Below are 110,316 nucleotides of genomic sequence, written 5' to 3'. Positions count from 1 at the left end.
GTCCAGGCGCGTCGCCAGGCCCGCGGCCTCGAATTCGCTGCGCAGCCAGGCGCGCGCTTCGTCGAACAGCGGCGAGAACGCGCGGCGCGTCCAGGGGACGTCGGGCAGGGTGAAACGGGAAAGGGTTTCGACGCGGGCCCAGAGGCGCTCGGCGTTCAGGGGAGGAAAAGCGTGTGGCATGAGACTTCCTGAAAATACGCCAGGAATTATGGCATGCGTGCCTGCAAGGTCTGGCTGCGTGGCGCATCCAGGAACAGCGCCACCACCGCAGCGCAGGCCAGGGTGATAGCGATCAGCGCGTGCAGCAGTTGGCGGAAGGCGTCGTCATAAGCCTGGCGCAACAGGGCCGGGGCCGCGCCGGGCTGATGGACCAGGGCTTGCGCCATGTCGCCGGCTGCGAGGTATTGCGCGGCGGCGCCTGGATCCGCGCCGAGCCGGTGGGCGATCAAGAAGGTCAGCAAGGCGTTGACGCTGGCCAGCGCGATGCCTTCACCGGCTACGCGGGTGGTGCTGAAGATGCCGGCGGCCATGCCGGCGCGCTCGGGCGGCGCGACGCTCATGGACAGGCCGTCCATCAGGCCCCAGGGCAGGCCGGTGCCTGCGCCGATCAGCAGCATGGGCCAGAGTGCGGCCTGGGGCGCGTGTTCCACCCCGATGCGGCTGAGCCAGTACAGGCCCAGGGCTGCGGCCAGCAGGCCCAGCGCGCAACTGCGGCCCGCGCTCATCCAGCGCATGGTCCAGACGGCGACCGCCGGCATGAAGAGCAGCGGCGCGGACAGGGCCGCCATCGCCAATCCTGCGCTGGCTTCGCTGCGCCCCTCGATGCCGATGAAGCGGATCGGCAGCAACACCAGCAGCACCACATAGCAATAGCAGGTGGCTACGGGCAGCATCTGCACGCCGACAAAGCGCGGATAGCGCAGCAGCGTCAGGTCCAGCATCGGCCGGCGCACGCGGCGCTCGATCGCGACGAAGGCCAGCAGGCACAGCGCCGCAGCGGCCAGCAGCCTCCAGGCAAGCGCGGACGCGCCGCGCGCGGCAGGCATTTCCAGGATGCCCCAGGTCAAGAGCGCCAGCGCGCAGGTGAAGGCCAGGCTGCCCGCCCAGTCCAGCGGACCCGCTTGCGGGTCCCGCGATTCCTGCATCCGGGGCAGGGCGACGGCCAGCGCCAGCGCCCCGACGGCGGCGCTCGACAAGAAGACCGAGCGCCAGCCCAGGCTGTCGATCAGCAGGCCGGCCAGCATCGGCCCCAGCGCCAGGCCCGCGCCGAAACTGGCGCCGAGCAGGCCGAAGGCGCGGGTGCGCGCCGGACCAGGGCAGGCGTGCGCCAGGGACGCCGAACCGCCGGCCAGGGCTGCGGCGGCGCCCGCGCCTTGCAGCGCGCGCAGGCCGTCCAGCCAGGCCACAGTGGGTGCGAACGCCAGCGCAACCGATACCAGCGCGAACAAGGCCACGCCAGCCACGAACAAACGCTTGCGGCCATAGGCGTCGGCCAGCGTGCCTGCCGCCATCAGCAGGCTGCCGAAGCTCAGCATGAAGGCGTTGGTGATCCAGCCGAGCGCCAGGGCGTGGCCGCCCAGATCGCGGCCGATGGCGGGGGTGGCGATGGCGCCGCCGGAAAAGCTCAAGGGCAGGATCAGGGCGGCCGTGCAGACGGCAAGCATGGTCCAGCCAGGGGAAACGGGAACTGAGGTAGAGGAAGGCATCGACGAATCAGGTTGGAATAGCCGGGATAGGCGTCGATGAAGGATAAAATCGCGTCAATAAAACAAAAATGCCGCGTATTTCCTATCTAAGCGGATAAATATTCCTTAATGGAGCGGAAATGGACAGCCTGAGCGGAATACATGCCTTCGTCCACGCCGCGCAGCGCGGCAGCTACGTCGCGGCCGCCGAGCATCTGGGCCTGTCGGCCTCGGCGGTGGGCAAGAGCGTGGCGCGGCTGGAGGACAGGCTGGGCGTGCGCCTGCTCAACCGCAGTACGCGGCGCATCAGCCTGACCGAAGCGGGCGCGCTCTATCTGGAGCGCTGCTTGCGCATCGTGCACGAGCTGGATGAGGCCGAAGCCGAGGTGACGCAGGGGCGCGAAGCGCCGCGCGGGCGCTTGCGGGTCAGCGTGCCGGCCATCGGCTACCGCTTGTTGCTGCCGCTGCTGCCTGAATTCACCCGCCTTTATCCGGAGATCGAACTCGACCTGGACTTCAACGACCGCATCGTCGACGTGATCGGCGAGGGGCTGGACGCAGTGATACGCAGCGGGGACTTCGCTGACTCGCGCCTCAGGGCGCGGCCGCTGGGGCCGTATCGATTCGTGGTGGCGGGCGCGCCCGCCTATCTGGCCGCGCATGGCGCGCCGCGCACGCCGGACGACCTGGACGGCCACGCCAGGCTGGCCTATCGCTATCCGGGCTCGGGCCAGGCGCAGCACTGGCAGTTCCGCGACGGGCCACTCGCGCCGCAGCCCGCGGCGTTGACCTTCAATAGTGTCGAGGCGCTGATCGGCGCGGCGCAGGCCGGGCTGGGTCTGGCCTACCTGCCGGACTTCGCGCTGCGGGCGGCTTTGGACGAAGGCAGGCTCATCACTGTGTTGGACGAGCACCTCGACGCCGGCGGCCGCTTTTCCGTGTTGTGGCCCGACAGCAGGCACCCGCTGCCCAAGCTGCGCGCCTTCGTCGATTTCCTGGCCGAGCGGCTGGGCGCCTAGCGCCTGAGGCGCCAGGAAGGTTCGCGCTTTTCCAGGAACGCGCCGACGCCTTCGCGCGCTTCGTCCGTGCTGCGCACGGCCGCGATGCGTTCCACCGTGTCGGCGATGAGGGCCGCGTCGATCTCCCGGCCGGCGAAATCGCGCACCAGCCGCTTGCTGGCCTGCACCGCGCCGGGGCCGTTGTCGCACAGGGCAAGGCACAGCGCCTCGGCGCGTTGCGCCAGGTCGGCCAGGGGGGCGACGTCGTGCACCAGGCCCAGCCGGAACGCGGTCGCGGCGTCGAAGCGCTCGGCGGTCAGGAAGTAGCGGTTGGCCGCGCGCTCGCCCATGGCGCGCAGCACATAGGGGCTGATGGTGGCGGGCAGCAGCCCCAGCCGTGTTTCCGAAAGGCAGAAGTGCGCGCTCTCCGCGGCGATGGCGATGTCGCAGGCCGACACCAGGCCCATGCCGCCGGCATAGGCGTCGCCGTTGACGCAGGCCACCACCGGCTTGGGGCAGGACCAGATCGCGTGCAGCATGCGGGCCAGCTTGGCCGCGCCGGCGCGATTTTCGGCGTCGGTCAGCGTGGCCATCTTGCGCATCCAGTTCAGGTCGCCGCCGGCGCAGAAGGCCTTGCCCGCGCCCGTCAGCAGCAGCACGCGCACGGCGGGGTCGTCCACCGCGGCCTGCACTGCGCCGGTCAGGGCGGCGATCAGCGTGTCGTCGAACGCGTTGCGCATGTCGGGGCGGTTCAGCGTCAGGCGGGCGATGGGTCCGTCGTGGGCGATGTCCAGCGGGGCGGGCGTGGTCATTCCGGGTCTCCAGTTTTCTTGATTCAGGCTCAACAAAGCGGCGGGACTAGCGGTCGATTCTAGGTTGAAATTTCTGTTCCGGCCATCGAATCGGAACAAATATTGAGTTATCCTCAAAAAAAATAATGGAGCGAGACATGAGCCAGAAAGCAGGCGGCGTCGCCGCCGGCCAACGCTACGCGTCGGTATTCCGGCCGGGGCTGTATCAGGGCAAGACCATCGTCGTGACCGGGGGCGGCAGCGGGCTGGGCCGCTGCACCGCGCACGAGCTGGCGTCGCTGGGCGCGAGCCTGGCGCTGGTAGGGCGCAAGCTCGACAAGCTGCAGGCGGCGCAGGACGAAATCTGCCGGATCTACCCCGAGGCCAGCGGCCGCATCAGCCTGCACGCCTGCGACATCCGCGACGAGGCCGGCGTGCGCGGCGCGGTTGCCGATGCGCTGGCGCGGCACGGCGCCATCGACGGCCTGTTCAATTGCGCGGGCGGCCAGTTCCCGGCGCCGCTGGACCGCATCAGCTACAACGGCTGGAACGCGGTGGTGCAGAACAATCTGCACGGCACCTTCCTGATGTCGCGCGAGGTCTACACCCAGCACATGCGCCAGCACGGCGGGGCCATCGTCAACATGCTGGCCGACATCTGGGGCGGCATGCCGGGCATGGGGCATTCGGGCGCGGCGCGCGCGGGCGTCTGGAACCTGACCGAAACCGCGGCCTGCGAATGGGCCCATGCAGGCGTGCGCGTCAACGCGGTGGCGCCGGGCTGGATCGCTTCCAGCGGCATGGACAGCTACGACGAGGACTACCGCGCCGTGCTGCGCGAATTGCGCACCAAGGTGCCGCTGCAGCGCTTCGGCACCGAGGCCGAGCTGGCGGCGGCGGTCGTGTTCCTGCTGTCGCCGGCCGCGGCCTTCATCAACGGCAGCGTCATCCGGGTGGATGGCGGCGTGCCCAATGCCCGCCATTCCTGGACCCTGGCGCCCGCCGAGCGGGGCGAAGCCTACAACGGCTTTCCTCAGTACGAGCCGCCGTCCTTGTTTTCCGACGATTGAAGCCGATGCAGGGCGTCCCGCACTTCGCCGCGGAATTGCGCCAGCGCCAGGGCGTCCTGCGCGGGCGGCTGCAGCGCCTGCCACAGGAAGCCGACCAACTGGTCGGCGGTGGCGGCCACGTTCACCCGTGCGCCGCGCAGGATGGCGTCCCACAGCACATGCTCCATCGGCCCGTAGACGGCCGAGCGCAAGAGCCGCAGCGGCATGTCGCGGCGGATGTCGCCGTCGGCCTGGCCCTGGGCCAGGATGCCCATCAGCGGCGCGGTGTAGCGGCGCTGCAGGCCCGCGTAGACCTCGCCGAAATCGTCGTTGCGCGCGCGCCCTTCGGACAGGATGAAGGCGCACAGCCCGGTGCCTTCGGCCAGCAGGTGGCGCAGGTGCGCATGCACCAGGAAATGCAGCCGGGCCCGCGCGCCGTGCACGTGGGGCAGGCTGTCCTCGACCTTGGCGATGATCTCGTCGTACCAGTCGCTGATCACCCGCACGCACAGTTCGCGCTTGCCGCCGAAATAAGTGAACACCGTGGCTTCGGACACGCCCAGGCGCTGCGCGATCTCGGTGGTGGTGGCCGCCTGGAAGCCGGCTTCGGAGAAGACCTGGCGGGCGACGCGCAGGATGTCGCGGATGCGCTGTTCGGATTTGGCGCTGGCCGGCGGTCGGCGCATCGGGACGGTGGCGGCTTTTTCCATGCGGGGGGAGTGGGCTGCGGGGGGACGGGGGCTTATTATTGAGCCAGGGTCAAGTTTGAGGCAAGACGTTACATCGCTGGCGCCGGGCGCCGGCGCGTTCGACAACAACATCAGAGACAAACCATGCTGTCCAGAGCCGATTCCTACGCGCAGCTCGCGTCCCAATTCCAATGGCAGGTGCCTGCGGCCTACAACATCGGCGTCGACGCCTGCGACAAATGGGCCGACGGCAGCGGCCGGCTGGCGCTGATCTACGAGCAGAGCGACGGCGCGCAATCGCGCTACACCTTTGATCAGATCAAGACGCTGTCCAACCGCCTGGCGCACAGCCTGGAGCGCCACGGCGTCAAGCGCGGCGACCGCGTTGCCGTCTACCTGCCGCAGGCGCCCGAAACGGCGGTGACCCATATCGCGGTCTACAAGATGGGCGCGGTGGCTGTGCCCTTGTTCACGCTGTTCGGCGTGGACGCGATCCAGTACCGCCTGGCCAACAGCGGCGCGGCCGCGCTGGTGACCGACGCCGAAGGCTGCCGCAAGCTGCGCGAGATCCGCGCCGGCCTGCCCGACCTGAAGGTGGTCTATTGCATCGACCAGGACTGCCCGGACGACGCCGTGCCTTTTCACGCTGCGCTGGCCGCGGAATCCGAGGACTACACGCCGGTGGCGACGGCGGCCGACGACCCGGCCGTCATCATCTATACGTCGGGCACCACCGGCAAGCCCAAGGGCGCGCTGCACGCGCACCGGGTGCTGCTGGGCCATCTGCCGGGCGTGGAGATGTCGCACGAATTCTTCCCTGAGAATGCCGCGCTGATGTGGACGCCGGCCGACTGGGCCTGGATCGGCGGCCTGCTGGACGTGCTGCTGCCGTCCTGGCACCACGGCGTGCCGGTGCTGGCGCGCCGCTTCGAGAAGTTCGACGGCGCCAGCGCCTTCGAGCTGATGGCGCGCCATGGCGTGACCCACACCTTCCTGCCACCCACCGCGCTGAAGATGATGCGCGGCGCCGAGCTGCCGGCCGGCGCCGGCGCGCTGGCGCTGCGCTCGGTCGCCAGCGGCGGCGAGTCGCTGGGGGCGGAACTCATAGACTGGGGCCGGCGCGTGCTGGGCGTGACCATCAACGAGTTCTACGGCCAGACCGAATGCAACATGCTGGTGTCGTCCTGCTCGTCCCTGTTCGACCCCTGCATCGGCGCCATCGGCCGCGCTGCGCCGGGCCACCGCGTCGCTATTGTGGATGAGCGGGGCGTCGAGGTGGCCGATGGACAGGAGGGCAACATCGGCGTATTGCGCCCGGATCCCGTCATGTTCCTGGGCTACTGGAACAACCCCGAGGCCACCGCCGAAAAGTTCGCGGGCGACTACCTGCTGACCGGCGACCAGGGCGTGCGCGACGCGCAGGGCTTCATCCGCTTCGTCGGCCGTAACGACGACGTCATCACCAGCGCCGGCTACCGCATCGGCCCCGGCCCCATCGAGGACTGCCTGATCGGCCACCCCGCCGTGCGCATGGCCGCGGTGGTGGGCGTGCCGGACGCCCAGCGCACCGAGATCGTGATGGCCTATGTGGTGCTGAACGAAGGTTATGCAGGGGATGACGCGTTGGTGAAGGAACTGCAGGCCCACGTGCGCAAGCGCCTGGCGGCCCACGAGTATCCGCGCGCGATCCGTTTTGTAACCAGTTTGCCGACCACCGCCACCGGCAAGATCATCCGCCGCGAGCTGCGCGACGGCAGCTACGCCTGACCGGTCTCAACCGGTGACAATGTCGTCCAAGAGGATGGGTTGACGGGCAGCCAGCCGCTGCAAGTATGATGGCGCAAATTGATACGGCCCCATGCCAATTGGGGCCGTATCACCATTAGCCTTACTAGTATGGAGATAAACCCCGATGAATAAGCCTTTGGATGGGGGATTGGCAGCCTTGAACGTGCCTGCCTATGTGAAGCACCGCGGCCTGATCGACTGGGTCGCCAGCTTTGTGGCGCTGGCCAAGCCGGACCAGGTCGTGTGGTGCGACGGTTCCCAGGAAGAATATGACCGGCTGTGCGAACAGATGGTCCAGGCGGGCACCATGCGCAGGCTGAACCCCGCCAAGCGGCCTAATTCCTTCCTGGCGTGCTCGGATCCTTCCGACGTCGCCCGCGTGGAGGACCGCACCTTCATTTGCTCCGATCGCGCCGAGGATGCCGGCCCGACCAACAACTGGGCCGAACCCGCCGCCATGCGCGAGACGCTCAACGGCCTGTTCGACGGCGCCATGCGCGGCCGCACGCTGTATGTCGTGCCGTTCTCGATGGGCCCGCTGGGTTCGGACATCGCGCACATCGGCGTGGAACTGTCCGACAGCCCCTACGTAGCCGTGAACATGCGCATCATGACGCGCATGGGAAAGCAGGTCTATGACGTGCTGGGCGCCGACGGCGACTTCGTGCCCTGTGTGCATTCGGTGGGCAAGCCGCTGGCCGCAGGCGAGGCCGACGTGGCCTGGCCGTGCAACCCGACCAAGTACATCGTCCACTTCCCCAAGACCCGCGAAATCTGGAGCTTCGGCTCGGGCTACGGCGGCAACGCGCTGCTGGGCAAGAAGTGCTTCGCGCTGCGCATCGCGTCCACCATGGGCCGCGACCAGGGCTGGCTGGCCGAACACATGCTGATCCTTGGCGTGACCTCGCCCAAGGGCCGCAAGTACCACGTGGCGGCCGCCTTCCCGTCGGCCTGCGGCAAGACCAACTTCGCCATGCTGATCCCGCCCCAGGGCATGGACGGCTGGAAGGTCACCACCATCGGCGACGACATCGCCTGGATCAAACCCGGCAAGGACGGTCGCCTGCACGCCATCAACCCGGAAGCCGGCTACTTCGGCGTGGCCCCGGGCACCAGCGAGCAGACCAACTTCAACGCCATGGCCACGCTCAAGGCCAACGTCATCTTCACCAACGTGGCGCTCACCGATGACGGCGACGTCTGGTGGGAAGGCATGACGGACGAGCCGCCGGCGCACCTGATCGACTGGCAGGGCCAGGACTGGACGCCCGCCATTGCGCGCGAAACCGGCCGCAAGGCGGCGCACCCGAACGCGCGCTTCACCGCGCCGGCTGCGCAATGCCCGTCCATCGACCCCGAATGGGAGAACCCCGAAGGCGTGGTTATCGACGCCTTCATCTTCGGTGGCCGCCGCTCCACCACCGTGCCGCTGGTCACCGAAGCCCGCAACTGGGTCGAAGGCGTCTACATGGCCGCCACCATGGGCTCGGAAACCACCGCAGCCGCTGCCGGCCAGCAGGGCGTGGTGCGCCGCGATCCCTTCGCCATGCTGCCGTTCTGCGGCTACAACATGAGCGACTACTTCAGCCACTGGCTGAAGCTGGGCAAGCAGCTGGAAGCCGCCGGCGCCACCTTGCCGCGCATCTACTGCGTCAACTGGTTCCGCAAGGGTCCGGACGGCAAGTTCGTCTGGCCGGGGTTCGGCGACAACATGCGCGTGCTGCGCTGGATGCTGGGCCGCATCGACGGCCAGTCCAAGGGCGTGGACCAGGTGTTCGGCATTTCGCCGAGCTACCAGGACATCGACTGGACGGGCCTGGAGTTCAGCCCGGACAAGTTCGAGCAGGTCATGTCGGTGGACGCCGCCGCCTGGCGCGACGAACTGGCGTTGCACCAGGAGCTCTTCGCCCAGCTCAAGCAGGGCCTGCCCGAAGACCTGCCGGCCACCAAGGCCAGCATCGAAGGCCGCCTGGCGGCCTGAGGCCGGGCGTCGTGAGGGTGTCTGGCGCTGGCGCTCGTCAGGCGTCTGACACCCCATGGGAAGCTTGCGCAGGTTGAGACGGATCCGCCCGGTTGCCAGACGGCCGGACGGAGCCGGCTTCCGGCACGGCCGCGTGCTGTTTTTTGCGGCACAATCACCCCATGAAACTCGACGCTGAAGACCTCGCCAAGATCAGTTCGCTGACCGTCGCGCACTACCAAGAGAACGCGGACTCGTTCGAGGCCGGCACGCGCGACCACGACGTCAGCCAGAACATCGCGGCGCTCCTGCGCCACATCGAAGGCGAACCTCCCTACGACATCCTGGATTTCGGCTGCGGGCCGGGCCGCGACCTGAAAACGTTCGCGGCCCTGGGCCATCGCGCGGTCGGCCTGGACGGCACGCCGCGCTTCGTCGAGATGGCGCGGCAGGCTACTGGCTGCGAGGTCTGGCAGCAGGACTTTCTGCGCCTTGCCCTGCCGCCGGCGCGCTTCGACGGCATCTTTGCCAACGCCGCCTTGTTCCACGTGCCTGGCCAGGAGCTGCCGCAAGTGCTGCGCGCCTTGCATGGCGCGCTCAAGCCGCGCGGCGTGCTGTTCAGCTCCAACCCGCGCGGCGGCAACCAGGAAGGCTGGAATCGCGGGCGCTATGGCGCCTACCATGACCTGGAAGGCTGGAGCGCGCTGCTGACGGCGGCCGGCTTCGAGGAACTTGAACACTACTACCGGCCGCAGGGCCTGCCGCGCGAGCAGCAGCCCTGGCTGGCCAGCGTCTGGCGGCGCACGGCGTAGTTCAGGCGGCCTGGATGGTCCAGGGCGCGTCCGGCAGATCGATCACTTCGCAATCCACCGTGGGGCCCGCGCGTTCCAGCACGGCGAATTCGCCGTCCGCCAGCGCCATCAACGGGTGGTGCCAGACATCCCGGCGCAGCGTGATGCCCACGCCCGCGCCCGCCATGAAGGCGCGCAGCGTGGCCAGGTCCGGCGCCTCTGCGCCCAGCGCAACCAACACCACATAAGGCGTGCCCGCCAGCGGCAGGAAGGTCTGGCTGCCCAGCCTGTGGCGTTCCAGGATGCGGGCGGCAAAGGGCAGGGCGATCGCCTGCGCGCGGAATACCGACAGCGATGGCCGGCCGCCCGCGTCCAGCAGATCGGGCTCGCCCATTTCCACGCGCAGCGAGGTACCCGCATTGATCGAGCGGCCGGCGCGGCCGGCGCTGCTGACGACCTCGCCATAGGGTGCGAACGCCGCAGCGGCCAGAGGCTGCGCTATCAGGGTGTGGGCAGCCATCAGAAATTGATCCCCAGCCATTCGCGCACCTGTTCATGCAGGTCGCCGGCAAAATCCTCGGGCGAGCCGGAGGCGGTGATTTCGCCCAGACTCAGCACGTAGATGTGATTGGACATGGCCACCACGCGCCGCACGTTGTGGTCCACCAGCAGGATGCCCATGCCGGCGTCGGCGAAGGCGCGGATCCATTGGAAGACTTCGGCCGCCACGCGCGGCGCCAGCCCGATGCTGGGTTCGTCGATCAGGCAGACCTGCGGCTGCACCATATAGGCCTTGGCGAATTCCAGCGACTTCTGCTGGCCGCCGGACAGGTTGCCGGCCTGGTCCTTGAGCTTTTCCTTCAGCACCGGAAAGCGCTCCAGCGTTTCAGTAAAGCGCGGCTCCAGCACGTCGCCGTAGCGCTTGCGCCGGCCCTCCAGCGGCAGGCGCAGGTTCTCCTCCACCGTCAGGTAGGGGAACAGGCTGGATTCCTGCGGGATGTACCAGAGGCCGTCGTCGATCATGCGGTGTGGCGGCTGGCCCGAGATATCGCGTCCGGCGCGCGTGACGCGGCCGGACTTGGGTCGCAGGAAGCCGCAGATGGCTTTCATCAGCGTGGACTTGCCCGCGCCGTTCAGGCCGATCAGGCCGCTGATGCGGCCGGCCTGCACCGTGAGCGAGACGTTGCGCAGCACGTCGATGTCGCCCATGTAGCCCGCGGTCACGCCTTCCATGGCGAGCAGCGTGTCAGGCATGGTCCTGCTCCTCTTGTCCCGGTTCGCCCAGATAGGCTTCGATCACCGCGGGTTCGCGCAGCACCTGCTGCGTGGGGCCGTCGGCCAGCACGCGGCCGGCGTTCATGCACACCGAGCGCGCGCACAGGTCCACCACCACCGGCATGTCGTGGCTGACCAGGATGAAGGTCTGGCCGCTCTGGTTGCGGCGGCGGATGAATTCCGACATGGTTTCCTTCATGACCGGGTGCACCGCGGCGAAGGGTTCGTCCAGCAGCGCGATGCGCGGCGGCGCCATGAAGCAGGCGCCGAACTCCAGCAGCTTTTTCTGCCCGCCCGACAACTGCCCCGCGTCCAGATGCATGACGTGGGTCAGCTTGAGCTCATCCAGCAGTTCCAGCGCGCGGCGGCTGGCGGCCGCCTCGTCCAGGCCCATGGCCAGCCCGCATACGATCAGGTTGTCGTAGGCGCTTACCCGGTTGAAGACGCGGGTCATCTGGAACATGCGCAGCACGCCCAGCCGCGTCAGTCGCGTGGGGTTCAGCCCCATCACGCTGCGGCCGTCCAGCAGCACCTGGCCCGCGTCCGCCGCCAGGTGGCCGGACAGCACGTTGAGCAGGGTGGTCTTGCCGGAGCCGTTGGGGCCGATCAGCCCCAGCAGTTCGCCGTCGGCGACGTCCATGCCCGCGCCGTTCACGGCCAGCAGGCCGCCGAAACGCTTTTGTATTCCGGATATCTGCAGCAGTGGCATCAGGCCCCCCTGGCGCTGGCGCGGGCGTCGCCGGAGCGGCGCAGGATAGCGCGGCGCGCCAGGCCCCACAGCCCTTCACGGAAGAAGCGCGCGAAGATGATGACCAGCAGCGCGAACACGATCATCTGGATGTTGCCCGCGTCGCGCAGCAATTCCGACGCGACGTAGACCAGCACCGCGCCCAGGAGCGGCCCGACCAGCGTGCCCATTCCGCCGATCACCACCATGGCGATCACCATGCCGGTCTGCGTCACGATGCCGAGTTCCGGGCTGACCAGCTGCGCGAAGGTGCCGTACAGGCCGCCGGCAAAGCCGCAGATGGCGCAGCTGACCAGAAAGGCCAGCGTCTTGTAGCGCACCACGTCGATGCCGCGGCTGGCCGCGCCGATCTCGTCGTCGCGGATGGCTTGCAGGAAACGTCCCGGGCGCGCCCGCAGCAGCAGGAAGATCAGCAGCGTCACCGCCGCCAGCGCGGCCAGGAACAGGTAATAGTTGCCCACGCGGCTTTCCAGCAGCGCCGGCACGTGCAGCCCCTGGTCGCCCCGCGTGAAGTCAATGGAGTTGTAGATCACCAGTCGTACGATCTCGGCGAAGGACAGCGTAGTCAGCGCCAGGTAGGGGCCCGACAGCCGCAGCACGATGCGGCCCAGCACCAGGCCGATCAGCCCCGGCACTACCGCGGACAGCGGCAGGCCCAGCCACAGCGGCACCTTCCAGTGATAGGCCAGGAGACCGGTGGTGTAGCCGCCCAGCATGGCGAAGGCGGCCGGCGCCAGCGAGAACTGGCCGGCGTAGCCCGCCAGCAGGTTCCAGCCGCAAGCCAGCATGGCGAAGTACATGCTGACGATCAGCACGCCCAGCCAGTACGGCGAGGACACGCCCAGCGGCAGCAGCGCCAGCACGGCCAGGAACGCCAGCGACAGGCGCATTTCCTGGGTCAGCTTGTTGCGCAGCAGATTGGGATGGGCCAGCGGATCCATGTTCAGACCTCCCGCGCGCGTTCGCCGAACAGGCCCTTGGGCCGGAACAGCAGGATCAGGATCAGCAAGGCCAGGCCGAAGGTGTCGCGGTAGTCATAGGACAGGTAGACCGCGCCGAAGCTCTCCAGCACGCCCAGCGCCAGCGCCGCGACGATGCTGCCGGGAATCGAGCCCATGCCGCCTATCACCACGATCACATAGGACTTGATGGCCGGAAACGCGCCCACGTCCGGCGCCGGATTGATGACCGGCGCCAGCAGCGCCCCGGCCAGCGCCGCCAGCACGCCGGAGGCCATGAAGATGATGCTGCTGGCGCGCGCGGTGTCGATGCCGGCAATAGAGGCGCCCAGCCGGTTCTGCGCTACCGCCTGCACCTGCCGGCCCCACAGCGAACGCTTGATGAAGAGCGCCAGCCCGATCAGCAGCACGATGGACAGGCCGGCAGTGATCAGCTTCTGCCCGCTCATCATGAAAGGACCGACCGCCATGCGCGTCACGTCCGACAGCGCCGGGCCGCGCATGGGGTAGGGGCCCACGACCTTGTCCACCAGGTTGATCAGCAGCAGCGACAGCCCGAAGGTGACCACCACCGCGTACTCGTCCTTCATCAGCCCCCAGGAGCCGTAGCCCGCGTACAGCGGACGCATCAGCCAGCGTTCCGTGGCCCAGCCCAGCAGCGCGCCGGCGGCGGCGGCCACGGGCAGGGCCAGCCACGGCGGCACGCCCAGGGCCAGCGAGACCAGGGTGTAGGTGTAGGCGCCTATCATGTAGAACTCGCCATGGGCGAAGTTCACGACCTTCAGGATGCCGAAGATCATGGTCAGGCCGACCGCCATCAGCGCGTAGTACAGGCCGATGATCAGGCCGTTGACGAACAGGTCCAATGCCAGCACTCGATTCTCCCTGGCGCCGGGGCGGGGCCCGGCGTGTTGCAGTCATGCTGTGGAGGCGATCCGGTACTTTTGCCGAGGGCGGCGCCCCCGCTTTGGGGGCGCATTCTCTTTATTTGGCTGGCTTGACCAGCTTTTCCACCTGCAGCGGCTGGCCCGTGGCCTGGATCAGCGTGGTCTTGCTCAGCGGCTGGTCGACTTCGGTCAACTGGTAGGTGACGTAGGGGATGTCGACCCACTGCTGGTAGGTGTAGCCCGGCTGCTGCGAGAAGCTGAACTTGCCGCGCACGCCTTCGAACTGCATGCCCTGCAGCGCCTTGATGATGGCGGCGCTGTCGGTGGACTTGGCCTCTTCGATCGCGCGGGCGATCAGGAGCACCGAGTCCGCGGCCTGGAAGATGAGGCGGTTGGGTTCGGTCTTGGCCTGCTTCTGGTAGGTGGCGGCCACGTCCATGCCTATCTGCGGCATGGGCATCTGCGGGTGGTACAGGCCGAAGGCCAGCATGTACTTGCCGGCTTCCTTCACGTTCTTCCAGAAGTCCGGATAGTCGGCGATGCCGGCGCCGTCGTAGAACCAGGTCTTGGCGCTGGGCGCCACGCCTTGTTCGTACAACTGGTTCATCAGGATGTAGGCGGCCGGCGGCAGCATGATGTTGACCACCAGGTCCGGCGGGCTTGCGCGCAACGGCAGCACGGCCGGCGTGAAGTCCTTGCCGGCGCGGTCCAGCGCCACGTACTTGTACTGGGTCTGCGGCGCGGCCTTCTTGAGGAATTCGCCCAGCAGCTTGGCCTGGCCGATGCCGTAGTCGGTGTTCTCGGCGAAGGCGACCACGCTTTTGACCTTCAGCGCCGCGATGGTGTCGGCCATGGCGCTTGAGACGCGGGTGTTGTAGTTGGCCGGATTGAAGACTTCCGGATAGCCCTTGGCGCGCACGTCGTCGGACCAGCAGTTGGTGTTGACGTAGGGCACCTTGTAGCGGTGCGCGACCTCGATTTCGGCCAGGCAGACCGAGCTCTGGTGACCGCCAGTGACGGCTACCACCTTGTCGCGCGAGATCAGTTTCTCGGCCGCCGCGCGGCCCTTTTCCGGAATGCCCTGGTTGTCTTCGTAGATGATCTTCAGCGGCCGGCCCAGCACGCCGCCCTTGTCGTTGATCATCTTGGCGATGATTTCCACGCCGTCCTTCACCTGGGTGCCTTGCACCACCGACCCGGGCGGGGACTGCGCGATGCTCACGCCGATGACGACGGGATCGGCGCCATGGGCGGCGGAGGCGAGTACGACCGCGGATACGGCTGCGGCTAAGCGGAGCAGTTTCATCGTGGTTTCCTTCTGGAAAGGAGGTGCGGCGATGCCGCCGCTCGCGCAGGCGAGGCGTCGGCGGGCGGGAACTCTGCTCGTTTGTAATCCTGTAGTACCGGTCTGACCAGTTAGGGCTTACCAGCATCGGGCCGGCCTTGGCGCCGGCCCGGCAGGGGGGCGTCAGGCCGCCAGCAGGTTTTCGATGCGGGCGGCGGTGTTCAGCACGCGCCAGTCGGCGCCGCGCGCGCCCGCGATCTGCAGCCCCAGCGGCAGGCCGTTGCGGCCGCTGCCGCAGGGCAGCGTCAGCGCCGGCATGCCGGTCAGGTTGAAGGGCATGGTGAGGCCGGTGACGGCCGTGTGCAGCGGCACTTCGCGGCCTGCGATGTCGACCGCGCCCGCACCGGAGCGCGGCGGCTCGATGCGCAGCGTGGGGGTGACCAGCACGTCCACCGACTGCATCGCCTGATCGAACATATGCGCCAGCGCGGCGCGGCCGCGCTGCGCCCGCGTGTACCAGGTGGCGGGGAAGAACTGGCCGATCTCCAGGCGCACGCGCACGTCGTCGCCCAGCGTCTCGGGCTGGTCGATCAGCCGGCGCCAGTGGATGTCGGTGGCTTCGCTGCACAGGGTGGCGAATTGCAGCGCCGCGCTGTGCTCGACGCCCGGCAGGTCCAGCGGCACCAGCGTGGCGCCGTCGGCCTGCATCCGCGCCAGGGCATGGTTGACCGCCTGCGCCACGTCCTCGGCCAGCGGGTCGTAGAAGTAATTGCGCGGCACGCCCACGCGCAGGCCGGTCAGCGCGCCGGCGCTGACGGTGCGTTCGGCCTGGCCCGACATGATGGAATAGGCCAGGGCGGCGTCGGCCACGCTGGCGGCGATGGGCCCAAGGTGGTCCAGGCTTGCGCCCAGCGCCTGCGCACCGTCGCGCGAGATGGCGTCGAAGGTGGGCTTGAAGCCGACCACGCCGCAGCAGGCGGCGGGGATGCGGATGGAGCCCGCGGTGTCGGTGCCGACGGCCAGGCGGACGATGCCGGCGGCCACCGCCGCGGCCGATCCGCCGCTGGAGCCGCCCGCGGTGTAGCCCGCCCCGCGGGGATTGCCGACCCAGCCGTAATGGGGATTTTCGCTGGTGATGCCGTAGGCCAGCTCGTGCAGGTTGGTCGTGCCCACCACCAGCGCGCCGGCTTCGCGCAGCCGCGCCACGGCCAGCGCATCGTGCAGCGCGGGCGGCGGTTTCAGGCCGCCGCTGCCGTTGGTCTGGGGAAAGCCCGCGACCTGCATCAAGTCCTTGACGGCGATCGGCACGCCCATCAGCGGCATGGCCGCGCCTTCACGCAGCCGGCGCGCGGCGGCCGCCGCAGCGCCGTCCAGCGCCGGGGTGTCGGACAGGCTGATGAAGGCATTCAGGCCGGCCTGCTGCCGGGCCGCGGCCAGCGCGGCGCGGGCGGCGTCGGCGGCGCGCGCCGGGTCCTCGCGGCATTCACGGGCAATGGCGGCGATGCCGCGCGCATGGCGCGACACCGCGACGCCGCGGCCTGCCTGCGCGGCGGGCAGCCGTTCGGCGGGCGCAGCGGGCGGTGGCGCCAGGTAGCCCAGCTCGGCTTCCGGCGCCAGCGAGTCCAGCACGGTGAGTTCGGGCAGGTTGATGCGCAGCCGGTCCAGCCAGGCCTGGCGGCGTTCGGCATAGGGGTAGTCAGCCAGTCGGGCCATGGCGTCGACGGCGCGGGCGAATCGATCGTAGAGGTCGGTCATGAGCGGCGCTATGTACGAGAAAGTGCGTGGGGCCCGCGGCCATGCCGGGGCGCATTGCAGTACGGCTTTATCCTAACCGGTCAGACCAGTTGAATGTCATAATGCCCAGGCAGTATATGGCTGTCAACGCCAAACCGGGGGCGGCCGCGCACCCCTGCCTTGAGAATTCCGCGATGAACACCGTCGAACACATAGCCCAGCAGTTGCAGGCCCGCATCCGCCAGCGCGATTGGGCCGAGGCCGGCAAGCTGCCGGGGCAGCGCCAGCTGGCCGAGGAACTGGGCGTAAGCCGCGCCTCGCTGCGCGAGGCCATCACCATGCTGGAAGGGCTGGGACTGCTGCGCAGCGAAGCCGGCCGCGGCGTGTTCATCGCCCGGCCCGGCGAAAAAGGCCTGGGCAGCGCCTACGGCCGCTGGCGTTTCCAGGGCCGCTATGCCTTGCGTGATGTCTATCTGGTGCGCAACCAGCTGGAGGAGCTGGCAGCCGGCCTGGCCGCGGGCGTCGTCACCCAGGCGGGGCTGGCCCGCCTGCGCGCCACCATCACGCACATGGAACAGGCCGCCGACGCCGGCGACCTGGTGGCCATGTCGGAAGGCGACCGCGCCTTCCACGCCTGCCTGTACGAGATCGCCGGCAGCCCGATGTTGCTGGACCTGGCCGAGAACATCGCGGAAGTGGTGGACGGCAGCCGGCAGGTCGCGTTCGCCGATCCGGCGCGCGTGCGCGAGCCCATCTACGAACACGCGGCCATCATCGACGCGCTGGCTACCGGTTCGGCCGACGCCGCGCGGCGCGCCATGCGCGCCCACATCTGCAACGTGGCCGACCGCGCGGGCCTGTCGCTGACGATCCCGGGCGCCTGAGTCTCCCTACCGCTGTCCGTCGTGCACGGACACGGCTTCCTTGGTCAGCCCGCCCAGCCGCGAATGCACCCGGCCGCCCGTACCCATGACCAGGGCGAACAGGATCTCGTTGGCGCGCGGCGCATCCTGGATGCCGATCTCGATGCTGTTGAAGTGGCTGCGCACATACGAAGCGTGGATGTAGTGCACCGGCACCATCATGCGGTAGCCGGCCACGGCCACGGCCTTGACGGCGGGCACCATGGCGCGGGGTTCGCCCAGCACGCTGCGCATGGCCCAGCCGCCGGCCTCGTGCCAGACCGCGCCGTGCTCCATTTCACCGTCCAGGCCGACGATGGCGGCCTTGCTGTAGACCTCGATCTGCTCCTTGCCGCCCAGCGTCTCGACCAGCTCGGTCGCCAGCAGCGTGCCCAGGCTGCGCAGTTCGGCCATGAAGGGCATCAGATCCGGCTCGTAGCGGCCGGCGTAGGGATTGCGGATGACGGCGCAGGACGCCGCCAGCTTGAGTGGCCTCTCGGGCGCCGGGCCGTTCTCGTGGTAGGTGGTCTCGAGGATGAGGCAGCGTTTGCGGATATCGATCAGCGACATGCGGGGAATTCCTGGTAGCAGTTGAAAGAGGACGTTCTATTGCGGCGGGATGTCGGTTTCCTTGACGATGGCCGCCCATTTGTCGATCTCGGCGCGTACGAAGCCGCCGAATTCGGCCGGGGTCTGCTGCTTGACGGTCAGGCCCTGGCGCTCATAGGTCTGCTTGAGTTCGCTGTTGGCCAGGGCCTTGCCCAGCGATTGCGACAGGCGTTCCACCACGGGCGCGGGCAGGCCGGCCGGACCCATCAAGCCGAACCACACGGTCAGATCGAAGCCGGCGGCGCCGGTTTCATTGAGCGTGGGGATGTCCGGCGCCAGCGGAAAGCGTTCGGGAGTGCTGACCCCGTAGGTCTTGACCTTGCCGGCGCGCGCCTGCTGCAGGCCGTTGGCCAGATCGGTGAACGTGAGGTCGACGGTGCCGCCGATGACGTCGGTGAGCGCCTGCGGACCGCCGCGGTAGGGCACCGGCGTAACGTTGATCTTGCCCATGGACGCCAGCTTGGCGCCGAACACCTGCGCGCTGCCCGAGCCGTAGGCATAGGTCAGCTTGCCGGGATGCCGGGCGCCATAGGCAAACAGATCGGATACCTTGCTGCCCGGCATGCGCGGCGAACCCACCAGCAGATAGGGCGTTTCGGCGACGGCGCCGATGGGCGCGAGGTCGGTGGCGGGGTTGTAGGGCAGGTCCTTGAACAGGCTCACGCCGCTGGCCGCCGTGGACACGCCCACCACCACCAGGGTGTAGCCGTCGGGCTTGGCGCGGGCCACGTCATGGGTGCCGATGATGCCGTTGGCGCCGGGCTTGTTTTCCACCACTACCGGCTGGCCAAGATCGTCGGCCATGGCTTTGCCCAGGCTGCGGGCCACCACGTCGGTGATGCTGCCTGGCGGAAAGGGTACGACCATGCGGATGGGATGGTCGGGGTAGCCCGCGGCGCCGGCGGGCGCGAGCGGGGCGCCCAGCACCAGCGCCAGCGCAAGCGCGGCGGCAGATCGTTTCATGCTTGTCTCCTGTGGATCTCGTTATCGTTGGCGTCCGGCGCTTCAGGCGGGAGCCGGGGTTTCCAGGCGCTGCAGATAGCGGTGGATCTCGGTGTTGTCCACGCCGGCCGGCATGTCTGCAAGCGCGCGCTGCCATAGCGCCGTGCACAGCGACAGCTGCGAGGCCGGAACGCCGGCCAGGGCCTGCAGCGCATCGGCGGTGCGCAGGTCCTTGGCCATCAGCGCCAGGGCAAAGCCACCGTTGTAGGTGCCGGGCACGATGAACTGGCGCAGCTTGGTTTCGGTGGCGACGTTGCGGCCGCTGGAGGCGTTGAGCACATCGGTGAACACTTCCAGGTCCAGGTCCATGCGCTGCGCGATCAAGAGCGCTTCGCTGGCCGCCAGCAGGCCGGCCGCGTAGACGTAGTTGTTCAGCGCCTTCATCGCATGGGCGGAGCCCACGGCGCCGGTGTGGATGAGGGACGCGCCCATGCGCGAGAGCAGGGGACGCACCCGCGCCAGGCCGTCGGCATCGGCGCCCACCATGATGGCCAGCGTGCCAGCGGCCGCCTTGGCCACCGCGCCCGACACCGGCGCGTCGATGAGCGTCACGCCCGCCGCGCGCAATAGCGGCGCCAGCCGCAGCGTTTCGGCCGGGTTGGACGAACCCATGTCCAGCAGCACGGAGCCTGGGCGCATCACGCTTGCCAGTCCATGCTCGCCTTCGATCACCGCGTTGGTGATGGCGCTGTCGGGCAGCATGGTGATGACCACGTCGCAGGCGGCCAGCGCCGATAGGCCGGCGGCCAGCCTGAGCGTCTGGTTCCAGGCGGGGTGCCCGGCCAGGCGCTCCAGGCGCGCGGGATCGCGGTCATACGCCAGGATGTTGTAGCGCTCCTCGCCGCGGGCGAGGTTTTCCAGCATGGGCAGACCCATCATGCCCAGGCCCACGAATCCTACTGTGAGAGTCATGCATTCCCTTTATCGAATCGTCCTGGAAAGCGCGCCAGGAGCCATCTGGGATGCTAATGAAAGCGCCATTTCAGCGCTTATGCTAAGTTGGCCAGGGGTTATAACAAACGATTATCGGGTCAGCCATGCGATTCAAACTCAGGCAGATGGAAGCGTTCCGGGCGGTGATGCTGACCGGTTCCATGAATGGCGCGGCCAAGCTGCTGTTCGTGTCGCAGCCCGCGGTCAGCCGTCTCATCGCCCATACCGAGCAAAGCCTGGGCCTGCAGCTGTTCGAGCGCGACAAGGGCAAGCTCACGCCCACCCCTGAAGCGCAGCGCCTGTTCCAGGAAGTGGGACCGCTGTTCGACGAGGCCCTGCGCATCGACGAACTGGCCCGCGACCTGGCCGAGCGGCCGGAGGGCGCGTTGACCCTGTGTTCCAGCCCCAGCCTGGCGCTGAACTTCGTGCCGCCGGTGATCGCGCAGTACATGGAGCTCTATCCCAACGTCAGGCTCAAGTTCCACACCACGCTGCTGTCCGACATGGCGCATGAGCTGTTGGGACGCAAGGCGGAACTGGCCGTGTCGGTGCTGCCGATAGACCATCCCAATCTGGTCGTGGAGCCGCTGGCCACGGGCGAGATGGTCTGCATCCTGCCGCAAGGCCATCCGCTGGCCGCAAGGCGGGCAGTCAGCCTGGCCGAGCTGGCCGGGTGCCGGCTGATCCTCTACAACCGCAACATCCCGTTCGGGCAGTTGGTGGCAGCGGCCTTCCAGCGCGCCGGCGTCAGCTGGAATCCGGCCGTGGAAATCGTGCGCGCCGAGCTGGCCTGCGCCCTGGTCCGGGTCGGCGCGGGCGTGGCCATCGTCGACGAGTTCTCGGTCGGGCAGCAGGGTTGGCCCGGCGTGGTGACGCGGCCGCTGCGCGAGTCCATCCCGCTGTCGCTGAGCCTGGTGCGTTCGCGCTTCGAGCGCCCCAGCCGCCAGGTGCAGCGCTTCGTGCGCCTGATCAAGGAGCACGCGCGGACCTCGCGCAAGACGGGCCGCGCCCGGCCAGCGGCGTAGCCGGCATCCGCAGGGAACGGACAGCCGGCGCATTTTCCGGACACGCCTGTTGGACCTGGCGCAAGCTTGCCTCGAATAAGCGCAGTTTGCGGATAGCGTCGGCCGGATCCGGCTAACGCGGGCCAGGCGCGCCACGCCAGTATTCGCCTCACTCAATCAGCCAACGGCGAGGTGATGCGATGAAGGGTCTGGACAATAAAGTGGCCATCGTGACCGGCGGCGCCACGCTGATCGGCGCGGGCGTGGTCGCCACGCTGCGCGCCTACGGCATGCGTGTGGCACTGTTCGATATCGACGCGGCCGGCGGCGAACGCGTGGCCGCGGCCGATCCGGCCGGCACGCGCTTCTGGCCGGTGGACATTGCCGACGACGCGCAACTGGAGCGCGGCGTGGCCGACGCCGCGGCGCATTTTGGCCGCATCGATTTCCTGGTCAACCTGGCCGCGACCTATCTGGACGACGGGGCCGCATCGGGCCGCGCCGATTGGCTGCGCGCGCTCGACGTGAACGTGGTCAGCGCCGTGATGGCCGCGCGCGCGGTCCATCCCCATCTGCTGGCCGCTGGCGGCGGGGCCATCGTCAATTTCACCAGCATTTCGTCGCGCGTCGCGCAGACCGGGCGCTGGCTCTATCCGGTGTCCAAGGCGGCGCTGCTGCAAGTCACTCGCAACATGGCGATGGACTATGCCGCCGACGGCATCCGCGTCAACTCCGTGTCGCCAGGCTGGACCTGGTCGCGCGTGATGGACGAGCTGACGCAGGGCGACCGCGCCAAGACCGACCGGGTGGCCGCGGACTACCACCTGCTGGGCCGCGCCGGCGATCCGGCCGAAGTGGCCGAGGTGGTCGCCTTCCTGCTCTCAGACCATGCCAGCTTCGTCACCGGCGCCGACTACGCGGTGGACGGCGGCTATTCCGCCATGGGTCCCGAACAGGCCAAGCCCGCAATTCCGCGCCTGGCCGCCTAGCCAAACAAAGGAGAACAAACATGCGTCGAATCGCGATCGTGGGTGGAGGGCAGGCCGGCCTGCCCCTGGCGTTGGGACTGCTGGAAAAAGGTTATGAGGTGACCGTCGTCACCAACCGCGAACCGGACGACATCCGCCGCGGCAAAGTGATGTCCAGCCAGTGCATGTTCGATGCTTCGCTGCAGGTCGAGCGTGACCTGGGCCTGAACCAGTGGGAGGCGGAATGCCCGACCGTCGACGGCATCGGCCTGGCGATCCCGCATCCGGAGCGGCCCGGCCACAAGCTGATCGATTGGGTGGCGCGCCTGGACCGGCCCGCGCAGGCGGTGGACCAGCGCATCAAGATGCCGGCCTGGATGGAGCTGTTCGCGGCACGCGGCGGCCGGCTGCTGATCCAGGACGGCGGCGTGGCCGAACTTGAACTGCTGGCCGCCTCGCATGACCTGGTGCTGCTGGCCGCGGGCAAGGGCGAGGTGGTCAAGCTGTTCGAGCGCGATGCGCTGCGGTCGCGCTTCGACCGGCCGCAGCGCGCGCTGGCGCTGACCTATGTGCACGGCATGCGCCCGGCGCCGGATCATTCTCGCGTCGCCTTCAACCTGATTCCGGGCGTGGGCGAGTACTTCGTGTTCCCGGCGCTGACCATCAGCGGTCCCTGCGAGATCATGGTGTTCGAGGGCGTGCCTGGCGGGCCGATGGATTGCTGGCGCGACATCAAGTCGCCGCAGGAGCATCTGGCGCAAAGCCTGCATATCCTGCACAGCTATCTGCCCTGGGAGGCCGAGCGCTGCAGCGCGGTGGAGCTGACCGACGCCAACGGCATCCTGGCCGGCAGCTTCGCGCCCACGGTGCGCAAGCCGGTGCTGACCCTGCCGTCGGGCCGGCTGGTGTTCGGCCTGGGCGATGCGGTGGTGACCAACGACCCTATCACGGGGCAGGGCTCGAACAACGCCACCAAGGCCTGCGCCGTGTACCTGGACGCCATTCTGGCGCATGGCGACGCTACGTTCACGGCCGAATGGATGCAGCGCACCTTCGAACGCTTCTGGGACTACGCAGGCGCGGTGGTGGAATGGACCAACTCCATGCTGCTGCCGCCGGCGCCGCACCTGCTCAAATTGCTGCAGGCCGCGGACCACACGCCGGCGATCGCCAGCACCATCGCCAACGGCTTCAACCATCCGCCGTCGCTGTACCCCTGGTGGGGCGACGCCACGGCCTGCGAGGCTTTCATCGCGGCGCAGCCGGCGCGGGCGGCGGCATGAAGCCCGATTGCGCAGCGGGCCTGCCCCTGGACTGGGGCTGCACCGATCTGCATCCCAAGGTCCTGCGCGGCGTGCTCGGCAGCTATCCGACCGGTGTGGCCATCGTCGCCACGCGCTGTCCGGACGGCCGCCGGGTCGGGCTCACCATCAACTCCTTCGCTTCGCTGTCGCTGGACCCGCCGCTGGTGTTGTGGAGCCTGGTGAACCATTCGCCCAACCTGGCGGCGTTCCGCGATTGCAGCCACTTCACCATCAGCGTGCTGGCCTGCGGCCAGGAAGAGTTGGCGCTGCGTTTTGCCAGTTCTTCTGTTCCGGACAAGTTCGCGGGAGCGCCCGTGCACGACGTGCCGGAAGGCGTGCCCGCCATCGAAGGGGCGGTGGCCACCCTGGTCTGCGCCAACGACCAGCAAAGCCCCGCGGGCGATCACCTGCTGCTGTTCGGCCGGGTGCTGCGCGTGGCCAGCGTGACGGCCACGCCGTTGGTGTTCCATGCAGGGCGCTTCACTGCGTTGAGCGCCGCATAGGGCTCGCACGCGATTCCTTTCAATGTCCACGGGCCCCGGCGGCCTGTTTTCCCATCGGAGCGCATCATGCCCCTGGAGTCAGAGGCGCAGGTCATCATCGTCGGCAGCGGCATGAATTCGCTGGTCTGCGCGGCCTTGCTGGCGCAGCGCGGGAAGTCCGTGCTGGTGCTGGAACGCAACGACAGGCTGGGTGGCTGCATCCGCACCGAGGAGCTGTTTCCCGGCTACCGCCACGACGTGCTGTCCTGCTGGTATCCGCTGTTTGTCGGCAGTCCCGCCTATGCGGCGCTCAAACCCGCGTTGCAGGAAGCCGGACTGGAATTCATGCAGGGCGAATACGCCACCGGGCTGGTGCTGCCCGACGGCTCGGGCCTGGCCTTGAAGCAGGATGTGGCGGACAGCGCGCGGCGGCTGGATGCCTGGGCGCCCGGCGATGGCGCAGCCTTCGGCGCCATGGCGCAGCGCCTGTTCGGCGAGGACGCGGCGCTGACCTTCGGCCTGCTGGGCCAGAATCCCTACGGCGCGGGCATGCTCAAGCTGCTATTCGGCGAATGGCGCAAGCGCGGCATGGACGGCCTGGCCGCCTTTGCCGCCGACTCGATGGAGAGCTTTCGCCGCTGGTCAGAACGCGCGTTGCAGTCTGATGCCGCGCGTGCACTGATCGCGCCCTGGGTACTGCACACCGGCCTGGGTCCGGACGACGCCTGTTCCGCGCTGATCGGCAAGCTGACCTTTGCCGCGGTCGTGGCCGGCGGCATGCCGGTGGTCAAGGGCGGCGGCAGCGGCGTGGTGGACGCGCTGGCCGCCGTCATCGAACGGCACGGCGGCCGCCTGCAGACCGGCGCCGAGGTCGAACGCATCATCACAAGCGGCCAGGGCAAGCGGCGCCGCGCGGTGGGCGTGCTGGCAGGCGGACGCGAATATCGCGCGACAGTAGCGGTGGTCTGCAATGTGACGCCCGGCCAGTTGTACGGCCAGTTGCTGCCCGACGCGCCGCCCGCCGTGCGCGAACGCGCCGCTGGCTATCGCTACGGCCGCGGCGGCATGCAGATCCATTTCGCGCTGAATGCGCCGCCGGATTGGCTGACGCCGGAATTGCGCCACGTGCCGCTGGTGCATCTGACCGAGAGCATGGAACAGGTCTGCGCTTCGGTGACCGAGGCCAACAACGGCCTGCTGTCCGCGCGCCCCACGCTGGCCATCGGCCAGCCCGTCGCGGTCGACCCGACGCGCGCGCCGCCGGGCGGCTGGATCCTGTGGGTGCAGATGCAGGAACTGCCGGCGCGGATCAAGGGCGATGCCGCGGGCGAGATCGCGGCGCCTGCCGACGGCCGCTGGAACGAGGCCGTGCGCGAGGCGATGGCCGACCGGGTGCAGGCGCGCATGGAACGGGTCATGCCGGGCCTGGCGCGGCGCATCGTCGGCCGGCGGGCGTACTCGCCGGCGGACCTGGAAGGCCTGAACCGCAACCTGGTGGGCGGCGACCCCTATTCGGGCGTGTGTTCGCCCGACCAGTTCTTCTGGCTGCGGCCCTTTGCCGGAAGCCAGGGTGCGCGCGGCCACCGCACGCCGCTGCGCAATCTCTTTCACATCGGCGCCGCCACCCACCCGGGCCCCGGCCTGGGGGGCGGTTCCGGCTATCTCGTCGCACAACAAATAGGCAGGAGGGGAACATGAACGGACACCTGAAAATCCGGCGGCTTGCTGGCGCCTTGGCATTGGCGCTGGCTGGCACGGGAGCCCAGGCCACGGAGGGCGGCGGCCTGGGCATCTATCCGGACGGACTGGAGAACTTCATGTCGGGCGCGCTGCCGCCGCCCGGCGTGCACATGCTGGTCTATGCCGGCGGGGCGCGCTACGACACGCTGCGCGGCAACGACGGCCAGCGCGTGCCGGTGCCCGGCTTCAAGGTGGACGTCAATGTGCTGGCGCCGCGCCTGATCTGGGTTACGCAGCAGCAGGTCATGGGCGGCCAGCTGGCCTTCCACGCCATCGCGCCGCTGCTGGACGTGACCGCCAAGGCTGCTGGGCAACGCAACCGCAGCACCGGCCTGGGCGACATGACGCTGGGCGTGGCGCTGGGCTATCACCCGTCCGAAAGCCTGCACTACGTGGTGGGGTTGGACATGTACGCGCCCACCGGCGAATACGACCGCAAGGACCCGTCCAGCCTGGGCAAGAACTACTGGACCGCGCAGCCGGTGTTCGCCCTGAGCCGCATCAGCCCGGACGGCTTCAACGCCGACCTGAAAGTCATGTACGACTTCAACTTCACCAATTCCGCCACCGATACGCGTTCAGGCCAGGCCCTGCACGCCGACTACGCGCTGGGCTGGGGCGTGGGCAAGGGCTGGGTGCTGGGGGTGGGCGGCTACGCCTTCCAGCAAGTCACCGACGACAGCGGCCCGAACAGCGCCGCCGGCCGCGCCCGCGCTTTCGGCTTCGGCCCCTCGGTGCGCTACATGAATGAAAAAGGCTGGCTGTTCACGGCCAAATGGCAGCAGGACTTCAAGGTCAAGAACCGGCCCGAGGGCGCGCAGCTGTATGTGAAGCTGGGGATACCGTTCTAGGTCTGGCGGCTGCACTGGAAGGCCCTGGCTGTCCGTCTCTGCGGGGCTGTCCTGCTGGTATCGTTGCGCTGTCGATGGGACGGGGCAGGGACATGAATCTGTACGAAGCGATACGCTGGGGCAACGAATCCGAGGACCCGTACACTGGCGGTCCGGATGGCGCGGATACCTGTTTCCTGGTGCGGGCGGAATCGGTCGAGGAGGCTGGACGGCTTGCGGATGCGGCATTGCGCGGCGCCCGGTGCGGGCTGGCGGACTGGACCCAGGTTCTGCACTTGCTCGGCACGGAACAGGCCACGGACAGTGAACCTCGAATCCTGCGTGGACCCTATTTGCAGCACGCCTACCGGCATGGTTGGCGTCTCTGGAACCGGGCCGAGGCGGCGGCGCCATGGGTCGAACAGCACTAGGCGACGGGCCATTCGGCGCGGTGGCTGCTTGCCTTGCCCCTGAAGTCCTTGGACGGCAAACCGAACAAGCTGAGCCTTGTCGAGGGAGTCCTCGCGCTCGCGGAGCAATGCAGGCGTTGTTGGGATGCAACTGCAGGCCCGCTCCCACGGGGAGTTTCGCGACTCGCTCACCATTCCGGCTGACGGTGGAATAGCATCCCGCGTGGAGATATCCGCGCCGGCGAGCGCTTACGGGGAAAACGATGAAAAGAACAGTTTCGGCGCTGGCGCTTTGCTTGTGCGGCGGACTTGCCGCGGCACAGAACACGAGCAGCAGCTTTGAAGTGCAGGAGCCGATGCGTAACTCCTTGGGCTTTCCAATGGGTAGCGACGGCGGCCAGGAGTGGCTGGGCGACAAGGCGGTCGCGCACATGGGTTTCATTGCAGCCTGCAGGCTGTACCCGGCAGACGGGCCGGAGGTCCAGGGGATGGTGGCCATGGCCCTGGCCCAAGCGAGCCTGGGCATGGACCTGGCCCGCGCGCCGACAGACCCGGCCGCGCTGCGCGCCAGGCTCGCCCAGCGCTTGAATTCCCAGGAAGGGCGCAAGGACGCGGCGGAAAAAATCCAGGCCATGCGCAAGCGCGTCTTGGCCGAGCAGGCGCATGCGGGCAAGCTGATAGACGCCTCCGTGGCTTTTACGGGCAAGAATGCGAACCCCTGCGAGCTCGAGCGCTACTACGCGCGTCAATTCCTGACACAGCACAAGGACGGCGCCATGAAGGCCGCTCCCAGGATCAATCAAATCGCGCGGGAGGTCATGGCGCAGGACTCCTCTGCCAAGGCCAAGCCGGCTGCGCCAGCCCGACCCTGAAGCGCCGCCGCCTCACCCGCGTCGCCGCAAACTCTGGCTGGGACTCACGCCGTAGCGTTCCTTATATCCGGCGCTGAAGCGCCCCATGTGCGCGAAGCCCCAACGCAGCGCCACGCCGGCGATGTTGCGGCTTTCGCCCGAGACCAGTTCGGCGTGCGCGCGTTCCATGCGCAGGTCGCGCAGGTAATGCATGGGGCTCACGCCCAGGAATTCCTTGAATCCCGCGTACAGGCTGCGCACGCTGACGCCGGCGATGCGCGCCAACTGTTCGGCGCTGATGGGTTCGTGCGCATGCGCCTGCAGATAGTCCTGTACGCTGCGCACGTGGCGCGGCAGCACCGCGCCGCGGCGGCCGGGCAGGGCGCCGTTGTAGTTGTGGGGCTGGGCTGACAGCAAGGTGGCGGCGACCAGCTGTTCCATCTGATGCACGATGAGCTTGTGCTCGGCCAGGTTCGCGTGCTGGGTGGAGCAGTCCAGCAGATAGCTCATCAGGCAGCGCCAAGCTGGACATTCGCGCCAGCGGAACCCCAGCTGGAAGCGCAGCGGCCGATCCAGCGCACAGCCCAGATGGCCCACCAGGGTGCGTTCCAGCAGCGAGCGGCCCACGCGCAGCATGAACTGGTCGTTGTCGTCGGCCCAGCGCATGGCCAGGTCGTCGTCCGGGCTGACGACCGACGCGACCTCGGGCGTCGAATCCACTTGCTGCGGGCCGCTGCTGATGCGGGCGCAGCCCGACAACGGCATCTGCACCAGGAAGAAGTCCTCGAGCGGACCGGGACGGATTTCGACGTTGGCACCATAGCGCAGGCGATTCAGAGAGACCTCGCCCAGCGGCTGGTGGTGCATGCGGGCGTCCAGGCGCTGCAGCGCGCCGACCACGCCCAGGTGGTGCGGACGCATCACGCGGCCGACCATGGAGCGGGCTTCGTCCAGATCGCCGGAGGCGAACAATTGCTGCGCCGGCAGGCCCAGGACCGACTCGATCCGCGGCGCGGCCGGCGGCCAAGTCGTGCTGGTGGCGGACTGCATCGTGTCGAGCATGGGGAAACTCCACTGCCGGGGCCTTGAAGGCTTTGATAGTAAAGCTGCGCCGGACAGGGCGGACTGGTGGAAAACCCGTCCAGAGGAGGCCGGACCTATCCGATTTTGGCGTCGGCTATCCGACATGCGCAGAAAACCTCTTGCAAGCGCATATTGACAACCGGTTTCCAATACTGGAAACTGGTTGTCAATTAGGCGATGCACAGGAGGCCAGAAATGAATCCAACCAAGGAAGAACGGCTCACCGGGGTGATCCTGACCTTGTTCCAGTTGAACGGCGCGTTGCTTGATTGGGGCGACGCCTTCGTCGCGCCCGAGGCGCTGACGAGCGCCCGCTGGCAGATGCTGGGCGCCCTGGCGCTGGCAGGGCAGCCTTTGAGCGCGCCGCAGGTCGCCGCCGCGATGGGCGTGACACGCCAGGGCGCGCAGAAGCAGCTGAACCTGCTGTCCGAGGCGCAACTGGTGGAGGTCCGCCCCAATCCGCAGCACAAACGCTCGCCGCTGTACCAGCTGACCGATGGGGGGCGGCGCGTCTATGGCGCCATCGACGCGCGCTGGAAGGAGCGCGCGCGCCAACTGGCCGGCGGCTTCAGCGCCGCTGAACTGGAAACGGCGGGGAGGGTGCTGGCGGGCCTGCTGGCCGCGCACGTTCCCGCGCCACCGGAGCAAGATCATGAAACATAGAATCCATGCCGCTGCCGCCCTGTTGACGCTGCTGTTTCTGGCGGCGTTTTGGATCTCGACAGTGGCGTCCGAACTGTTCCTGGCCGCATCCGCGGTGGCCCAGGTCAAGCTTGCCATCGCTTATGCGCTGTTGGGTTTCGTGCCCGTCATGATGCTGACCGCCGCCAGCGGTTTCCTGATGGGCGGCAAGGGCAGGCATCCGCTGCTGTTGGCCAAGCGTAAACGCATGCCCTTCATCGCGGCCAATGGTTTGCTGATTCTGGTTCCCGCGGCGGTGTTCCTGGCGCTGCGCGCGCAGGCGGGCTTGCTGGACGGGGTGTTCTACGGGGTGCAGGTCTTGGAGCTGGCGGCAGGCGCGGCCAACCTGGCGCTGATCGGACTGAACATCCGCGACGGCCTCAGGCTGGGCCGCTTGCGGCGGGGCGCGCAAGAACAGGGCCGGTCCTAGCGTCCCGCCCCGCTGCGCGGGACGAGAGGCCAGCCGGCCCTGTTGCCTCAGTGCATCTTGCCGTAGCGTCCGGCGTTGAAGTCCTGGATCGCTTCGACGATTTCCGCCTGCGTGTTCATCACGAAGGGGCCGTAGCCGACCACCGGCTCGTCGATGGGCTCGCCGCTCAACACCAGGAACACCGCGTCGTTGTTGGCTTCGACGGTGATGTCCTCGCCCTCCAGGGAGAACAGCGCCAGCTGCGCATCACGCGCCACGGTTTCCCCGTTGACCAGCACCGTGCCGCGCAGAACGACCAGCATGCTGTTGCGGCCTTCGGCGACGGGGAAGGTCGCCGACTTGCCGGCGGCCAGCCTCACGTCCCACACGTCCATCGGCGTGAAGGTGCGCGCCGGTCCCGCGTGACCCGCGTAGTTGCCCGCGATCACGCGCAGCTTGCCCGCACCGTCCGGCAGGTCCACCGTCGGGATGTCCGCGTCGAGGATGCCCTGGTAGCCGGCCGGCGCCATCTTGTCCTTGGCGGGCAGGTTGACCCAGAGCTGCACCATTTCCAGCTCGCCGCCCTTGCGGGTGAAGGCGTGGGAATGGAATTCCTCATGCAGGATGCCGGAGGCCGCCGTCATCCATTGCACGTCGCCGGGACCGATGACGCCGCCGTTGCCGGTGGAATCGCGGTGCTCGACTTCGCCGCTGTAGACGATGGTCACGGTTTCAAAGCCGCGGTGCGGATGCTGCCCGACGCCGCGCGGATGTTCGGCCGGCTCGAACTGCGCCGGGCCGGCGTAGTCCAGCAGCAGGAACGGGCTGGTGTTCTTGCCTTTGTCGTTGTAGGAGAACATGGAGCGCACCGGGAAGCCGTCGCCCACCCAGTGGGGACGGGGGCTGGCATGCAATCCGAGGATCTTCTTCATGGTCGTATTTCCTGTTGCGCGGCCCCAGCGGGGCCGTCCGTCATGATTAATAAGATAAGGGCGCCACCTCTTCGGCGGTAGTCCCTGGCATTGATAAGCACTGTTCCATGGATCGGACAGTGGAGGCGGAACTCGCGGCTGGCGTATCCTTTGGGCATGGAAGACGGCATGCGCACGGCCCAGGCGGGCGGCAATAACGATCAGGTCCAGGGCTTCGCCCCGGTGGCGGGGGCTGGCGCGCGCGTGCTGGTGCTGGGTTCGATGCCCGGCGTGGCATCGCTCAGGCAGGGCCGCTATTACGCCCATCCGCGCAACGCCTTCTGGCCCATCGCGGCCAGCGTCTTCGGCTTCGATCCCGGCCTGGACTATGCACAGCGCCTGCTGGCCCTGCAGGCTGCCGGCATCGCCTTGTGGGACGTGCTGCAGGCCTGTGAACGTCCCGGCAGCCTGGACGCCGATATCCGTGGCGACACCCTGGTCGCCAATGACTTCGCCACCTTCCTTGAACGCCACCCTGGCATCGTCCGGGTCTGCTTCAACGGCGCCAAGGCCGCGGCGATGTACCGCCGCCACGTGCTGCCGGGGCTGGCCGTGCCGTTGGAATACATGGACTTGCCTTCGACCAGCCCGGCGCATGCGGCGGCCTCGTTCGAGCACAAGCTGGCCGCCTGGGGCCGGGCGCTCAAGGTCGATGATTGACGGGTTGGGTTGCGGACCGGCTCCGGGTTTACGCTTATCCGTCCCCGGTTTGATCCTTATCAAGTCTCTATATAACTCCAAGTGATAAGTTAATTCCCGTAACAGAATTAACGCTTGGAGAAGCACTATGAGTACCCCCGCCAGCCCCCCGGAACCGCCACTCCCGGGTAAACGTGGCTTCCTGAAGGGCTTATTGGGGTTGGGGGCCGCGGCCACCGTTATTCCCATCCGCGCCGAGGCCACCGGCATCAACGGCCAGCCGCCGCGCCGTCCGGGCATGCCGGGCAAGCGCTACGGAATGGTGGTCGACATGCGCAAGTGCATCGGTTGCCAGTCCTGTACGGTCAGCTGCTCCATGGAGAACCTGCCTCCCATCGGGCAGTTCCGCACCACCGTCCTGCAATACGAAGTCCTGCCCGACGCCGGCGGCCCCGCCTCCATGGTGATGCTGCCGCGCCTCTGCAACCATTGCGACAACCCGCCTTGCGTGCCCGTCTGTCCGGTGCAGGCCACCTTCCAGCGCGAAGACGGCATCGTGCTGGTCGATAACGAGCGCTGCGTGGGCTGCGCCTATTGCGTGCAGGCCTGTCCCTACGACGCCCGCTTCATCAACCACGAAACGCAGACCGCCGACAAATGCACGTTCTGCGAGCACCGTCTGGAAGCCGGGCTGCTGCCGGCCTGCGTGGAAAGCTGCGTGGGCGGCGCGCGCGTCATCGGCGACATGAATGATCCCGACAGCGCCATTTCCAAGCTGCTGGTCGAGCACAAGCAGGACATCAAGGTGCTCAAGCCCGAAATGAAGACCGATCCCCACGTCTATTACATCGGCCTGCCCGATGCGTTCGTCCACCAGGTCGACGGCCAGGCCGGCGTGCGGCTGGCTGGCGGTCATTGAGCCATCGAAGGGGATGACCATGCAGATCTCTGAATTGTTGACCCCGGTCTACGACGCCGCCTGGCTGCCGTGGGCCGTGCAGTACTTCTTCCTCATCGGCATCAGCGCCACCACTGCGCTGACCGCCGCTTTCGCGGCCTTTGGCAGCGCGGGTTCGCCCGCCCGCCGGTTGCTGCCCGCGGCCGTGACGGTGCTGCTGGTCAGCGCCATCGCCGCACCCGTGTCGCTGTTGGCGGACCTGCACCAGCCGGGCCGCTTCTGGCACTTCTACGCGCATTTCACGCCCTGGTCCTGGATGTGGCTGGGCGCCTTGCTGCTGCCGGTGTTCGTGACCTTGGCGCTGCTGTTCTGCGCCGCCTGGTGGTGGGGCCGCATCGGCTGGGTGCGCGCGCTGGGCATGGCGCTGGCGGTGTCGGCGCTGTCGATCCTGGTCTATACCGGCGCCGAGGTCATGGTGCTGCGTTCGCGGCCGCTGTGGCACACGGTGTTCCTGCCGGTGAACTTTGCGCTGACCGCCTGGCTGGGCGCGCTGGGAGCCATGTTCCTGGTGGGCCGCTGGCTGCGGGGCGGCACGCAGGCCATGCCGGTGGAACTGTTGCGCAGCCTGAGCGTGACGGCGGTGGTGATGATGGCGCTGGGCGCCGGCGCCTGGGCGCTGCTGGGCCTCTTGGGCATGGACCCTTCGTTCGACGCCGCGCTGCGCCTGTTCGCCGAGTTCCCGATCTGGCGCGTCAGCCTGGCGGGCGCGGTGGCGACCGGCTTCTGCATGATCGCGCTGTTGCAGCGCCCGGCGCGCACGCTGGCCGCGCCGCTGCCTTCAGCGGCGCTGGCACTGACCATGTTGGCGGCTGCGTGGATCTTCCGCTGGGTGGTCTTCATGAGCGTGCAGGGCGTGCCGAAGTACGGCGCCGGCCTCTACCTGTACGACATGCCCTGGGGCAGCGATGGGTTGCTGGGCATGGTGGGCGTGCTGGGCCTGTGCGTGGCGCTGGTCGCCGCCGTGACCTACGCCCTGGAACTGTTCCCGGCGCGCACGCGGGGCGTGGCGGCCTGAGCGCCGCCGCCCGGGCCTGTGTGTGCGCAGGCCCTAGACGAAAGAACATGGAATGAAAGCAATGGACAAGCAACACGAAGACGACAAGCGCGACGCCCCGCCGGACGAGGCCGCCAATCAGCCGCGCGACGAGGCGCGGCGCAAGCTGATGGTGCGCGGCGGCGTGGTCGCCGGCGGCATGGCGGCGTTCGCGGCGGGCTACGGCGAGACCGTGGTCCGGGCCGTGAAGGGCCTGGCGCAAGGCACGGCGGGCGTGCCCACGGCGCATGCCGTGCGCGGCAATTCACTGACGCCGGAATTCCGCATCGATCCCTTGACCGGCGTGCTCAGCGCCCAGCCGGGCCAGACGGTCAGCCCCTCCAGCTGCCTGGGCTGCTGGACCCAGTGCGGCGTGCGCCTGCGCGTGGACACGAAGGAAAACCGCATCCTGCGCGTGGCCGGCAACCCCTACCATCCGCTGGCCACGACCCGACCGGCCGCGATGGAAGCGCCGGTGCGCGACGTCTATGCGCAACTGGGCGGCGACAACGGCCTGGAAGGACGCGCCACGTCCTGCGCGCGCGGCTCGGCCATGCTGGAGCAGATGAACAGCCCGTTCCGCGTGCTGCAGCCGCTCAAGCGCGTGGGCAAGCGCGGCGAGGGCAAGTGGCAGACCATCTCGTTCGAACAGCTGGTTCAGGAAGTCTGCGAAGGCGGCGATCTGTTTGGCGAAGGCCAGGTGGACGGCCTGCGCGCCATCTTTGACCGCGAAACGCCGCTGGATCCGCAGAATCCCGAGTATGGCGCCAAGGTCAACCAGTTCCTGTTCACCGACGCGTCCAACGAAGGCCGTACGCCGCTGATCCAGCGCTTTGCCGGGCAATCGTTCGGCACGGTGAATTTCAGCAACCACGGTTCCTATTGCGGCCAGAGCTTCCGCGTGGGCGCGGGGGCGGCGCTGGGCGATCTGAAGGGCATGCCCCACGGCAAGCCGGATTGGGACAACGCGCGCTTCGGCCTGTTCATCGGCGCGGCGCCGGCGCAGGCCGGCAACCCGTTCCAGCGCCAGGCCCGCCAGTTGGCCGAGGCCCGCGTGCGGCCGGAAGAGACTGGCTTTACGTACGTGGTCGTGTCGCCGATGCTGCCTGCCTCGTCCAGCCTGTCGGCGGGATCGGGCAATGAATGGGTGCCGGTCAATCCGGCCGGCGACCTGGGTCTGGCCATGGGCCTGATCCGCTGGATCCTGGACAACGAACGTTACGATGCCCGCGCGCTGGCGCAGCCCGGCCCTGCGGCCATGAAGGCCGCGGGCGAGGCGGCCTGGACCAACGCCACCCATCTGGTGGTGGCGGAACCTGGCCATCCCCGCCTGGGCAGTTTCCTGCGCGGCGCCGACCTGGGCTGGCCGCGTCCGGCCGATGCCGGCGAGAAGTGGGAAGACGCGTACGTCGTGCGCCTGGAAGACGGCACGCTGGCGCCGCACACCGCGGCCGCGCCCGCCACGCTGTTCGTGGACGACGCGGTCGCCGCGCCCGGCATGGATGGCGCGCCAGAAGCGCTGCGCGTGCGCAGTTCGCTGTCGCTGCTGCGCGAGGAAGCGCGCCGCAAGACGCTGGACGAATACGCGGAACTGAGCGGCGTGCCGGCCGCCAAGATCGCGTCGCTGGCCGAGCGTTTCACCAGTTACGGCAAGCGCGCCGTGGCCGATGCGCACGGTGGCACCATGAGCGGCTCGGGCTTCTATACGGCCTATGCCATCGCCATGCTGAACACGCTGGTGGGCAACCTCAACGTGGAAGGCGGCCTGGTGCTGGACGCGGGTCCGTTCCCCCCCTATGGGCAGGGGCCGCGCTACAACATCGCCGGCTTTGCCAACCGCGCCACGCCCAAGGGCGTGGGCCTGTCGCGCAACCGCTTCCCGTACGAGAAGTCCAGCGAGTTCAAGCGCAAAAAGGCTGCCGGCCAATCGGCCTATCCGGCCGCGGCGCCCTGGTATCCGGCCACCGGCGGGCTCAGCTCGGAAATGCTGGCGTCCGCGCTGGCGGGCTATCCGTACCATGCCAAGGTCTGGTTCAACCACATGAGCAACCCGATCTACGGCATCGCCGGCCTGAAGAACGTCATCATCGACAAGATGAAGGATCCGCGCCTCTTGCCGCTGTCGGTATCGATCAATCCCTTCATCAACGAGACCAACGCGCTGGCCGACTACATCGTGCCGGATACGGTGACCTACGAAAGCTGGGGCGTCTCCGCGCCCTGGGCGGACGTGGTGGCCAAGGCGTCCACCGTGCGCTGGCCGGCCGTGCAGCCGCGCGTGGCGCGTACCGCCACGGATGAGCCGGTCTGCCTGGAAACCTTCCTGATCGCCTGCGCCAAGCGGCTGGGCATGCCGGGCTTCGGCGCGGGCGCCATCTCCGACAAGGACGGCGCCAAGTACGCGCTGGACACGCCGGAGGACTTCTTCCTGCGCGGCATCGCCAACATTGCCTTCGCGGCGGGCAAGCCCGTGCCCGAGGCCAGCGACGACGACATGGCGCTCACCGGCGTGGACCGCTATGGTGCGCTATTGCAGCAGAAGCTCAAACCGGGCGAATGGCGTCAGGTGGCCATGGTGATGAGCCGCGGTGGGCGCTTCGACAAAGTGCAGGATGCCTGGGTGGAAGAGGGCGGAACGCGGCAGACGCGCATGGCCTATGCCAAGCCGCTGCAGGTCTGGAGCGAGGAGCTGGCGGGCTTTCGCCATTCCATGACGGGCGAGCGCTACAGCGGCTGTCCGACCTGGTACCCGACGCGGCTGGCCGACGGCAGCGACATGCGCGCGCAATACACGCGGCAGGACTGGCCCTTCCTGCTCAGCTCGTTCAAGTCCAACCTGATGAGCTCCATGTCCATCGGCGTGAACCGGTTGCGCCAGGTGCATCCGCACAACCCGGTATCGATCAACCGGCAGGACGGCGAACGCCTGGGCATCCGTAACGGCGATGCGGTGCGCATCGTGACGCCGGGCGGCGCGGTGACCGGGCTGGCGCTGCTGCGCGACGGCATCCAGCCGGGCGCGGTGGGGATCGAGCACGGCTACGGCCACACTGAGTTGGGCGCCCGCGCGCACGTGGTGGATGGCAAGCCCATGGCGCACGATCCGGCGCTGGCCGCGGGCGTGAACCTGAACGACCTGGGATTCGGCGACGCCACGCGCGGCGAGCACGCCAACGTCTGGATTGATTGGGTGTCCGGCGCGGCGGTGCGCCAGGGGCTGCCGGCGCGGATCGAGCGGGTCTGAGGACGCAGGCGGCCGGTATCGTGTGCCTCAGGGCACGACGGTATCGGCCACCAGCGTCAGTCCATCCGCATGGATGCCGACGCCGGATAGCGCGCCGCCCAGGTCGCCCGGCCGCGCGGCGGCCGTGCCGGACTTGCTGACGCGGATCTCCACCCGCACCTTGCTGGCGCGCGACAAGGTCGCGTCCGGCGACATGGCGCTGCTGTCGTCCAGCACGAAATCCCGCGGCAGGTCCGAGACCTGCATGCGCAGGATTGCCAGCGGCATGCGCGACCCTTCCTCGGGACGCGCAAGGATGAACACGGTGTCGGAGGGCTGGACCCGCCCGCGCAGCGCGTCGGCGATGCTGGCGCGTCCGCTGATGCGGGCGGCGGTCGCGGAGGGCGCGGGCGCTGCGCCGGCGGACGCAGGAGCCGATGCCGAGACAGGGGCGGATCCGGGGGGCGAAGCCGCGGATGCCGCGGTCGATGCGCCGGCAGTTGTACTGGCAGGCGCGGCCGCCATGGCGCGCGCCTGCGCGATGTTGGACTGGATCTGCCGCGCGGCTTCAGAGTCCGGCGGCAACTGGGCCTGCAACCGTTCCCAATGCGCCAGCGCCTCGGCGGCGTCGCCGCGGCGCAACGCCATCATGCCGGCCAGGGCCAGGGCCTTGGGCTGATCCGGTTGTGCGGCGAGGGCTTGCGCCACTGCCCCGATGGAGGCTTCGTCGGGGTTGCCCTGGTTGGCCGACAGCAGCGCGTCGGCCAGGTCGGCCAGTACCGCGGGCTGGCCGGGGACCAGGCGCAGCACCTGCTGGTAGGCCGCCACTGCATCGACATAGCGTCCCAGGGTTTCATACGAACGCGCCAGCATGTACCAGCCGTCGGCGTCATCGGGCGCGGTCCGCAGCCGCTGGGCCAGGGCATTGATGGCCAGCGTCATGTCGGTGCCGGTATCGGCCGCGTGGGGTTCGGCGGGCTGGCCCGCGCTGGCGTTGGCCGCCGCTCGCGGGTTGCCCAATTGGCCATACAGCAGCACGGCCGCCACCGGGATCAGCACAGTCAGCAGGCAGGCGGCGGTGATGCCCGCGCGCTGCCCGGCCCAGGGTGCGCTGCGCCCGCGCCGCAAGTCCAGATCCTGCAGCAGGTCGCGCTGCAGCTCTTCTTCCGCACGCATGCCCGCAGCGGCAGTGAGGCTGCCGTTGTCCATGTCGCGGCGCAACTGCTCGCGCTGCGCCAGATAGAACGCGCGCACATTGGCCTCGGATTCGGGTTGCGCGGCGGGCGCGCGCCGCAGCAAGGGCGGGATCAGGCAGAGCAGGGTCGCCAGCAGCAGGAGCACCACGATGATCCAGAGTGTGGTCATGAGCCGGTATCCAGGAAGCGCGCCGCGCGCGCGCGTTCGTCGGCGGTCAGGGGGGCGCGCGCGCCGGCGCGGCGCTTCAAGGTGCGTACCAGCACTACGAAGCCCAGCGCCAGCAGGGCGAAGGGTCCCAGCCACAGCAGCCAGGTGATGGGTTTGAAGGGCGGGTCGTAGCGCACGAAGTCGCCATAGCGGTCTTCGAAGAACTGCATGATCTGCGTGTCGCTGCGGCCTTCCGCCAATTGATCGCGGATCAGCTTGCGCATGTCCTGGGCCAATGGCGCGTTCGACTCGGCCAGGGTCTGGTTCTGGCACACCAGGCAGCGCAGTCCATGGGCCAGCTTGTCGGCGCGTTGTTCCAGGACAGGCGGCAAGGGCTGCGCGGCGCCAGCGTGGACTTGCGCGCGCGCGGCGGCGGTCAAGGCCAGCGCCAGCAGCAGGGCGCGCAGGACGGCCCGCAACAGGCTGCAAGACAGGGCAGCGGGCCGCTTCATCGCAGCGCCTCGATGGCGGGCTGGATGCGGTCGCGCCAGATCTCGGGCGTGATCAGGCCCAGCTGCTTGTAGCGGATGCGGCCGTCGCGGTCGATCACGAAGGTCTCGGGCACGCCGTACACGCCATATTCGATGCCGACGCGGCCGTCAATGTCGCTGGCGGATGCGATGTAGGGATTGCCATTGCGCGCCAGCCAGGCTTCGGCTTCTTCCGGCTTGTCCTTGTAGTTCAAGCCGTACAGCGGAATACCGTGGCGCCGGGCGGCTTCGCGCAGCACCGGCAGTTCGTCCTTGCATGGCCCGCACCAAGATGCCCACACATTCAGCAGCCAGACCTGGCCGCGCAGCGATTGCACCTCCAGCTTTTTGCCGGGATCCAGCAGCACGGGCAGGCCGATGGCGGGGGCGGGCTTGTCGATCATGGCCGAGGGAACCGCCCGCGGATCGCGCGACAGGCCCATCGCCAGGAACACGGCCATGGCCAGGAAGGCGGCCAGCGGCACCAGGTAACGCAGCATCAGGCTCCCTCCCGCGTGGGTCGCGCGGCGCCGGGCATGGCCGATTGCGGCACGCGCGCAGGTTCCTGGGCGCGGCGGTAGCGCTTGTCGCCGGCCGCCAACAGACCACCCAGCGCCATCAGGATGCAGCCTGTCCAGATCCAGGTCATGAAGGGCTTGACCTGCAGGCGCACCGTCCAGGCCTTGTCGCCCACCGGTTCGCCCAGCGCCACGAACAGGTCGCGGGTGAAGCCGCTGTCGATGTCGGCCTGGCTCAGCGCCATGTCCTGCACCGTGTAGAGGCGCTTTTCCGGATACAGCGTCAGCACCGGCTTGCCGTCCCGGGTCACCGGGAATACGGCGCGCTGCGCGCTGTAGTTCGGCCCGGCAGCCGGGGCAATGCTGGCGAAGGTGAAGGCGTAGCCGCCCGCTTCCTGGGTGGAGCCGAGCTCCATCCGCAGCTCCTGCTTGACTTCATAGCCGTTGGCCAGGGTGACCCCGGCAATGAAGATGCCTACACCCGCGTGCGCCAGCAGCATGCCGTACCAGGAACGCGGCTGGCGGCCCAGCCGACGCAGCCATTGGCCGTCGCCGTCCGTCAGCCGCTGCCAGGCGTGCGCCGCGGCGCTGGCGACCGACCAGGCGGCCAGCCACAGCCCCAGCATCACCATGGGCGACCCCAGCCGCGCCGGGCCCGGCATGGCCAGCGGCAGCAGGACCGCGGTCGCGACGCTGACTGCGAAGGCCACGCGCAGGCGGCGGCCCAGGTCGGGCAGCTCTGCCTGCTTCCAGCGCGCCACCGGACCGACGCCCATCAGGAAAATGGCCGGCGTCATCAGCGGCACGAACACGGCTTCGAAATAGGGCGGACCGATGGAGATCTTGCCCCACTCCAGCACGTCCAGCACGACCGGATACAGCGTGCCCAGCAGCACCGAGCCCGCCGCCACCGTCAGCACCACATTGTTGGACAGCAGCAGGGATTCGCGCGACAGCAGCGAGAATCCGCCGCCCAGGCCTACCGTGGGGGCGCGCCAGGCATAGAGCGCCAGCGATCCACCCACGATCACCAGCATGAATCCCAGTATGTACAGGCCGCGTCCGGGATCCACGGCGAAGGCATGGACGGAGGTCAGCACGCCCGAGCGCACCAGGAACGTCCCCAGGATGCTGAGCGAAAACGTGCAGATCGCCAGCAGCACGGTCCAGCTGCGGAAAGCGCCGCGCCTCTCGGTCACGATGAGGGAATGGATCAGCGCGGTGCCCGCCAGCCAGGGCATGAAGGAGGCATTTTCCACGGGATCCCAGAACCACCATCCGCCCCAGCCCAACACGTAATAGGCCCAGGCGCTGCCCAGGAGTATGCCTATGGTCAGGAAGGTCCAGGCCGCCAGCGTCCAGGGGCGCACCCAGCGCGCCCACATGGCGTCCAGTTCGCCCGACAGCAGCGCCGCGATGGCGAAGGCGAAGGCCACGGAGAAGCCGACGTAACCCATGTACAGCATGGGCGGATGCACGATCATTCCCGGATCCTGCAACAGCGGATTCAGGTCGCGTCCGGCCATGGCGGGCGGCATCAGGCGCTCGAAGGGGTTGGACAGGAACAGCAGGAACAGCAGAAAGCCCACGCTGATCCAGCCCATCACCGCCAGCACACGGCCGACGAAGGGCAGGGGCAGGCGGCGGCTGCACAGCGCCACGGCCAGGGTCCAGGCCGTCAGGAGGTACAGCCACAACAGCAGCGATCCTTCATGTCCGCCCCACACCGCCGCGAAGCGGTAGGCGGCGGGCAGGTCCGCATGCGAATTCGCGGCCACGTACAGCACGGAAAAATCGTTGTCCACGAACGCCCAGGCCAGGCAGCCTATGGCCACGGTGGTCAGGCCGAACTGGCCGATGGCGGCGGGCCGCGCCACCCTCAGCCCCGCCTGCCAGCCGGTGGCTGCGCCCACCAGCGGCAGCACGCCTTGCGCCAGCGCCACCAGCAGCGCCAGGATCAGGCTGAACAGGCCGATCTCGGGAATCATTGCGCCTCCGCGCGCATGGCGTTGGGCCCGGCGCCCGCGCGCTTGAGCGCATCGGCGGCCTCGGGCGGCATGTAGTTCTCGTCGTGCTTGGCCAGCACCTCGGTGGCGCGGAACACGCCGTCCGGCCCCAGCTTGCCGGCCACCACCACGCCCTTACCCTCGCGGAACAGGTCGGGCAGCAGTCCCTGGTAGGTCACCGGCACGGTGTGCGCGGTGTCCGTCACCACGAAGCGCAGCGTCAGCCCGTCGGCCTCGCGGCGCAGCGACCCTTGCTCCACCAGGCCGCCGACGCGGAAGCTGCCGCTGGCGGGCGCTTCCTTGGCCACCACCTGCGTGGGGCTGAAGAAAAACACCAGGTTGGATTGCAGGGCATTGAGCACCAGCGCGGCGGCCGCGGCCAGAAGGCCCAGGCCGCCCAGGATGGCCAGCGCGCGGCGCTTGCGCGGGCTCATCGCGCCGTCCCGTCAGCGCGGGCGGTATTCTGCGCCGCGCGCCGGGCGCGGCTACGGCGCCATAACACCAACGCTTCCAGGCCGATCAGCGCCAGCGTCACGCCGTACGCACCCAGCAGATAGGGGCTGTGGCCTTGCAGCGAGAACAGCGCTTGCCAGCTCATGCCGCCTCCCGCCGCGTCCGGTCCGCGCGGACCGCACCCGGCTCGCGCTCGGCAATGATGCCGCGCACGCGCGCCAGCGCGGCCGCTGCGCTATAGAGCCAGAACGCCGCCACCATCAGCAGCATCGCGGTCACCATGATATGGGCCATGCTGGGCGCGGTGGTGAGATTGATCGATGCGCCCTGATGCAGCGTGCTCCACCAGCGCACCGAAAAATAGATGATGGGCACGTTGATCACGCCCGCCAGCACCAGGATGGCGCCGCCGCGGTCGGCGCGCTGCGCGTCGTCGGCAGCGGCTGCCTGCAAGGCCATGAAACCCAGGTACAGGAACAGTAGTATCAGTTCGGAGGTGAGCCGCGCGTCCCATACCCACCAGGCGCCCCAGGTCGGCTTGCCCCACAGCGCGCCGGTCCACAGGGTCAGGAAGGTGAACAGCGCGCCGGTGGGAGCCAGCGCCCGCATCATCATGAACGACAGGCGGGTATTGAAGATCAGTCCCAGCGTGGCGTACAGCGCCATGACCAGGTACAGGAACATCGACATCCAGGCCGCCCCGACATGGATGAAGAGGATGCGGTAGACCTCGCCCTGCTGGCTGTCGGTGGGGGCGACGGCCAGCCCCACATACAGGCCTGCGGCCGCGAACAGCGCGGCGCCCAGCGCCAGCCACGGAATCATGCGGCCTGCCAGCGGATAGAAGGCAGCGGGCGAGGCGTAGCGCAGCCAGCCCGCGCCAGCTGCCGCGGCGGGCGGATATGCATTCAGGGCAGGGTGCTTGTGCATGGCGTCCTCAGTCCAGCGCCACGCGCAGCGCCGCCGAGGCGCTCCAGGGGCATAACAGGATGGCCAGGCACAGGCATGCGCCCAGCAATGACAATTGCGGTCCGGCGCCCATGCCGGCGTGCGAGGCCGACACCGCGCCAGCGCCGAAGATCAGCACCGGCACATACAGCGGCAGCACCAGCAGCGGCAGCAGGGCGCCGCCGCGCAGGCCCAGCGTCAGCGCCGCGCCCAACCCGCCGACCAGCGCCAGCGTCGGCGTGCCCAGCAGCAGCGACAGGACCAGGATGCCGATGGCCTGCGGCGACAGGCCGAATTGCAGGGCCAGCACCGGGCTGGCCAGGATCAGGGGCAGGCAGCTGCTGAACCAGTGCGCCGCCAGTTTGGCGCCCACCAGCAGCGGCAGCGGATGCGGCGACACCAGCAGCTGTTCCAGCGCGCCGTTGTCGTAGTCCTGGGCGAAAGGCCGGTTCAGCGTCAGCAGGATGCCGAGCAGGGCGCAGACCCACAGCACGCCCGGCCCGATGGCCAGCAGCAGCGCGGGGTCGGGACCGACCGCCAGGGGGAACAGCGTGCCGGCCACGATGAAAAACAGGGTGGCGCCCAGCGTGTCCGCGGGCCGTCTCCAGGCCAGGCGGATTTCACGCAATGCCAACTGCGACAGCGTAGCCAGCATCCGCGTAGTCATCCATGTCCAGGGTTTGAGTATGCGCGGCGGCGGTGCCAGGTTCGCGGTGCGAGGCGAGCACGGCGGCGCCGCCAGCCGCGAGGTGGGCTTCCAGCGCCAGGCGCAATTGCTCCAGGCTGGCCGTGTCCAGCCCGGCGTCGGGTTCATCCAGCAGCCACAGGGGCTTGGCGCCGAGCACGACCGCCGCCAGCGCCAGCCGCCGGCCCTGTCCCTGGGACAGGCGCAGGGCGGGCATGTCGGCGCAGGATTCCAGGCGCCATGCGCGCAAGGTGTCCGATAAACGAGTTTCTGCCTGCGGTGTGCCGGCGACGTGCAGGGCGTAACGCAGGTTCTCGGCGGCGCTCAGCTCGCCGCACAGGCCGTTGCCATGCCCCAGGTAGGCCATGCAGGCACGGTAGCCGGCGGGGTCGTGGCGTGCGTCGCCGCCGCGCCACAGCACGCTGCCGGTCAGCGGCCGCAGCAAGCCCGCGAGCATGCGCAGAAGACTGGTCTTGCCGCTGCCGTTGGCGCCGCGCACATGCAGCAGTTGGCCGCCATGCAGCTCGAAATCCACGGGCGCGGAATAGCCGCGGCGGCTGGTCAGGCCGCGCGCGCAAAGCATGGGCGGCGGCGCATCAGCGGGCCGCATGCGCCACTTCCTTGCCCGGGCCCGTGGGCTCGGGCGCCATGGAGGTCGGGCCCGGTCCCATGTTCGGCAATTTGTGGGCGATGCCCTTGTGGCAATCGATGCAGGTCTTGCTCTTGTCCGCCAGATAGGTGGAGTGCATGTTCTGCGCGCGCGGACTCTGGCGCGTGAAGTCCATGTACTCGTAATTGTGGCAGTTGCGGCATTCCAGCGAATCGTTGGCCTTGAAGCGCGCCCATTCGTGCTGGGCCAGCTCCAGGCGCTTCTCCACGAACTTTTCGCGCGTGTCGATGGTGCCGAAAATCTTGCCCCAGACTTCCTTGGACGCCTGCATCTTGCGCGCTATCTTGTCGGTCCAGTTGTGCGGCACGTGGCAGTCCGAGCACAGCGCGCGCACGCCGGAGCGGTTGGTGAAGTGGATGGTGCCTTTCAGCTCGGCGTACACGTTGTCGCGCATTTCGTGGCAGCCGGTGCAGAACTTCTCGGTGTTGGTGAGTTCCATGGCGGTGTTGAAGGCGCCCCAGAACAGGATGCCGCCGATGAAACCGCCGACCGTCAGGAAGCCCAGGCTGAAATGCACGCTGGGCCGTCGGATGATGTTCCAGTAGCGCTTGATGAGTCCGAGCATGGCTGCCTCCGGTCGCTTACTTCTTGGCGGGCGCCGGGGCGGACAGGCGCTTGAGGATCACATCGATGTCCTGATAAGTATTGGACACCAGAGGCTTGGCCTCGGTCTGCGGCACGTGGCACTGCACACAGAAGTAGCGGCGCGGCGAGACTTCCGCCAGCACGTTGCTGTCGCGGTCCATGTAGTGGGTCACGCTCAGGGGCGGGGCCTGGGTTTCCTCGGTGTTCACGCGGGCGTGACAGGCCAGGCAGCGGTTGAAGTCCTTGTCGACCTGGTAGCCGTCGATCTTGTGCGGAATGGTGGGCGGCTGCATGGAATACGTGCGCATGCGGCGGATGTCCTTGTTTTCGACCGGACTGATGAGCGGCGGGTCGGTTTCCTGCGCGACCGGGGTGGGGCCGCGCATGGGGTCTTCGACCTCCAGCGGCGGCGCCGCCCAGGCGGCCGAACCAAGGATGACGCATGTCGCGAGAGTAAGGGCGCGTAGGTTCATGGCTGTCTCCGGTTCGCCTTTCAGACCTTGACGATCTTGACCGCGCACTTCTTGAAGTCGGTCTGGAACGAGATCGGATCGGTGGCGTCCAGCGTGACCTTGTTGATCAACTGGCCAGCGTCGAACCAGGGCACGAACACCAGGCCGCGCGGCGGCTTGTCGCGCCCGCGGGTTTCCAGGCGCGTGCGCATCTTGCCGCGCCGCGACACGACCTCCACCTCGACGCCGCGCCGCAGGCCCATTTCCTGGGCGTCATCGGGGTGCATGAAACAGACCGCGTTGGGGAAGGCCCGGTACAGTTCCGGCACCCGCCGCGTCATCGAGCCCGAATGCCAGTGTTCCAGGACGCGTCCGGTGGACAGCCAGAACGGGTATTCCTTGTCCGGCGATTCCGCGGGCGGTTCGTAGGGCAGGGCGTAGATCACGGCGCGGCCGTCGGCATTGCCGTAGAACTCGAAACCGGCTCCTGGTTTGACGTAGGGGTCGCTGCCTTCGCGGTAGCGCCACAGCGTTTCCTTGCCCTTGACCACGGGCCAGCGCAGGCCGCGCACTTCATGGTAGGTATCGAACGGCGCCAGGTCGTGGCCATGGCCGCGGCCAAATTCGGCGTATTCCTCGAACAGCCCCTTTTGCGCATAGAAGCCGAAAGCCTCGGCTTCCTGGTTGGCGTAGTCCTTGTCGCGCTCGGTGTTGGGATAGCGGTTGACCTTGCCGTTGGCGAACAGCACGTCGAATAGCGTCTTGCCGCGGTATTCGGGCTTCTTGGCCAGCAGATCCGCAGGCCAGACGTCCTCGACCTTGAAGCGCTTGGAAAACTCCATCAGTTGCCACAGGTCCGAGCGCGCCTCGCCCGGCGCGTTGACCAGCTGGTGCCAGAACTGGGTGCGGCGTTCCGCGTTGCCGTAGGCGCCTTCCTTTTCGACCCACATGGCGGCCGGCAGGATCAGGTCGGCCGAAATAGTGGTGACGGTGGGGTAGGCGTCCGACACCACGATGAAGTTGTCGGGGTTGCGGTAGCCGGGCAGGCCTTCATTCATCAGGTTGGCCGCGGCCTGCATGTTGTTGTTGACCATCACCCAATAGGCGTTGATCTTGCCGTCCTTGAGCATGCGGTTCTGCAGGACCGCATGCGCACCCACCTTGCTGGGGATCGTGCCGTCGGGCAGCTGCCAGATTTCCTCGGCGTGCGCGCGGTGCTTGGGATTGGTCACCACCAGGTCGGCCGGCAGGCGGTGCGAGAAGGTGCCCACCTCGCGGGCGGTGCCACAGGCCGAGGGCTGGCCGGTCAACGAGAACGGGCTGTTGCCCGGCGTGGAGATCTTGCCGGTCAGCAGATGGATGTTGTAGACCATGTTATTGGCCCATACGCCGCGGGTGTGCTGGTTGAAACCCATGGTCCAGAAGGATGTGACGCGCACCTTCGGGTCGGCATAGAGTTCGGCCAGCTCTTCCAGCTGCTTCTTGGGCAGGCCGCTCAGCTTGGCGGTGTAGTCCAGGTCGTACTTGGCAACGAACTTGGCGAAATCGTCGAACGTAATGGGCTTGGAGCCGCCGGCGTCGCCCGCGTTCTTGGCGGCCTTCTGCAGCGGATGATCGGGCCGCAGGCCGTAGCCGATGTCGGCATTGCCTTCGCGGAAAGTCGTGTGCTTGTCCACGAAATCCCGGTTCACGCGCTTGGTCTGGATGATGTGGTTGGCGATGTAGTTCAGGATCGCCAGGTCCGTCTGCGGCGTGAAGGTCAGCGCGATGTCGGCCAGCTCGTAGGAACGGTGCTCGAAGGTGGACAGCACGACGACTTTGGTCTTGGGCGCGGACAGTCGGCGATCGGTCACGCGGGTCCACAGGATCGGGTGCATCTCCGCCATGTTGGAGCCCCACAGTACGAAGGCATCGGCGTTCTCGATGTCGTCGTAACAGCCCATGGGCTCGTCAGCGCCGAAGGTGCGCATGAAGCCCACCGCGGCCGAGGCCATGCAGTGGCGCGCGTTCGGGTCCAGGTTGTTGCTGCGAAAGCCCGCCTTCATCAGCTTGAGCGCGGCATACCCTTCCCAGACGGTCCATTGGCCCGAGCCGAACATGCCCACGGCCTCGGGACCCTTGTCCTTCAGTACGCGCTTGAACTGCTCGGCCATGACGTCGAAGGCCTGGTCCCAGGACACTGGGGCAAATTCACCGTCCTTGGCGTACTTGCCGTCCTTCATGCGCAAGAGCGGCGTGGTCAGCCGGTCGTTGCCGTACATGATCTTGGACAGGAAATAACCTTTGACGCAGTTCAGGCCCTTGTTCACCTCGGCGTTGAAATCGCCGTGCGTGGCCACGACCTGGTTGTCCTTCACGGCGACGTTCACGCCGCAGCCGGTCCCGCAGAACCTACAGGGCGCCTTGGACCACTTGAGCTTGGCGGCCTCGGATTCGGTGACGATGTTCTGCGTGTAGCCGACGATGGGTATGCCAGCCACAGTCGCGGCCGCGGCCGCGGCAGATTGCTTGATGAAGTCTCTACGAGCCATTGCCATCGTCAATCTCCTCGTTCATCGCGTCCAGCGAGTCGGCGTGCTGGTAGACCAGCGCCGAAGCCAGCACGCCATCCAGGCGCTGGATCTCTGAGATCCGGGCCATCATGTCGTCGGTGGAGGGGGCTTCCAGGGTGACCACCAGCTTTCCAGTGTCGGAAGCGCCATGGATTTCCGCTCCGGCAATTGCAAGAATCGCCTGGCGGACGTCGGGCAAGCGGCGCGGCGCGGCGTGCACCACCATGCTGGCGATGTGCAGCTCTGGCGGCGCCGCAGGCGGCGCGGAGTGGGGGAGCGCGGACATGGGAGGGGTTCCGTCGCGTCGCATCAGCTACCGGGAGGGCCGGCAATCAGCTGATAGAACCAGACGAGGAAACCGTAGCCTGCCACGATGATGACCGACAGGACGGGGGCCATGACAGCCGTCAGGAACAGGAAACTTCGTAGTTCCTGAGGCTTGGTGTAGCCATCGGACTCGTTTTGCACACAGCACCTCACTACGACAGTTGGGGCATTGCGTTTAACGTGCGGATACCGAAGCTTTTAGCAGATGGCTTTGAAGGGCGTCAATGTTGCACCACGGCGTAACAATGTGCTGGGACGGATGGGCGGTTCAAGCAGCTGGCGGGAGCAGCGCTGGAATGTCCCGCTTCAACAGGTCCAGGACCGCCCGCACGCGCTGCGGCATCGGACGCAGGGGCGGAATCAGCGCATTGAGCGGAAGCGGCGGAACGCGATAGCCGTCCAGCAGTTCGACGAGGCGTCCTTGCGCCAGTGCCTTGGCGCACGCGGGATGCTGCAGGATGCCGATGCCGCCGCCGCAGAGGATCAGATCGTACATGGGACGCCAGTGGCTGACCGTCATGGCGGTCCTGATGCGCGTCTGGACCACCGGCCCGTTTTCGCGCGAGAGCGGCACCTGGTCGTTCGCGAAAATGGCCTTCAAACGAATGAACGGATGGAAGGCCAAGTCCGCCGGCGTTTCTATGGGGCCGTGAGCCGCAAGGTAACAAGGCGCCGCGACCAGCTTGCGGGCCACCCAGCCAAGCGGGAAAGCTATATAGCCTCCGTTTTCATTGAGGCGGCCCAGCCGCAGCGAAATGTCGAGGCCCTCGGTGACCGGGTCGGCGATGGTGTCGTTCAGCATGAGATCCACGTGCAGATCGGGGTGTGCCGTGCGCACGTTCATCAGGGCCTTGGGAACCACGATCTCGCCCAGGCACTGCGGCGCGGCGAGTCTCAGGCTTCCTTGTATCTTGGCGTTACTTAACGATACGGAATTTATTGTCAATTCCGCCGCGTCCAGCAGCTGCTTGCCCTGTTCGTAGAACGTCCGGCCTTCAGCCGTGCAGCTCAGCTTGCGCGAACTGCGCACCAAGAGGCGGGCGCTTAGGAAACGCTCCAGCTTGTCGATGCGTTCGCTCACGGATGGTTGGCTCATGTCGAGATCGCGCGCCGCGCCCGAGATGGTTCCGCGTTCCACCACGCGGAGAAAAATGCGTATCGCTGCCAACAAATCCACGGAACGCTCCTCATGAAACCAATGCCCCGATTCTGAGACGGATGAGCGGTCCATTTGTTTAGTGGGTGGAACGGCGGAAATGTTGGTTTCCGCTGTTACCTACCTGCGGCCAGCCGGCATAGGAAGGCTGCGCCGATACGTCCCATAGGCCCAAGTGCAATGTGCGATTGCAATTGCGCGCCGTAGTCTTGGCCTCAATGCATCACCCGATGCAGTCGCTGCGGGACTCCTCCGCCGGCAAGCGAGGCGTCCCGCGTTGGTCCTGGCGCATTTCCTTTTCCATCTCCATCAATAGATCGACCGCTTGCGTGGCGCAGTTGGCGAGAGCCCGGCCGCTTGCATAGCGGGTGGCGTTAGTCGCCGCAGCGTGTTCCGGGTGCCGTTTGAGTCACACGTAATGGCTGCGTAGACGAGAACTTCCCTAGAGTTTTTGAACTGGAGCATCCATTCATGAACAAGATACTCAGGAACGTTTGGATCGATGCGGACGAAGACGCGGCGGGAGGCCGGCAGTCCATTCGGAAGCGCCTGAAGCTGAACATGCGGCTGGATATCGCAGCGGGGCTTGCGATACTTGCCGGTCTGGCGGGTACGGGTCCGCAGGTTCATGCATCAACGTACAACCCGAATGGTTGCGCCTCTCCCAAGGCGACGGGACCCGACGGCGTAGCCTATCCTGCGGGCAAGACTCCGAGCGATGGATCCGGCCTGTGGTCCAACGTTATCGGATGCGATGCCGATGGCGGCGGCTACACCGGCGTGCAGGTCCTGGGCTTTCAAGCGACGGCGACGGGCAATGCCGCGACCGCCCTGGGGTTTGCGGCTACGGCGGCAATTCGGAGCACCGCTGTAGGCATGCAGGCCGGAGCCCTTGCCCTGGGTTCGACCGCTCTTGGTCAATGGGCGCGTGCCACGGCCGTCGGCAGCGTCGCGATCGGCGGCAATAATTCCTCCAATTCGGCGGCGGCGGGTGCGCAGGCATCGGGGCTCAACGCCGTTGCGGTCGCAGGAGAATCGCGTGCCATGGGGGCGGATTCCGTTGCGATAGGCACGCGTGCGCAGGCACGGCGCGATGGCGATGTGGCCCTGGGCATCGGCAGCGTGGCTGATGGCGCAACAGGAAACTTCTCCGCGGTGGCTATCGGTCGCGGCAGCTCGGCGATCGGTGAAAACTCGGTGGCGTTGGGCAATGCCAATCGGGCCTCGGGACCAGGCGCCGTCGCGCTGGGCAATAGCTCGGCGGCTGCGGGCGCCGCGGCGTTGGCCGTAGGCAACGATGCCAACGCGCTGGCGGCGCGGAGCATGGCGTTGGGTTTCGATTCGGTCGCAACCAACTCGGACGACGTCGCGCTGGGGGCGGGCTCCGCGACTGCTGCCGCCGTCGGCACGTCTGGCGCCGCGATCGCGGGGCGGTCCTATTCGTTCGCCGGGTCGGCGCCCGCCAGCACGGTCAGCGTGGGCAGCACGGGTGCGGAGCGCTCCATCACGAACGTTGCGGCGGGGCGGCTTGGCGCCCTTAGCACGGATGCCGTCAACGGTTCGCAGCTCAATGCGACGAATCAGGCGGTGAATGCCCTGGGCGACCGGGCGGTGACGTATGACGGCAACGAAGGTGATCCCAGGAGCCTGGTCACGCTGGCGGGATCGGCATCCACGGACGGCGGCATGACGGGCGGCACCAGGCTCACCAACCTGGCGCGCGGGGCCGTGTCGGCCACCAGCACCGATGCGGTGAACGGTGCGCAACTGCACGAGACGAACCAGGAGGTGCAGCGCGTGGGCGACAGGGTGACGACCATGGGCGATACGGTGACCAGCATGGGCAACACCGTCACGACCCTGGGCGACACCGTGACGAATCTCGGCGATACGGTCACGACCATCGGCGGTACGGTCACGACCTTGGGCGATACGCTCACCAACCTCGGCGGCTCGCTGGCGAATCTCACCGGGGACACGAACGCGACATACACCGACGCCAACGGCCTGGGCATCCGCTATGCGCGGACCAACGAGCGCGGGTTGACGCCCAGCGACGCCTATGCGGAGAACCCCGGCAGCACGGCGCTGGGCTACAACGCGCGAGCCACGGCCGACAACGCGCTGGCGCTGGGCCGCGAGGCCCAGGCAAGCCACGCCGGTAGCGTGGCGCTGGGCGCGAATGCGGTCGCCAATGGCGCAACGCTGAGCGCGGCGGCGTACCGCTCAGGTACGGCGGCGGTGGCGGGCGCTGCCCCGGTGGGCGAAGTGAGCATAGGTTCGGCCGGTGCGGAGCGCCGTCTCAGCCATCTGGCTGCGGGCGCGTCCGACACGGATGCGGTGAACGTAAGCCAGCTCAAGTCCGTGGCCGAGAACGTGGGCAGCCTGGGCGACCGGGCGGTGACCTATGACGGCAACGCGGGCGATCCCAGGAGCCTGATCACGCTGGCGGGATCGGCATCCACGGACGGCGGCATGACGGGCGGCACCAGGCTCACCAACCTGGCGCGCGGGGCCGTGTCGGCCACCAGCACCGATGCGGTGAACGGTGCGCAACTGCACGAGACGAACCAGGACGTGCAGCGCGTGGGCGACAGGGTCACGACCATGGGCGACACGGTGACCAGCATGGGCAACACCGTCACGACCCTGGGCGACACCGTGACGAATCTCGGCGATACGGTCACGACCATCGGCGGTACGGTCACGACCTTGGGCGATACGCTCACCAACCTCGGCGGCTCGCTGGCGAATCTCACCGGGGACACGAACGCGACATACACCGACGCCAACGGCCTGGGCATCCGCTATGCGCGGACCAACGAGCGCGGGTTGACGCCCAGCGACGCCTATGCGGAGAACCCCGGCAGCACGGCGCTGGGCTACAACGCGCGAGCCACGGCCGACAACGCGCTGGCGCTGGGCCGCGAGGCCCAGGCAAGCCACGCCGGTAGCGTGGCGCTGGGCGCGAATGCGGTCGCCAATGGCGCAACGCTGGGCGCGGCGGCGTACCGCTCAGGTACGGCGGCGGTGGCGGGCGCTGCCCCGGTGGGCGAAGTGAGCATAGGTTCGGCCGGTGCGGAGCGCCGTCTCAGCCATCTGGCTGCGGGCGCGTCCGACACGGATGCGGTGAACGTAAGCCAGCTCAAGTCCGTGGCCGAGAACGTGGGCAGCCTGGGCGACCGGGCGGTGACCTATGACGGCAACGCGGGCGATCCCAAGAGCCTGATCACGCTGGCGGGATCGGCATCGACGGACGGCGGCATGACGGGCGGCACTAGGCTGACCAACCTGGCGCGCGGGGCCGTGACGGCCACCAGCACCGATGCGGTGAACGGTGCGCAACTGCACGAGACGAACCAGGACGTACAGCGCGTGGGCGACAGGCTGACGGGCATGGGCGATACCTTGACGGGCATGGGCGATACCCTGACGACCATGGGCGACACGTACACACACCTGACGGGGAACCCTAGCCTGATCAGCAAGGCCGACAATGGGCTGGGCTTGCGTTATGCGCGGACCAACGAGTTGGGACTGGCGGAAGATGATGCCTACGCGCAGGGCGTGGGCAGCACGGCGCTGGGCTACAACGCGCGGACGTCGGCCGGCGACGCGCTGGCGTTGGGACGCGATGCCCAGGCGAGCCAGGAAGGGAGCGTGGCGCTGGGTTCAGGCTCCGTGTCCGCCCGGGCGCTGACGCCGACCACGGGCAGCCTTGCGGTCGGCAGCGGTGGCGCCCTGGTGCCGTTCAACACGGCGGATCTCACCTTGCTGGGAGCGGTATCCGTGGGTCGCGATGGCGCGTACCGCCAGATTACCAACGTGGCGGACGGGACCGAGGAGCATGATGCGGTGACTTTGCGCCAACTGACCGGCGCGATCGGCTCCTTGACGACCACTGGGACCCAGTACTTCCATGTCAACTCGACGACTTCCGATTCGCTGGCGGTAGGGCTTGAGTCGATCGCGGTCGGCCCGCAGGCCGTGGTCAATGGGGACCGCGGCCTGGGGATCGGGGATCGGGCGGTAGTGGACCAGGGGGCGCCCGGCGGCATCGCCCTGGGACAGCAGGCGCGTACCACGTCAGCGGATAGCATTGCGGCGGGAACGCAGGCCCTGGCTGATGCCGTCCAGGGGGTGGCCCTGGGCGCGGGCAGCCAGGTTGTCGCGGGCGGTGGCGTAGCGCTGGGTGCGAGATCGGTTGCCAAGACGGTGGCCGGGGCAGCAGGGTATGTGCCCCTGGGCGCCAATGGCGCGTCCGTGAACGCCACGCGCAGCACCTTGGCCGCGTTGTCTGTGGGTGACGCCGATGCCGGCATGTATCGGCAGATCAACGGTGTGGCCGCGGGTACTGTGGATTCCGACGCCGTGAACGTCAGCCAGTTGAAGGCGCTGGCCTCGAATGTGAGCGGGCTCGACGCGGGAGGGGTGAAATACGACCTCAATGCGGAGGGCACCAGCAACTACGGCATGGTGACCTTTAATCCCGGCGGGGCGGCCACCGTGCTGAGGAACGTGGCGCGGGGCACGCTGTCGGCGGACAGCACGGATGCGGTCAATGGTTCGCAGTTGTTCGAGACCAACCAGTACGTGAAGGCTATAGGCGATACGGTCGACAACTTCACCAAGGGCGGCGCCGGAATCAAGTACTTCCATGCCAACGGCGGGGCGTCGGCGGCGCTGCCGGATTCACAGGCCAATGGTCCAGGCAGTATCGCGGTCGGACCGGGCGCGGCCGCCAATGGGGTGAACTCGGTGGCCTTGGGCAACGGCGCGGTCGCAGGGAAGGATGGCGATGTGGCGTTGGGCGGAGGCGCCGTGGCGGACCGGGGAGCGCAGAGCTATGCCGGCAAGTATTCGGAGGCGCAAAACAAGTCGGCCGGCACGGTGTCTGTGGGCTCGTCGGGCGCGGAACGCACGCTCAGCAATCTGGCCGACGGCCGCGAGGCCACGGACGCCGTGAATCTGCGGCAGCTGGACGGCGCGCTCAAGCAGGCCAACGACTATTCCGACAAACGCTTGCAGGACGTGGCAGGCAATGTGCTCCAGGTCGGCGACCAACTCACCGCGCTGGACGAACGCATGACCGGCATCGAAGGCGATGTGACGAACATCGGCAATGGCGCCGCGGGCATGTTCCAGACCAGCCAGGAAGTAAAGGCGGCCAAGCCGCCCAAGGCCAGCGGCGGCAACTCGGCGGCGGGCGGCGCGGGCGCCGTGGCCTCGGGTAAGAACAGCACCGCGATCGGCAATGGCGCGCAGGCGTCCGGCGCGGGAGCCACGGCGTTGGGCAACGGTAGCAAGGCGTCGGGCAGTAATGCCGTGGCGCTGGGCGCCGGGTCTGTCGCCGACCGCGACGACACGGTTTCGGTCGGCGCGGCCGGAGCCGAACGCCAGATCACGCACGTGGCCCGCGGCGCTGCGGGAACCGACGCGGCGAACGTGAGCCAGTTGCGAGAAGTAGAAAGCGGCCTGAGCCACCAGGTGGCGGGCTTGCGCAAGAACGTGCAAGGGCTGGACAACCGGTTGAGCGCCGGCGTGGCTTCCGCCATGGCGATGTCGGCGCTGCCGCAGGCCTATCTGCCCGGCAGGAGCATGTTCAGCATGGGCGGCGGTACGTGGCGCGGGGAAAGCGGCTTCGCCATGGGGCTGTCCACGGTGTCCGACAGCGGAAGATGGGTGGTGAAGGGCCTGGCCAGCAGCAGTTCGCGCGGCGACTACGGCGCTAGCGTGGGAGTGGGATATCAATGGTGAGTACATGTGGCACGAACGCAGGCTCGCGGCCCGCAGCTGCGGCCTCAATGATCCATGAGAGGTATACAGCCATGACACGTCGCATCATTCTTCCGGCTTTGATTGCATCGAGCGCATTGCTGGCGGCTTGCCAGCCCATGGTGGCTCAGAAGGGCGCGAATGCCGCGCCCCGCGCCGCCCAGCCTGCGCCGCAAGACACCGCGGCGCGGGCGCGGACGGCCATCCCGGCGGTCGAGTTCCGCCTGGCGCAGGACCAGCCGGGCGCCGATCTGCGCGAGCTGCGCATGTCCGACAAGACCTACTACTTCCTGCTGGCGCCCGCGCTTACCCGGGCGGACCTGAATACCGCCACGCCCATGAAGACCCGGGAGGGGCAGCCTTTTGTCAGCTTGCGATTCACGCCGCCAGGCGCGCGCAAGCTGGCGCAGATCGGCCGCCAGTACCCCGGGAAGTGGCTGGTGTTCACGATAGACGGCAGGCTGGTGGGCGTGCCGCGCATCGCAGGCCCCATGGAGGAGGGCATCCTGAACCTGACGATGAACTCGGAGGAGCAGGCAATCAGCGTTGCGCAAGCGATAGAAGGGGCGGCGCAGTAGCGCCGCCCAGGCGGAGTCAGCCGATCGCCCCGTAGATGCGGCGCGCGTCGGCGGCCGTGGCCAGCGGGCGGCCCAATGCCTGCGCGCCTTGCGCGGCCTGCAATACCAGCGCCGAGTTGCCCGGCGCGGTGCTGCCGTCGCGCAGCTTCAGGTTGTTCTCGAAACCCACGCGCATGTGCCCGCCGAACGCTGCGGCCGTGGTGACGCAGGCGTTTTCCTCGGGGCCGAAGGCGCATACCGCCCACGGCAGGGACTGGTCGTACGCGGCCAGGAAGGGCAGCAGGTCATAGGCCGAAGAGGTCTGGCCCGCGCTGTAGCGGCCCAGCACGAACAGCACCGACCACGCTCCTGGCGGCACCAGGCCGCGCGCGCGCAGGGACAGCCAGCGGCGCACGTCGCCTTCGTCGTACAGGATGATCTGGGTCATGATGCGGCGCTCGGCGATCCAGGCGAGGAAAGCCGCCAGCTCGCTTTCCGGGATCTCCGGTACGGCGATCTCGCGCAGCCCGATGGACACGGCCTCGGGTTGCAGCTCGCGCACCAGGGCGATCTGTTCCGCCGCCTTGTAGACGCCGGCGGCTTCGCTGGTCACCTGCACCAGCAGTTCGTCGCCCACGGCGCCGCGCACCGCGGCCAGGGCGTCACGGTAGGCCTGGGCGTCCAGCAGGTGGCTGCCGTCAGGCTTGCGCACGTGCATGTGCATCATGGCGGCGCCGGCGTCCAGGCAGGCGCGCGCTTCGTGCGCCAGAGCCTCGGCGGTAAGCGGCACGGCCGGATGGTCGGCGGCCTTTTTGTAGGCGCCATTGGGCGCCACGGTAATGATGACGGGCGAGTCGGCCAGCGCGGCGCGGGGCAGGGGGGTGTTGCTCACGGCTTGATCTCCGGCAGTTCGGGTGCAATCAGGTCCAGGCCGGCGCGTAACAGGCGGTCGTAGCGCGCGCGCTCGGCAGCAATGGTTTCGGGCGTCCAGGTGTAGAAACCTTCGCCCGTCTTCATGCCGTGGCGTCCGTCCTGGGCGCGTTCGGTCAGGCAGCGCGCCGGCTCGCTGGCGTTGCAGAAGGTGGGGTACATGGTGGCGCCGGCGGCGGCATGCACATCGATGCCGGCATGGTCGCGCTGCATCACCGGGCCGGCCGCCAGGAAGCGGAAGCCGAAGCCGAAACGCACTGCCGCGTCCACGTCTTCCGGCGAGGCGATGCCGCGGTCGATCAGGTCGAAGGCTTCGCGCGACAGCGCGTGCTGCAGGCGGTTGGCCAGAAAGCCAGGCAGGTCCTGGCGCACCTTCACCGGCACGCTGCCGCAGCGCCGCATGAATGCGATCAGCGTGTCGGCGCAGGCGTTGTCGCTGGCTTCGCCCAGCACCACTTCCACCAGCGGCACCAGATGCGCGGGCATGAAGAAGTGCAGGCCCAGCATGCGGCCGCGGGTAGCCAGGCCCTGGCTGATGGCGCTGATCGGGAAGCTGGAGCTGTTGCTGGCCAGGATGGCATCGGGCCGGGCGCGTTGCGCCAGGTCCGCAAACAGCGCCTGCTTGATGTCCAGGCGTTCGGGTATGCACTCGATGACCAGGTCCACGCCGGACCAGTCCACCTCGTCCAGGCTGGCGGCGGTGGACAGCAGGGCGGCGTTCGCTTCCCGGCCTATGGTCTTGAGGTTTTCCGCGACACGGGCGGGCACGCCCGCCGCGCGCTCGGCATTCGATTCGATCACCGTGGTCCGGCAGGCCGCGCGGGTCAATACCACGGCCACGTCGGCGCCCATGGTGCCGCCGCCCACCACCACCGCATGCGCCGCGCCCGGATTGGGCAGTGCTATCGCGTCCGTCTGCATGGTTTGCTCCTTCATCTGAAACTACGCTGCGGGCGAGTGTAGAGAACCTGTTTTGATTGATGAATCAGATTTTTTGGATAGAATGATCTTATATTTAGATCAATAGAGGGGCCGCGCCAGGCATGCAGATCAATCTTTCGATGCGCGATATCGATACCACGCTGGTGCTGGGCCGCACGCTCAACTTCCGCCAGGCCGCCGCGCAGTTGCACCTGTCGCAATCGGCTCTGTCCACGCAGATCCAGCGCATCGAAGAGGCGCTGGGTGTGCGCCTGTTCGACCGCACCACGCGCACCGTCCGCCTCACCGCCGCCGGCGAGGTCTTCATGCAGCAGGCTGCCGCGCTGCAAGTGGCCTTCCGCGACGCCATTGCCGCGGTCAGCGGCATCGTCAACGCGGAACAGGGGCAGGTGTCGGTGGCGGCCTTGCCCTCGATTGCGGCCCGCCTGCTGCCGCGGGTGCTCATGACCTATCGCCAGGCCCATCCGCTGGTCGCCCTGAAAGTACGCGATACCTTGTCCGGGCCGGCTTTCGACCTGGTGCGCGCGGGCGAAGTCGACTTCGCCCTGACCGCGGCGGACCCGCAGCATGCGGATCTGCACTACGTGCCGCTGATGTCCGACAGTTTCCTGCTGTTGATCCCCGAAGCCCATCCACTGGCGCGCGCCCGCGGTCCGCTGCGTTGGGCCGATACGGCGGATGCGGCGCACGTGTCCATGGTGCAGCCCAGCAGCGTGCGGCAGTACACGGAATGGGCTTTCCTGCAGAACCGGATACGCTTTACGCCGGCCTTCGAGGCCGAGCATCTGACCACCATCGTCGCCATGGTCGAATGCGGATTCGGCGTTGCCGCGCTGCCCGAAATCGCCGCCGCGGCGGTAGCGCAAAATGGCATCGTCCAGCGTCCGCTGATCGGACCGGTGGCCGAGCGTTCGATCGGGCTGGTCACGGCCCGCAACCGCAGCCTGTCGCCCGCCGCGGCGGCGTTGGTGCAGACCTTGAAGGAGTATCTGGCGCAGCAGGCGCGCCAGGCCGGGCCGGTGGTATTATCCTCAGTACACTAACTAAACTGGAGCTGCCTCAACGTGCCGGATGTACAGAAAAAGACGACGTCCCAGAAGCGCGTCGCAACTCATAAGACAGACACCAAGATCTTCGATCCGGCCAAGCAGGTGCTTTGGTCGCGTCCGGGATATCTGGTGCGGCGCCTGAACCAGATCCACTACGCCATGTTCTACGAGGAGTGCAAGACGCAGAACGTGACGCCGGTGCAGTATGGCGTGCTGACCGCGCTGTCGCTCAGTCCCTGGCTGGACCAGACCGCCATCGGCATGGAGTTGGGGCTGGATCGCACCACCACCGCAGACGTGGTCAAGCGCCTGCAGGAGCGCGGCTTGGTGGAACGGCGCATCAATCCCAACGACAAGCGCTCGCGCCAGGCCGTCATCACCCAGGAAGGCCTGCGCATCATGGGCATCCTGCAGGAAGGCATGGCGCGCGCCCAGCAGCGCCTGCTGGAGCCGCTGTCCACGCGCAATCAGGAAATCTTCATGAAGCTGCTTTCCACCCTGGTGGAAGCCAATAACCAGTACAGCCGCACCACGCTCAAACCCATGTAGGGCCGAGGCCGGCTGCCTGGCTCAGCCTTGCAGCGCGCTGGTCTGCGGCGCGCTGCGGGCGGCTTCGCCGTCGCCCAGCGTGTTGCGCACCCAGATCAGTTCGGCCGCGATCGCCACGGCGATCTCGGCCGGCGTCTTGCTGGCGATGCGCAGGCCCACCGGGCCGTGCAGGCGGGCGATCTGGCTGTCGTCCAGGTCGAACAGCCGCAGCCGCTCGCGGCGCTTCTGCTGGTTGGCGCGCGAACCCAGCGCGCCCACATAGAAGGCCCGCGATTTCAATGCTTCCAGCAAAGCCATGTCGTCGAGCTTGGGATCGTGGGTGACCGCCACGATGGCGGTCCGCTCGTCGGTGCCGATTTCCAGCACGGCGTCGTCGGGCATGCTGGTGAGCAAGGTAGCCTGGGACTGGTTCCAGTCGCCGTAGAACTCCTCGCGGGGGTCGCAGACCGTGACGTGGAAATCCAGCGTGGCGGCGATGTTGGCCAGCACCTGGGCGGTCTGGTTGGCGCCGATGATGAGCAGCCGCCAGCGCGGACCGTACACGCTGCGGAAGATGCGGCCGTCGAAGTCCGGGCCGTCGGCCGGACCGGCGGGAGACACCGAGCTGCTGCCGTCCTGCAGGTCCACCGTGCGTTGGATCAGGCCATGGCCGCGTATGGCTTGCAGCACCAGGTCCAGCCATTGCGTGTCGCGCAGCGGTTCGCTGATCAGGCGCAACGTGCCGCCGCAAGGCAGGCCGAAGCGCGCGGCCTCGTCGCGGGTGACGCCGTAGGTCAGGCGCGCCGGGGCATCCTCGAGCGTGCCTTCGCGGGCGCGCAGCATCAGGTCGTCTTCGATGCAGCCGCCGGAAACCGACCCGACCATGCGGCCGTCCTCGCGCAGCGCCAGCATGGCCCCGGCCTGGCGCGGGGCCGATCCCCAGGTCTGCACCACGGTCACCAGGTGCACGCGGCTGCCCGCGGCTACCCAGTCCCGCGCATGTTGCAATACGTCCAGATCCAGAGCGTTCATCGGCTTCTCACAGTGAAAGGCCGCGGCGCTGCCACGGCTTATATTCACTATACTGATCATCATGGCGACTGTCTCTAGTGTCTATCCCTACCCGATCCCCGCGCGCGTCGGCATCCTGTTGGCTGCGGGGCGGGGCTCGCGCTACGCCGCGCAGCGGCCCGGCGCCGACAAGCTGCTGGCGCCGCTGCCGCAGGGCGCGCGCGTGGCGGCGGCCAGCGCGCGCACGCTGCGCGCGGCGGTGGACATGGTCGTCGCCGTGGTGCGGCCCGGCAGCGCCGCGTTGGCCGGATTGCTGCGGGCCGAAGACTGCGTGGTGTTGGAGACCGACCGGGCAGAGGAGGGCATGGGCGCCAGTCTGGCCGCGGCGGCGCAGTATTTGCAGGGCCTGCCCGGCACGCCTGCCACGGTGCTGGTCGCGCTGGCCGACATGCCCTGGATCCAGCGCGCCAGCCTGGCGAGCGTGCTGGAGGCGCTGCGCGATGCGCCCATGGCCGCGCCCTCGTACCAGGGGCAGCGCGGCCACCCGGTGGGATTCCGCGGAGACCTGCTGGCGCAACTTGCCGCGCTGAGCGGGGACGAAGGCGCGCGGCGGCTGCTCAAAGGGCCCGGCCTGCAATTGGTCCCCGTCGATGATCCCGGGGTGTTGCGCGATGTCGACACGCCTGCCGACCTGGACGAAGACGGCTGAACGCCGCCTGCAGGCAAGGCCGCCGCGGCGGCCTCTTTTTTGCGCTTCGGGATTTCCCTAATTTGTCAGTACGCTGACTATAAAGTCAGTATACTGACGTAAATTCGGAAGCCCTCGCAGGGCTTTTCCCAATGGGAAAGCGGCTGCGCACGATTCCGGTTGTTCCGATGTAATAGTCAGTGCACTGATAAACAATGCTGACGCGCCGTGGCAGGACAGGGTCCGCGCCATCAAACTGGGAGTAGGGGAATGAGCAAAGTACGCAAGATCGCGTTTGAGGAGCACTACACCGCGGTCGGATTCAAGGACTATTCGAAGAGCTTCGCGCAGCACATCGATCCCGCCGTGCTGGCCGACCTGGCCGCGCGCCTGGTGGATTTCGACGAAGTCCGGCTGGGCGAAATGGACCGCGGGGGCATCGACTATGTCATCCTGTCGCAGACCGGGCCGGGCGTGCAGGCCGAAGCCGACGCTGCCGTCGCGCTGCGCCGCGCCAAGGAGAACAACGATTTCCTGGTCGAGCAGGTGGCCCGCCACCCGACGCGCTACGGCGCCTTCGCCACCGTGCCCATGCACGATCCTCTGGTCGCCGCCGCAGAACTGGAGCGCTGCGTCAAACAGCTGGGCTTCAAGGGCGCGCTGATCAACGGCCACACCAATGGCGTGTACTACGACGGCCGCGCCTATGACCCGTTCTGGGAAAAGGTGCAGGAGCTGGACGTGCCCGTCTACCTGCACCCGTCCGATCCCTACGTCATTCCGCAGGCCTACTCGGGCCACCCCGAGCTGGTGGGGGCATGCTGGGGCTGGGGCGTCGAAACCGCCACCCATGCGCTGCGTTTGCTGTTCGGCGGCGTGTTCGACCGGTTCCCCGCCGTCAAGCTGATCCTGGGCCACATGGGCGAAGGCCTGCCGTTCCTGCGCTGGCGCTTCGACAGCCGCTTCGCGGTCTATTCGCACGGCATCAAGCTGGCGCGCGCGCCTTCCGAATACCTGGGCAGCAACATCCTCATCACCACGTCCGGGGTCTGTTCGCCTCCCACGCTGATGGCCGCCATCGCCGAAATGGGCCGCGAGGCGGTGATGTTCTCGGTCGACTATCCCTACGAATCGACCGCGCTGGCCGTGGAATTCATCGAGCAGACGCCGATGGACGACGCGACCCGCGAACTGATCTGCAACGGCAACGCGCGACGCCTGTTCAAACTCTGAGTCCAGCCCGGGAGACCGACATGAGCAACTTCCTGTACGGCGGCAACGTCCATGCCAACGGCATCCGCCAGCATTACCTGCGCTACGGCGGCGAACGTGGGGCGGGGCGCGATCCGGTCATCATCGTGCCGGGCATCACCAGCCCGGCGGTCACCTGGGGCTTCGTCGGCGAGCGCTTCGGCGCGGCCTTCGACACCTATGTGCTGGACGTGCGCGGTCGCGGCCTGTCCGCAGCCGGCGCGACGCTGGACTACAGCCTGGACGCGCAAGCCGCCGACGTGCTGGCCTTCGCAGAGGCGCTGGGCCTGGCGCGCTACAGCGTGGTCGGCCATTCGATGGGCGGACGCATCGGCGTGCGCGCCGGGCGCGGCAAGCCGGCAGGACTGAGCCGCCTGGTCCTGGTGGACCCGCCGGTGTCCGGTCCCGGCCGCCGGCCGTATCCCGCCAAACTGCCCTGGTACGTCGATTCCATGGCGCAGGCGCGGCACGGCATGGACGCCGAGGCCATGCGCGCGTTCTGCCCGACCTGGACCGAGGAGCAGCGCCAGCTGCGCGCCGAATGGCTGCACACCTGCGACGAGCGCGCCATCATCCAGAGCTTCGAGGCCTTCCAGAGCGACGACATCCATGCCGACCTGCCGCGCCTGGACGTGCCGGTGCTGCTGATCACGGCGGAGCTGGGCGACGTGGTGCTGGACGCCGACGTGGCCGAGATCCAACGGCTGGCGCCCGGCACGCAACACCACCGCGTGCCCGCCGCCGGCCACATGATTCCGTGGGACAACGAGGAAGGCTTCTATGCCGCCTTTGGCGATTTCCTGGGCGCGCCGCTGGCGCGCGGCTGAAGCGCGCGACCGTCAAGCAAGGAGGGCATCATGCCTATAAGCGACTATGAAATGGTGAAGGCCTGGCAGCAGGTGCTGACCCTGTCCAAGCTGCAAGCGGGGCAGACCGTCACGGTGCTGACCAGCGCGGCCACCCATCCGCAAACCCTGGCGACGGCGCTGATCGCGACGCAGGCCATGGGCGCCATCGTGAACCGCCTGGACCTGCCGCCCGTCAATGGCGAGCGGGCGCTGAGCCGGGACTCGCTGGCCTACCTGGGCACCACGCCGCTGACCGGCAACAAGGCCGCCATTGCGGCCTTGAAGGAAAGCGACCTGGTACTGGACCTGATGACGCTGCTGTTCTCTCCGGAACAGCACGAGATCCTGGCGACTGGCACCAAGATCCTGCTGGCGGTGGAGCCGCCGGAAGTGCTGGCGCGGCTGGTGCCGACCGAGGCCGACCGTGCGCGGGTCAAGGCGGCCGCCGCGCGCATCGGCGCGGCGCGCGAGATGAGCGTGGTATCCGAGGCGGGTACGGACCTGCGCTGCCCGCTGGGCGAGTTCCCGGCCATCAGCGAATACGGCTTCGTCGACGAACCCGGGCGCTGGGACCATTGGCCCAGCGGCTTCGTGCTGACCTGGCCGAACGAAGGCGGCGCCAACGGCAAGATCGTGATCGACGTCGGCGACATCCTGCTGCCGCAGAAGCTCTACGTGCGCTCGGCCATCGAGCTGACGGTCGAGAACGGCTACGCCACGCGCATCGACGGCGGCGTGGACGCGGAACTGCTGCGCGAGTACGTGGCCTCGTTCAAGGACCCGGAAGCCTACGCGATTTCGCACATAGGCTGGGGCCTGCAACCGCGCGCGCACTGGACCACGCTGGGGCTGTACGACCGCGAGGCCACCATAGGCATGGACGCGCGCGCCTACGAGGGCAATTTCCTGTTCTCGCTGGGTCCCAACAACGAGGCCGGCGGCAACCGGACCACCACCTGCCACATCGACATCCCCCTGCGCGCCTGCACGGTGCGGCTGGACGGGGAGGACGTGGTGCGCCAGGGCAAGGTGCTGGACGGTGCCGGCCTCCAGGCTTAGCACGCAATCACCGTACTAGGAGTTCCCTACATGAATGACGATATCTCGGCCTACGCGCGCCAGGGTTTCGGCACGGCGATGGCGCCCAAGGCGCCCTATGGCCTGCTGATCGTGGACCTGGTCAACGGCTTTGCCGATCCGGCTGTGTTCGGCGGCGGCAACATCCCCCAGGCCATCGAGCAGACCGTAGGCCTGCTGGCGCATGCGCGCAAGCAGGGCTGGCCGGTGGCGCACAGCCGCATCGTGTTCGCCGACGACGACGCGGACCACAACATCTTCACCTTGAAGGTGCCGGGCATGCTGACCCTGAAGGAAGCGGACCACAACAGCGCCATCGTGCCGCAGCTTGCGCCCGCGGCCGGCGAACTGGTGGTGCGCAAGACGGTGCCTTCGGCGTTCTTCGGCACCAGCCTGGCGGCCTGGCTGTCGCAACGCGGCGTGCAGACGCTGCTGGTGGCGGGCGCGGTCACCAGCGGCTGCGTGCGGGCCAGCGTGGTGGACGCCATGCAGTACGGCTTCCGGCCGCTGGTGGTGTCGGATTGCGTGGGCGACCGCGCCATCGGCCCGCATGACGCCAACCTCTTCGACATGCAGCAGAAGTACGCCACCGTGTTGACGCGGGACGAAGCCATGCGCGCTACGCAGGCCTGAGCTGGCGCCGCAGACCGGCACAAAAAAAGGGTTGCGCCACGGGGCGCAACCCTTTTTTTACATTGCCCTTCCGCGTTCTAGACGGGATAGACCAGGTCGTTGGCCAGGATGGTGGTGTCATACACCACCTGCCGTTCCTTCAGCTTGAGCACGCCGTCCTGCCGCGTGTAGCGGTCGTAGTAGGTGCCGGCCAGGTGCAGGGTGGTGGGACCTTCCACCAGCGTCTGCATCAGCATGAATGCCGCCTGGGACTCGATTTCGCCATCCGCGGATTCGCTGATGACGCGGGTGTTGCTGACCAGATGCAGCATGTAGCGCGGGGCGAACATCTGGGTGCGAGAAATGGCCACGGCGCGGTCATGCATCATGGCGCGGCCTTCGGAGTACACCAGGCCGACGGGCAGGCCCAGTTCGGCGTTCTCGCGCGCGGTGACGCGGTACAGGCCGTCCTCGGTGAAGAAGTCTGGCCAGGCCTCGACCTGGCCCGCGTCCAGGGCGGCGCAGTAGTCGGCGTGGAATTCCTCGATCTCCAGTCGCAGCGCGATGGCGCGCGCGGGATCGATCTTGCGGGGGGAGTATTCGAATCGGGTTCTCATGTTTCCTGGTTCCTGCCTCAGAAGCCCATCACGCTGCGGTAATAGCTGTACATGGAGCGGATCGCGGCTTCCGAGATCAGCGTGTTGGAGGTGCCTTGCTTGCCGGACTCCAGCTTCAGCACGTTGACGTCGGTGCTGGCGCGGCGCACGCCTTCCTGCACGAACTTCATGGCTTCGTTGTCTTCCAGGCCGAGGAAGCCGGCCGGCCCCATCAGGTTGCCCTGGCGCAGACGATGGCGCTCCATCTCGGGCGTGTCGTCCTCGTAGCCGAACATGGTCCATTGCATGATCATGCTGTCGGGCCCGTTGGGCACGATCTGGCGCACGCCCAGCGTGTTCATTTCACGTTGCACGATCAGGTTGGGCCAGACGGTCTGCATGGTGACCGACCAGGGCGAGTCGAATTCCTTGACGAACTCCAGGAAGCGGTCGTCCTGCAGGTGCAGGCCGTCGTGGAAGGAGCGCATTTCCTTCTTGTTCTCTTCGCTGACGTTGGCGTACTTGTCCTCGCTCTTGGCCGAGGCCATGGTGCCATGGCGGCCATGCACCGGATCGACCAGCATGGCGGACTTGTTGCCCGCCACCAGCAGCCCGAACACCACCAGGAACGAATGCAGCAGGGTTGCGTGGTACGGATCCTTCAGGTTCTCGTGATACATCTTCCAGTTGCACGGCAGCTCGTTGCGGTAGTAACCGTGGATCTTGAGCTTCTTGCCCGGGAAGACGGTGTCGAAATCGGCCAGGATTTCGGGTGTCAGGTATTCCTCGATGGGTTCGACCTCATCGCTGTAGGACGCGAAGATGACGCCGTTGCGCGTGGTGACGCGCAGCTTGCGCAGGCCGTGGTCTTCGTTCTTGAAGTCCTTGGGCATGCCGCCCTCGCGGTTCACGCCGCGCTTGAAGGGGATGCCCTGCAGATTGCCCTTCAGGTCGTAGGACCACTGGTGGTAGGGGCAGACGAATTCCTTGGCGTTGCCCTGGCTGTGGCGGCAGAACTCCGCGCCGCGGTGGGCGCAGCGGTTCTCGAACACATTGACCGAGCCGTCTTCGGCGCGCGACACCACCACCGGGGTCGGCCCCACATAAGACCGCTTGTAGTCGCCCGGGTTCGGCAGCTCGGCTTCCAGGGCCACGTAGTTCCAGGTCTTGCCGTGGAAGATCTTTTCCACTTCCTGGTCGTAGACGGCGCGGCTGGTGTAGACCCAGTCGGGGATGTAGTGCAGCGCGTCTTCCGGCCAGACACAGTCGGCCAGGGCGGTGTCCTTGGACGCCATCGTAAGGCCGATGACGGTTTGCGATTGATACATGAAAAGCTCCTGTCGATGCGGGGGCGGTAATGGTGGGGTCAGGACGCGGCGGCGTTTTGCTGGCAGGCTTTCACCAGCGGCTTGAGCGCCACGGTCTCGTCGGCATAGCGCTCGGGATCGATGGCGATGCCTTGTTCGAACAGCACGCGCAGCTGGCGCAGATCGCCGCCGGCGTTGATGGCGATGGCGTGCACCGGCACGCCGTCGCGGTGGCCCAGCCAGATGAACTTGGGCGCCTCGGCCTGCGCCTGGGGCACGCCGCGGCAGGCATAGACCAGGTCCGGCTGGGGCAGGCCCAGCATCTGCACGTTGCAGCCGTATTGGTCCGTCCAGAACCACGGATAGGGCTCGGCCGGCGCGGGCTGGCCCAGCATGCCGGCCGCGGCCGCGCGCGCCTGTTCGTTGGCGTTCTGCCAGGACTCCAGCCGCAGCGCCATGTTCAGGTGACGCCGGTGCTGGCTGGCGCAATCGCCCGCTGCATATAAATATGGGTCGCTGCTGCGGCAGGCGGCGTCCACCGCGATGCCGCCATTGGCGGGATCCAGCGCCAGGCCGGCTTGCGCGGCCAACGATACGTCGGGCACCAGGCCGATGGCCACCACCACGACGTCGGCCTCGATGGAGGGCGCGTCCTGCAGTTCTATCGTGAAGCGCGCCTGATGCCGGGCAGCGGCATCCGCATGGGGCTGCCAGTCGGTGCGCGCGATGCGCGCGTCCAGGCGCAGGTCCACGCCGGCGTGGCGGGCGCGTTCGGCCAGCCAATCCGACAGGGCCGCGGGCAGCACGCGTTCCAGCAGGCGGGGCGCGCTTTCCAGCACGGTGACCGCGGCCCCCAGGGCGCGCGCGGTGGACGCCACCTCCAGGCCCAGGAAGCCGCCGCCGATGACGGCCACGCGCGCCTGCGGCGTGAGACCGGCGCGTAGCGCCACGGCGTCGTCCAGCGTCCGGATGTAATGCACGCCCGGCGTGCCGCGGGGCAGGCTGGGCAGTTCGCGCGCGCGCCCGCCGGTGGCAAGCAGACAGCGGCTATAGGGGAGGCTGCGGCCGTCGGCCAGTTCGACCAGACGGTTGGCAGCGTCGATCTGCAAGGCCTCCATGCCGGTCAGCAGCGTGACCCCTTGCTGTTCATAGAAGTCCTGTGGATGCACCGCCGTCTGGCCGTGCGCGCCGGGGCTTTGCAGCACGTCCTTGGACAGGGGCGGGCGCTCGTAGGGCGCGTGCGTTTCCTGGCCGATCAGCGTGATGGGGCCTGCGTGGCCCAGGCCGCGCAGCGTGGCCGCCGCCATCGCGCCGGTCTGGCCGGCGCCGATGATGAGGATCGGGTCTGCGTCAGCCATGGTCAGCCTTGCAGGTTGGCATAGATGTCCTGGCCTTCGACCTTGACCGGATAGATGCGGATGCCGGTGGTCGCTGGCGCGCACATGGCCTGGCCGGTGCGGATGTCGAATTTGGCCTGGTGCAGCGGGCATTCGATGCAGCCGTCTTCCAGATAGCCGTCGGACAGCAGCGCGTAGGCGTGGGTACAGACATTGTCGGAGGCGTGGAATTCGCCTTCGACGCGATACAGCGCAAGCTGTTTTTCGCCGGCGACGACGGGGATCACCTCGTCGTCTTCGGTCAGTTGGTCGGTAGAAGCAATGCGGATCCAGTTCATATCAACTCGCTCGTCAGTATGCTGAGTAATTGTCGTCAGTGTACTGCCTAAAAAAACAAGTCAGGAGCTAGGGATTTCCCCGACAAGCGGCGGGTCGAAGGGCGGCGGCGGGGGCCTATTATGCACGGCGTTCGCGGCGCGCAATCGCCGCCGCCCGCTATATGTAAGGAGTACCCGCAAATAGCCCTCGGGCCCTTGAAAAAAATCCGCCGGAATGAGTGCAAACCCAGGCGTTTCGCGGGTGTCGGCAGTGGGGATTTACCTTGTTGACACTCAAAATTACTGTCAGTATGCTGATCAACAATTCAGTGTGCTAACGTTTTTTTCGGATGTACGCGAGTGGCGTTGGCATGAGTTGAGGCGGGTCCAAGGGGACTCAATCGAACTAGATCGGGAGCAATGAATGCAACGACGCCGTTTCCTCGCACAAGCCGCCGGCGCGGCCGGCGCGGGCCTCGCCACCGTGGGCATGCCCGCCGTCGCGCAATCCGCGCCATCGGTGCGCTGGCGCATGTCCACCAGCTGGCCCAAAAGCCTGGACACCATCTACGGCTCGGCCGAAGAACTCTGCAAACGCGTGGCGCAGCTGACCGACGGCAAGTTCGAGATCCGCGCCTTTCCTGGCGGCGAACTGGTGCCCGCGGCGCAGAACATGGACGCGGTCAGCAATGGCACGGTGGAATGCAACCACGTGCTGAGCACGGCCTACATTGGCAAGAACACGGCGCTGACGTTCGACACCGGCCTGTCCTTCGGGCTGAGCGCGCGCCAGCACAACGCGTGGATCGCCTACGGCGGCGGCTTGAAAATGCTGCGCGCGCTCTATAAGAAGTACAACATCGTCAATCACGTCTGTGGCAACGTGGGCGTGCAGATGGGCGGCTGGTACCGCAAGGAAATCAAGTCGGTCGCCGACCTGAAGGGCCTGAACATGCGTATCGGCGGCATCGGCGGCATGGTGCTGTCCAAGCTGGGCGCGGTGCCGCAGCAGATCCCGCCGGGCGACATCTATCCCGCGCTGGAAAAGGGCACCATCGACGCGGCCGAATGGATCGGCCCCTACGACGACGAGAAGCTGGGCTTCAACAAGGTGGCGCCGTACTACTACTCGCCGGGCTGGTTCGAAGGCAGCGCCTCGATTACCAGCATGGTGCACGACAAGGCATGGGAAGCCCTGCCGCCGGCCTACCAGGCAGCGTTCGAGGCGGCGGCCGGCGAGCAGACCATGCGCATGCTGGCCAACTACGATGCGCGCAATCCGCTGGCGCTGCGCAAGCTGATCGCCGGCGGCGCCAAGGTCAGTTTCTTTCCCAAGGAAGTGATGGACGCGGCGTACAACGCCTCGCAGGAACTGTGGGCCGAACTCTCGGCCAAGAACCCGGACTTCGCCGCCATCTTCCCCGATTGGAAGAAATTCCAGGCCGAGCAGGCGGCTTGGTTCCGTGTGGCTGAAAGCCCGCTGGACAACTACACCTTCGCCGCCGTGGCGAAGGCCCAGGCCAAGTAACCAGTGTCCTGCCCCGCAGATACGCCCGCACGAAATCCCCCCATGAACGTCAGGGCGTCGTTGCAAATCCTCGCGATACCTTCGGGTATCGCTGCGGTTTGCGCCTAGCCCGATGCTCGTGGAGGAATTTCGCCAGGCGGGCGCATCTACGGGACAGGACACTAACAGGAGATAAAGGGTAGTCATGACGACAGCAAACGCCGATACGCACGGCCGGCCAGGCAAGCCGCAGGGAGTGGGCGCGCGGGTGCCGCGCAAGGAGGACGCGCGCCATCTGCACGGCAAGGGCAATTTCGTGGCCGACATGGCCATGCCCGGTCTCTGCGAGGTGGCCTTCCTGCGCAGTCCGCTGGCGCATGCGCGCATCGCTTCGGTGCGCGTGGCCGAGCAGATCGCGGACAAGGCGTTTGTGCGCCAGGCCATGGCCGATGCGCGCGACATCGTGGCGGATTCCACCTTGCCCAGCTACCAGGTGTCGGCCCAGCCGCCGCTGGCCTCGGGCAAGGTGCGCTTCGTGGGCGAGCCCGTGGCCATGGTGTTCGCGCCGACCCGCGCCGAAGCCGAGGACTACGCCGAGATGATCGAGGTCGACTACGACGACCTGCCGGTGTATGCGGACGTCGTCAGCGCCCAGGCGGCCCAGGGCGATTTCGTGCACGAGCAGTGGCGCGACAACGTCTTCGTCACCCTCAATGTCGACAAGCAGTTCGATGAGCTGGCAGCGCAGGCGGACGTGGTCGTGCGCCGCAAGATCGACCTGTCGCGGCAATGCATGGTGCCGATGGAAGGCAAGGCGGTGCTGGCCTACTGGGACCACCAGGCCGACCAGCTGGTGGTGGTCAGCGCGACCCAGGTGCCCCATATGATCCGCAGCGTGCTGGCCCAGTGCCTGGACCTGGAGCAGGGCCGGGTGCGGGTGGTGTCGCCGGACGTGGGCGGCGCCTTCGGCTACAAGTGCGTGCTGCAGCAGGAAGAGCTGTGCGTAGCCTGGCTGGCCAAGACCTTCAAGAAGCCGTTCCGCTTCATCGAAGACCGCCGCGAACACCTGACCGCGGGCGCCAATTCGCGCGAGCACCATTATGAAATGGTGGCCTACGCGGATCGCCGCGGCAAGCTGCTGGCGTTGGACGCCAAGATCACCATCGACGGCGGGGCCTATTCGGTCTGGCCGTTCACCATCGGCCTGGAACCGGGCCAGGCCATCGGCAACCTGCCGGGACCGTATGCATTCAAGGGCTATCGCTGCGTGACGCGGGCGGTGGCCACCAACAAGCCGGGCTTCGTGCCGTATCGCGGCGTGGCGCGCACGGGCGTGTGCTTCGCCATGGAATTGACGATGGACGCGATCGCCCGCGAGGTCGGACGCGAGCCTTGGGAAATCCGCCAGGAAAACCTGGTGCAGGGCGAGCAGATGCCCTACGTCAACGTCACCGGCAAGCACCTGGACAGCGGCGATTATCCCGCCAGCCTGCAACAGGCCATGGACATGATAGGGGTGGACGCGATCCGCGAACGCCAGCGCCAGGGCGAGGCCGACGGCCGCCTCATTGGCGTGGGGCTGGCGACGTACACCGAACAGGCCGCGCACGGCACCTCGGTGTTCGCGGCCTGGGGCACGCCCGTGATACCGGGCTTTGACCAAGCCACCGCGCGGGTCACGCCGGACGGCGGGCTGGAACTGCGGGTCGGCGTGCATTCGCACGGGCAGGGCATGGAGACCACCTTCGCCCAGATCGCCAATGAAATCCTGGGCGTGGACGTGGCCAGCATCAAGCTGCTGCATGGCGACACCGGTCAGACGCCGTTCTCCACCGGCACCTACGCCTCGCGTTCGCTGGTGATGTCCGGCGGCGCCGTGTCGCAGGCCTGCAAACGCCTGCTGCCGCGGCTCACGCATATCGGCGCGCATCTGCTGCAGGCCGATCCCGCCAGTGTGACCTGGAACGGCGACCGGCTGGAAGCCGGCGGCAAGTCGGTGTCGGTCAAGGACGTGGCCGACGCCTGGTACTTGCGGCCGCAATTGTTGCCGCCCGACGTGGACGCCGCTGGCCTGGAAGTCACCGTGGGCTACAAGCCCAAGGTCGACACCGGCTGTTTCACCTATGCGACCCATGCGGCGGTGGTGGCGGTGGACCCGGGCACGGGCGGCGTGGAAATTCTGGATTATGTGGTGGTGGAGGACTGCGGGACCATGATCAATCCCATGGTGGTCGAAGGCCAGACCATAGGCGGCGTGGCCCAGGGCATAGGCACCGCGTTCTACGAGGAAACACCTTACGACGACAACGGCCAGCCGCTGGCCTCGACCCTGGCGGACTACATGCTGCCAGGCGCCACCGAGGTTCCGAACATGCGCCTGCACCACTTCGAGACGCCGTCGCCGCATACGGAGTTCGGCGCCAAGGGCATGGGCGAGGGCGGCGCCATCGCGCCGCCGGCGGTGCTGTTCAACGCGGTCAACGACGCGCTGCGGCCATTGGGCGCAGTCGAACTGCTGCGCACGCCGCTGTCTCCAACCCGGGTGTTGGCCGCCATCGCTCAGGGCAGCCGCAAGACCGCAACCGTCGCCACGGAGGTGACGGCATGAAGGCCGCTGCATTCGAATACTCCCGCCCGGACACCCTGCAGGACGCTTTGCGGGCGCTGCGCGGGCACGAGGGCCGCGCCAAGCTCATGGCTGGCGGCCAATCGCTGGGCCCCATGTTGAATCTGCGCCTGGCGCGTCCGCCCGTCGTCATCGACATTTCCGGCCTGTCCGAACTGCGCACGGTGTCGCGCCAGAATGGCAAGCTGCGCGTCGGCGCGGCCGTGACCCATGCCGAGATCGAGGACGGCGTGCACGAACTGCTGCGCGGCACGCCCATGCAGCAGGTGGCGCCGGGCATCGCCTATCGCGCCATCCGCAACCGCGGCACGCTGGGCGGCAGCCTGGCGCATGCCGATCCGGCGGCCGACTGGGTGCTGACCGTGGTCGGCCTGGGCGCGACGCTGGAGATCGCGGGGCCGGACGGCGTGCGCATGCTGCCGGCGGAAGACTACATGCAGGGCGCCTATACCACCGGGCTGCGCGAAGACGAGCTGATCGCCGCCGTGCACATCCCGGAAGCCGGGCCGCAGGCGCGCTGGGGCTACTACAAGTTCTGCCGCAAGACCGGCGAGTTCGCCGAGGCCAGCTGCGCCGCGTGGTTCGATCCGTCCTCGAAGACGGCGCGCATCGCGGTGGGGGCCCTGGACGGCGCGCCCAGATTGCTGCCCCAACTGGCCGCGCGCATCGCGCAGCAGGGGCTGGCGGGCCTGGATGAAGCGCTGCTGGCCAGCGAGCTGGCCGGCGTCATGCAGGACAAGGATGAACACCATCGCAAGCTGCACGGGACCGCGGTGACGCGCTGCCTGGCGCAGGCCTTGGGTTGACAGGAATGAGCATGGTTCAGGTGACATTGGAAGTAAACGGCAAGCGCGTATCGCACGAGGCGCCCGCGCGCATGCATCTGGGGGATTTCCTGCGGGATCAGGCGCGCCTGACCGGCACCCATCTTGGCTGCGAGCACGGCGTCTGCGGCGCCTGCACGGTGCTGGTGGATGGCGCGCCGGTGCGCTCCTGTATCTCGTTCGCGGTGGCCTGCGAAGGCCGGCAGGTGACCACCATAGAGGGCTATGACGCCGATCCGGTGATGCAGCGGCTGCGCGCCGCCTTTACCAAACACCACGCCCTGCAATGCGGCTATTGCACCCCGGGCATGTTGGCGACCTCGCGCGATATCGTGCTGCGCCTGCCGGATGCGGACGAAGGCCGGGTGCGTGTGGAGCTGTCCGGCAATCTGTGCCGCTGCACCGGCTACATGGGTATCGTCGCCGCGGTCATGTCGGTGCTGGCCGAACTTCGGGAACAGCCCGACCCTGCGGTGGAGGCGCTGCGCGCCGCCCAGGCGCAGGGGCGCGGCGCCGCGCCTGCGGCGGAAAAGCCAGTGGCATTCGCGGGATTCACGCCGGCGGCGGCCAGCCAGCCTGCCGCAAGCGCGGCTGCTGCTGCGGCCGCTCCGGCCTCCGCCCCGACCGGCAAGAAAGAAGGCAAGAAGGAAGGCCGGGGCAGCCAGATCGACGGCGGCTTCACGGTGCCTTTCCCGGCTGCGGAGGTCTGGGCATTCATGGTGGATCTGCCGGCCCTGGCCAGCTGCCTGCCGGGCGCCTCGATCGAGGAGCACGAGGGCGACCGGGTCAAGGGCAAGATCGCGATCAAGTTCGGCCCCATGTCCGCCGCCTTCAATGGCGCGGCCCGCCTGGAACGCGACGACGCGGCCATGCAGGCGGTGTTTCGCGGCGCGGGGCAGGACTCGCTCAGCCAGTCGCGCGCCAACGGCGACATCACGTATCGCCTGGAGGCGCTGTCGGCCAACGAGACGCAGGTCCACGTGAACCTGCTGTATTCGCTGCAGGGGCCGCTGGCGCAGTTTTCGCGTTCGGGCCTGGTGCAGGACTTCGTGCGCCGCATGATCGCGGACTTCGGCAACAACGTCACGGCCAGACTGCGCCGACCCGCTGCCGCGGGTGAGGCGCCGGTCCAGGCCAGCTTCAATCCCACAGCCATGTTCTTCAGCGTGCTGTGGGCGCGCATCAAGCGGTGGTTCGGCCGCGGCGGCTGAACACGCGGGGTACCAGCGGCCGCGGGGCGCGGCCGCGCTGTGTCGGCACATAACGGGGAAAATCATGCTCGCGGTATTCGCAAGAAACTGGCGCAACGCGTTGTTGGGCCTGGCTGCTGTCGCGCTCAGCGCGCCCGCCTGGTCCCAGGCTTTGGAGCCTTTGAAGGTGCGGCTGGATTGGACGCCCTGGGGCGTGCACGGCGCATTCCATCTGGCGCAGCAGAAGGGCTGGTACAAGCAGGCCGGCCTGGACGTGACGCTGGAGGACGGCAATGGATCCGTGACGACGGTGCAGATCGTTGGCGCCGGCGACAGCTTCGATCTGGGGCATGCCGCCCTGGCCTCGGCCATGATCGCCCGCGAGAAAGGCATGCCGGTCAAGGCCGTGGCTGTGTTCGCCAGGCAGAGCGACATCGGGCTGCTGGTGCCGTCCGATGCCGGCATCACCGGCCCGGCGCAGCTCAAGGGCAAGAAGGTGGCCTATACGGCGGGCTCCTTGGAAGCGCCGTTCATCGATGCCTTCCTGGCCGCGGGCAAGCTCAAGAAGAGCGACCTGGAACTGATCAACGTGGACGCCGCCAGCAAGGCGTCGACCTATGCCGTGGGGCGGGCCGACGCGGCATTCTCCACCATTCCGTTCTTCCTGCCCGTGGTGTCGCAGAATCGCCCGTCCAGCGCGGTGCGCTTCGCCGATTTCGGCCTGAACATGCCCAGTTTCGGCCTGTTCGCCAATGAGTCCAAGCTGGCGCAGCGGCGCGACGCCATCGCGCGCTTTGCGAGCGTCAGCGCGCGGGCCTGGGAGTACATCTACGCCGGTCACCAGGACGAGGCGGTCGCCGCCATCCTGGCGCAGCGGCCGCAGGCCCGGTTGGACAAGAAGGTGCTGCGCGGGCAGATCGACGCCTTGCAGCCGTATTTCGGCCAGCCGGCGGCGGGCGCGCGGCTGGGCGCCATCGTGCCGCAGGACTGGACGCAGGCCGTCGCCACCTTGTCGACGGTCGGGCTGATCAGCGCCGGCGCGCAGCCCGCCACGTTCTATGCGCCCGACCTGGTGCATCCGGAACGCTACGACAGCCTGGTGCAACCATGACGCAGTGGGCCGTGTCCGCAACGGACGTGCGCAAGCGCTACCCCGGCGCGGCGGGGGTGGAAGCGCTGGCGTCGGTGTCGGTCGATGTGCCGCGCGGCCGCTTCGTCAGCATCCTGGGACCCAGCGGCTGCGGCAAGAGCACCTTTCTGCGTTGCGTGGCCGGGCTGGAGACCGTTTCCAGCGGCGAGCTGCGGGTGGAGGGCGTGCCCGTGCAGGGACCGCCGGACGGCATGGGCATGGTGTTCCAGCGCGACGCGCTGCTGGAGTGGCGCAACGTGCGCCGCAACATCCTGCTGCCGGTGGAGTTTGCGCACAAGCCGGTGGCCGCCTATGCCGACAAGGTGCGCGCGCTGCTGGCCCTGACCGGGCTGGAAAAGTTTGCCGAAAGCTATCCGCGCGAACTGTCCGGCGGCATGCGGCAGCGCGCCGCCATCTGCCGGGCGCTGGTGGACGATCCGAAGCTGCTGCTCATGGACGAACCGTTCGGCGCGCTGGACGCGCTGACGCGCGACCAGATGAACGTCGAGCTGCAGCGGATCTGGATGGAAACGCGCAACACGGTGTTGTTCGTGACGCACGGCATCGCCGAGGCGGTATTCCTGGGCGACGTGGTGATGGTGTTCTCGCCGCGCCCGGGCCGGATCCTCGAAACCATAGAAATCGACCTGCCGCGGCCCCGGCCGCTGGCGTTGCGCGAGACGCCGCAATTCGGCGAATACGTGCGGCACATCCGCGGCATGTTCCAGAGCATGGGCCTGATAGATGAGGGCGCGCGCGCCGCGTCCGGACTGGAGTCCGTCCAATGAGCGCGCTCTTGAAAGGGGCGGGCCGGCGCATGGCCGGGCTGGTGTCGGTGCTGGTCTTCCTGCTGCTGTGGGAAGCCGCCGCGCGGATTTTCCATGTGCGCGCCATCATGCTGCCGCTGCCCGGCCAGGTGGCGCTGGAGCTGGCCGCGGAATGGAGCTGGTATGCCGGCCACGCCGCCTACACGCTGATGACCACGCTGGCGGGCTTTGCGCTGGCAGTGGTGGCCGGGGTGGCGATTGCCGTCATGCTGGTGGGGTCGCGCTGGTTCGAACGCTTCATCTATCCCCTGATCGTGGCGCTGAACAGCGTGCCCAAGGTCGCCATCGCGCCGCTGTTCGTGATCTGGATGGGCACGGGCGCGGAACCCAAGATCGCCATCGCCTTCCTGATCGCCGTGTTCGCGATGATCGTGGACACCGTCCATGGCCTGCGCTCGGTGCCGCAGGACGTGCTGGACCTGGGGCGCGTGCTGAAGGGTTCGCGGCGCGATTTCTTCTTCAAGGTGCGGCTGCCCAGCGCGTTGCCTTCGATCCTGGCGGGCATGAAGGTCTCGATTTCGCTGGCGCTGGTGGGCGCCATCGTGGGCGAGTTCGTGTCCTCGCAGCGCGGTTTGGGCTACGTGATCATGAGTGCCCAGGGCACCTTCGACACGGTGCGGGTGTTCGCCGCGATCTTCGTGCTGGCCCTGATGGGCATGCTGCTGTTTGCCTTGCTGGTGTGGCTGGAACGGCGCCTGACGCCCTGGCTGCGGCACCACCGCGAAGACGATTGATGGGTTCAAGCCCGGGGCACCACGGGCTGAATGTGGGGCAGGTGCGTGATTAGAAACGATTCTGGGGAAAACAGATGCAAGCACTACTCGCCTTGTCGCGTGGCATAGACGCGATCAATCTACGCATGGGCCGGGCCGTGTCCTGGGTCACGCTGCTGGTTGTGCTGGTCAGCGCCGGCAACGCCATCATGCGCAAGATATTCCACGACAGCTCCAACGCCTGGCTGGAGCTGCAGTGGTACATGTTCGGCGCCATGTTCCTGCTGACCGCAGGCTACACCCTGCTGAAGAACGACCACGTCAGGGTGGACATCATTGCGTCGCGGCTGTCGCGCCGCGCGCAGATCGGGATCGAGATCTTCGGCGTGCTGTTCTTCCTGATGCCGGCCTGCCTGCTGATCATGTACCTGTCCTGGCCGGTGTTCATGGATTCGTACCTCAGCAACGAATATTCCTCCAATTCGGGCGGACTGATCCGCTGGCCGGTGAAGCTGCTGATTCCGGTGGGCTTCGCGCTGCTGGTGCTGGCCGGGCTGTCGCACCTGATCAAGTGCGTGGGCTTCCTGATGGGACGTTGCCGCGATCCGCGCGAACGCGAGGGAGCCAAGAGCGCGGAAGAAGAACTGGCCGAGGAAATCGCCCGCGAAGCGCAAGCGCGCGAGGCGGCCGCGCAGAACGAACTGAACAACAAGGGTCGCTGATCATGGAGTTTCTCATTGCCAATCTGGCGCCGATCATGTTCGCGACGCTGATCATCTTTCTACTGTTGGGCTTTCCGGTGGCGTTCGCGCTGGCGGCCAACGGCATCCTGTTCGGCCTGGTCGGCATGGAGCTGGGCCTGCTCAACTCCTCGCTGTTCCAGGCGCTGCCGCAGCGGGTGTTCGGCATCATTTCCAACGACACGCTGCTGGCGGTGCCGTTCTTCACGCTGATGGGCCTGGTACTGGAGCGATCCGGCATGGCCGAGGACCTGTTGGAGACCATAGGCCAGCTGTTCGGCTCGATCCGCGGCGGCCTGGCCATCGCGGTGGTGTTCGTGGGCGCGATGCTGGCCGCGACCACGGGCGTGGTGTCGGCGTCGGTCATTTCCATGGGCTTGATATCGCTGCCGATCATGTTGCGCAACGGCTATGACCGCAAGCTGGCCAGCGGCGTGATCGCCGCGTCCGGCACCTTGTCGCAGATCATTCCGCCTTCGCTCGTGCTCATCATCCTGGCGGACCAGCTTGGACGTTCCATCGGCGACATCTACCGCGCCGCCATGGTGCCGGGCTTCATCCTGGCCGGCCTGTACATCGTCTATGTCGTCATCATGAGCCTGCTGAAGCCGGATTCGGCGCCCGCGCTGCCGGAAGAGGCTCGCCGCTTCCAGGAGCCGAACGGCGGACGCGGCGGACGTTCGCTGCTGGTGCTGATGACGATTTCCGCCGTGTCGGCATACTTTCTGGGCCGCTGGGTCGAGAACCACACCGCGCCGATGGATGAGCGCATCGTGGTGGCGCTGCTATTCTGGGGCGCAACCGCCTTCGTCATCGCGCTGGTCAACAAGGCGCTGGGCCTGGGCCTGCTGTCGGCCCTGGCCGAGCGCGTGACCTTCGTGATGATCCCGCCGCTGGCGCTGATCTTCCTGGTGCTGGGCACCATCTTCATCGGCGTGGCCACGCCGACCGAAGGCGGCGCCATGGGCGCGGTGGGCGCCATCCTGATGGCGGTGGCGCGCCGCCGCCTGTCGCTGGACCTGCTCAAGCAGGCCATGGACACGACTACCAAGCTGTCTTGCTTCGTCGTGTTCATCCTGGTGGGTTCCACCGTGTTCGGCCTGACCTTCCGCGCCGTCAACGGCGACCTGTGGGTCGAGCATCTGCTGACCGGCCTGCCGGGCGGACAGTGGGGCTTCCTGATCGTGGTCAGCATCCTGACCTTCGTGCTGGCATTCTTCCTGGACTTCTTCGAACTGGCGTTCATCATCGTGCCGCTGCTGGGGCCGGTGGCCGACAAGCTGGGCATCGACCTGATCTGGTTCGGCGTGATCCTGGCCGTCAACATGCAGACCTCGTTCATGCATCCGCCGTTCGGATTCGCGCTGTTCTACCTGCGGTCGGTGGCGCCACGGGACCGCTACAAGGACCGGGTCACGGGCAAGATGATCGAGCCGGTCACGACGGGGCAGATCTACTGGGGCTCGGTGCCGTTCATCGTGATCCAGCTGCTGATGGTGGCCGCGGTGATGGCCTTCCCGGGCATGGTGATGCACTACAAGGGGACGGCTGCGGTGGTCGACCCGAGTTCGGTCTCGCTGGAGGTCGGGGGCAGCGGCTACGGGGGCAGCGCCTACGGCGCGGACGCCAATCCGTTCAAGTAAGGTGGCAGGGGCGTCCAGGGGACGCCCCTTGATCTTTAGGGCTTGACTGCGTATGTGGCCAGGAACGTCGGCAGGAAGCGGTCGATCAGGAAGCGCGGCTGGGGCTGTTCATCTTCATAAAACCCCTTCAGCAGGAACCCGGCTTCCAGCTGGCCGCCGATCTGTTCGTCCAGGCTGTGCCCGAACACCAGCGCGTCGCCCCGGCCCTGCTTTTCCGCCAGTTCCGATGCGCTCAGGTCTCGCAGGTCCGAGTAGGGCAGCCGGAAGCGCGGCCGGATCAGGCCCTGCTCGGCCAGTTCCGGCGCGCGGTCGCCGACGAACACGACGGGGTTGTAGAAGCTGCTGAGCAGCCTGCCGCCATGCTTCAGCACCCTGAAGCACTCCCGCCAAACAGGCCGCACGTCGGGCACGTACAGGTTGGAGATCGGATGCACGATGCAGTCGAAGGACGCGTCGGCGAATGCCGAGAGATCCCGCATGTCTCCCTGCACGGTTGCGAGCGCCAGGCTGTCGCGGCGCGCGACCATGTCGTCCTGGGCCAGTTGCAGCGGCGAAGCGTCGAACACGGTCACGTCCGCGCCGGCCGCGGCCAGCACGGGCGCCTGTTGGCCGCCGGCGGAGGCCAGGCACAGGATGCGCGGAACCGGATACATCGCCGGCAGCCATTCCGCGGGCAGGGCGCGCGGCGTGACGTGCACCTGCCAGTCTCCGCGGCGCGCGGCGTCGATCGTTTCGGGGCCGACCGGTTGCGACCAGGCGCATTGCTGCGCGGCCTGGAGGTCCCAGGCGGCGCGGTTGTGTTCATAGATATCGATGGTGTCAGTCGCAGGCATTGCGTTTTCCTTCTGTCAAAAGGGGAAAACTGCCGATGGACACGCGATCCGCGAGCCTGTGCCTGAAGGGAGCAGGACGCGGCGCGCCGATAGGGGCCAGGTCCTGCAAGACATCAGAATCGAACAAGCAATGCGGCTCGCGCGCCAGGCAGCGAGGGGGGCAAGATGCGTGGGCATCCCGGCATTTACTTGTTCACTCTGAGTGCTCCGGTGGAAGGGGAGAAGGTTGCAAGCTTAGCCGGGACGGCGCGGCGGGACAAACGGCCGCCCGCCGCCGGTTCATCGGGCGGCCGTCGCGCAGCTATGCGCCGCGCGGCGCCGTGATCACATGCGCCTGGATCTTTCCTGCGATGGGCCCAGCGCCGTAGCGCGCACGCAGCGCATCGGTCGCGGCATGGACCGCCTGCCCCAGCATGTCCGCGCCGCGGGCCTCGATCTCGTTGCGCAGCGGCGTGCCCTGGCAATAGGCGATTGCAGCCGTCTGCGGCGTGTCGGCGCGGCTTTCGAATGCAATGGTTTCCAGCGTCTGGCGGCCGGTGAATCCGGCGCGGGCCAGGTCGGCTCTGATGACGGCCGCGTCGTAATAACCATGCGGAATCCGGCTCATGAACCTGGGAGGATCACCGGGGAACAGCCGCGCCAGGGCCTGTTCCACCGTATCGGCAAACGCGTTGTCCTCGATGCGGTCCCAGACGTTGAACAGGAAGGCGCCGCCCGGCCGCAAGACCCGGCGCGCTTCGGCGTAGGCCGCAGCCTTGTCCGGCAGGAACATGTAGCCGAACTGGCACACCACGGCATCGAAGGCCTGGTCCTCAAAAGGCAGTTGCAGGGCGTCGGCCTGGCGCCAGGTGATGGCGCGGCTTGCGCCCAGCGTCTGGGCTTGTTCCAGCATGGCCGGGTTCAGATCGGTGGCGACGATGGCCGCGCCGGCGGACAACTGCTCCGCGAGTTGGCGCGTCACTACGCCTGTGCCTGCGGCGATCTCCAGCACTGCCGCAGGATGCAGCGCCGCCGTTCGCGCGGCGATGTCTGCGGCATAGGGCTGGAAGACGAGAGGAACCATGTACCGCTGGTAGAACTGCGGGATGGATCCGGAGAAAACACGATCACTAGGAGCAGTGTTCATGATGTTCGACTCCAAAGCGGCCGCGCGGGGCGGTCTTCAGATTCAACGCAGCCGCGTCCTGCGGCTGGGAACACCATTTTAGGCGCGGCGCGGTCGCCTGGCGACCGGCGCCGGGTGTGGGCTCATGCCCCCAGCCGCGCCTGTTCCGCCGCCAGATAAGCGTCCCGCGACGGCAGCAGGTGCTCCCGGCACAGCGCCATCAACCCCTCCCGGTCGCCATCCCGCAGTGCGTGGATCATGGCCCAGTGTTCCTGGCGGGCGCGTTCGCGGTAGCCGGCGGCGGCCAGCGAACCGAAGCGGATGGGGTGGGTGCGGCGGGCGTATTCCTCGATGGCCTGGCCCAGCACCGCGTTGTCCAGCAAACCGAAGAACTCGCGATGAAAGCGCTGGTTGCTGCGGAACACGCGGCGCGCGTCGCCATCGGCTACCGCCGCATCGTGTTCGCGCTGCACGGCCACCAGCGCCGCCAGCCGCGCCTGCGGCACGGGCAGCGGGATCTGGCTGGCGGCATGCACTTCCAGCACCTGGCGCAGCGCGTACAGCTCCATGACTTCGCGCACCGCGTAGGCGCGCACGACCGCGCCGATGTTGCGCTTTTTTTCCACCACGCCCAGCGCCTCCAGGTCGGCCAGGACCTGGCGCACCACGTGGCGCTTGAGCGCGAAGCGCGCCATGAGTTCGTCTTCGGTCAGGCGCTGGCGCGGGTGCAGCCGGCCGAAGACGATGTCTTCTTCCAGGATGGCGACCGCGGCCTGCGCGGCGTCCGGGGCCAGTACCTGCGCGGAGTCGGGGGCGAGGGCGTCCATGGATTTGCCGCCTACTTCTTCGGCACGGTGTCGCGCGTGACACCGGCGCGCAGGAAGTCGAAGTCCACGCCCTGGTCGGCCTGGGTCACGGTCTGCAGGAACAGCTTGCGGTAGCCGCGTTCGGCGACGGGGCGGACGATGGGCTGGGCCGCGGCGCGGCGCGCCAGTTCGGCGTCGTCCACCAGCAGCGCGATCTCGCGGTTGGCTACCGACAGGCGGATGCGGTCGCCGTTTTGCACGTAGGCCAGCGGGCCGCCGATGGCGGCTTCGGGCGTGACGTGCAGCACGATGGTGCCGGCGGCGGTGCCGCTCATGCGGCCGTCGGAGATGCGCACCATGTCCTTCACGCCGGCGCGCGCCAGTTTCTTGGGGATGGGCATGTAGCCGGCTTCGGGCATGCCGGGCGCGCCGGTCGGGCCGATGCGCTTGAGCACCAGGATGTCTTCGGCGGTGACGTCCAGCGTCTCGTCGTCGATGCGCCGCGCCATGTCTTCGGCGTCCTCGAACACGACCGCGCGGCCCTCGTGCTCCATCAGCTTGGGGTTGGCGGCGGATTGCTTGATGATGGCGCCGCCGGGGGCCAGGTTGCCGCGCAGCACGGCCAGCCCACCCACGGGGTAGATGGGCGAGGCCGCCGTGCGGATCACGTCCTGCGCGAAGGCGGGCGGGGCGTCGTCGAGTTCCTCGCCCAGCGTGCGGCCCGACACGGTCAGCGCGTCCAGGTGCAGGTAGGGGCGCAGCTCGCGCAGCAGCGCCGGCATGCCGCCGGCGTGGTGGAAGTCTTCCATGTAGTGCTGACCGGAGGGCTTCAGGTCGACCAGCACGGGCGTTTCGCGGCTGATGCGGTCCAGTCCGGCCAGGTCGATGTCTATGCCCAGGCGGCCGGCGATCGCCGTCAGGTGCACGATGCCGTTGGTGGAGCCGCCGATGGCCAGCAGCACGCGCAGGGCATTCTCGATGGACTTGCCGGTGAGGATGCGCTCAGGCGTCAGGCGCGAGGCGGCCATGGCCACGGCGGTGGCGCCGGTCTTCTCGGCGACGCGCACGCGGTCGGCGGTGACGGCCGGGGCCGACGCGCCGCCGGCCACCATCATGCCCAGGGCTTCGGTGATGCAGGCCATGGTGCTGGCCGTGCCCATCACGGAACAGGTGCCCACGCTGGCGACCAGCTGGTTGTTCACGTCCGCGATCTCGGCCGCGTCGATCTCTTCGGCGCGGTAGCGGCCCCAGTAGCGGCGGCAGTCGGTGCAGGCGCCCACGCGTTCGCCGCGGTGCGAGCCGGTCAGCATGGATCCCGTGACCAGCTGGATGGCGGGCACGCCGGCGGACGCCGCGCCCATCAGCTGGGCCGGCACGGTCTTGTCGCAGCCGCCGATCAGCACCACCGCGTCCATGGGCTGGGCGCGGATCATTTCCTCGGTGTCCATGGACATGAGGTTGCGCAGGTACATGCTGGTGGGCTGGGAGAAGCTCTCGTGCACCGAAATGGTGGGAAAGTCCATGGGCAGGCCGCCGGCCAGCATGACGCCGCGCTTGACCGCTTCGATCAGTTGCGGCGCGTTGCCGTGGCAGGGATTATAGCTGCTGCCCGTATTGACGATGCCGATGATGGGGCGCGACAAGGCGTCGTCGGTCAAACCCGCGCCCTTGATGAAGGCCTTGCGCAGGAACAGCGAAAAGCCGGTGTCGCCATAGTTGGTGAGCCCGCGGGCCACGCCGTGCGCGCTGGCGCCGTCACTGCTGAAAGGGCCGGGCGCAGCTGCGTTGTTCTTGGTTTCGTCCTTCATTTTGATCTCGATAATATTATTGATAATCCGACGACGGCATCATAGCCAGCCTTTGAAAACGGCTGCAAGCGATTTGTCGGCGTCTTTCAATTGATCTTTCATATGGATCAGTCGATAGAAAAATTCTGATTCTTCAATCAAGTTGTCGAACCTACACTGGCGCGGTTGACGAGCCGGGCGTCCGTTTCATTCCTATACCCATCCCGGCAGGAGACCTACATGTCAGACCTGCGTCTGCGGCCGCGCCGCGCCGTGTTGTTTTCCCTGCTGGCCTTGTGCGCCGGCGTGTCCGCTCCCGCCCTGGCCGCCGACGCCTACCCCGACAAGCCCATCCGCATGATCGTGCCGTACCCGCCCGGAGGCGCGACCGACGTCATCGGCCGCGTGCTGGCGCAGGAGCTGACCGGCGCGCTGGGCCAGTCGGTGATCGTGGAGAACCGGGCGGGCGCCGCCGGCAACATCGGCGCCGACCAGGTCGCCAAGGCGCAGCCCGATGGCTACACGCTGCTGATGGGCGCGCTGACCAGCCATTCCATCAACGCCGCCTTGTACCGCGGCCGCGTCACCTATGACGTGGAGAAGAGCTTCGCGCCGGTGTCCATCGTGGGCACGGTGCCGCTGGTGTTCGTGGTGAATCCGTCGGTGCAGGCGAAAACGCTGGCCGAGTTCATCGCGCTGGCCAAGTCCAAGCCCGGGTACATCACCATGGGTTCGGCCGGCAACGGCTCGCCGCAGCATCTGGCCGCCGAAATGTTCAAGCGCACCGCCGGCGTGGACGTACTGCACGTACCCTACAAGGGCAGCGGCCCGGCGATGACCGACCTGATGGGCGGGCAGGTGCTCAGCATGATCGAGACCGTGCCCGCGGCACAGGGCAACATCAAGGCCGGCAAGCTGCGCGCGCTGGCGGTGACGTCGGCGCAACGCGTGGACGCGCTGCCGGACGTGCCGACCGCGGCCGAAGCCGGCCTGAAGGATTTCGAGGTCAGTTCGATGTTCGGCATCGTGGCGCCCGCCAATACTCCGGCGCCCGTGATCCAGCGCTTGAATGGCGAACTGAAGAAGATCCTGGCCAAGCCTGAGGTCCAGGCCTCGCTGCTGAACCAGGGCGCCATCGCCACCTGGACCACGCCGGCCGACGCCGGCGCCCGCGTGTCGGCCGAACTGGCGCGTTGGACCAAAGTCATCGACGACGCGGGCGTGAAGGGGGATTAATACCCCTAAAGTTGTGGCTATACGTCACCCGCCGGAAGTTCCGCCTGGAACCTCCGGCGATTTTGTTTGCGCGCGCGCTCGTGAAAGACGCAACAAGGCTTGCGCGCAAACTGGGGAATACGCACTGAAAAAAGGGTGGATGCAAACTTTTGCGCTATGAACCGCCAAAGGGGACGCAATAAACCGCAATAAAACCCTCGCGAGATTGTATACAGTGGTTGACCCCGAATAGACTAGGCCGTAATGTAGTTTGCGGGCCTTCCCGGGACGGCAGAAGGGGGATAACAATGACAGACGACCAGGACGAAAAGTCGATTCTGTACACGCATTTCGGAACGCACAGTCCGTATTGGCGTCTGTCCGCCGATAGCGACGCGTTCGAACTTGCAGCAGTCAAGGGCGCAGCCAATATCGCAATGGCATTGCGCCCGGAACAAGCCGAGACGATACGCAGCCTGACGGGCATCACTTCCAGCGTGCGCATCGACATCTCGTTGTACGGCGACATGCTCCGGCTCCATCTGGTGGGCCGCAAGATCAATCCCAACGAATGGGCCGGCACCGCGTCCGCCCATTCCGATACCGAATCCGTGGCCAAGGATCTGGTCGAAGGCCTGTCCTTCGCCGAGACCGTCGTGTCCGAGGCCAACTCGGTCATCGTCATCGTGGACCAGAACGGCCGGGTGCAACGCTTCAACAAGCTCAGCGAGGAATACACCGGCAAGCGCGAGCAGGACATCATCGGCCGCAGCGTGTTCGAGATGTTCATGACGCGCGAAGAGGCAATCGCCTCGCGCCGCAATATCGCCGAGTTCTACAAGCGCGGGCAATCCTACGAGGCCGAGCGCCTCATCAATACGGTCAAGGGACCGCGCCTCTTCCTGTTCCGCAACAAGTTCGTCACCAGCGGCAGCGGCGAAAAGCGCGTCTACCTGATCTGCTCGGGCACCGACATCACCGAGGAACGCCAGGCGCAGGAGCGCCTGCGGGTGCTGGCCAACACCGACATGCTGACCAACCTGCCCAACCGCCACGCGATCACCACGCGGCTGAAGGCGGCGCTGGCGGCGGGCCAGGATGGGCGCGGCGGCGTGCTGTTCCTGGACCTGGACAATTTCAAGCGCATCAACGACCACTACGGCCACGGCTTCGGCGATCGGCTGTTGAAGTCGGTCGCGGTCGCGATTTCCTCCTGCCTCTCCGAAGGCCAGACCCTGGCGCGGTTGGGCGGCGACGAATTCATCGTGCTGCACGAGGCCGCGCAGACCTGGGAACTGGAGGCGACCGCCCAGCGCATCATCGAACGGCTGCGCGAGCCTTTCCGCCAGGGGCTGATCGAGGTCTACACCAGTTGCTCTATCGGCATCGCCATGTATCCCGACCACGGCGCCGACCTGGACAGCGTGGTGCGCAGCGCCGACATCGCCATGTATGTGGCGAAGGAAGCGGGACGCCATACCTACCGCGTATTCCAACCCGAGATGGACCGCCGCAACGCGGACTACGTCTGGCTGGACACCAATCTGCGCAAGGCGCTGGCCGAAGACCATCTGATGCTGTACTACCAGCCCAAGCTGGCCGGCCGCAACGGCGAGGTCGATGGGGTCGAAGCCCTGGTGCGCTGGCGCTCGCCGGAGCGCGGCATGGTCGGCCCCAGCGTCTTCATTCCCTATGCCGAGGAATCCGGCCTGATCTCGCCGCTGGGCGTGTGGGTCATGCGTGAAGCGGCCAGGCAGGCCGCGGCCTGGAAGCGCGACGGCCTGAACATCCGCATCGCCATCAACGTGTCGGCGCGGCAGTTGAACGACAAGGGCGTGGTCAGCGACTTCATGCGCGCCATCGGCGACGCCAGTCTGGATCCCTGCCTGCTGGACATCGAACTGACCGAAAGCTGCCTGATCGACGACGAAGGCGCCGCCATCGAACTGATCAAGCAGTTCCGGCAACTGGGCGCGCGCGTTCATCTGGACGACTTCGGCACGGGCTATTCCTCGCTGTCGCAGCTTGCCCGCATTCCGCTGGACGCGATCAAGCTGGACGCGAGCTTCGTGCGCGGCGTCAACGAGAACCCGGTGTCGCAGGCGCTGGCGCGCGCCATCGTCGCGGTGGCGCGCACGCTGGAGTTGAAGGTGATCGCCGAGGGCGTGGAAACGACCGAAGAGGCCGTGTTCGTCGACACCCTGGGCGTGGACGCCAAACAGGGCTACCTGTACGCCAAGCCCATGCCGGCGGCGGAGTTCACCGCCTGGCTGGCTCAGCGCCGCCGGCTGCATCTCATTGCCTGACGCAGCCGGCAGCGCCTTGCCGCATCAATGCATGGTGGCTTCCAGCGCGGACTCCGCGCTGGAAGAACTGCGGCGGTTCTGCGCCATCACCAGGCGTTCCATGTAGGCGCGGTCCTTCGGGTCGATCGAGAACGCGGCCTCGACCCAATCTTCGGTAATGTCCATCAGCTCCGAGCGCGACAAGCTCAGCACGCGCTGGCGCGCGCGCAGCATGGCGCGCATGCCGTTGAGCTTGGGCCGCATCACGTCGATGAAGGTGCGGGTGGCTTTGTAGGCGTCGCCCGGCTCGAACAGCACGTCGACCAGGCCGCGGCCATGGAACCATTCGGCAGTGTGGGATTCGCCCGTGCCTATCAGTTCCTCGGCCAGCTTCATGCCCGAGCGCCGCGCCACCAGCGAGTAGCCGCCCATGCCAGGGAAGAGGTTGAACGCCATTTCAGGAAAGCCCATGCGGGCGGTGTTCTGCGCCAGCACGAAGTGGTGCGCCAACGCGGCCTCGAAGCCGCCGCCCAGGGCGGTGCCTTCGATCATCGCCAGCGAGATCGCGCCGGTGTCGAAGCCGCGGGTGGCGGCATGCACGCAATCCACGCAAGCCCGGGCGTACGCCCGCAGCGCTTCGCGCTTGCCGGTGCGTATGGCTTCCGCGAAGAAATTCAGATCGCCGCCCACGTTGTAGATCTGAGGAACGAGCGAGCCGGTGACCCAGAAATCGATGGGCAGGCCGGAGTCCTTGGCGGCGCGCGCCAAAGTCATGATCTCGTCGATCAGTTCATGGTTGAAGCACGGACGCGGTTGAGCGCGCAGCATCATCCACATGACCCGACGTCCCTCCTCGTAGAACGCCGAGAGCTGCTTCAGGTTGCCTGCGGCGGTGAAGGGGTGGCAATCCGGATGAATGAGTTGATTCATTTACTTTCGTCCAATTGATCAAGGTGAGTCGGAGTACTACGGGATCAGCCTAATACAGACCTTCCGGCTCTCGTCTCATGCAAACCTCGTCCAGCTGGCCAGACTTGTCCGTAAGTCAAAGGCCCGAGTGATCAACGGAGAAACGCGATGAGCGGACGCAACCGCTCAACCCATCAGGCGATGGGGGCATGGGTAAAACGGATGAGGGATACACGCAAATTCGCGGCTATCGGGGCGATGCGCCGCGCGCGCGCCAAAGGCTGCGCGCTCATGCGTAGGGATGAGGGATGGCGCGGCCGAGCGGCCGCGCGCGGACTTGCGTTTTGCGGTTCTGGGATGGGCCGGGTCAGGCGACGCCGCCGTTGGCGCGCAGGATCTGGCCGTTGACCCAGCCTGCCTCGGGGCCTGCCAGGAACGACACCACGTTGGCAATGTCATCGGGCTGGCCCAGGCGTTCGAGGGGCGGCATCTTGGCGTAGTGCTCGATCAGCTCGGGACTCTTGCCGTTCAGGAAGAGGTCGGTGGCGACGGGGCCGGGCGCCACCGCGTTGACCGTGATACGGCGGCCGCGCAATTCCTTGGCGAACACCTGTGTCAGGCTTTCCACCGCTGCCTTGCTGGCGATGTAGACGGAGTAGTTCGGCAGGTTGAGCGCGATGGTGGTGCTGGACACGTTGACGATGCTGCCGCCGTCGGCCAAGCGCGTGGCAGCTTCGCGCAGCGTGTTGAAGGTGCCGCGGGTGTTGATGCCGAAGGTCTGCTCGTAGAGCTCGTCGCTGGTCTCGGCCAGCGGCACCATCTTGAGGATGCCGGCGCTGTTGACCAGGACGTCGATGCGGCCCAGTCCCGCTTCCACCTGGTCGAACATGGCGCGCACCTGGTCCGCCCGGGACACGTCGGCGCGCACTGCCAGGGCGCGGCCGCCAGCGGCGCGGATTTCGTCGGCAAGCGCCTCGGCCTCGGCGGCGCTGGAGGCGTAGTTGATGGCGACGGCGTGGCCGTCGCGCGCCAGGCGGCGGACGATGGCGGCGCCTATGCCGCGCGATCCGCCGGTGACGAGCGCGATGCGTTGCGTGGCCTGGGTGTTCATGTCGTATCTCCGGTTGGATGGGGGTGAGGCGTATCTTGAACTATTCCAGAAAAAAGATAATTACTCTATATTCGCTAACATAATTTCATCTGCATTAATAATGGGCAAGTGACAATGGACCGGTTCCAGGAAATGCAGGTGTTCGTGCGCATCGCCGAAAGGCGTAGCTTTTCCAAGGCGGCAGAGGACCTGCAGATTCCGCGGCCCACGGTCACCAATCTGGTCAAGCGGATGGAAGCGCGCCTGGGGGCGCGGCTGCTTGAACGCACCACGCGCCAGGTACGGCTGACCCATGATGGCGAGGCCCACTACCAGCGCTGCGTGCGGCTCTTGGCGGATCTGGAGGAGGCCGACGGCGCCTTCCTGGACACCTCGCCCAAGGGCCTGTTGCGCGTCAATGCGCAGGGCACGCTGGCCAGGTTCTTCGTCATGCCCGGCCTGCCGGCCTTTCTGGAACGCTATCCCGACATCGTGCTGCAACTGGGCGAGGACGACCGACTGGTGGACCTGGTGCGCGAAGGCGTGGACTGCGTGCTGCGCACCGGCACGCTGCAGGATTCCTCGCTGGTGGGACGCCAGATCGCGCTGATGCCGCAAGTCACGGTGGCCAGCCCCGCCTATCTGGCGCGCCACGGCGAGCCGCGGCGGCTGGAAGATCTGGAAGGCCATCGGGCGGTGGACTACCTGTCCAGCGCCACTGGGCGCAGCCTGCCGCTCGATTTCATGGTCGACGGCAAGAACGTGCAGGTACGCCCCAGGGCCGTGGTCAGCGTGACTGGCGCGGAGCTCTACACCGGCGCGGCGCTGGCCGGCCTGGGATTGGTGCAGGTGCCGCGCTACCGCGTCGAGCGCGAGCTGGCGGCGGGCGAGTTGAAGATCGTGCTGCCCGGCGCGCCGCCCGCGCCCATGCCTGTGTCGGTGCTGTATCCGCAGAACCGCCAGGTGTCGGCGCGGGTGCGCGTCTTCACGCAATGGCTGGCGGAGGTCATCGCAGCCGGCCTGGCTCAGACGATGCCGGTCAGGTAGTACACCGCGATCGCCAGGAAGACCGAAGTGGTCGATATCAGCGTGATGGCGAAGATGTCGCCGTAGGACTGCCGGTGCGTCAGGCCCGTGACCGCCAGCAACGTGATCACCGCGCCGTTGTGCGGCAGCGTGTCCATGCCGCCGCTGGCCATGGCGGCGATCCGGTGCAGCACTTCCATCGGGATGCCCGCCGCGTGGGCGCTGTCGATGAAGGTCTGCGCCATGGCCGCCAACGCGATGCTCATGCCGCCCGAGGCGGAACCCGTGATGCCGGCCAGCGAGGTCACGGCCACCGCCTCGCCCACCAACGGGTCGGGGATGGCCTTGAGCGCGTCGGCCACCAGCAGGAAGCCGGGCAGGGCGGCGATGACGCCGCCAAAGCCGTATTCCGCTGCGGTGTTCATCGAGGCCAGCAACGCGCCCGACACCGCGCTCTTGCTGCCTTCGGCGAAATGCGCCTTGATGCCGCGGAACGAGAACAGCAGGATGGTGACGATGCCCGCGATCAGCGCGCCCATCACCGCCCACAGCGCCACCTGGTCCTCGGCGTTGACGGGCATGGGCTTGGGCAGGCCCGGCAGCGCGACTTCGGAGCCTGCCGGATACCAGCCCGGTATCCAGCGCGTCAGCAGGTAGTTGGCGACGCCCACCACCACCAGCGGCAGCAGCGCGATCAGCGGATGGTGCTCGCGTTCATTGGGCGGCGTGACCGGTTCGTTGCGCAGGTCGGTGCCGTAGGTCTCGCCCGCGGCTGCCGCGCGCTTGCGCCGCCACTCCAGGTAGGCGATGCCGGCGGTCAGCGTGAAGCAGGCGCCGATCAGGCCCAGCCACGGCGCGGCCCAGGTGGTGGTTTCGAAGAAAGTGGTGGGGATGATGTTCTGGATCTGCGGCGTGCCGGGCAGCGCGGTCATGGTGAACGTGAACGCGCCCAGCGCGATCGCGCCCGGCATCAGCCGTTTCGGGATGCCGCCCTGGCGGAACATCTCGGCCGCGAACGGATACACCGCGAACACCACCACGAATAGCGAGACGCCGCCGTAGGTCAGCACCGCGCAGACCAGCACGATGGCCATGATGGCGCGTTCGGCGCCGATCAGGCGCAGCACTGCCTGCACGATGGCGCGCGAAAAGCCCGACAGCTCGATCAGCTTGCCGAACACGGCGCCCAGCAAAAACACGGGGAAGTAGAGCTTGGCGAAGCCCGCCATGCGCTCCATGAAGATGCCCGAGAACACGGGCGCCAGCGCCGACGGGTCGGTCAGCAGCACCGCGCCCATGGCCGCGATGGGCGCGCACAGGATCACGCTATAGCCTCGATACGCCGCCAGCATCAGGAACGCCAGCGCCGCCACCACGATGAACAATCCGGTCATTCGGTACTCCGGGAATGAAGAGATAAGGGGTGTGGGGCTACACCTTACCGCATCGAGCCGGATGCCTTGTTTACAGCGGTGGCGATTCAGCGTTCCAGCAGCGCGTGCGCCTGGCGGGCGATGTCCAGGTCGATCGCGGCGTCTTCGCCGCCGCCCATGAACCAGGCGGCGGAGAGTCCGCACCAGGCCAGGATCCATTGCAGCAGCCTGCGGCGCTCCAGGCCCGACTGAGCAACGATGAGCTCCAGCCGCCGCTCGAAGCGCCCAGGCGCGATGGCGACGGGCGGAACGGGATCCGCCAGGTCCGGGTTGCAGAAGATGTTGGCGTAGTCGAAGGCGCGCTCGCCATGCAGGCGCTTGGGGTCGATAACCAGCCAGCCGCGTTCGCCGAAGTCCAGGATGTTGTCGTGGTGTACGTCGCCGTGCAGCACCGTCAGGTCGCGCGGACTGTCGAGCAGGGCGCGGGCGTGGCGCGCGCTGTGCGCCAGGATGCCGCCTTGCGCCTGCGCCATGGGCCACAGTTCCTCGAACCATTCTTCCAGCGGACGCAGCGCGGGCAGCGGCTGGGCACGTGGGGCATGCAGGTCCCGCAGCACGCTGCAGATGATGCGGGTGGCCTCGTCGTCGCGCCCGTTGCGGGCGTAGTCCGCCAGCGAGCGCGTGCCGGTGGCCCGCTCCAGCAGGATGGCTGCGTCGTCGTGAGCCAGCACGCGCGCCGCGCCCTGGCCGTCCCACCAGCGCATCAGCACGCCGCCTTGCTTTTCGTCTTCCTCGTGCGAGACCTTGAGCATGGCGGGCAGGCCGCGATGGCGCACGGGCAGCAACTGGGCGGCGTGCGTGATGACGGGAGCGCCGTCGGGAGTGAGTTGCCAGCGGGAAAGGTAGGTTTCGAACATGGGGCGCCGGGAGTGCCTGGATGGACCCCTATAGTAGAGCTGGGCGCGGCGCGGCCTGCGTCGCGCCTTGCCGCGGCAGCAGTGCCGTGATCGCCGCCGCCAAAGCGTTGCCCGCCGCACTGGCGACGATGGGCAGCAGATAGGAGCCGCTGAGGTCGTACGCATGGCCCGCCGCCACCGGACCGATCAGCGTTCCGAACGCCACGCTGGTGTAGAGCGCGCCGATGATGCCGCTGACGTGGCGGCCGCCGAAGTAATCCATGACCACCGCCGGCATCAGCGCCACCCAGCCGCCGTAGAACGCGCCGAACACCAGGGCGAACAAAGCCAGCGTCCAGAACTGGCCGCAAGCGCCCCATAGCGCCAGCGACGCCGCCATGCCGCCATACATCGTGGCGAGCGAGGCGCGCCGGCCCAGGCGGTCGGCCAGCGTGCCCAGCAGGAATCGGCCGGCCGTGCTGCCCACGCCGACCAAGCCCAGCAGCAGCACGGCCAGCCCCGGCGCGATCCCATGATCCAAGGCGTACGGGATGAGATGCACGAAAGGCACGAAGACGCCGAAGGCGCCGGCCATGGCTGCCAGGTACAGCAGCAGGAAGACCCTGCTGCGGATGGCGGTGAGCACCGGCACGCCGGCGGGCGGGGAGGCCGGCGCTGCGCGGACTGTGGAGGCTGCGTCGCCGTCGGGTTGCAGTCCGCGGTCTTGCGGCGAATTTTCAACCCAGCGCGCCGCGGCGCAGCCCAGGACAGCCACCGCCGCGGCCAGCGCCAGATACGCGGCGCGCCAGCCCCACAGTTCGATCAGCGCCGACGCCAGCGGCGGCACCAGCAACGTGCCCACGCCGATGCCGCTGACGGCCAGCCCCGAGGCCAGCCCGCGGCGGCGCAGGAACCAACGCTGCACCGCGCCCACCACCGGTACATAGGCGCAGCCCACGCCCAACCCGACGCCCAGGCCGTAGGCCAGGTAGATCTGCATCATGCTCTGCGCGGCGCTGGCAAGCGCCAGGCCCAGCGCCACCAGCAGCATGCCTATCCAGGCCATGCGACGCGAGCCGTAGCGGTCCGCCAGCGGACCGCTGACCACGCCGAAACCGAAGTAGAGAAAGCCCGCCAGCGAGAACACCAGCGACACCGCGCCGCGCGTGGCGGAGAAGTCGCGTTGCAAGGCGTCGACGAAGGCGCTGAAGGAATAGGCGCTGCCAAAGCCGAGCAAGGTGATGGCGAAGGCCGCGGCCACCACCCGCCAGCCGTGGAAGATCCGGCTGGCGCCGTGCCGCGCATGCATGTTCATCTTCGGCCTCACAGTGCCGGCCGGCGCAGATGCCAGCTTGTCGCCGCCTGGAAAGCGGCGCCCAAGCGGAACAGCACGGGCTCGCCCAGATGGGCCGCCACCAGTTGCAGGCCCATGGGCATGCCGGCTTCGCACTGCCCGGCGGGCAGCGTCAGGCAGGGATGCCCGGTCATGTCGAACACGCAGGTATAGCGTTGCAGCGCTTCGACCAGCCCGGGCTGTAGTCCCAGGACGCTGATGGCTTCGAGCGTGAGCGGCGCCATGGGCTGCACTGGCGTCAGCAGCGCATCGACGCGGCCGAACAAGGCGTCGACCTTGCCTCGCATGGCCATGCGACGCAACAGGATGCGCTGGTAGTCGAGACCGGATAGCGAGCGTCCCGCTTCGATCACGCCGGCCAGCACCGGTCCGTACTCCGCCTTGCGGGATGGATAGGTGCTGGCGTGCGCCACCGCCGCTTCGACCGCGCAGAGCGGGGCCCAGTCGCGCACGGCCTGCGCCGCGTCTTCGATGGGGAACTGCAGCGGCACCAGGGTTGCGCCCAGCTGTTCGAAGGCCTGCATTGCCGATTCCATCATGCGTTGGGTCTGCGCATCGACGTTGCGGTGGTTCCAGTTCATATCCACGCCGATCCGCAGGCCGGCAGCGGGAACGGCGGCCTCCAAGGCGTAGCGCGGCACGGGCGCTTGCAACGCGGTCGGATCCTTCGCGTCGGGTCCGGCAATCGCTTCCAGCAGCGCCGCGGCGTCGGCCGCGCTGCGCGCGATGACGCCGGCGTGATCCAGCGAGGCCGCCAGTTCGAACATGCCGTGGCGGCTGACACGGCCCCAGGTCGGCTTGATGCCGGTCAGCCCCGCGGCCGCGCAAGGCCAGCGGATGGAACCGCCGGTGTCCGAGGCGGTCGCGCCGAAGCACAAGCCCGCGGCCGTCGCCGCCGCTGATCCGCTGGATGAGATGCCGATCCAGTAATCCGCGTGCCAGGGGTTGCGCGGCGGCGCGACGTCGGGGTGATGGTCGGAGTACGCGCCTTCGGTCATTTGCAGCTGCCCCAGCAGCACGGCGCCCGCGTCGCGCAGGCGGCTGGCTAACGTGGCGTCATGGTCGGCGGGCACGCCCCGGTGGATCGCGGCGCCGGCAGCCGTCGGCACGCCCTTGCGCCGGAACAGGTCCTTCAGCGCGAGGGGGACGCCATGCAGGGGGCCGCGGTAGCGCCCCTGGCGTATTTCGATTTCGGCGGCCTGGGCTTCCTGCAGCGCAGAGGCCGCGGTCACATGGGCGTAGCTGCGCAGCTCGCCGTCCAGCGCTTCGATGCGCCGTAGTTGCGCGCGCGTGATCTCCACGGGCGAGACCTCGCCCGACTGGATCAGGGCGGCAAGAGCCAGCAGATCGAGTTGGTGCAGGTCGGCGGCCTTGATGTCTTCCGTATAGTTCATCTATTCTTTATCCATCTTCTATTCGTCACAGACCCGATCAAGTTAATGTCTGCTGGACCAGCGTACAAACCATGATTTCTATTCTGTTTGAGTTAGAAAAACTAAATCATTGAACTCTTCGGAAATGACCGCTCCACGACTGCCTCCGCTCAACGCGTTGCGCGCCTTTGAAGCCGCGGCCCGCCATCTGTCGGTCAAGGACGCGGCGCAGGAGCTATGCGTGACGCCCGGCGCGGTCAGCCAGATGATCAAGTCGCTGGAGCAGCATCTGGGCGTGGCGCTGTTTCTGCGCGTGAACCGCGGCATTCAGTTGACGGATGCCGGCCACGGTTACCTGCCGCCGGTGCGCAACGCCTTCCGCCAGATCCTGGCCGCGTCCGCCCGTGTCGCCCAGCCGCCCGAGAGCCGCGTGCTCACCCTCAGCACCACCGCGTTCTTCGCGTCGGCCTGGCTGATTCCCCGACTGCATGACTTCCATGCCCGCCATCCTGAGATCGACCTGCAGCTCGTCACCAGCAACGCGCTGGCGGCCTTCGGCCGGGACGGCGCGGACATCGCGATCCGCCACGGACTGGGCCGCTATGCGGGACTGCAAAGCGAACACCTGCTGACCGTGGAAGTCGTGCCGGTGGCATCGGCCGGCTTGGTGGCGAAGCTGGGGATGCCGGCTGGCGCGCGGGAACTGCTGCGCTGGCCGCGCGTGCATGACGAAGCGCGCAACGGCTGGCAGCTGTGGTTCGCGGCGCAGGGCGTGGAGGACGCGGGCATGCCGCGTGGGCCCGCGTTCGATGATGGCAGCCTGCTGCTGCAGGCCGTGGCCGCTGGCCAGGGCGCAGGACTGCTGCCCGTGGCGATGGTGCAGGATGACGTGGCTGCTGGACGCCTGGTCCGGCTGGCCGGCGACGCCTGGCTGGAGGAGTTTGGCTACTACCTCGTGTGGCCGGGCAGGGGCGCCATGCCGGAAAAGGCGCGGGTGTTTCGCGATTGGCTGCTGGAAAGCGGCCTGGGGGAGCCAGCCTGAAACGCTACGGCGCGGCCGATGATAGCGCCGCCGCCTTGCGCGCCAGTTCGGCCACGCCGAAGCTGGTCGCGAGCGAATGATTGTCCAATGCTTCCAGCGGCACCCAGCGGGCGTCGGCGGCATCGTCGCCCGCCACCGGCTCGCCGGATTGCCAGCGGCACAGCACCGCGATCAGGATGAAGTGGCGGCGCAGCGCGCCCGCGTCGTCGCGGTCGTAGACGTCCACCGCGTCGAACACGTGCAGCGGTTGCGCCCGCACGCCGGTTTCTTCCAGCAGTTCACGCGCGGCGGCGGCAAGCACGCCTTCGCCCGCGTCGATCTTGCCGCCGGGAAAGGCCCAGCGGCCCTGGTCAGGCGGGTTGGCGCGTTGCACCAGCAGCACGCGGCCGTCGCGCACGACTGCTGCGATGGTGGCGGCGATGGGACGCTGGGGCGGGGACGCGGTCATGCGAGGTTCCTTTTCGTGGCAGAGGCCTGGGTATGCCAGGGTACGCCAACCCGGCCTTAGCGCAAATCCCCGTAGTGCCGGACCGGTCGCTGGTGCACACTGTCAACCGCGCCAGCATGAGCGCATCGAAAAGGGGGCGGGAGGGCAGCATGGATACACCGGACCGGCAGTTGCGCTATTTCTTGCGCATCGCGGAACTCAAATCGCTATCGCGTGCTGCGGAGGACCTGGACCAGACCCAGTCCGGGCTGAGCCGGCAACTGGCGGCGCTGGAGGCCCACGTGGGCAAGCCGCTGTTCGTGCGCACTGGCCGCGGCGTGGAATTGACCGAAGCCGGCGCGCGGCTGCTCGACGGCATCCAGCCCGCCTATCGGAACATCGACCGGGTACTGGAGGCCGTGCGCCAGCGCGAAGGCGTGACGCAGGGAACGGTCCGGCTCGCCACCGTGCACACGCTCAGCTACTACTTCATGGCCGAGGTGGTGGCCAGTTTCGTCAGCAGCCATGAACACGTGAACCTGTCGGTGATGGGCCGCAGTTCGCCCGAAGTGGTGGCGCTGGTCGAAAGCGGCAAGGCGGACGTGGGTTTCGTCTATGACGCGGCGGTCGCCTCGGACAACCTGGCGTCGGCCACGCTGTTTGACGACGACATGTGCCTGATCGTGCGCGGCGAGGTGCAACTGCCGGACGACGTCGACCTGTCCGGCATGGACCTGCGGCTGGTGGGCTTTCCGCCGCATTACGCGCTGCGCAAGATGATCCACAGCGCGGGGCTGGAGCCGGAGTTCGTGGCCGAGGCCGAAACCATAGACGCCATGCTCAAGCTGGTGTCCTCGGGCGTGGGCGCCTGCATCCTGCCGTCCCGCATCCCCGACAAGCTGCTGACCGAGTACGGCCTGCGGAAGGTCCGGGTCCATAGCCCCATCTTGCGGCGGCGCGTGGTCGCCATCACGCTGGCCAACCGCCAGCCCCTGCCGCTGGTGAGCGAGCTGCTGGCCGTCGCCCACCGCATCGCGGCGCAATAGCCGGCCTGGCGGGTCGAATAGCAGCTATGACCGTGGCTGCATGGCTGTATTGCGCATGGCTTTCCATACTGTGCATACCTCGCGCGGCGTCCGGTGGCGCCGATGGCGCGGGCATTACACAGGGGAAGACATGAGCACCGCATTACGAGAGAAATCCTATTTCGACACCCGCGCCACGCAGGAAATGGCGCACCATCTGCGCGCCGTGCCGCGCAGCATCCAGGAAACCATGGCCTATGCCTGTCGCATCCTGGCCATGACCGAGCAGGAAGCCGGGCTCGCCGGCCAGATCAGCGTGCGTTCGCAGCGTCCGGGGGCCTACTGGACCCTGCGCTTCGGGCTAGGCTTTGACGAAGCCACGCCGGCCGACTTCATCGAAGTAGACCGCGACCTGCACACGCTGACGGGCGAGGGCATGGCCAACCCGGCCACCCGCTTTCACCTGTGGGTATACGAAGCGCGGCCCGACGTGCAATCCATCATCCACACGCATTCGCCGTGGGCCTCGGCGCTGGCCGCGGCGCGCCAGCCGCTGGTGATCTCGCAGATGGACATGACGCCCTTGCACGACGACTGCGCCTTCCTGGGGGAATGGCCAGGCGTGCCGATCGCTGACCAGGAAGGGGTGATCATCTCCGGCGCGCTGGGCAAGAAGCGCGCCATCATCCTGGCGCATCACGGCTACCTGACGGCCGGCGTGTCTTGCGAAGAGGCGACCTACCTGTCGGTCTACCTGGAACGCGCGGCGCGCATGCAGATCCGCGCGCAGGCCTTCGGCCCGCTGACGCCGGTGGACGATGCGCTGGCGCGCGAAGCGCACGACTATCTGCTCAAGCCCTCGATCGTCAATGCGACGTTCAATTACTGGGCCCGGCAGACGCATGGCATTGCGCCCTTGCCGCTGCCCGCCGCCTGATACCGCGCAGCCCCATTCCTCCAGAACTTTTTTCGGGGAGTCATGATGATGACGACCAAGCCTGCGGCTGCGCGCTCGCGCCGCGATTACGTGACGGCCGGACTGGCCAGCATGATGGGCACCACCATCGAGTGGTACGACTTTTTCCTTTACGGCACCGCTGCCGCGCTGATTTTCAACAAGATCTTCTTTCCTTCCTTCGATCCGCTGACGGGCACGCTGGCGGCGTTCGCCACCTATTCCGTGGGCTTTTTCGCGCGGCCGCTGGGCGGCGTGATCTTCGGCCACTACGGCGACAAGATCGGCCGTAAATCCATGCTGCTGATCACCCTGTTGCTGATGGGCGTGCCCACCATCCTGATCGGACTGATCCCTTCCTATGAACAGATCGGCTACTGGGCCGCGGTGCTGCTGGTGCTGATGCGCTTCCTGCAAGGCATCGCGGTCGGCGGCGAATGGGGCGGGGCAGTGCTGATGGCGGTGGAGCATGCGCCGGATGGCAAGAAGGGCTTTTTCGGCAGCCTGCCGCAAGCCGGCGTGGCGCCGGGCCTGATCCTGTCGTCGCTGGCGATGGGGGCGGTCGCGACCTTGCCCGAGGCCGACATGCTGGCCTGGGGCTGGCGCCTGCCTTTCCTGGCCAGCGTGGTTCTGCTGCTGGTGGGCTGGTTCATCCGGGTCAAGGTGGCCGAGTCGCCAGACTTCGAGCAGATGAAAGAGAAGGGCGCCAAGGTCGAAGTGCCGGTGGCGGAAGTCCTGAAGCACCATCGCCGCGCGCTGCTGGTGGTGGTGGGCGCAAGGCTGGCGGAAGTGACCTGGTTCTATACCGTGGTGACGTTCTCGCTGGCCTACGCCACGGGCACGCTGGGCATTGCGCGTTCCGTGATGCTGGACGCCACGATCTGGGGCGCGGCCGTGGCGCTGTTCACCATGCCGCTGTTCGGCATGCTGGGCGACAAGATCGGGCACAAGTGGGTGTTCATGGCCGGCACCCTGGGCATCCTGGCGTGCGCGCCGGTGTTCTTCCATCTGCTGGGCACGCGGGACACGGGCTGGATCATCCTGGCGGTTTGCCTGGCGGTCGGCCTGGTCTACGCTTGCCTCTATGGGCCGGAAGGCACCTTGTTCTCCAGCCAGTTCCCGGCCGAGGTGCGCTACACGGGCATATCGCTGGCGGTACAGGTGTCCGGCGCCATCGGCGGCGGCCTGGCGCCCATCGTGGCGACCTGGCTGCTGGCCAAGGGCGGGGGCGATCCCCAGTACGTGGTGTGGTACCTGAGCATCCTGGGTGTGATCGCCCTGTTCAGCGCCTGGCTGATGCGCAGCGAGGCGCCTGCGGTTGCGGCCTTGCGGGTGCCGGCCCGCGCCAACCTGAGGACGCCATGATTGTGGACGCCATGAAGACCATCGACTATTACTTCTGGATGAACTCCGACTGGGCCTACCTCGGCGCCGACAGGCTGGAGGCGCTGGCGGCGCGCCAGCAGGCGGTGATCCGCTACCTGCCGGTGGACCTGCCCGAGGTCTACGCCCGCACCGGCGGCATCCTGCTGGGCCTGCGCGCACCTGAGCGCCAGGCTTACCGCGTGACGGAGCTGGCGCGCTGGTGCCGCAAGCTGGACATCCGCGTCAATCCGCAACCGGCCTATATGTGCCCGGATGCCAGCCTGGCTTCGCGCATCGTCATCGCGGCGGACCATGCCGGCCTGCCGGTGGCGGCGCTGTACAAGGCGATCCTGAAAGCGGAGTGGTGCGACGAGCAGGACATCTCCGACGAGGCCACCCTGCGCGCCATCCTGGCGCAGCAGGGGCTGGATGCTCCGGCGCTGCTGGCCGCGGCGGCCGAGCCCGGCATCGAGGCCGTCTACCGCCGCAACACCAACGATGCGGTCGCGGCTGGGGTGTTCGGATCGCCGTCGTATGTGTACCGGGGCGAGGTGTTCTGGGGGCAGGACCGGCTGGAGATGCTGGAGGAGGCGGTGGCGGCGTAGGCTGGGAGGCGTCAGCGCGCCGTAGAGGCCGCTGCCGGCTGCTGCTGCCTGGCGTGAGCCAGGAAATTGGCCGCAACGACGATGTCTTCGTCGTTGCGGCGGTCTTCCTTCATGTAGGGGACGCGCTCGCGGAAGTCATGCCGCAACGCGCCAGTGCCTGTCCCGACGGCGAAATCGGGATGCTTGGCGACGCGCAAGTCCACCGCCTGGGCGGCGTGCATCAGTTCCACCGCGAGCAGGGTGGTCAGCCGGTCGATCTGAGCGGCCACTCTGCGGCCCGTGGCGGGGGCATTGGTCCCCACGTCTTCGATATTGCCGGCCTGGGGCTGCACATCGGTGGCGATCGGCAGCGCCAGTACCCGTATCTCGGCGGCAAGCGACGAGACGGTTTTCTGGATCGGGCCATATCCGATCGAGCCATTGCCCGGGCTGAGAAACCGCGGCAGCCCGGTGAACGCCGTATCGGTCAACCGAAGCGTGCGCTGCGCCGACAACTGGGCCACCTGTGACAAGGCCACGCCCATGCTCTGCAAGGGCAGCGCCCAGGCGCTGGGATCGAATCCGGCGTTGGGAATCACGGCGCCCTGGACTGGACCCTGCGTGACGTAGAACTGCAATTCATAAGGCTGGGCATCGCTTGCGGGCCGGGCATCCAGCGCCACGGTAGGGTTGTCGTCGGAACTATTGATCTGCAGCAGCAGTTGTCGCTGCAGCAGCTCCAGCATGTCCCGGGCGGCCCCATGGGCCTGGCTCACCGTGCGAAAGCTCAACGGATCCTGCAGCGCGCGTTTCGGGTCCTGCCGCCACAGCGAGCTGCCACGCAACAGCGTGAGGATATGTTGGGCCGTGCTTACCTGCCCGTCATACGGGCGTTGGGCCTGGGACGCGGACAACAGCGGAGCGAGGTTGCCGTCCAGCCCTTCAAGCGACAGCGCGGCGACCGCATCGGCCTGGGAAAGCAGCCTGGCGGCGTCCAACGCCGCCAGCGACGCGACGGCGGCGCCATAGGCATTGGAACTGACGATGGCCAGCGCGTCTTTGCCGAAGGGTTGTATCGGCGTCAGCCCCGCCTGACGCAATGCCTGCGACGCGGGCAGGCGCTGACCGCCGTAGTAGGCCTGGCCTTCGCCCATCATCGCCAGTCCGATCTGCGGAAGAATCGTAATGTCGGCCTGCCCGACCGAGCCCTCGCCGAACATGACGGGGGTCACCCCGCGATTGAGGAATTCGGCGTACTGGCGCAGCACGGCAGGCTGCAATCCGGCGCCGCCGAACAGGGCCGTGTTCAGCCGGATGAGCATCGCGGCCCGCGTGACTTCCTGGGGCGCCTCGCTGCCGTAGGCGGCGCTGTGCGAGCGCAGCAGGTTGCGGTTGAACTGCTCCGACAGCTTGCGGACCTCGGGCGAAATCGCGCCGCCCTGGAATATGGTCTGGTCCTTGTTCAGACCCACGCCCCGGTTCAATCCGTACACCGGGCGGTCCAGTCGCGCATACGCCAGCAGCAGCTCATAGGAGCGTTCCGCCCGCTGCATTGCGTCGTCGGCCACCGTCACGCGGCAGCCTTGCCTGGCCACGGATTCGATCTGCGCCAGGGTCAGCGAGCGGCCGCCCAGCTCGACTGGCGCGCAGGCGGCTGCGGTGGCGGCCAATGGCCAGAGCAAGGCGCCGAGCAGGGCGGCGCCCAGTGAACGGCGGATGAGTGCGCCATGGAGGCGGGTAGGGGAGAACGGTGAGTTCAGCGTGGGCATTGCGACTCCTGGCATGACGGAAGTTACGGATGCTGTGGATGCGGCGCGCCCCGCGGACCGACTGGCGGTCCGCGGAGGAAAGCGTGCAAATTGGGGGGGGGCGGGCGTTAGGGACCGAGGGGCAGGCGCAGCAGGTCCTGTCCCAGCACTACCGGTCCCTGGAAGGTCTGCCGTGCCTGGAGCCAATGCTCCGCCGGGGCGTCGCCCGGGACCAGGTGGGACAGCACCAGCGTCTTGACGCCAGCGCGGGTGGCAACTTCGCCGACCTGTTGCGGCGTGGTGTGGGCTTCCAGCAGTTGGCGGGCCAACGCTTGCTGGCGGGCATCCCAGGGCTTGGCGCCGACGATGTGGTCGACCCAGGCCGGATCGATCGCCTCGTGCACCAGGAAGTCCGCGCCGCGGGCCAGCTTGATCAGGTTTTCGCTGACCGCGGTATCGCCGGAGAACACCACGGAACCCGCCTTGGTGTCGAAACGGTAGGCGAAATTGGGATACACCAGCCCGTGCGGAACCAGGATGGCGCTGACCTTGACGCGCTCGTCCTGCCAGACTGGGAACGGGTCCATCGGCGGGGCCGGGTCGGTGTTGGGGTCCTTGACCACGCCGTCCGGAACCTCGATGTCGTGCGCCTGGAAGAACTGCCGGATGTCCGGCACGCCTTCGCTGCGCACCCGGATGTTCAGATCGGCCGACATGCCGGCAATGACCGATTCGACCAGGTCGCGAGTCCCCGCGGAAGGATTCTCCGAGTGGATCACGGGGGCGTCCTTCATGCCGGGCGCGAGCGGCGGCAGCGCGCCGCGCCGGCCAGGCCCGTAAATCTGCATCGATGCCTTGGCGCGGCGGCGGGCGCTGGGGTCGTACATGAGCAGGTTGGCCAGATCGATGATGTGGTCGGTATGCAGATGCGTCAGGAAGACGGCCTGCTCCGAGCCGGGCTTGACGCCCGCGCGGCGCAACTGGCGATAGGCGCCCGAGCCCAGGTCGACGACGTAGGCCTTGCCATCCACCAGTACGGCCGAGGATATTCCGTGCGGCGAGTCATCCCCGTACCAGGTCGGGCCGCCGGCGACCCCCAGGAGCACCAGCTCGGCCGAGCCGGGCGGTTCAGCCGCGAGCGGCGCCGAACAAAAGCCGGCCAAGGTCAGGGCGGCGGCTGCGATCCATGTCTTGCGCGCGTCAAACATGGCGGCCCTGCGGAAGAAGGGTCAGCGCCACCAGTGCGACCACGCAGGCGCCCATCACGTAGAGCGCGGGCGCAAACGCCACGCCCGTGGTGTAGGTGATCCAGGTAAGAATGGCGGGCGCGAATCCGCCCAGCACCGTGACCGCCGTGTTGTACGACAGGGACATGCCCGAAGACCGGACTGCCGTGGGAAACACTTCCGACAAGGCCGCGGGGGCCACGCCCACGTACATCGCCACCATCAGGCAGAACAGCGATTGCACCACGATGAGTGCGCCCAGGGTGTGTGTCGCCTTCAGCCACATCATCAGCGGGTAGACGGCGATCAGCAGGATCAGCGCCGCTGCGCGCAGAACGGTGCGGCGCCCGTAGCGGTCCGACAGCGTGCCGGAAAATACGCAACCGCCGATCAGAAACAGATTGCCCACGAGCGCCGCCGTGAAGGCCTGTGAACTGGAGAAGCCCAGCGATTTCTGCACATAAATGGGCATGAAGATGATCAGCGCGTAGGGGCCGACCGCCCACAGCACCGACATGCACAGGCCGGTCAGAAGCTCCTTGGGGTAGTTGCGCAGGACCGCCAGCAGCGGCGCCTTGACGTGGTCGCCCTGGCGCTCCTGGCGCGCCTGTTCCTCGCGGAAATGCGGCGTTTCGTCCAGCGCCCGGCGCATCCACAGACCCACCGGCGCGATCGCCAGCCCGATGATGAACGGCACGCGCCAGCCCCATTCGCCCACCTGTTGTTCGGTCAGCAGCGTGGTGACCAAGGTCGCCACCAGCGCGCCCAGCAGGTTGGAGATGCCCATGCTGGCCTGCAGCCACGAGGCATACTGGCCGCGTTTGCCCTCTGGCGCATGTTCCACCAGGAAGGCGGTGGCGCCGCCGACCTCGCCGCCGGCAGAGAAACCTTGCAGCACGCGGCCGCAGACGATCAGCAGCGGGGCTCCCACGCCGATCGCGGCATACGGCGGAGCTGCCGCGATCAGCAGCGTGCCCACGGCCATCAGCATGATGGTCAGGGTCAATGCCGCCTTGCGGCCGGCGCGGTCGCCATAGGAACCCAGCACCAACGCGCCCAGGGGACGCACCACGAAGCCCAGGCCGAAGGCCAGGAACGAGGCCATCAGTTGCACGGTGGGATCGGAGTTGTGGAAAAAGTTCTGTCCGATGTAGACAGCGAAGAGGGCATAGACGGTGAAGTCATACCATTCGAGGGCATTGCCGGCCGACGCGGCAATCACTGCCTTGCGGCCGCTGCGCTCCTGCGCCGTGGCCTGATGCGCCGGACGGCCGGGTGGAGCTCCGGCTCCCGGATTGATCGTGATGTCTTTCATTGCTTTCCCCTGGAATCATGCGTGCTTGGAGCACGCTCTGAATAAACTGAAAATGAACCGCCGCCCCTTGGCCCTGCGGCGGCACGCGCACGCCTTCAAGCATCGTGCCGCCCACGGTCGCTAGTCGCTCTGTCCAGGGCTGTTGTGGCTGTATCGGATGGTGTCGATTCGTGCGATGTTTTTCTTGCGCACTTCGTCCAGCGCGTCTTCGTAGCCCGCATCCGCATAGCGCAGTACGCCGCTGGCCGTGTCGTTGGTCATCGACAGGCGCAGGCGCTGGTCGGCGGCCTCGGTGCCGTCCGCCACCACGGTTACGCCGGCGCTGGTCATGTAGCCGCTGTATCCGCCGCCGCCCGAATGGATCGCCACCAGGTCGGCGCTGGACGAGCAATTGATCATGGCATTGAGCAACGGCCAGTCGGCGATGGCGTCGGAGCCGTCGCGCATGTTTTCCGTCATGATGTTCGGATGGGCCATGGCGCCGGCGTCCAGGTGGTCGCGTGTGAAGGCCACGGGCCCGCTCAGCACGCCTTCGCGCACCATCCGGTTCACTTCCAGCGCCAGCTCGGTACGCTCGCCGTGGCCGAGCCAGGCGATGCGCGCGGGCAGGCCCTCGAACGGCACTTCCTTGCGCGCCAGCCGGATCCAGTTGGACACGATGAAGTTGTCCGGGAAACGTTGCAGCAGGAAGTCGTCGATCTTGCGGATGTCGTCCGCGTCGTTCGATAGCGCGATCCAGCGGAACGGACCGATGGCGCGCGCGAACAGGGGCCGCAGGAACGCCTCGGTGAAAACCGGGATTTCGAACGCGCGCTCGACGCCGCCCTGTTTCGCATGGGTGCGGATCAGGTTGCCGTTGTCGAAGACGATCGAACCGCGGTCCTTGAATCCCAGCATCGCGGTGACGTGGCGGACGATGGAGGCGCGGCTGGCGTCCATTAGCCCAGGCACGTCGTTGCGGCGCATGTCGGCCACCTGTGCCAGCGTATGCCCGGCGGGAATGTAGCCGTAGACCAGGTCGTGCGCCGAGGTCTGGTCGGTGACGATATCGGGCACGATGCCGCGGGCCAGGATTTCGGGGTAGACGTCCGCGGCATTGCCCAACAGGCCGACCGAAACGGGTTCGCGGCGGGCCTGTGCCGCCTGGATCAGCTCCAGGGCTTCGTCCAGGGTGTCGGCGCGCCGTTCAAGAAAGCCTGCCTTGATGCGTTTTTCGATGCGCTCGGGGTTGATCTCCACCGTGAGGATGGCGGCATTCGCCATGCGGCCGGCCAGCGGCTGCGCGCCGCCCATGCCGCCCATGCCCGCCGTCAGGATGAAGCGTCCCCGCAGATCGTTGTCGAAGTGGCGTTCAGCGATGCGCGAGAAGATCTCATAGGTGCCCTGGATCACGCCTTGCGAGCCGATGTACTGCCAGTCGCCCGCCGTCAGTCCGCCCCAGCAGATCAGGTTGTCGCGTTCCATCTGGTAGAAGTTCTCGGCATGCGCCCACTGGCCGACCATGTTGCAGTTCGCCATGATCACGATCGGCGCTTGCGGATGCGTGCGCAGCACGCCTATGGGTTTGCCCGACTGGACGATGAGGGTCTGGTCCTCCTCCAGTTCCATCAGGGCCTGCACCATGGCGTCATGCGCGGGCCAGTCGCGCGCGGCCCGGCCCAGCGCGGCGTAGACCACCAGGTTGGCCGGGTCTTCGCCCACCGCCAGCACGTTTTCCAGCAGGCGCAGCAGCGCTTCCTGGCGCCAGCCTTTGCAGCGCAGGGTGCTGCCGCCGGGGATGTTGAATTCTCGTTTCACGCCGTTTACCTCAGGATGCCAATGCGTAGTCGGTGAAGTTCATGCCCAGCGCCTTTTCCACGATGGGATAGACGGAAGGATCCGTCACACTGGAAGACAGGGGGATGTGTTGCTTTTGCACGTGCAGCACGCTGACTTGCAGGCCCTCGCGCAGCTTGCCCGCGCTGACGGGGTTGCCGTCGCTGTCCAGCGTGGTGATCACATCCGGATAGCAGGCCACCCGTTCTCCCTGGCCGTCGGTCACCGCCATGTGTTCGTTCATCACATGGATGATGCGCTTGGAGGCGCCTTCGCCGATTTCGACGGTGCCGATGTCGAAGGCTTCGTCGGTGTAGCGCAGCGTATTGCGCACCACCTTGCCGGAAGCGATGATCTCGCCCTGCGTGGCTTTGCAGATCGCGTCGATGACCGCGCTGCCCCCGCGCGCTTGTGCGGCGATGATGGCCTCGCCCAGCGCCAGGGCCTTGCTGATGCCGCCCAGCGCTGCATGGCGGCGCACATAGGAAGCGCGTATGGGGTTGCGGCAGCTGGCGATGAAGCCGCCCGCCATGTCGGCCGCCTTGCGCAGCACCGGCGATACCTTGCCGGTGGCGCCATGGACGGTCAGCTCCATATAGGAATTGCTGGCGCGGTTGCCACCCACCGCGCACTGGATCATCGGTTCCGGGCTGCCCGCCAATCCCAGCGAACCCATGTCGCCGGTGGGGTGGGCGCGGATGTCGCCGACGGCGTCGACGACCTTGGTTCCCAGCACGGCCGAAGGCAGCCAGCCGTTCAGCGTGCTGGACATGCCGTTCTGGCCGATGATCAGCCCGTAGATCCGCTCTCCGAGCGCGTCCTGCAGCCGTTGCGCGGCCTTGACGTAGTCGATGCCCAGCATTTGCCAGTCGGTGAGCCCGCCCGGCGCGCCAATCGCGGCCGCCGTGGCGATCCAGGCGTCGTCCGGCACCTCATCCATGGTTACCAGTTCAGGGCGGCCTATGGTGACGGCAAGCGAGCCCAGCTCACGCCCATGCTCGGCCCAGCCGCCTCCGCCGCAGGCGAATACCGACCCGCCCCGAACCGCAGCCTCGACATCTTGCATCGTCAAAATTCTTCCCATGACGCCTTTCCTCCCGGTTGCTCATTTCAATGATTCCCGCAACGGTTGCGGGATGGACGGGGGGATCATAGGAAGCAGCCTTGATAATGTCGTATTACCTTTTATGCTTTGTACATAACATGATGTTAATTGCTGGACGCGCTCATAGCGGAGCGGTTGGGCAGCGGGAAAAGGGCCTGAGGGATATCCCCTAGTCTCGTGATCGAGGCGCCGGGCTGATTCAGCCGCGCTGGTCGAGCTTGTGGAGCACGTCGATGAAGGCTAGCGCCAGCCGGGACAGGGGCTGGAGCGCGAGATGAAACACATTGACCGGCGCGTTCACGGTGCCGATGATCGGCAGGGTCACCACTTCCGACCAGATCGGCCCGGCTACCGTAATCTCGTCCACCAGCGCCACGCCTGCGCCAGCTTGGACCAGGGCGCAGGCGACGTGCGCCTGCTGGACCTCGATGCGCGGTTCGGGTTGTGCATGTTCGCCGCCGAACAGCTTGTTGATCAACATGCCGAAGGGAATGTCCGCGCTGTAACCGATCAGCGGCTCTTCGGCCAGATCGTGCACCGTCACGCGGCCGCGCGCCGCCAGCGGATGCCCTTTTGGCAGCACCGCCACGATCTGGTTTTCATACAGCGGCTGCCACGCCAGGCTGGGGTGTTCCACCGGCATGTAGGCCACGCCCAGTTCCACCTGTTGCGTCAACAGCGATTGCTGCATCACCGTGGGGATCAAGGTTTGCAGGACAATGCGCACTTCCGGGAATTGCCGTCGGAACTGCGCGATGGCGCGGGGCAGCAAGGACTGGCCCAGGCTGGGGCTGCAGGACAGGCGCAGTTGCCCCTCGCGGTTTTCGGCGAGATTGTCGGCGACCTCGTTCACGCGCTGCACGTTCTGGTACAGCGCCGTGACCTCCACGAACAGCCGGTGGGCCTCAGGGGTGGGGTACAGCCGGCCCTTGATGCGCTGGAACAGCATCAAGCCCAGGCGCTGCTCCGTATAGGCGATCAGCCGGCTGACCGCGGGCTGCGAAACAAACAGCAGCTTGGATGCGCCGCTGATGGAGCCGCTGAGCATGATGGCCCGGAAGACTTCGATCTGCCGCAGATTCAATTTCATATGCTTAACCTGATGTTAATTCTCACGCACATATAAGCATAAGACGTTTTGGATGGCCGCTCCTACACTGCCTGCACTCAACACAGGATGGAAGCGGTCATGAGCGATTTCGATTTGGTGGTGCGCGGCAACATCGTCGACCCGGATGGCGTGGTGATGGACGGCTGGCTGGCGGTCAGGGACGGCAAGGTCGCGGCGCGCGGCGCTGGCGAGGCCCCCGCGGGCCGCGACAGCGTGGATGCGCGGGGCCAGTGGATCGTGCCCGGCGTGGTCGACGGCCAGGTGCATTCGGGCAGCCAGCTGAACCAGGAAGGACTGGGCTGGGCATCGCGCGCGGCTGCCGCCGGCGGGGTGACGGTCATGGTCGACATGCCCTACGACGATCCGGAACCCGTGGCTTCGCGTCCGCAGCTCGACGCCAAGATCGCCGAGGTGGAGCGCGATTGCCATGTGGACGTGGCGCTGTTCGGCACCCTGAACACCCAGCACGGCCTGGCGGCCGCGGCGGGGCTCATCGAAGGCGGCGTATGCGCCTTCAAGTTTTCGACCTTCGAAGCGACCCCGGGCCGATTTCCCCGCATCGAGGAAGACGATCTGTACGCAGCCTTCCGCCTGATCGCTCCATCCGGACTGGTTTGCGGCGTGCACAACCAGATGCAGGAACTGACCCGCAAGAACATCGCGCGGCTGGTCGAGGCCGACGACACCGGCTGGGACGCGTTCATGCGCGCGCATACGCCGCTGATCGAGAACCTGGCGACGGCGCTGATCTATGAGATCGGCGCCGAAACCGGCGCGCGCGCCCATGCGGTACACGTGTCGACTTCCCGCGGTTTCGAGATCTGCAATATGTACCGCCGCAACGGCCATCGCGCCAGCATCGAAACCTGCGTGCAGTATCTGATGCTGAACCACGAAGAGCACACCCGCCGCTTCGGCGCGAAGACCAAGCACTATCCGCCGATCCGTCCCAAGGCCGAGGTCGACCTGCTCTGGACCCATATCGCCAAGGACGAATGCACCTTCGTGTCGTCGGACCATGTCAGCTGGGGCCTGGAGCGCAAGCAGAATCCGAACGTATTCAAGAACTCGTCCGGCGGCCCGGGCCTGGAAACGCTGTTGCCCGCTTTCTGGACCGGCTGCGAAGAGCATGGCATCGCGCCGTCCATGGTGGTGCGCCAACTGAGCCGCAACCCCGCGCAGCACTTCCTGCTGGATGACCGCAAGGGCTCGTTGGAGGTGGGCAAGGACGCCGACATCGTCATCCTCAAGCCGGAACGCTATGCCTTCGATCCGTCTACCAGCCTGTCGGCGGTGCAATGGAGTTCGTTCGAAGGCCGCGAGTTCACCGTGCGCGTCGCGGGCACCTGGTGCCGCGGCCAGCAGGTCTACGATGGCAAGGGCATCGTCAATCAGAAGGGCGACGGCCGCTTCCTGCGTCCGCGCCAGGCCTGAGGGAAACGGCAATGTCTGTGCAGTTTCCTCCCCTGAACGCCGAGCGCCTCTGGGCCCGCGTCGAAACCCTTTCCCGTTTCACCCTGCCCGACGTCCCCTGGACGCGCCGCGCGTTCTCGCCGTTGTTCGACGAGGCCCGCGCCTGGCTGCGCAGCGAATTCGAGGCCGCGGGCCTGGCGACCCGCCTGGAT

Annotated in this window: 101 protein-coding genes and 3 pseudogenes; 49 read left to right on the top strand and 55 right to left on the bottom strand. The window is 67.6% G+C overall.

The genetic code is table 11. The features are described 5' to 3' along the window. Together AC1RHV_RS30910 and AC1RHV_RS30905 are read right to left on the bottom strand one after the other, a co-directional pair. A pseudogene (locus AC1RHV_RS30910) lies at positions 1–180 on the bottom strand (Zn-dependent hydrolase); the annotation flags it as partial. 26 nt (positions 181–206) lie between these two features. Continuing rightward, the gene (locus AC1RHV_RS30905) at positions 207–1,664 is read right to left on the bottom strand and encodes an MFS transporter (protein ID WP_225591341.1); all 1,458 of its coding nucleotides are present in this window, start codon (positions 1,662–1,664) and stop codon (positions 207–209) included. A 161-nt stretch (positions 1,665–1,825) separates the two neighbouring features. Between AC1RHV_RS30905 and AC1RHV_RS30900 the strand changes: the two genes are divergently transcribed. Further along, on the top strand, positions 1,826–2,704 hold the full coding sequence (locus AC1RHV_RS30900) for a LysR family transcriptional regulator (protein ID WP_119449099.1): 879 nt from the start codon (positions 1,826–1,828) through the stop codon (positions 2,702–2,704). Here the strand turns inward: AC1RHV_RS30900 and AC1RHV_RS30895 are convergent. After that, a complete protein-coding gene (locus AC1RHV_RS30895; protein ID WP_492302694.1) occupies positions 2,701–3,495 on the bottom strand; it encodes an enoyl-CoA hydratase/isomerase family protein in 795 nt (264 codons plus the stop codon). The two genes, AC1RHV_RS30900 and AC1RHV_RS30895, sit on opposite strands and share 4 nt — an antisense overlap. Before the next feature lie 137 nt (positions 3,496–3,632). Between AC1RHV_RS30895 and AC1RHV_RS30890 the strand changes: the two genes are divergently transcribed. Continuing rightward, positions 3,633–4,544, top strand: a complete 912-nt coding sequence (locus AC1RHV_RS30890) for an SDR family oxidoreductase (RefSeq protein WP_175164454.1) — start codon at positions 3,633–3,635, stop codon at positions 4,542–4,544. Here AC1RHV_RS30890 and AC1RHV_RS30885 read toward each other — a convergent pair. Next, positions 4,508–5,233: a TetR/AcrR family transcriptional regulator gene (locus tag AC1RHV_RS30885; protein ID WP_119449102.1), complete on the bottom strand. Its 726-nt coding sequence runs from the start codon at positions 5,231–5,233 to the stop codon at positions 4,508–4,510. The two genes, AC1RHV_RS30890 and AC1RHV_RS30885, sit on opposite strands and share 37 nt — an antisense overlap. Positions 5,234–5,356: 123 nt before the next feature. Here AC1RHV_RS30885 and AC1RHV_RS30880 point away from each other — a divergent pair, with 123 nt between their 5' ends. From AC1RHV_RS30880 to AC1RHV_RS30870, 3 genes are all read left to right on the top strand, one after another. Then, positions 5,357–6,979 carry an acyl-CoA synthetase gene (locus tag AC1RHV_RS30880; RefSeq protein ID WP_119451836.1) on the top strand — a complete coding sequence of 541 codons (1,623 nt, stop codon included), beginning with the start codon at positions 5,357–5,359 and terminating at the stop codon, positions 6,977–6,979. A gap of 145 nt (positions 6,980–7,124) precedes the next feature. After that, the gene (locus tag AC1RHV_RS30875; protein WP_054459137.1) at positions 7,125–8,981 is read left to right on the top strand and encodes a phosphoenolpyruvate carboxykinase (GTP); all 1,857 of its coding nucleotides are present in this window, start codon (positions 7,125–7,127) and stop codon (positions 8,979–8,981) included. 161 nt (positions 8,982–9,142) lie between these two features. Next, positions 9,143–9,772 (top strand): class I SAM-dependent methyltransferase, encoded by a 630-nt coding sequence (locus tag AC1RHV_RS30870; protein ID WP_054459139.1) that lies wholly within the window; start codon positions 9,143–9,145, stop codon positions 9,770–9,772. A 1-nt stretch (position 9,773) separates the two neighbouring features. Here AC1RHV_RS30870 and AC1RHV_RS30865 read toward each other — a convergent pair whose 3' ends face one another. The 7 genes from AC1RHV_RS30865 to AC1RHV_RS30835 form a co-directional block, all read right to left on the bottom strand. Next, positions 9,774–10,271 carry an ureidoglycolate lyase gene (locus AC1RHV_RS30865; protein WP_175214413.1) on the bottom strand — a complete coding sequence of 166 codons (498 nt, stop codon included), beginning with the start codon at positions 10,269–10,271 and terminating at the stop codon, positions 9,774–9,776. Next, positions 10,271–11,005, bottom strand: coding sequence for an ABC transporter ATP-binding protein (locus AC1RHV_RS30860; RefSeq protein ID WP_013393054.1), 735 nt, complete (start codon positions 11,003–11,005; stop codon positions 10,271–10,273). The genes AC1RHV_RS30865 and AC1RHV_RS30860 overlap by 1 nt, the downstream gene beginning before the upstream one ends. Continuing rightward, positions 10,998–11,735: an ABC transporter ATP-binding protein gene (locus tag AC1RHV_RS30855; protein WP_054459145.1), complete on the bottom strand. Its 738-nt coding sequence runs from the start codon at positions 11,733–11,735 to the stop codon at positions 10,998–11,000. Before AC1RHV_RS30855 ends, AC1RHV_RS30860 begins: the two co-directional genes overlap by 8 nt. Next, a complete protein-coding gene (locus AC1RHV_RS30850; RefSeq protein ID WP_054459151.1) occupies positions 11,735–12,715 on the bottom strand; it encodes a branched-chain amino acid ABC transporter permease in 981 nt (326 codons plus the stop codon). Before AC1RHV_RS30850 ends, AC1RHV_RS30855 begins: the two co-directional genes overlap by 1 nt. Before the next feature lie 2 nt (positions 12,716–12,717). Then, positions 12,718–13,608, bottom strand: a complete 891-nt coding sequence (locus tag AC1RHV_RS30845; protein WP_054459153.1) for a branched-chain amino acid ABC transporter permease — start codon at positions 13,606–13,608, stop codon at positions 12,718–12,720. Between the two features lie 109 nt (positions 13,609–13,717). Continuing rightward, positions 13,718–14,926, bottom strand: coding sequence for an ABC transporter substrate-binding protein (locus tag AC1RHV_RS30840; protein ID WP_054459154.1), 1,209 nt, complete (start codon positions 14,924–14,926; stop codon positions 13,718–13,720). A 162-nt stretch (positions 14,927–15,088) separates the two neighbouring features. Next, positions 15,089–16,660 carry an amidase gene (locus AC1RHV_RS30835; protein ID WP_492302685.1) on the bottom strand — a complete coding sequence of 524 codons (1,572 nt, stop codon included), beginning with the start codon at positions 16,658–16,660 and terminating at the stop codon, positions 15,089–15,091. 173 nt (positions 16,661–16,833) lie between these two features. On the opposite strand from AC1RHV_RS30835, the gene AC1RHV_RS30830 reads away from it, so the two are divergent. Then, positions 16,834–17,523: a FadR/GntR family transcriptional regulator gene (locus tag AC1RHV_RS30830; RefSeq protein WP_054459156.1), complete on the top strand. Its 690-nt coding sequence runs from the start codon at positions 16,834–16,836 to the stop codon at positions 17,521–17,523. A gap of 6 nt (positions 17,524–17,529) precedes the next feature. On the opposite strand, the gene AC1RHV_RS30825 is transcribed toward AC1RHV_RS30830, so the two are convergent. Genes AC1RHV_RS30825 through AC1RHV_RS30815 form a run of 3 tightly spaced genes read right to left on the bottom strand, consistent with a single transcriptional unit; the run spans position 17,530 to position 20,064 of the window. Continuing rightward, positions 17,530–18,111 (bottom strand): amino acid synthesis family protein, encoded by a 582-nt coding sequence (locus AC1RHV_RS30825; protein WP_119451832.1) that lies wholly within the window; start codon positions 18,109–18,111, stop codon positions 17,530–17,532. A gap of 36 nt (positions 18,112–18,147) precedes the next feature. After that, positions 18,148–19,113 carry a Bug family tripartite tricarboxylate transporter substrate binding protein gene (locus tag AC1RHV_RS30820; RefSeq protein ID WP_492302681.1) on the bottom strand — a complete coding sequence of 322 codons (966 nt, stop codon included), beginning with the start codon at positions 19,111–19,113 and terminating at the stop codon, positions 18,148–18,150. 42 nt (positions 19,114–19,155) lie between these two features. Further along, entirely contained in the window at positions 19,156–20,064 is a 909-nt protein-coding gene (locus tag AC1RHV_RS30815; RefSeq protein WP_492302679.1) for an NAD(P)-dependent oxidoreductase, read from the bottom strand. 125 nt (positions 20,065–20,189) lie between these two features. Between AC1RHV_RS30815 and AC1RHV_RS30810 the strand changes: the two genes are divergently transcribed. The 8 genes from AC1RHV_RS30810 (at position 20,190) to AC1RHV_RS30775 (ending at position 27,695) form a co-directional block, all read left to right on the top strand. Further along, entirely contained in the window at positions 20,190–21,110 is a 921-nt protein-coding gene (locus AC1RHV_RS30810) for a LysR family transcriptional regulator (protein ID WP_119451831.1), read from the top strand. A gap of 179 nt (positions 21,111–21,289) precedes the next feature. After that, positions 21,290–22,078 (top strand): SDR family oxidoreductase, encoded by a 789-nt coding sequence (locus tag AC1RHV_RS30805; RefSeq protein ID WP_054459169.1) that lies wholly within the window; start codon positions 21,290–21,292, stop codon positions 22,076–22,078. Positions 22,079–22,098: 20 nt separating this feature from the next. After that, a complete protein-coding gene (locus AC1RHV_RS30800; protein WP_054459171.1) occupies positions 22,099–23,340 on the top strand; it encodes a styrene monooxygenase/indole monooxygenase family protein in 1,242 nt (413 codons plus the stop codon). Further along, the gene (locus AC1RHV_RS30795; RefSeq protein ID WP_054459173.1) at positions 23,337–23,864 is read left to right on the top strand and encodes a flavin reductase family protein; all 528 of its coding nucleotides are present in this window, start codon (positions 23,337–23,339) and stop codon (positions 23,862–23,864) included. Before AC1RHV_RS30800 ends, AC1RHV_RS30795 begins: the two co-directional genes overlap by 4 nt. Before the next feature lie 66 nt (positions 23,865–23,930). Further along, positions 23,931–25,541 carry a phytoene desaturase family protein gene (locus AC1RHV_RS30790; protein ID WP_492302676.1) on the top strand — a complete coding sequence of 537 codons (1,611 nt, stop codon included), beginning with the start codon at positions 23,931–23,933 and terminating at the stop codon, positions 25,539–25,541. Next, on the top strand, positions 25,538–26,434 hold the full coding sequence (locus tag AC1RHV_RS30785) for a SphA family protein (protein ID WP_054459177.1): 897 nt from the start codon (positions 25,538–25,540) through the stop codon (positions 26,432–26,434). Before AC1RHV_RS30790 ends, AC1RHV_RS30785 begins: the two co-directional genes overlap by 4 nt. Positions 26,435–26,526: 92 nt before the next feature. Next, complete coding sequence (locus tag AC1RHV_RS30780) at positions 26,527–26,844, top strand: hypothetical protein (protein WP_125473130.1); 318 nt, start codon at positions 26,527–26,529, stop codon at positions 26,842–26,844. Between the two features lie 335 nt (positions 26,845–27,179). Continuing rightward, positions 27,180–27,695, top strand: coding sequence for a hypothetical protein (locus AC1RHV_RS30775; protein WP_156337485.1), 516 nt, complete (start codon positions 27,180–27,182; stop codon positions 27,693–27,695). 12 nt (positions 27,696–27,707) lie between these two features. Here the strand turns inward: AC1RHV_RS30775 and AC1RHV_RS30770 are convergent, their stop codons facing one another. Then, on the bottom strand, positions 27,708–28,736 hold the full coding sequence (locus AC1RHV_RS30770) for an AraC family transcriptional regulator (protein WP_492302673.1): 1,029 nt from the start codon (positions 28,734–28,736) through the stop codon (positions 27,708–27,710). 216 nt (positions 28,737–28,952) lie between these two features. On the opposite strand from AC1RHV_RS30770, the gene AC1RHV_RS30765 reads away from it, so the two are divergent. Beyond that, positions 28,953–29,420 (top strand): MarR family winged helix-turn-helix transcriptional regulator, encoded by a 468-nt coding sequence (locus AC1RHV_RS30765; RefSeq protein ID WP_054459184.1) that lies wholly within the window; start codon positions 28,953–28,955, stop codon positions 29,418–29,420. Next, a complete protein-coding gene (locus AC1RHV_RS30760; RefSeq protein WP_054459186.1) occupies positions 29,410–29,868 on the top strand; it encodes a hypothetical protein in 459 nt (152 codons plus the stop codon). The genes AC1RHV_RS30765 and AC1RHV_RS30760 overlap by 11 nt, the downstream gene beginning before the upstream one ends. 47 nt (positions 29,869–29,915) lie before the next feature. On the opposite strand, the gene AC1RHV_RS30755 is transcribed toward AC1RHV_RS30760, so the two are convergent. After that, positions 29,916–30,779, bottom strand: a complete 864-nt coding sequence (locus tag AC1RHV_RS30755; protein ID WP_119451825.1) for a pirin family protein — start codon at positions 30,777–30,779, stop codon at positions 29,916–29,918. A 168-nt stretch (positions 30,780–30,947) separates the two neighbouring features. Here AC1RHV_RS30755 and AC1RHV_RS30750 point away from each other — a divergent pair, with 168 nt between their 5' ends. From AC1RHV_RS30750 to AC1RHV_RS30735, 4 genes are all read left to right on the top strand, one after another. Beyond that, complete coding sequence (locus AC1RHV_RS30750) at positions 30,948–31,478, top strand: DNA-deoxyinosine glycosylase (RefSeq protein ID WP_156337486.1); 531 nt, start codon at positions 30,948–30,950, stop codon at positions 31,476–31,478. A 127-nt stretch (positions 31,479–31,605) separates the two neighbouring features. Beyond that, the gene (dsrO, locus tag AC1RHV_RS30745) at positions 31,606–32,376 is read left to right on the top strand and encodes a sulfate reduction electron transfer complex DsrMKJOP subunit DsrO (RefSeq protein ID WP_054459191.1); all 771 of its coding nucleotides are present in this window, start codon (positions 31,606–31,608) and stop codon (positions 32,374–32,376) included. A gap of 19 nt (positions 32,377–32,395) precedes the next feature. Further along, entirely contained in the window at positions 32,396–33,430 is a 1,035-nt protein-coding gene (gene nrfD, locus AC1RHV_RS30740) for an NrfD/PsrC family molybdoenzyme membrane anchor subunit (protein ID WP_054459218.1), read from the top strand. Positions 33,431–33,491: 61 nt separating this feature from the next. Beyond that, entirely contained in the window at positions 33,492–36,692 is a 3,201-nt protein-coding gene (locus tag AC1RHV_RS30735) for a tetrathionate reductase subunit A (protein WP_492302669.1), read from the top strand. Between the two features lie 27 nt (positions 36,693–36,719). Here the strand turns inward: AC1RHV_RS30735 and ccmI are convergent, their stop codons facing one another. The 15 genes from ccmI to AC1RHV_RS30660 all read right to left on the bottom strand — a co-directional run bounded on the left by ccmI (position 36,720) and on the right by AC1RHV_RS30660 (position 48,918). Further along, entirely contained in the window at positions 36,720–38,036 is a 1,317-nt protein-coding gene (ccmI, locus tag AC1RHV_RS30730; RefSeq protein WP_492302667.1) for a c-type cytochrome biogenesis protein CcmI, read from the bottom strand. Beyond that, complete coding sequence (locus AC1RHV_RS30725; protein WP_254596598.1) at positions 38,033–38,527, bottom strand: cytochrome c-type biogenesis protein; 495 nt, start codon at positions 38,525–38,527, stop codon at positions 38,033–38,035. Before AC1RHV_RS30725 ends, ccmI begins: the two co-directional genes overlap by 4 nt. Continuing rightward, positions 38,524–39,045 carry a DsbE family thiol:disulfide interchange protein gene (locus tag AC1RHV_RS30720; RefSeq protein WP_054459197.1) on the bottom strand — a complete coding sequence of 174 codons (522 nt, stop codon included), beginning with the start codon at positions 39,043–39,045 and terminating at the stop codon, positions 38,524–38,526. The genes AC1RHV_RS30725 and AC1RHV_RS30720 overlap by 4 nt, the downstream gene beginning before the upstream one ends. Continuing rightward, entirely contained in the window at positions 39,045–41,051 is a 2,007-nt protein-coding gene (locus AC1RHV_RS30715; protein WP_192353244.1) for a heme lyase CcmF/NrfE family subunit, read from the bottom strand. Before AC1RHV_RS30715 ends, AC1RHV_RS30720 begins: the two co-directional genes overlap by 1 nt. Continuing rightward, positions 41,048–41,503, bottom strand: a complete 456-nt coding sequence (gene ccmE, locus AC1RHV_RS30710) for a cytochrome c maturation protein CcmE (RefSeq protein WP_054459201.1) — start codon at positions 41,501–41,503, stop codon at positions 41,048–41,050. Before ccmE ends, AC1RHV_RS30715 begins: the two co-directional genes overlap by 4 nt. Continuing rightward, entirely contained in the window at positions 41,500–41,667 is a 168-nt protein-coding gene (gene ccmD / locus AC1RHV_RS30705) for a heme exporter protein CcmD (RefSeq protein WP_054459202.1), read from the bottom strand. Before ccmD ends, ccmE begins: the two co-directional genes overlap by 4 nt. Further along, a complete protein-coding gene (gene ccmC, locus AC1RHV_RS30700; protein ID WP_306653547.1) occupies positions 41,664–42,452 on the bottom strand; it encodes a heme ABC transporter permease CcmC in 789 nt (262 codons plus the stop codon). The genes ccmD and ccmC overlap by 4 nt, the downstream gene beginning before the upstream one ends. A gap of 7 nt (positions 42,453–42,459) precedes the next feature. Further along, entirely contained in the window at positions 42,460–43,125 is a 666-nt protein-coding gene (ccmB, locus tag AC1RHV_RS30695; RefSeq protein WP_013393089.1) for a heme exporter protein CcmB, read from the bottom strand. After that, positions 43,091–43,765: a heme ABC exporter ATP-binding protein CcmA gene (ccmA, locus tag AC1RHV_RS30690; RefSeq protein ID WP_492302663.1), complete on the bottom strand. Its 675-nt coding sequence runs from the start codon at positions 43,763–43,765 to the stop codon at positions 43,091–43,093. The genes ccmB and ccmA overlap by 35 nt, the downstream gene beginning before the upstream one ends. Continuing rightward, positions 43,752–44,390 carry a cytochrome c3 family protein gene (locus AC1RHV_RS30685; RefSeq protein ID WP_054459208.1) on the bottom strand — a complete coding sequence of 213 codons (639 nt, stop codon included), beginning with the start codon at positions 44,388–44,390 and terminating at the stop codon, positions 43,752–43,754. The genes ccmA and AC1RHV_RS30685 overlap by 14 nt, the downstream gene beginning before the upstream one ends. Positions 44,391–44,406: 16 nt before the next feature. Beyond that, entirely contained in the window at positions 44,407–44,883 is a 477-nt protein-coding gene (locus AC1RHV_RS30680; RefSeq protein ID WP_054459211.1) for a nitrate reductase cytochrome c-type subunit, read from the bottom strand. 20 nt (positions 44,884–44,903) lie between these two features. Beyond that, positions 44,904–47,399, bottom strand: a complete 2,496-nt coding sequence (gene napA / locus AC1RHV_RS30675) for a periplasmic nitrate reductase subunit alpha (protein WP_054459212.1) — start codon at positions 47,397–47,399, stop codon at positions 44,904–44,906. Continuing rightward, entirely contained in the window at positions 47,383–47,700 is a 318-nt protein-coding gene (locus tag AC1RHV_RS30670; protein WP_054459214.1) for a chaperone NapD, read from the bottom strand. Before AC1RHV_RS30670 ends, napA begins: the two co-directional genes overlap by 17 nt. A gap of 23 nt (positions 47,701–47,723) precedes the next feature. After that, positions 47,724–47,882, bottom strand: a complete 159-nt coding sequence (gene napE, locus AC1RHV_RS30665; protein WP_013393095.1) for a periplasmic nitrate reductase, NapE protein — start codon at positions 47,880–47,882, stop codon at positions 47,724–47,726. A 127-nt stretch (positions 47,883–48,009) separates the two neighbouring features. Continuing rightward, positions 48,010–48,918, bottom strand: a complete 909-nt coding sequence (locus AC1RHV_RS30660) for a LysR family transcriptional regulator (RefSeq protein ID WP_119451820.1) — start codon at positions 48,916–48,918, stop codon at positions 48,010–48,012. A 450-nt stretch (positions 48,919–49,368) separates the two neighbouring features. Between AC1RHV_RS30660 and AC1RHV_RS30655 the strand changes: the two are divergent. The 3 genes and pseudogenes from AC1RHV_RS30655 to AC1RHV_RS30645 form a co-directional block, all read left to right on the top strand. Further along, a pseudogene (locus AC1RHV_RS30655) lies at positions 49,369–52,572 on the top strand (hypothetical protein); the annotation flags it as partial. Beyond that, entirely contained in the window at positions 52,558–54,654 is a 2,097-nt protein-coding gene (locus AC1RHV_RS30650) for a YadA family autotransporter adhesin (RefSeq protein ID WP_492302697.1), read from the top strand. The pseudogene AC1RHV_RS30655 and the gene AC1RHV_RS30650, both read left to right, overlap by 15 nt. A 71-nt stretch (positions 54,655–54,725) precedes the next feature. Further along, a complete protein-coding gene (locus AC1RHV_RS30645) occupies positions 54,726–55,250 on the top strand; it encodes a SecDF P1 head subdomain-containing protein (RefSeq protein WP_125473732.1) in 525 nt (174 codons plus the stop codon). A 16-nt stretch (positions 55,251–55,266) separates the two neighbouring features. Here AC1RHV_RS30645 and AC1RHV_RS30640 read toward each other — a convergent pair whose 3' ends face one another. Continuing rightward, positions 55,267–56,121, bottom strand: coding sequence for a beta-keto acid cleavage family enzyme (locus AC1RHV_RS30640; RefSeq protein WP_175182201.1), 855 nt, complete (start codon positions 56,119–56,121; stop codon positions 55,267–55,269). Next, entirely contained in the window at positions 56,118–57,080 is a 963-nt protein-coding gene (locus AC1RHV_RS30635) for a 3-hydroxyacyl-CoA dehydrogenase family protein (protein WP_492302658.1), read from the bottom strand. The genes AC1RHV_RS30640 and AC1RHV_RS30635 overlap by 4 nt, the downstream gene beginning before the upstream one ends. Positions 57,081–57,202: 122 nt before the next feature. Between AC1RHV_RS30635 and AC1RHV_RS30630 the strand changes: the two genes are divergently transcribed. Together AC1RHV_RS30630 and AC1RHV_RS30625 are read left to right on the top strand one after the other, a co-directional pair. Further along, entirely contained in the window at positions 57,203–58,144 is a 942-nt protein-coding gene (locus AC1RHV_RS30630) for a LysR family transcriptional regulator (RefSeq protein WP_175163839.1), read from the top strand. 87 nt (positions 58,145–58,231) lie between these two features. Next, the gene (locus AC1RHV_RS30625) at positions 58,232–58,699 is read left to right on the top strand and encodes a MarR family winged helix-turn-helix transcriptional regulator (protein WP_370127811.1); all 468 of its coding nucleotides are present in this window, start codon (positions 58,232–58,234) and stop codon (positions 58,697–58,699) included. Positions 58,700–58,720: 21 nt separating this feature from the next. Here AC1RHV_RS30625 and AC1RHV_RS30620 read toward each other — a convergent pair whose 3' ends face one another. Further along, positions 58,721–59,710 carry an XdhC family protein gene (locus tag AC1RHV_RS30620; RefSeq protein ID WP_119451814.1) on the bottom strand — a complete coding sequence of 330 codons (990 nt, stop codon included), beginning with the start codon at positions 59,708–59,710 and terminating at the stop codon, positions 58,721–58,723. 61 nt (positions 59,711–59,771) lie between these two features. On the opposite strand from AC1RHV_RS30620, the gene AC1RHV_RS30615 reads away from it, so the two are divergent. From AC1RHV_RS30615 to AC1RHV_RS30595, 5 genes are all read left to right on the top strand, one after another. Then, positions 59,772–60,398 (top strand): nucleotidyltransferase family protein, encoded by a 627-nt coding sequence (locus tag AC1RHV_RS30615; protein ID WP_460360035.1) that lies wholly within the window; start codon positions 59,772–59,774, stop codon positions 60,396–60,398. 249 nt (positions 60,399–60,647) lie between these two features. Then, entirely contained in the window at positions 60,648–61,610 is a 963-nt protein-coding gene (locus AC1RHV_RS30610; RefSeq protein ID WP_059378445.1) for an amidohydrolase family protein, read from the top strand. A 20-nt stretch (positions 61,611–61,630) separates the two neighbouring features. Continuing rightward, positions 61,631–62,455 (top strand): alpha/beta fold hydrolase, encoded by an 825-nt coding sequence (locus AC1RHV_RS30605; RefSeq protein WP_492302654.1) that lies wholly within the window; start codon positions 61,631–61,633, stop codon positions 62,453–62,455. Between the two features lie 30 nt (positions 62,456–62,485). Continuing rightward, entirely contained in the window at positions 62,486–63,535 is a 1,050-nt protein-coding gene (locus tag AC1RHV_RS30600) for a 2,5-dihydroxypyridine 5,6-dioxygenase NicX family protein (protein WP_054459034.1), read from the top strand. Positions 63,536–63,565: 30 nt separating this feature from the next. Beyond that, positions 63,566–64,186, top strand: a complete 621-nt coding sequence (locus tag AC1RHV_RS30595) for an N-carbamoylsarcosine amidohydrolase (protein WP_119451813.1) — start codon at positions 63,566–63,568, stop codon at positions 64,184–64,186. 77 nt (positions 64,187–64,263) lie between these two features. Here AC1RHV_RS30595 and AC1RHV_RS30590 read toward each other — a convergent pair whose 3' ends face one another. The 4 genes from AC1RHV_RS30590 to AC1RHV_RS30575 are packed head-to-tail and all read right to left on the bottom strand — an operon-like array spanning position 64,264 to position 67,743. After that, a complete protein-coding gene (locus AC1RHV_RS30590) occupies positions 64,264–64,782 on the bottom strand; it encodes an aromatic-ring-hydroxylating dioxygenase subunit beta (RefSeq protein ID WP_054459037.1) in 519 nt (172 codons plus the stop codon). Positions 64,783–64,799: 17 nt separating this feature from the next. Further along, positions 64,800–66,089, bottom strand: a complete 1,290-nt coding sequence (locus AC1RHV_RS30585) for an aromatic ring-hydroxylating dioxygenase subunit alpha (RefSeq protein ID WP_119451812.1) — start codon at positions 66,087–66,089, stop codon at positions 64,800–64,802. 38 nt (positions 66,090–66,127) lie between these two features. Then, entirely contained in the window at positions 66,128–67,426 is a 1,299-nt protein-coding gene (locus tag AC1RHV_RS30580) for an NAD(P)/FAD-dependent oxidoreductase (RefSeq protein ID WP_492302652.1), read from the bottom strand. Between the two features lie 2 nt (positions 67,427–67,428). Next, entirely contained in the window at positions 67,429–67,743 is a 315-nt protein-coding gene (locus AC1RHV_RS30575; protein WP_492302650.1) for a non-heme iron oxygenase ferredoxin subunit, read from the bottom strand. 403 nt (positions 67,744–68,146) lie between these two features. Here AC1RHV_RS30575 and AC1RHV_RS30570 point away from each other — a divergent pair, with 403 nt between their 5' ends. From AC1RHV_RS30570 to AC1RHV_RS30530, 9 genes are all read left to right on the top strand, one after another. Continuing rightward, positions 68,147–69,250, top strand: a complete 1,104-nt coding sequence (locus AC1RHV_RS30570) for a TRAP transporter substrate-binding protein (RefSeq protein ID WP_054459047.1) — start codon at positions 68,147–68,149, stop codon at positions 69,248–69,250. Between the two features lie 184 nt (positions 69,251–69,434). Then, on the top strand, positions 69,435–71,837 hold the full coding sequence (locus tag AC1RHV_RS30565) for a xanthine dehydrogenase family protein molybdopterin-binding subunit (protein WP_175163642.1): 2,403 nt from the start codon (positions 69,435–69,437) through the stop codon (positions 71,835–71,837). After that, positions 71,834–72,661: an FAD binding domain-containing protein gene (locus tag AC1RHV_RS30560; RefSeq protein ID WP_119451809.1), complete on the top strand. Its 828-nt coding sequence runs from the start codon at positions 71,834–71,836 to the stop codon at positions 72,659–72,661. Before AC1RHV_RS30565 ends, AC1RHV_RS30560 begins: the two co-directional genes overlap by 4 nt. Positions 72,662–72,666: 5 nt before the next feature. After that, complete coding sequence (locus AC1RHV_RS30555; protein ID WP_492302647.1) at positions 72,667–73,890, top strand: xanthine dehydrogenase family Fe-S subunit; 1,224 nt, start codon at positions 72,667–72,669, stop codon at positions 73,888–73,890. 64 nt (positions 73,891–73,954) lie between these two features. Beyond that, on the top strand, positions 73,955–74,980 hold the full coding sequence (locus AC1RHV_RS30550) for an ABC transporter substrate-binding protein (RefSeq protein ID WP_054459060.1): 1,026 nt from the start codon (positions 73,955–73,957) through the stop codon (positions 74,978–74,980). Continuing rightward, positions 74,977–75,786, top strand: coding sequence for an ABC transporter ATP-binding protein (locus AC1RHV_RS30545; RefSeq protein ID WP_054459062.1), 810 nt, complete (start codon positions 74,977–74,979; stop codon positions 75,784–75,786). The genes AC1RHV_RS30550 and AC1RHV_RS30545 overlap by 4 nt, the downstream gene beginning before the upstream one ends. Beyond that, complete coding sequence (locus AC1RHV_RS30540) at positions 75,783–76,559, top strand: ABC transporter permease (protein ID WP_054459065.1); 777 nt, start codon at positions 75,783–75,785, stop codon at positions 76,557–76,559. Before AC1RHV_RS30545 ends, AC1RHV_RS30540 begins: the two co-directional genes overlap by 4 nt. A gap of 74 nt (positions 76,560–76,633) precedes the next feature. Then, positions 76,634–77,260, top strand: coding sequence for a TRAP transporter small permease subunit (locus AC1RHV_RS30535; RefSeq protein WP_054459069.1), 627 nt, complete (start codon positions 76,634–76,636; stop codon positions 77,258–77,260). 2 nt (positions 77,261–77,262) lie between these two features. After that, positions 77,263–78,921 carry a TRAP transporter large permease gene (locus AC1RHV_RS30530; RefSeq protein ID WP_054459071.1) on the top strand — a complete coding sequence of 553 codons (1,659 nt, stop codon included), beginning with the start codon at positions 77,263–77,265 and terminating at the stop codon, positions 78,919–78,921. A gap of 35 nt (positions 78,922–78,956) precedes the next feature. Here the strand turns inward: AC1RHV_RS30530 and AC1RHV_RS30525 are convergent, their stop codons facing one another. From AC1RHV_RS30525 to AC1RHV_RS30510, 4 genes are all read right to left on the bottom strand, one after another. Further along, entirely contained in the window at positions 78,957–79,754 is a 798-nt protein-coding gene (locus AC1RHV_RS30525) for a class I SAM-dependent methyltransferase (protein ID WP_492302644.1), read from the bottom strand. A 301-nt stretch (positions 79,755–80,055) separates the two neighbouring features. Continuing rightward, positions 80,056–80,880 carry a class I SAM-dependent methyltransferase gene (locus AC1RHV_RS30520; RefSeq protein ID WP_313388563.1) on the bottom strand — a complete coding sequence of 275 codons (825 nt, stop codon included), beginning with the start codon at positions 80,878–80,880 and terminating at the stop codon, positions 80,056–80,058. Between the two features lie 122 nt (positions 80,881–81,002). Further along, positions 81,003–81,686, bottom strand: a complete 684-nt coding sequence (locus AC1RHV_RS30515; RefSeq protein ID WP_492302642.1) for a GntR family transcriptional regulator — start codon at positions 81,684–81,686, stop codon at positions 81,003–81,005. A gap of 11 nt (positions 81,687–81,697) precedes the next feature. After that, on the bottom strand, positions 81,698–83,473 hold the full coding sequence (locus AC1RHV_RS30510) for an IlvD/Edd family dehydratase (protein ID WP_492302641.1): 1,776 nt from the start codon (positions 83,471–83,473) through the stop codon (positions 81,698–81,700). Between the two features lie 219 nt (positions 83,474–83,692). Here AC1RHV_RS30510 and AC1RHV_RS30505 point away from each other — a divergent pair, with 219 nt between their 5' ends. After that, positions 83,693–84,688, top strand: a complete 996-nt coding sequence (locus AC1RHV_RS30505) for a Bug family tripartite tricarboxylate transporter substrate binding protein (RefSeq protein ID WP_054459082.1) — start codon at positions 83,693–83,695, stop codon at positions 84,686–84,688. Positions 84,689–84,975: 287 nt separating this feature from the next. Then, a complete protein-coding gene (gene pdeR, locus AC1RHV_RS30500) occupies positions 84,976–86,973 on the top strand; it encodes a cyclic di-GMP phosphodiesterase (RefSeq protein ID WP_192327218.1) in 1,998 nt (665 codons plus the stop codon). Positions 86,974–86,997: 24 nt separating this feature from the next. Here pdeR and AC1RHV_RS30495 read toward each other — a convergent pair whose 3' ends face one another. Both AC1RHV_RS30495 and AC1RHV_RS30490 read right to left on the bottom strand, forming a co-directional pair. Next, a complete protein-coding gene (locus AC1RHV_RS30495; RefSeq protein WP_054459094.1) occupies positions 86,998–87,882 on the bottom strand; it encodes a crotonase/enoyl-CoA hydratase family protein in 885 nt (294 codons plus the stop codon). A gap of 346 nt (positions 87,883–88,228) precedes the next feature. Continuing rightward, entirely contained in the window at positions 88,229–88,972 is a 744-nt protein-coding gene (locus AC1RHV_RS30490; protein WP_119451801.1) for an SDR family oxidoreductase, read from the bottom strand. Positions 88,973–89,086: 114 nt separating this feature from the next. Between AC1RHV_RS30490 and AC1RHV_RS30485 the strand changes: the two genes are divergently transcribed. Next, entirely contained in the window at positions 89,087–89,998 is a 912-nt protein-coding gene (locus AC1RHV_RS30485) for a LysR family transcriptional regulator (RefSeq protein WP_054459096.1), read from the top strand. Here the strand turns inward: AC1RHV_RS30485 and AC1RHV_RS30480 are convergent. The 4 genes from AC1RHV_RS30480 to AC1RHV_RS30465 form a co-directional block, all read right to left on the bottom strand. After that, complete coding sequence (locus AC1RHV_RS30480) at positions 89,977–91,371, bottom strand: GntP family permease (RefSeq protein WP_119451800.1); 1,395 nt, start codon at positions 91,369–91,371, stop codon at positions 89,977–89,979. The genes AC1RHV_RS30485 and AC1RHV_RS30480 overlap by 22 nt on opposite strands. A gap of 86 nt (positions 91,372–91,457) precedes the next feature. Next, the gene (locus AC1RHV_RS30475) at positions 91,458–92,267 is read right to left on the bottom strand and encodes an aminoglycoside phosphotransferase family protein (RefSeq protein WP_492302637.1); all 810 of its coding nucleotides are present in this window, start codon (positions 92,265–92,267) and stop codon (positions 91,458–91,460) included. A gap of 28 nt (positions 92,268–92,295) precedes the next feature. Beyond that, complete coding sequence (locus tag AC1RHV_RS30470; protein WP_306653562.1) at positions 92,296–93,561, bottom strand: MFS transporter; 1,266 nt, start codon at positions 93,559–93,561, stop codon at positions 92,296–92,298. Positions 93,562–93,569: 8 nt separating this feature from the next. After that, positions 93,570–94,994 (bottom strand): amidase, encoded by a 1,425-nt coding sequence (locus tag AC1RHV_RS30465; protein ID WP_492302634.1) that lies wholly within the window; start codon positions 94,992–94,994, stop codon positions 93,570–93,572. Between the two features lie 124 nt (positions 94,995–95,118). On the opposite strand from AC1RHV_RS30465, the gene gcvA reads away from it, so the two are divergent. Then, entirely contained in the window at positions 95,119–96,015 is an 897-nt protein-coding gene (gene gcvA, locus AC1RHV_RS30460) for a transcriptional regulator GcvA (protein WP_054459106.1), read from the top strand. Between the two features lie 4 nt (positions 96,016–96,019). Here the strand turns inward: gcvA and AC1RHV_RS30455 are convergent, their stop codons facing one another. Continuing rightward, positions 96,020–96,463, bottom strand: a complete 444-nt coding sequence (locus AC1RHV_RS30455) for an NUDIX hydrolase (protein WP_175163618.1) — start codon at positions 96,461–96,463, stop codon at positions 96,020–96,022. Between the two features lie 149 nt (positions 96,464–96,612). Here AC1RHV_RS30455 and AC1RHV_RS30450 point away from each other — a divergent pair, with 149 nt between their 5' ends. From AC1RHV_RS30450 to AC1RHV_RS30435, 4 genes are all read left to right on the top strand, one after another. Continuing rightward, entirely contained in the window at positions 96,613–97,488 is an 876-nt protein-coding gene (locus AC1RHV_RS30450) for a LysR family transcriptional regulator (RefSeq protein ID WP_492302631.1), read from the top strand. A 130-nt stretch (positions 97,489–97,618) separates the two neighbouring features. Then, the gene (locus AC1RHV_RS30445; RefSeq protein WP_054459111.1) at positions 97,619–98,404 is read left to right on the top strand and encodes an aldolase; all 786 of its coding nucleotides are present in this window, start codon (positions 97,619–97,621) and stop codon (positions 98,402–98,404) included. A gap of 45 nt (positions 98,405–98,449) precedes the next feature. Further along, positions 98,450–99,787 carry an MFS transporter gene (locus AC1RHV_RS30440; RefSeq protein ID WP_082401350.1) on the top strand — a complete coding sequence of 446 codons (1,338 nt, stop codon included), beginning with the start codon at positions 98,450–98,452 and terminating at the stop codon, positions 99,785–99,787. A gap of 11 nt (positions 99,788–99,798) precedes the next feature. Then, positions 99,799–100,392: a 2-hydroxychromene-2-carboxylate isomerase gene (locus AC1RHV_RS30435; protein ID WP_119451794.1), complete on the top strand. Its 594-nt coding sequence runs from the start codon at positions 99,799–99,801 to the stop codon at positions 100,390–100,392. 11 nt (positions 100,393–100,403) lie between these two features. Here AC1RHV_RS30435 and AC1RHV_RS30430 read toward each other — a convergent pair whose 3' ends face one another. The 6 genes from AC1RHV_RS30430 to AC1RHV_RS30405 form a co-directional block, all read right to left on the bottom strand. After that, positions 100,404–102,140 (bottom strand): HAL/PAL/TAL family ammonia-lyase, encoded by a 1,737-nt coding sequence (locus AC1RHV_RS30430; RefSeq protein WP_492302629.1) that lies wholly within the window; start codon positions 102,138–102,140, stop codon positions 100,404–100,406. 107 nt (positions 102,141–102,247) lie between these two features. Continuing rightward, positions 102,248–103,327, bottom strand: a complete 1,080-nt coding sequence (locus AC1RHV_RS30425) for an MBL fold metallo-hydrolase (protein WP_175163610.1) — start codon at positions 103,325–103,327, stop codon at positions 102,248–102,250. After that, positions 103,320–104,660: an MFS transporter gene (locus AC1RHV_RS30420; protein ID WP_054459118.1), complete on the bottom strand. Its 1,341-nt coding sequence runs from the start codon at positions 104,658–104,660 to the stop codon at positions 103,320–103,322. The genes AC1RHV_RS30425 and AC1RHV_RS30420 overlap by 8 nt, the downstream gene beginning before the upstream one ends. 120 nt (positions 104,661–104,780) lie before the next feature. Next, entirely contained in the window at positions 104,781–106,457 is a 1,677-nt protein-coding gene (gene ertB, locus AC1RHV_RS30415) for a thiourocanate hydratase (protein WP_313388663.1), read from the bottom strand. A 10-nt stretch (positions 106,458–106,467) separates the two neighbouring features. Beyond that, complete coding sequence (gene ertC, locus AC1RHV_RS30410) at positions 106,468–107,559, bottom strand: thiohydantoin desulfurase (RefSeq protein WP_054459120.1); 1,092 nt, start codon at positions 107,557–107,559, stop codon at positions 106,468–106,470. Positions 107,560–107,779: 220 nt separating this feature from the next. Next, entirely contained in the window at positions 107,780–108,670 is an 891-nt protein-coding gene (locus AC1RHV_RS30405) for a LysR family transcriptional regulator (protein WP_119451793.1), read from the bottom strand. A gap of 99 nt (positions 108,671–108,769) precedes the next feature. On the opposite strand from AC1RHV_RS30405, the gene ertD reads away from it, so the two are divergent. Together ertD and AC1RHV_RS30395 are read left to right on the top strand one after the other, a co-directional pair. After that, on the top strand, positions 108,770–110,125 hold the full coding sequence (gene ertD, locus AC1RHV_RS30400) for a hydantoin-5-propionate amidohydrolase (protein ID WP_054459124.1): 1,356 nt from the start codon (positions 108,770–108,772) through the stop codon (positions 110,123–110,125). 11 nt (positions 110,126–110,136) lie between these two features. After that, positions 110,137–110,316: pseudogene (locus AC1RHV_RS30395) on the top strand (Zn-dependent hydrolase); the annotation flags it as partial.

The sequence above is a fragment of the Achromobacter sp. GW823-FHT04E03 genome, assembly GCF_058796095.1.
Note: the sequence above shows the minus strand (reverse complement) of the source record. Positions and strands in the feature narration are given on the sequence as shown.

Bases quoted from the DNA above. Each gene is read 5' to 3' on its own strand.
- AC1RHV_RS30520 (WP_313388563.1), bottom strand. From the start codon at position 80,880: ATGAACACTGCTCCTAGTGATCGTGTTTTCTCCGGATCCATCCCGCAG.
- AC1RHV_RS30580 (WP_492302652.1), bottom strand. From the start codon at position 67,426: ATGGCTGACGCAGACCCGATCCTCATCATCGGCGCCGGCCAGACCGGC.
- AC1RHV_RS30600 (WP_054459034.1), top strand. From the start codon at position 62,486: ATGCCTATAAGCGACTATGAAATGGTGAAGGCCTGGCAGCAGGTGCTG.
- AC1RHV_RS30550 (WP_054459060.1), top strand. From the start codon at position 73,955: ATGCTCGCGGTATTCGCAAGAAACTGGCGCAACGCGTTGTTGGGCCTG.
- AC1RHV_RS30820 (WP_492302681.1), bottom strand. From the start codon at position 19,113: ATGAAACGATCTGCCGCCGCGCTTGCGCTGGCGCTGGTGCTGGGCGCC.
- AC1RHV_RS30880 (WP_119451836.1), top strand. From the start codon at position 5,357: ATGCTGTCCAGAGCCGATTCCTACGCGCAGCTCGCGTCCCAATTCCAA.
- AC1RHV_RS30770 (WP_492302673.1), bottom strand. From the start codon at position 28,736: ATGCTCGACACGATGCAGTCCGCCACCAGCACGACTTGGCCGCCGGCC.
- AC1RHV_RS30435 (WP_119451794.1), top strand. From the start codon at position 99,799: ATGAAGACCATCGACTATTACTTCTGGATGAACTCCGACTGGGCCTAC.
- AC1RHV_RS30475 (WP_492302637.1), bottom strand. From the start codon at position 92,267: ATGTTCGAAACCTACCTTTCCCGCTGGCAACTCACTCCCGACGGCGCT.
- AC1RHV_RS30815 (WP_492302679.1), bottom strand. From the start codon at position 20,064: ATGACTCTCACAGTAGGATTCGTGGGCCTGGGCATGATGGGTCTGCCC.
- AC1RHV_RS30635 (WP_492302658.1), bottom strand. From the start codon at position 57,080: ATGCAGACGGACGCGATAGCACTGCCCAATCCGGGCGCGGCGCATGCG.
- AC1RHV_RS30590 (WP_054459037.1), bottom strand. From the start codon at position 64,782: ATGAGAACCCGATTCGAATACTCCCCCCGCAAGATCGATCCCGCGCGC.
- AC1RHV_RS30805 (WP_054459169.1), top strand. From the start codon at position 21,290: ATGAAGGGTCTGGACAATAAAGTGGCCATCGTGACCGGCGGCGCCACG.
- AC1RHV_RS30530 (WP_054459071.1), top strand. From the start codon at position 77,263: ATGGAGTTTCTCATTGCCAATCTGGCGCCGATCATGTTCGCGACGCTG.
- AC1RHV_RS30585 (WP_119451812.1), bottom strand. From the start codon at position 66,089: ATGTATCAATCGCAAACCGTCATCGGCCTTACGATGGCGTCCAAGGAC.
- AC1RHV_RS30620 (WP_119451814.1), bottom strand. From the start codon at position 59,710: ATGAACGCTCTGGATCTGGACGTATTGCAACATGCGCGGGACTGGGTA.
- AC1RHV_RS30445 (WP_054459111.1), top strand. From the start codon at position 97,619: ATGAGCACCGCATTACGAGAGAAATCCTATTTCGACACCCGCGCCACG.
- AC1RHV_RS30750 (WP_156337486.1), top strand. From the start codon at position 30,948: ATGCGCACGGCCCAGGCGGGCGGCAATAACGATCAGGTCCAGGGCTTC.
- AC1RHV_RS30615 (WP_460360035.1), top strand. From the start codon at position 59,772: ATGGCGACTGTCTCTAGTGTCTATCCCTACCCGATCCCCGCGCGCGTC.
- AC1RHV_RS30760 (WP_054459186.1), top strand. From the start codon at position 29,410: ATGAAACATAGAATCCATGCCGCTGCCGCCCTGTTGACGCTGCTGTTT.
- AC1RHV_RS30465 (WP_492302634.1), bottom strand. From the start codon at position 94,994: ATGAACTATACGGAAGACATCAAGGCCGCCGACCTGCACCAACTCGAT.
- pdeR (WP_192327218.1), top strand. From the start codon at position 84,976: ATGACAGACGACCAGGACGAAAAGTCGATTCTGTACACGCATTTCGGA.
- AC1RHV_RS30785 (WP_054459177.1), top strand. From the start codon at position 25,538: ATGAACGGACACCTGAAAATCCGGCGGCTTGCTGGCGCCTTGGCATTG.
- AC1RHV_RS30425 (WP_175163610.1), bottom strand. From the start codon at position 103,327: ATGTTTGACGCGCGCAAGACATGGATCGCAGCCGCCGCCCTGACCTTG.
- AC1RHV_RS30860 (WP_013393054.1), bottom strand. From the start codon at position 11,005: ATGCCTGACACGCTGCTCGCCATGGAAGGCGTGACCGCGGGCTACATG.
- AC1RHV_RS30420 (WP_054459118.1), bottom strand. From the start codon at position 104,660: ATGAAAGACATCACGATCAATCCGGGAGCCGGAGCTCCACCCGGCCGT.
- AC1RHV_RS30525 (WP_492302644.1), bottom strand. From the start codon at position 79,754: ATGCCTGCGACTGACACCATCGATATCTATGAACACAACCGCGCCGCC.
- AC1RHV_RS30900 (WP_119449099.1), top strand. From the start codon at position 1,826: ATGGACAGCCTGAGCGGAATACATGCCTTCGTCCACGCCGCGCAGCGC.
- AC1RHV_RS30790 (WP_492302676.1), top strand. From the start codon at position 23,931: ATGCCCCTGGAGTCAGAGGCGCAGGTCATCATCGTCGGCAGCGGCATG.
- AC1RHV_RS30905 (WP_225591341.1), bottom strand. From the start codon at position 1,664: ATGCTTGCCGTCTGCACGGCCGCCCTGATCCTGCCCTTGAGCTTTTCC.
- AC1RHV_RS30470 (WP_306653562.1), bottom strand. From the start codon at position 93,561: ATGAACATGCATGCGCGGCACGGCGCCAGCCGGATCTTCCACGGCTGG.
- AC1RHV_RS30765 (WP_054459184.1), top strand. From the start codon at position 28,953: ATGAATCCAACCAAGGAAGAACGGCTCACCGGGGTGATCCTGACCTTG.
- AC1RHV_RS30715 (WP_192353244.1), bottom strand. From the start codon at position 41,051: ATGATTCCCGAGATCGGCCTGTTCAGCCTGATCCTGGCGCTGCTGGTG.
- AC1RHV_RS30450 (WP_492302631.1), top strand. From the start codon at position 96,613: ATGGATACACCGGACCGGCAGTTGCGCTATTTCTTGCGCATCGCGGAA.
- AC1RHV_RS30535 (WP_054459069.1), top strand. From the start codon at position 76,634: ATGCAAGCACTACTCGCCTTGTCGCGTGGCATAGACGCGATCAATCTA.
- AC1RHV_RS30515 (WP_492302642.1), bottom strand. From the start codon at position 81,686: ATGGACGCCCTCGCCCCCGACTCCGCGCAGGTACTGGCCCCGGACGCC.
- AC1RHV_RS30510 (WP_492302641.1), bottom strand. From the start codon at position 83,473: ATGAAGGACGAAACCAAGAACAACGCAGCTGCGCCCGGCCCTTTCAGC.
- AC1RHV_RS30875 (WP_054459137.1), top strand. From the start codon at position 7,125: ATGAATAAGCCTTTGGATGGGGGATTGGCAGCCTTGAACGTGCCTGCC.
- ccmD (WP_054459202.1), bottom strand. From the start codon at position 41,667: ATGAGCTGGCAAGCGCTGTTCTCGCTGCAAGGCCACAGCCCCTATCTG.
- nrfD (WP_054459218.1), top strand. From the start codon at position 32,396: ATGCAGATCTCTGAATTGTTGACCCCGGTCTACGACGCCGCCTGGCTG.
- AC1RHV_RS30670 (WP_054459214.1), bottom strand. From the start codon at position 47,700: ATGTCCGCGCTCCCCCACTCCGCGCCGCCTGCGGCGCCGCCAGAGCTG.
- AC1RHV_RS30850 (WP_054459151.1), bottom strand. From the start codon at position 12,715: ATGGATCCGCTGGCCCATCCCAATCTGCTGCGCAACAAGCTGACCCAG.
- AC1RHV_RS30780 (WP_125473130.1), top strand. From the start codon at position 26,527: ATGAATCTGTACGAAGCGATACGCTGGGGCAACGAATCCGAGGACCCG.
- AC1RHV_RS30890 (WP_175164454.1), top strand. From the start codon at position 3,633: ATGAGCCAGAAAGCAGGCGGCGTCGCCGCCGGCCAACGCTACGCGTCG.
- AC1RHV_RS30495 (WP_054459094.1), bottom strand. From the start codon at position 87,882: ATGAATCAACTCATTCATCCGGATTGCCACCCCTTCACCGCCGCAGGC.
- AC1RHV_RS30570 (WP_054459047.1), top strand. From the start codon at position 68,147: ATGCAACGACGCCGTTTCCTCGCACAAGCCGCCGGCGCGGCCGGCGCG.
- AC1RHV_RS30735 (WP_492302669.1), top strand. From the start codon at position 33,492: ATGGACAAGCAACACGAAGACGACAAGCGCGACGCCCCGCCGGACGAG.
- AC1RHV_RS30795 (WP_054459173.1), top strand. From the start codon at position 23,337: ATGAAGCCCGATTGCGCAGCGGGCCTGCCCCTGGACTGGGGCTGCACC.
- ccmA (WP_492302663.1), bottom strand. From the start codon at position 43,765: ATGCGGCCCGCTGATGCGCCGCCGCCCATGCTTTGCGCGCGCGGCCTG.
- AC1RHV_RS30855 (WP_054459145.1), bottom strand. From the start codon at position 11,735: ATGCCACTGCTGCAGATATCCGGAATACAAAAGCGTTTCGGCGGCCTG.
- AC1RHV_RS30680 (WP_054459211.1), bottom strand. From the start codon at position 44,883: ATGAACCTACGCGCCCTTACTCTCGCGACATGCGTCATCCTTGGTTCG.
- ccmI (WP_492302667.1), bottom strand. From the start codon at position 38,036: ATGACCACACTCTGGATCATCGTGGTGCTCCTGCTGCTGGCGACCCTG.
- ccmC (WP_306653547.1), bottom strand. From the start codon at position 42,452: ATGCACAAGCACCCTGCCCTGAATGCATATCCGCCCGCCGCGGCAGCT.
- AC1RHV_RS30895 (WP_492302694.1), bottom strand. From the start codon at position 3,495: ATGACCACGCCCGCCCCGCTGGACATCGCCCACGACGGACCCATCGCC.
- AC1RHV_RS30800 (WP_054459171.1), top strand. From the start codon at position 22,099: ATGCGTCGAATCGCGATCGTGGGTGGAGGGCAGGCCGGCCTGCCCCTG.
- AC1RHV_RS30605 (WP_492302654.1), top strand. From the start codon at position 61,631: ATGAGCAACTTCCTGTACGGCGGCAACGTCCATGCCAACGGCATCCGC.
- ertD (WP_054459124.1), top strand. From the start codon at position 108,770: ATGAGCGATTTCGATTTGGTGGTGCGCGGCAACATCGTCGACCCGGAT.
- AC1RHV_RS30560 (WP_119451809.1), top strand. From the start codon at position 71,834: ATGAAGGCCGCTGCATTCGAATACTCCCGCCCGGACACCCTGCAGGAC.
- AC1RHV_RS30645 (WP_125473732.1), top strand. From the start codon at position 54,726: ATGACACGTCGCATCATTCTTCCGGCTTTGATTGCATCGAGCGCATTG.
- ccmE (WP_054459201.1), bottom strand. From the start codon at position 41,503: ATGAGCCCGCGCAAGCGCCGCGCGCTGGCCATCCTGGGCGGCCTGGGC.
- AC1RHV_RS30685 (WP_054459208.1), bottom strand. From the start codon at position 44,390: ATGCTCGGACTCATCAAGCGCTACTGGAACATCATCCGACGGCCCAGC.
- AC1RHV_RS30755 (WP_119451825.1), bottom strand. From the start codon at position 30,779: ATGAAGAAGATCCTCGGATTGCATGCCAGCCCCCGTCCCCACTGGGTG.
- AC1RHV_RS30610 (WP_059378445.1), top strand. From the start codon at position 60,648: ATGAGCAAAGTACGCAAGATCGCGTTTGAGGAGCACTACACCGCGGTC.
- ertC (WP_054459120.1), bottom strand. From the start codon at position 107,559: ATGGGAAGAATTTTGACGATGCAAGATGTCGAGGCTGCGGTTCGGGGC.
- dsrO (WP_054459191.1), top strand. From the start codon at position 31,606: ATGAGTACCCCCGCCAGCCCCCCGGAACCGCCACTCCCGGGTAAACGT.
- AC1RHV_RS30630 (WP_175163839.1), top strand. From the start codon at position 57,203: ATGCAGATCAATCTTTCGATGCGCGATATCGATACCACGCTGGTGCTG.
- AC1RHV_RS30440 (WP_082401350.1), top strand. From the start codon at position 98,450: ATGATGACGACCAAGCCTGCGGCTGCGCGCTCGCGCCGCGATTACGTG.
- AC1RHV_RS30595 (WP_119451813.1), top strand. From the start codon at position 63,566: ATGAATGACGATATCTCGGCCTACGCGCGCCAGGGTTTCGGCACGGCG.
- AC1RHV_RS30490 (WP_119451801.1), bottom strand. From the start codon at position 88,972: ATGAACACCCAGGCCACGCAACGCATCGCGCTCGTCACCGGCGGATCG.
- AC1RHV_RS30540 (WP_054459065.1), top strand. From the start codon at position 75,783: ATGAGCGCGCTCTTGAAAGGGGCGGGCCGGCGCATGGCCGGGCTGGTG.
- AC1RHV_RS30775 (WP_156337485.1), top strand. From the start codon at position 27,180: ATGCGTAACTCCTTGGGCTTTCCAATGGGTAGCGACGGCGGCCAGGAG.
- AC1RHV_RS30485 (WP_054459096.1), top strand. From the start codon at position 89,087: ATGGACCGGTTCCAGGAAATGCAGGTGTTCGTGCGCATCGCCGAAAGG.
- AC1RHV_RS30405 (WP_119451793.1), bottom strand. From the start codon at position 108,670: ATGAAATTGAATCTGCGGCAGATCGAAGTCTTCCGGGCCATCATGCTC.
- AC1RHV_RS30575 (WP_492302650.1), bottom strand. From the start codon at position 67,743: ATGAACTGGATCCGCATTGCTTCTACCGACCAACTGACCGAAGACGAC.
- AC1RHV_RS30870 (WP_054459139.1), top strand. From the start codon at position 9,143: ATGAAACTCGACGCTGAAGACCTCGCCAAGATCAGTTCGCTGACCGTC.
- AC1RHV_RS30810 (WP_119451831.1), top strand. From the start codon at position 20,190: ATGCGATTCAAACTCAGGCAGATGGAAGCGTTCCGGGCGGTGATGCTG.
- AC1RHV_RS30545 (WP_054459062.1), top strand. From the start codon at position 74,977: ATGACGCAGTGGGCCGTGTCCGCAACGGACGTGCGCAAGCGCTACCCC.
- AC1RHV_RS30825 (WP_119451832.1), bottom strand. From the start codon at position 18,111: ATGTCGCTGATCGATATCCGCAAACGCTGCCTCATCCTCGAGACCACC.
- AC1RHV_RS30455 (WP_175163618.1), bottom strand. From the start codon at position 96,463: ATGACCGCGTCCCCGCCCCAGCGTCCCATCGCCGCCACCATCGCAGCA.
- AC1RHV_RS30840 (WP_054459154.1), bottom strand. From the start codon at position 14,926: ATGAAACTGCTCCGCTTAGCCGCAGCCGTATCCGCGGTCGTACTCGCC.
- AC1RHV_RS30505 (WP_054459082.1), top strand. From the start codon at position 83,693: ATGTCAGACCTGCGTCTGCGGCCGCGCCGCGCCGTGTTGTTTTCCCTG.
- AC1RHV_RS30480 (WP_119451800.1), bottom strand. From the start codon at position 91,371: ATGACCGGATTGTTCATCGTGGTGGCGGCGCTGGCGTTCCTGATGCTG.
- AC1RHV_RS30555 (WP_492302647.1), top strand. From the start codon at position 72,667: ATGAGCATGGTTCAGGTGACATTGGAAGTAAACGGCAAGCGCGTATCG.
- napA (WP_054459212.1), bottom strand. From the start codon at position 47,399: ATGGCAATGGCTCGTAGAGACTTCATCAAGCAATCTGCCGCGGCCGCG.
- AC1RHV_RS30865 (WP_175214413.1), bottom strand. From the start codon at position 10,271: ATGGCTGCCCACACCCTGATAGCGCAGCCTCTGGCCGCTGCGGCGTTC.
- AC1RHV_RS30835 (WP_492302685.1), bottom strand. From the start codon at position 16,660: ATGACCGACCTCTACGATCGATTCGCCCGCGCCGTCGACGCCATGGCC.
- AC1RHV_RS30430 (WP_492302629.1), bottom strand. From the start codon at position 102,140: ATGCCCACGCTGAACTCACCGTTCTCCCCTACCCGCCTCCATGGCGCA.
- AC1RHV_RS30720 (WP_054459197.1), bottom strand. From the start codon at position 39,045: ATGCTGCGTTACCTGGTGCCGCTGGCCGCCTTCCTGGCCATGGCCGTG.
- AC1RHV_RS30565 (WP_175163642.1), top strand. From the start codon at position 69,435: ATGACGACAGCAAACGCCGATACGCACGGCCGGCCAGGCAAGCCGCAG.
- AC1RHV_RS30725 (WP_254596598.1), bottom strand. From the start codon at position 38,527: ATGAAGCGGCCCGCTGCCCTGTCTTGCAGCCTGTTGCGGGCCGTCCTG.
- gcvA (WP_054459106.1), top strand. From the start codon at position 95,119: ATGACCGCTCCACGACTGCCTCCGCTCAACGCGTTGCGCGCCTTTGAA.
- AC1RHV_RS30830 (WP_054459156.1), top strand. From the start codon at position 16,834: ATGAACACCGTCGAACACATAGCCCAGCAGTTGCAGGCCCGCATCCGC.
- ccmB (WP_013393089.1), bottom strand. From the start codon at position 43,125: ATGCTGGCTACGCTGTCGCAGTTGGCATTGCGTGAAATCCGCCTGGCC.
- AC1RHV_RS30885 (WP_119449102.1), bottom strand. From the start codon at position 5,233: ATGGAAAAAGCCGCCACCGTCCCGATGCGCCGACCGCCGGCCAGCGCC.